General features: G+C 65.3%; 90 protein-coding genes and 1 pseudogene (1 of these 91 only partly in view). 65 read left to right on the top strand and 26 right to left on the bottom strand.

Annotated features, from left to right (window positions below; translation table 11 throughout):
* Positions 1 to 291: 291 nt before the first annotated feature.
* The 10 genes from QJ043_RS09130 (at position 292) to polA (ending at position 13,812) form a co-directional block, all read left to right on the top strand.
* The gene (locus tag QJ043_RS09130; RefSeq protein WP_283713399.1) at positions 292 to 1,563 is read left to right on the top strand and encodes an MFS transporter; all 1,272 of its coding nucleotides are present in this window, start codon (positions 292 to 294) and stop codon (positions 1,561 to 1,563) included.
* Between the two features lie 56 nt (positions 1,564 to 1,619).
* Positions 1,620 to 2,189 carry a manganese efflux pump MntP gene (locus tag QJ043_RS09125; RefSeq protein WP_283713398.1) on the top strand — a complete coding sequence of 190 codons (570 nt, stop codon included), beginning with the start codon at positions 1,620 to 1,622 and terminating at the stop codon, positions 2,187 to 2,189.
* Positions 2,190 to 2,305: 116 nt separating this feature from the next.
* Positions 2,306 to 2,833 carry an HdeD family acid-resistance protein gene (locus tag QJ043_RS09120; RefSeq protein ID WP_283713397.1) on the top strand — a complete coding sequence of 176 codons (528 nt, stop codon included), beginning with the start codon at positions 2,306 to 2,308 and terminating at the stop codon, positions 2,831 to 2,833.
* Between the two features lie 253 nt (positions 2,834 to 3,086).
* Complete coding sequence (locus tag QJ043_RS09115) at positions 3,087 to 4,619, top strand: L-lactate permease (protein ID WP_283722805.1); 1,533 nt, start codon at positions 3,087 to 3,089, stop codon at positions 4,617 to 4,619.
* Positions 4,620 to 4,871: 252 nt separating this feature from the next.
* Positions 4,872 to 6,959 carry a glutamine synthetase III family protein gene (locus QJ043_RS09110; protein ID WP_283713395.1) on the top strand — a complete coding sequence of 696 codons (2,088 nt, stop codon included), beginning with the start codon at positions 4,872 to 4,874 and terminating at the stop codon, positions 6,957 to 6,959.
* 244 nt (positions 6,960 to 7,203) lie between these two features.
* Complete coding sequence (locus QJ043_RS09105) at positions 7,204 to 8,211, top strand: ABC transporter substrate-binding protein (RefSeq protein WP_283713394.1); 1,008 nt, start codon at positions 7,204 to 7,206, stop codon at positions 8,209 to 8,211.
* Between the two features lie 88 nt (positions 8,212 to 8,299).
* Positions 8,300 to 9,226 (top strand): ABC transporter permease, encoded by a 927-nt coding sequence (locus QJ043_RS09100; protein WP_283713393.1) that lies wholly within the window; start codon positions 8,300 to 8,302, stop codon positions 9,224 to 9,226.
* Positions 9,219 to 10,067, top strand: coding sequence for an ABC transporter ATP-binding protein (locus QJ043_RS09095; RefSeq protein ID WP_430538487.1), 849 nt, complete (start codon positions 9,219 to 9,221; stop codon positions 10,065 to 10,067). Before QJ043_RS09100 ends, QJ043_RS09095 begins: the two co-directional genes overlap by 8 nt.
* 99 nt (positions 10,068 to 10,166) lie before the next feature.
* Positions 10,167 to 11,096, top strand: coding sequence for a magnesium transporter CorA family protein (locus QJ043_RS09090; RefSeq protein ID WP_283713391.1), 930 nt, complete (start codon positions 10,167 to 10,169; stop codon positions 11,094 to 11,096).
* A 61-nt stretch (positions 11,097 to 11,157) separates the two neighbouring features.
* Entirely contained in the window at positions 11,158 to 13,812 is a 2,655-nt protein-coding gene (gene polA / locus QJ043_RS09085) for a DNA polymerase I (RefSeq protein ID WP_283713390.1), read from the top strand.
* Between the two features lie 164 nt (positions 13,813 to 13,976).
* Here polA and QJ043_RS09080 read toward each other — a convergent pair whose 3' ends face one another.
* The 3 genes from QJ043_RS09080 to fucO all read right to left on the bottom strand — a co-directional run bounded on the left by QJ043_RS09080 (position 13,977) and on the right by fucO (position 17,598).
* The gene (locus QJ043_RS09080) at positions 13,977 to 15,011 is read right to left on the bottom strand and encodes a hypothetical protein (protein WP_283713389.1); all 1,035 of its coding nucleotides are present in this window, start codon (positions 15,009 to 15,011) and stop codon (positions 13,977 to 13,979) included.
* Between the two features lie 176 nt (positions 15,012 to 15,187).
* Positions 15,188 to 16,177 (bottom strand): hypothetical protein, encoded by a 990-nt coding sequence (locus tag QJ043_RS09075; RefSeq protein ID WP_283713388.1) that lies wholly within the window; start codon positions 16,175 to 16,177, stop codon positions 15,188 to 15,190.
* A gap of 260 nt (positions 16,178 to 16,437) precedes the next feature.
* The gene (fucO, locus tag QJ043_RS09070; RefSeq protein ID WP_283713387.1) at positions 16,438 to 17,598 is read right to left on the bottom strand and encodes a lactaldehyde reductase; all 1,161 of its coding nucleotides are present in this window, start codon (positions 17,596 to 17,598) and stop codon (positions 16,438 to 16,440) included.
* Between the two features lie 129 nt (positions 17,599 to 17,727).
* Here fucO and rnhA point away from each other — a divergent pair, with 129 nt between their 5' ends.
* From rnhA to QJ043_RS09040, 6 genes are all read left to right on the top strand, one after another.
* Positions 17,728 to 18,207 carry a ribonuclease HI gene (gene rnhA / locus QJ043_RS09065; protein WP_283713386.1) on the top strand — a complete coding sequence of 160 codons (480 nt, stop codon included), beginning with the start codon at positions 17,728 to 17,730 and terminating at the stop codon, positions 18,205 to 18,207.
* 242 nt (positions 18,208 to 18,449) lie between these two features.
* The gene (locus QJ043_RS09060; RefSeq protein ID WP_283713385.1) at positions 18,450 to 19,532 is read left to right on the top strand and encodes a DUF871 domain-containing protein; all 1,083 of its coding nucleotides are present in this window, start codon (positions 18,450 to 18,452) and stop codon (positions 19,530 to 19,532) included.
* A gap of 46 nt (positions 19,533 to 19,578) precedes the next feature.
* Positions 19,579 to 19,875 (top strand): PTS sugar transporter subunit IIB, encoded by a 297-nt coding sequence (locus QJ043_RS09055; RefSeq protein WP_283713384.1) that lies wholly within the window; start codon positions 19,579 to 19,581, stop codon positions 19,873 to 19,875.
* A gap of 75 nt (positions 19,876 to 19,950) precedes the next feature.
* Positions 19,951 to 21,375, top strand: a complete 1,425-nt coding sequence (locus QJ043_RS09050; protein ID WP_283713383.1) for a PTS sugar transporter subunit IIC — start codon at positions 19,951 to 19,953, stop codon at positions 21,373 to 21,375.
* A gap of 39 nt (positions 21,376 to 21,414) precedes the next feature.
* Complete coding sequence (locus tag QJ043_RS09045; RefSeq protein WP_283713382.1) at positions 21,415 to 21,903, top strand: DUF3284 domain-containing protein; 489 nt, start codon at positions 21,415 to 21,417, stop codon at positions 21,901 to 21,903.
* Positions 21,900 to 22,250 carry a PTS sugar transporter subunit IIA gene (locus QJ043_RS09040; protein WP_283713381.1) on the top strand — a complete coding sequence of 117 codons (351 nt, stop codon included), beginning with the start codon at positions 21,900 to 21,902 and terminating at the stop codon, positions 22,248 to 22,250. Before QJ043_RS09045 ends, QJ043_RS09040 begins: the two co-directional genes overlap by 4 nt.
* Positions 22,251 to 22,316: 66 nt before the next feature.
* On the opposite strand, the gene QJ043_RS09035 is transcribed toward QJ043_RS09040, so the two are convergent.
* Entirely contained in the window at positions 22,317 to 23,357 is a 1,041-nt protein-coding gene (locus QJ043_RS09035) for a LacI family DNA-binding transcriptional regulator (RefSeq protein WP_283713380.1), read from the bottom strand.
* Between the two features lie 262 nt (positions 23,358 to 23,619).
* On the opposite strand from QJ043_RS09035, the gene rpsA reads away from it, so the two are divergent.
* The 8 genes from rpsA to preA all read left to right on the top strand — a co-directional run bounded on the left by rpsA (position 23,620) and on the right by preA (position 34,226).
* Entirely contained in the window at positions 23,620 to 24,801 is a 1,182-nt protein-coding gene (gene rpsA, locus QJ043_RS09030) for a 30S ribosomal protein S1 (RefSeq protein ID WP_283713379.1), read from the top strand.
* A 240-nt stretch (positions 24,802 to 25,041) separates the two neighbouring features.
* Positions 25,042 to 26,013, top strand: a complete 972-nt coding sequence (locus QJ043_RS09025; RefSeq protein WP_283713378.1) for a glutamate ABC transporter substrate-binding protein — start codon at positions 25,042 to 25,044, stop codon at positions 26,011 to 26,013.
* Between the two features lie 157 nt (positions 26,014 to 26,170).
* A complete protein-coding gene (locus QJ043_RS09020) occupies positions 26,171 to 26,830 on the top strand; it encodes an amino acid ABC transporter permease (protein ID WP_283713377.1) in 660 nt (219 codons plus the stop codon).
* Positions 26,827 to 27,678, top strand: a complete 852-nt coding sequence (locus tag QJ043_RS09015) for an amino acid ABC transporter permease (RefSeq protein ID WP_283713376.1) — start codon at positions 26,827 to 26,829, stop codon at positions 27,676 to 27,678. The genes QJ043_RS09020 and QJ043_RS09015 overlap by 4 nt, the downstream gene beginning before the upstream one ends.
* 63 nt (positions 27,679 to 27,741) lie before the next feature.
* Positions 27,742 to 28,494, top strand: coding sequence for an amino acid ABC transporter ATP-binding protein (locus QJ043_RS09010; protein ID WP_283713375.1), 753 nt, complete (start codon positions 27,742 to 27,744; stop codon positions 28,492 to 28,494).
* Between the two features lie 661 nt (positions 28,495 to 29,155).
* Positions 29,156 to 31,024, top strand: a complete 1,869-nt coding sequence (locus QJ043_RS09005; protein WP_283713374.1) for a CAP domain-containing protein — start codon at positions 29,156 to 29,158, stop codon at positions 31,022 to 31,024.
* Between the two features lie 681 nt (positions 31,025 to 31,705).
* Entirely contained in the window at positions 31,706 to 32,962 is a 1,257-nt protein-coding gene (locus tag QJ043_RS09000; protein ID WP_283713373.1) for an FAD-dependent oxidoreductase, read from the top strand.
* A 1-nt stretch (position 32,963) separates the two neighbouring features.
* Positions 32,964 to 34,226: an NAD-dependent dihydropyrimidine dehydrogenase subunit PreA gene (gene preA / locus QJ043_RS08995; RefSeq protein ID WP_283713372.1), complete on the top strand. Its 1,263-nt coding sequence runs from the start codon at positions 32,964 to 32,966 to the stop codon at positions 34,224 to 34,226.
* Positions 34,227 to 34,404: 178 nt separating this feature from the next.
* On the opposite strand, the gene QJ043_RS08990 is transcribed toward preA, so the two are convergent.
* Positions 34,405 to 35,373: a 3-hydroxyacyl-CoA dehydrogenase gene (locus QJ043_RS08990; protein ID WP_283713371.1), complete on the bottom strand. Its 969-nt coding sequence runs from the start codon at positions 35,371 to 35,373 to the stop codon at positions 34,405 to 34,407.
* Positions 35,374 to 35,584: 211 nt separating this feature from the next.
* Between QJ043_RS08990 and QJ043_RS08985 the strand changes: the two genes are divergently transcribed.
* The 7 genes from QJ043_RS08985 (at position 35,585) to QJ043_RS08955 (ending at position 44,403) form a co-directional block, all read left to right on the top strand.
* Positions 35,585 to 35,995, top strand: a complete 411-nt coding sequence (locus tag QJ043_RS08985) for a hypothetical protein (protein ID WP_283713370.1) — start codon at positions 35,585 to 35,587, stop codon at positions 35,993 to 35,995.
* Positions 35,995 to 36,627 (top strand): dephospho-CoA kinase, encoded by a 633-nt coding sequence (gene coaE, locus QJ043_RS08980; RefSeq protein ID WP_283713369.1) that lies wholly within the window; start codon positions 35,995 to 35,997, stop codon positions 36,625 to 36,627. Before QJ043_RS08985 ends, coaE begins: the two co-directional genes overlap by 1 nt.
* A complete protein-coding gene (locus QJ043_RS08975; RefSeq protein ID WP_283713368.1) occupies positions 36,620 to 37,918 on the top strand; it encodes a transglycosylase SLT domain-containing protein in 1,299 nt (432 codons plus the stop codon). The genes coaE and QJ043_RS08975 overlap by 8 nt, the downstream gene beginning before the upstream one ends.
* A complete protein-coding gene (gene uvrB, locus QJ043_RS08970; RefSeq protein ID WP_430538485.1) occupies positions 37,899 to 40,184 on the top strand; it encodes an excinuclease ABC subunit UvrB in 2,286 nt (761 codons plus the stop codon). Before QJ043_RS08975 ends, uvrB begins: the two co-directional genes overlap by 20 nt.
* A gap of 92 nt (positions 40,185 to 40,276) precedes the next feature.
* Positions 40,277 to 41,230, top strand: coding sequence for a P-loop NTPase (locus QJ043_RS08965; RefSeq protein WP_283713366.1), 954 nt, complete (start codon positions 40,277 to 40,279; stop codon positions 41,228 to 41,230).
* 55 nt (positions 41,231 to 41,285) lie between these two features.
* A complete protein-coding gene (locus QJ043_RS08960) occupies positions 41,286 to 42,584 on the top strand; it encodes an NAD(P)/FAD-dependent oxidoreductase (RefSeq protein ID WP_283713365.1) in 1,299 nt (432 codons plus the stop codon).
* Positions 42,585 to 42,678: 94 nt separating this feature from the next.
* Positions 42,679 to 44,403: an NAD(P)/FAD-dependent oxidoreductase gene (locus QJ043_RS08955; protein WP_283713364.1), complete on the top strand. Its 1,725-nt coding sequence runs from the start codon at positions 42,679 to 42,681 to the stop codon at positions 44,401 to 44,403.
* A gap of 101 nt (positions 44,404 to 44,504) precedes the next feature.
* Here QJ043_RS08955 and QJ043_RS08950 read toward each other — a convergent pair whose 3' ends face one another.
* A complete protein-coding gene (locus tag QJ043_RS08950; RefSeq protein ID WP_283713363.1) occupies positions 44,505 to 44,789 on the bottom strand; it encodes a PTS sugar transporter subunit IIB in 285 nt (94 codons plus the stop codon).
* A 151-nt stretch (positions 44,790 to 44,940) separates the two neighbouring features.
* Here QJ043_RS08950 and QJ043_RS08945 point away from each other — a divergent pair, with 151 nt between their 5' ends.
* Positions 44,941 to 45,561, top strand: coding sequence for a flavodoxin family protein (locus tag QJ043_RS08945; protein WP_283713362.1), 621 nt, complete (start codon positions 44,941 to 44,943; stop codon positions 45,559 to 45,561).
* Positions 45,562 to 45,641: 80 nt separating this feature from the next.
* Here the strand turns inward: QJ043_RS08945 and QJ043_RS08940 are convergent, their stop codons facing one another.
* Positions 45,642 to 46,391, bottom strand: a complete 750-nt coding sequence (locus QJ043_RS08940) for an SDR family NAD(P)-dependent oxidoreductase (protein WP_283713361.1) — start codon at positions 46,389 to 46,391, stop codon at positions 45,642 to 45,644.
* A 493-nt stretch (positions 46,392 to 46,884) separates the two neighbouring features.
* Here QJ043_RS08940 and QJ043_RS08935 point away from each other — a divergent pair, with 493 nt between their 5' ends.
* The 10 genes from QJ043_RS08935 to QJ043_RS08890 all read left to right on the top strand — a co-directional run bounded on the left by QJ043_RS08935 (position 46,885) and on the right by QJ043_RS08890 (position 59,780).
* Positions 46,885 to 47,769 (top strand): transporter substrate-binding domain-containing protein, encoded by an 885-nt coding sequence (locus tag QJ043_RS08935; RefSeq protein WP_283722804.1) that lies wholly within the window; start codon positions 46,885 to 46,887, stop codon positions 47,767 to 47,769.
* A 69-nt stretch (positions 47,770 to 47,838) separates the two neighbouring features.
* Complete coding sequence (gene uvrA / locus QJ043_RS08930; protein ID WP_283713359.1) at positions 47,839 to 50,775, top strand: excinuclease ABC subunit UvrA; 2,937 nt, start codon at positions 47,839 to 47,841, stop codon at positions 50,773 to 50,775.
* Positions 50,776 to 50,879: 104 nt separating this feature from the next.
* Positions 50,880 to 51,578: a DUF554 domain-containing protein gene (locus QJ043_RS08925; protein WP_283713358.1), complete on the top strand. Its 699-nt coding sequence runs from the start codon at positions 50,880 to 50,882 to the stop codon at positions 51,576 to 51,578.
* Positions 51,579 to 51,668: 90 nt separating this feature from the next.
* Positions 51,669 to 52,160 (top strand): Cys-tRNA(Pro) deacylase, encoded by a 492-nt coding sequence (gene ybaK / locus QJ043_RS08920; protein ID WP_283713357.1) that lies wholly within the window; start codon positions 51,669 to 51,671, stop codon positions 52,158 to 52,160.
* Positions 52,161 to 52,171: 11 nt separating this feature from the next.
* Positions 52,172 to 54,421 (top strand): lipid II flippase MurJ, encoded by a 2,250-nt coding sequence (murJ, locus tag QJ043_RS08915; protein WP_283713356.1) that lies wholly within the window; start codon positions 52,172 to 52,174, stop codon positions 54,419 to 54,421.
* 211 nt (positions 54,422 to 54,632) lie between these two features.
* Positions 54,633 to 55,889: a substrate-binding domain-containing protein gene (locus QJ043_RS08910; protein ID WP_283713355.1), complete on the top strand. Its 1,257-nt coding sequence runs from the start codon at positions 54,633 to 54,635 to the stop codon at positions 55,887 to 55,889.
* A 172-nt stretch (positions 55,890 to 56,061) separates the two neighbouring features.
* On the top strand, positions 56,062 to 56,946 hold the full coding sequence (locus QJ043_RS08905) for a branched-chain amino acid ABC transporter permease (protein WP_283713354.1): 885 nt from the start codon (positions 56,062 to 56,064) through the stop codon (positions 56,944 to 56,946).
* A 9-nt stretch (positions 56,947 to 56,955) separates the two neighbouring features.
* A complete protein-coding gene (locus QJ043_RS08900) occupies positions 56,956 to 58,059 on the top strand; it encodes a branched-chain amino acid ABC transporter permease (RefSeq protein WP_283713353.1) in 1,104 nt (367 codons plus the stop codon).
* Between the two features lie 176 nt (positions 58,060 to 58,235).
* A complete protein-coding gene (locus tag QJ043_RS08895) occupies positions 58,236 to 59,063 on the top strand; it encodes an ABC transporter ATP-binding protein (protein ID WP_283713406.1) in 828 nt (275 codons plus the stop codon).
* A gap of 3 nt (positions 59,064 to 59,066) precedes the next feature.
* Entirely contained in the window at positions 59,067 to 59,780 is a 714-nt protein-coding gene (locus QJ043_RS08890) for an ABC transporter ATP-binding protein (protein WP_283713352.1), read from the top strand.
* Positions 59,781 to 60,081: 301 nt separating this feature from the next.
* Here the strand turns inward: QJ043_RS08890 and QJ043_RS08885 are convergent, their stop codons facing one another.
* Both QJ043_RS08885 and QJ043_RS08880 read right to left on the bottom strand, forming a co-directional pair.
* Positions 60,082 to 60,804, bottom strand: coding sequence for a B3/B4 domain-containing protein (locus QJ043_RS08885; RefSeq protein ID WP_283713351.1), 723 nt, complete (start codon positions 60,802 to 60,804; stop codon positions 60,082 to 60,084).
* Positions 60,805 to 61,531: 727 nt separating this feature from the next.
* Positions 61,532 to 62,110, bottom strand: coding sequence for a xanthine phosphoribosyltransferase (locus QJ043_RS08880; protein ID WP_283713350.1), 579 nt, complete (start codon positions 62,108 to 62,110; stop codon positions 61,532 to 61,534).
* Positions 62,111 to 62,282: 172 nt separating this feature from the next.
* Between QJ043_RS08880 and QJ043_RS08875 the strand changes: the two genes are divergently transcribed.
* Together QJ043_RS08875 and QJ043_RS08870 are read left to right on the top strand one after the other, a co-directional pair.
* Positions 62,283 to 62,591: a type II toxin-antitoxin system RelB/DinJ family antitoxin gene (locus tag QJ043_RS08875; RefSeq protein WP_283713349.1), complete on the top strand. Its 309-nt coding sequence runs from the start codon at positions 62,283 to 62,285 to the stop codon at positions 62,589 to 62,591.
* Entirely contained in the window at positions 62,584 to 63,006 is a 423-nt protein-coding gene (locus tag QJ043_RS08870) for a type II toxin-antitoxin system VapC family toxin (protein WP_283713348.1), read from the top strand. Before QJ043_RS08875 ends, QJ043_RS08870 begins: the two co-directional genes overlap by 8 nt.
* Here QJ043_RS08870 and QJ043_RS08865 read toward each other — a convergent pair.
* Entirely contained in the window at positions 63,003 to 63,692 is a 690-nt protein-coding gene (locus tag QJ043_RS08865) for a lysoplasmalogenase family protein (protein WP_283713347.1), read from the bottom strand. The two genes, QJ043_RS08870 and QJ043_RS08865, sit on opposite strands and share 4 nt — an antisense overlap.
* Positions 63,693 to 64,284: 592 nt before the next feature.
* Between QJ043_RS08865 and infC the strand changes: the two genes are divergently transcribed.
* The 3 genes from infC to rplT all read left to right on the top strand — a co-directional run bounded on the left by infC (position 64,285) and on the right by rplT (position 65,487).
* The gene (infC, locus tag QJ043_RS08860) at positions 64,285 to 64,848 is read left to right on the top strand and encodes a translation initiation factor IF-3 (RefSeq protein WP_283713405.1); all 564 of its coding nucleotides are present in this window, start codon (positions 64,285 to 64,287) and stop codon (positions 64,846 to 64,848) included.
* 1 nt (position 64,849) lies between these two features.
* Positions 64,850 to 65,053, top strand: a complete 204-nt coding sequence (gene rpmI, locus QJ043_RS08855) for a 50S ribosomal protein L35 (protein WP_283713346.1) — start codon at positions 64,850 to 64,852, stop codon at positions 65,051 to 65,053.
* 68 nt (positions 65,054 to 65,121) lie between these two features.
* A complete protein-coding gene (gene rplT / locus QJ043_RS08850) occupies positions 65,122 to 65,487 on the top strand; it encodes a 50S ribosomal protein L20 (RefSeq protein WP_283713345.1) in 366 nt (121 codons plus the stop codon).
* An 82-nt stretch (positions 65,488 to 65,569) separates the two neighbouring features.
* Here the strand turns inward: rplT and QJ043_RS08845 are convergent, their stop codons facing one another.
* Positions 65,570 to 66,547: a glycosyltransferase family 2 protein gene (locus QJ043_RS08845; protein ID WP_283713344.1), complete on the bottom strand. Its 978-nt coding sequence runs from the start codon at positions 66,545 to 66,547 to the stop codon at positions 65,570 to 65,572.
* A 197-nt stretch (positions 66,548 to 66,744) separates the two neighbouring features.
* On the opposite strand from QJ043_RS08845, the gene QJ043_RS08840 reads away from it, so the two are divergent.
* Positions 66,745 to 68,352, top strand: coding sequence for a DUF2142 domain-containing protein (locus QJ043_RS08840; protein WP_283713343.1), 1,608 nt, complete (start codon positions 66,745 to 66,747; stop codon positions 68,350 to 68,352).
* 25 nt (positions 68,353 to 68,377) lie between these two features.
* On the opposite strand, the gene QJ043_RS08835 is transcribed toward QJ043_RS08840, so the two are convergent.
* From QJ043_RS08835 to QJ043_RS08830, 3 genes and pseudogenes are all read right to left on the bottom strand, one after another.
* Positions 68,378 to 69,100 carry an acyltransferase family protein gene (locus QJ043_RS08835; RefSeq protein WP_347177807.1) on the bottom strand — a complete coding sequence of 241 codons (723 nt, stop codon included), beginning with the start codon at positions 69,098 to 69,100 and terminating at the stop codon, positions 68,378 to 68,380.
* A 37-nt stretch (positions 69,101 to 69,137) separates the two neighbouring features.
* A pseudogene (locus tag QJ043_RS09825) lies at positions 69,138 to 69,458 on the bottom strand (acyltransferase family protein); the annotation flags it as partial.
* Positions 69,459 to 69,556: 98 nt separating this feature from the next.
* Positions 69,557 to 71,662 (bottom strand): DUF7657 domain-containing protein, encoded by a 2,106-nt coding sequence (locus QJ043_RS08830; RefSeq protein WP_283713341.1) that lies wholly within the window; start codon positions 71,660 to 71,662, stop codon positions 69,557 to 69,559.
* 240 nt (positions 71,663 to 71,902) lie between these two features.
* Between QJ043_RS08830 and QJ043_RS08825 the strand changes: the two genes are divergently transcribed.
* The gene (locus tag QJ043_RS08825) at positions 71,903 to 72,913 is read left to right on the top strand and encodes a hypothetical protein (RefSeq protein WP_283722802.1); all 1,011 of its coding nucleotides are present in this window, start codon (positions 71,903 to 71,905) and stop codon (positions 72,911 to 72,913) included.
* Positions 72,914 to 73,087: 174 nt separating this feature from the next.
* Complete coding sequence (locus QJ043_RS08820) at positions 73,088 to 74,518, top strand: lipopolysaccharide biosynthesis protein (protein WP_283713339.1); 1,431 nt, start codon at positions 73,088 to 73,090, stop codon at positions 74,516 to 74,518.
* A gap of 18 nt (positions 74,519 to 74,536) precedes the next feature.
* Here the strand turns inward: QJ043_RS08820 and QJ043_RS08815 are convergent, their stop codons facing one another.
* The 5 genes from QJ043_RS08815 to QJ043_RS08795 form a co-directional block, all read right to left on the bottom strand.
* Complete coding sequence (locus QJ043_RS08815) at positions 74,537 to 75,604, bottom strand: glycosyltransferase family 2 protein (RefSeq protein WP_283713337.1); 1,068 nt, start codon at positions 75,602 to 75,604, stop codon at positions 74,537 to 74,539.
* 20 nt (positions 75,605 to 75,624) lie between these two features.
* The gene (locus tag QJ043_RS08810) at positions 75,625 to 76,557 is read right to left on the bottom strand and encodes a glycosyltransferase (protein WP_283713336.1); all 933 of its coding nucleotides are present in this window, start codon (positions 76,555 to 76,557) and stop codon (positions 75,625 to 75,627) included.
* Entirely contained in the window at positions 76,554 to 77,483 is a 930-nt protein-coding gene (locus QJ043_RS08805) for a glycosyltransferase (protein WP_283713335.1), read from the bottom strand. The genes QJ043_RS08810 and QJ043_RS08805 overlap by 4 nt, the downstream gene beginning before the upstream one ends.
* A 101-nt stretch (positions 77,484 to 77,584) precedes the next feature.
* Positions 77,585 to 78,535 (bottom strand): glycosyltransferase family 2 protein, encoded by a 951-nt coding sequence (locus QJ043_RS08800; RefSeq protein ID WP_283713334.1) that lies wholly within the window; start codon positions 78,533 to 78,535, stop codon positions 77,585 to 77,587.
* Positions 78,532 to 79,713: a glycosyltransferase WbsX family protein gene (locus QJ043_RS08795; RefSeq protein WP_283713333.1), complete on the bottom strand. Its 1,182-nt coding sequence runs from the start codon at positions 79,711 to 79,713 to the stop codon at positions 78,532 to 78,534. Before QJ043_RS08795 ends, QJ043_RS08800 begins: the two co-directional genes overlap by 4 nt.
* Between QJ043_RS08795 and QJ043_RS08790 the strand changes: the two genes are divergently transcribed.
* On the top strand, positions 79,703 to 80,701 hold the full coding sequence (locus tag QJ043_RS08790; RefSeq protein WP_347177806.1) for a glycosyltransferase: 999 nt from the start codon (positions 79,703 to 79,705) through the stop codon (positions 80,699 to 80,701). The two genes, QJ043_RS08795 and QJ043_RS08790, sit on opposite strands and share 11 nt — an antisense overlap.
* Positions 80,702 to 80,715: 14 nt before the next feature.
* Here the strand turns inward: QJ043_RS08790 and QJ043_RS08785 are convergent, their stop codons facing one another.
* Positions 80,716 to 81,450 (bottom strand): IspD/TarI family cytidylyltransferase, encoded by a 735-nt coding sequence (locus tag QJ043_RS08785; RefSeq protein WP_283713331.1) that lies wholly within the window; start codon positions 81,448 to 81,450, stop codon positions 80,716 to 80,718.
* 144 nt (positions 81,451 to 81,594) lie between these two features.
* Between QJ043_RS08785 and QJ043_RS08780 the strand changes: the two genes are divergently transcribed.
* Together QJ043_RS08780 and QJ043_RS08775 are read left to right on the top strand one after the other, a co-directional pair.
* Positions 81,595 to 82,641 carry an NAD-dependent epimerase/dehydratase family protein gene (locus QJ043_RS08780; RefSeq protein WP_283713330.1) on the top strand — a complete coding sequence of 349 codons (1,047 nt, stop codon included), beginning with the start codon at positions 81,595 to 81,597 and terminating at the stop codon, positions 82,639 to 82,641.
* Between the two features lie 38 nt (positions 82,642 to 82,679).
* Positions 82,680 to 83,522 (top strand): LicD family protein, encoded by an 843-nt coding sequence (locus QJ043_RS08775; protein WP_283713329.1) that lies wholly within the window; start codon positions 82,680 to 82,682, stop codon positions 83,520 to 83,522.
* 3 nt (positions 83,523 to 83,525) lie between these two features.
* Here the strand turns inward: QJ043_RS08775 and QJ043_RS08770 are convergent, their stop codons facing one another.
* Genes QJ043_RS08770 through QJ043_RS08760 form a run of 3 tightly spaced genes read right to left on the bottom strand, consistent with a single transcriptional unit; the run spans position 83,526 to position 85,584 of the window.
* Complete coding sequence (locus QJ043_RS08770; RefSeq protein ID WP_283713328.1) at positions 83,526 to 84,545, bottom strand: glycosyltransferase family 2 protein; 1,020 nt, start codon at positions 84,543 to 84,545, stop codon at positions 83,526 to 83,528.
* Positions 84,535 to 84,891: a DUF2304 domain-containing protein gene (locus QJ043_RS08765; protein WP_283713327.1), complete on the bottom strand. Its 357-nt coding sequence runs from the start codon at positions 84,889 to 84,891 to the stop codon at positions 84,535 to 84,537. The genes QJ043_RS08770 and QJ043_RS08765 overlap by 11 nt, the downstream gene beginning before the upstream one ends.
* A gap of 9 nt (positions 84,892 to 84,900) precedes the next feature.
* Positions 84,901 to 85,584, bottom strand: coding sequence for a glycosyltransferase family 2 protein (locus tag QJ043_RS08760; RefSeq protein WP_283713326.1), 684 nt, complete (start codon positions 85,582 to 85,584; stop codon positions 84,901 to 84,903).
* 212 nt (positions 85,585 to 85,796) lie between these two features.
* Here QJ043_RS08760 and QJ043_RS08755 point away from each other — a divergent pair, with 212 nt between their 5' ends.
* The 4 genes from QJ043_RS08755 to QJ043_RS08740 are packed head-to-tail and all read left to right on the top strand — an operon-like array spanning position 85,797 to position 91,277.
* Positions 85,797 to 86,954: a glycosyltransferase gene (locus tag QJ043_RS08755; protein WP_283713325.1), complete on the top strand. Its 1,158-nt coding sequence runs from the start codon at positions 85,797 to 85,799 to the stop codon at positions 86,952 to 86,954.
* A complete protein-coding gene (locus QJ043_RS08750) occupies positions 86,954 to 88,015 on the top strand; it encodes a glycosyltransferase family 2 protein (protein WP_283713324.1) in 1,062 nt (353 codons plus the stop codon). The genes QJ043_RS08755 and QJ043_RS08750 overlap by 1 nt, the downstream gene beginning before the upstream one ends.
* 21 nt (positions 88,016 to 88,036) lie before the next feature.
* Positions 88,037 to 90,289 carry a glycosyltransferase family 2 protein gene (locus QJ043_RS08745; RefSeq protein ID WP_283713323.1) on the top strand — a complete coding sequence of 751 codons (2,253 nt, stop codon included), beginning with the start codon at positions 88,037 to 88,039 and terminating at the stop codon, positions 90,287 to 90,289.
* Positions 90,290 to 90,299: 10 nt separating this feature from the next.
* Entirely contained in the window at positions 90,300 to 91,277 is a 978-nt protein-coding gene (locus QJ043_RS08740) for a glycosyltransferase (protein ID WP_283713322.1), read from the top strand.
* Positions 91,278 to 91,731: 454 nt separating this feature from the next.
* Here QJ043_RS08740 and QJ043_RS08735 read toward each other — a convergent pair whose 3' ends face one another.
* Both QJ043_RS08735 and QJ043_RS08730 read right to left on the bottom strand, forming a co-directional pair.
* Positions 91,732 to 93,798 (bottom strand): DUF6541 family protein, encoded by a 2,067-nt coding sequence (locus tag QJ043_RS08735; RefSeq protein ID WP_283713321.1) that lies wholly within the window; start codon positions 93,796 to 93,798, stop codon positions 91,732 to 91,734.
* A gap of 24 nt (positions 93,799 to 93,822) precedes the next feature.
* Positions 93,823 to 95,706, bottom strand: a complete 1,884-nt coding sequence (locus tag QJ043_RS08730; RefSeq protein WP_283722801.1) for a DUF4012 domain-containing protein — start codon at positions 95,704 to 95,706, stop codon at positions 93,823 to 93,825.
* A 531-nt stretch (positions 95,707 to 96,237) separates the two neighbouring features.
* On the opposite strand from QJ043_RS08730, the gene rfbB reads away from it, so the two are divergent.
* From rfbB to QJ043_RS08690, 8 genes are all read left to right on the top strand, one after another.
* Positions 96,238 to 97,314: a dTDP-glucose 4,6-dehydratase gene (gene rfbB, locus QJ043_RS08725; RefSeq protein ID WP_283713319.1), complete on the top strand. Its 1,077-nt coding sequence runs from the start codon at positions 96,238 to 96,240 to the stop codon at positions 97,312 to 97,314.
* A gap of 54 nt (positions 97,315 to 97,368) precedes the next feature.
* On the top strand, positions 97,369 to 98,271 hold the full coding sequence (gene rfbA / locus QJ043_RS08720) for a glucose-1-phosphate thymidylyltransferase RfbA (protein ID WP_283713318.1): 903 nt from the start codon (positions 97,369 to 97,371) through the stop codon (positions 98,269 to 98,271).
* Between the two features lie 45 nt (positions 98,272 to 98,316).
* Positions 98,317 to 98,907, top strand: a complete 591-nt coding sequence (rfbC, locus tag QJ043_RS08715) for a dTDP-4-dehydrorhamnose 3,5-epimerase (RefSeq protein ID WP_283713317.1) — start codon at positions 98,317 to 98,319, stop codon at positions 98,905 to 98,907.
* Positions 98,908 to 98,967: 60 nt separating this feature from the next.
* The gene (gene rfbD, locus QJ043_RS08710; RefSeq protein WP_283713316.1) at positions 98,968 to 99,882 is read left to right on the top strand and encodes a dTDP-4-dehydrorhamnose reductase; all 915 of its coding nucleotides are present in this window, start codon (positions 98,968 to 98,970) and stop codon (positions 99,880 to 99,882) included.
* 198 nt (positions 99,883 to 100,080) lie between these two features.
* The gene (locus QJ043_RS08705) at positions 100,081 to 100,566 is read left to right on the top strand and encodes a CarD family transcriptional regulator (RefSeq protein ID WP_283713315.1); all 486 of its coding nucleotides are present in this window, start codon (positions 100,081 to 100,083) and stop codon (positions 100,564 to 100,566) included.
* Positions 100,567 to 100,676: 110 nt separating this feature from the next.
* Positions 100,677 to 101,018, top strand: coding sequence for an ACT domain-containing protein (locus tag QJ043_RS08700; RefSeq protein ID WP_283713314.1), 342 nt, complete (start codon positions 100,677 to 100,679; stop codon positions 101,016 to 101,018).
* Between the two features lie 77 nt (positions 101,019 to 101,095).
* A complete protein-coding gene (locus tag QJ043_RS08695; protein WP_283713313.1) occupies positions 101,096 to 102,574 on the top strand; it encodes a citrate synthase in 1,479 nt (492 codons plus the stop codon).
* Between the two features lie 175 nt (positions 102,575 to 102,749).
* A complete protein-coding gene (locus QJ043_RS08690; RefSeq protein ID WP_283713312.1) occupies positions 102,750 to 104,993 on the top strand; it encodes a KUP/HAK/KT family potassium transporter in 2,244 nt (747 codons plus the stop codon).
* A gap of 350 nt (positions 104,994 to 105,343) precedes the next feature.
* Here the strand turns inward: QJ043_RS08690 and rlmKL are convergent, their stop codons facing one another.
* Positions 105,344 to 106,229: the final stretch of a bifunctional 23S rRNA (guanine(2069)-N(7))-methyltransferase RlmK/23S rRNA (guanine(2445)-N(2))-methyltransferase RlmL gene (rlmKL, locus tag QJ043_RS08685; RefSeq protein ID WP_283713311.1), read on the bottom strand. 1,817 nt of this gene lie beyond the right edge of the window; only the last 886 of its 2,703 coding nucleotides appear in the window; its start codon lies off the right edge, out of view — the gene reads right to left on this strand; it ends in the stop codon at positions 105,344 to 105,346.

Here is a 106,229-nt window from a genome sequence, read left to right as displayed (position 1 = left end):
CCACGCATCCTACAACAGGGGGGACGCGCCCGCCGCGCCCTCACGGGCGCGGCCGGCGCGTCCATCTGGCTGCGGGAACCCGGCCAGCGCCTCAAATGTTCAGATGGCTCTGCAAATCAACCCTGAATGTTGTGAGGGGCTTTCAGGCGAGGCCCCGGGTTGTTCTCAGGAAAGCTAAGGTGGTTAGCAATGTGAACGGGGTTAAACCACCGGGCCAGCGGTCGTCGCTCCCCGGGACCTCTCGCGAGGGGGCACCCTTGAGACCGAGAGGCCCCACGAGAAGGGAAGGCTATGGCAACCCATTTCACCCGGGCGGAGCGCGACTGGGTCATGTACGACGTGGGCAACTCCGCCCTCGTGCTGCTCAACACCTCGGTGGTCCCCATCTACTTCAACGCGCTGGCCTCCGAGGCTGCGGACTCCGCGTCGCTCGTGGCCCAGTGGGGGCTCGCGCAGACGGTGGCCTCGCTCATCGTCGCGCTGTTGATGCCGATCCTCGGCTCGTTGGCCGACTTCAAGGGCAATAAGATCAAGTTCTTCATCGGCTTCTTCGGCGCCGGTCTCGTGGCGTGCTTCGCGCAGGCCATCCCGATGTCGGCGGCGCTGTTTTTGGCCGTCTACGTCGTCGCGACGGTGGGTCTCAACTCGTCGATGACGTTCTACGACGCCATGTTGGTCGACGTCACGGACGACGAGCGCATGGACGACGTCTCCTCCGCGGGCTTCGCCTGGGGCTACATCGGCTCCACGATCCCGTTCGTGCTCTGCATCGCGCTCATCTTCTTGGGGCCTGCGCTGCTCGGCCTTGACACCATGCTCTGCACGCAGATGTCGTTCGTCATCACCGGCATCTGGTGGCTCTGCTTCACGGTCCCTCTGGTCTGCAGCTACAAGCAGGTCCACTACAAGGAGGGCACCGGCGCTGGCAGCGAGATCGCCAAGACCTTCAGGAACCTCGCCGGCACGATGCGCGACATCGTGCGCGACAAGAAGCTCTTTTTGTTCCTCGTCGCGTTCTTCTTCTACATCGACGGCGTGCACACGGTCATCTCGATGGCCACCAGCTACGGCGCGTCCCTTGGCATCGACTCCACTCAGCTGATCCTTGCCCTGCTCGTGACGCAGTTCGTCGCGTTCCCCTCCGCGATCGTCTATGGCAGGCTTGCCGACAAGCACGGCACGCTCACGATGATCCTCGTGGCCGTGGTCGCGTACTGCGCGATCGTGCTGTTCGCGTCCTTCTTCCTCAAGACGGACGTCGAGTTCTGGGTGCTCGCGGTGATGGTGGGCCTGTTCCAGGGCGGCATCCAGGCGCTCTCCCGCTCGTACTTTGGCAAGATCGTTCCCAAGGACAAGGCCAACGAGTACTTCGGCTTCTACGACATCTTCGGCCGCTACGCCTCGGTTATGGGCACGTTCCTCGTGTCCGTGATCACCACGCTCACCGGCTTCGCGGAGCTGGGCGTCCTCTCCATCGGCATCCTTCTCGTGGTGGGTCTCGTGTTCCTGCTTCGGGTCATCAAGCTCGACGCTGCCGAGCGGGGCGAGCACGCTGCGGCCTAACGGCTGCGGGCATTCGCGCTACCATGGCCTCCTTGCTTCGAGCGGGGAGGCCTCTTTTGTCGTTCTTCGAGATGGTCATGCTGGGCGTCGCGCTGTCCTGCGACTCCTTTGCGATCACGATCTCCAACACGCTTGTGCACTACCGCGAGGGCTACCGGCGCCTCCTGATGATGCCGTTCTGGTTCGGCCTCTTCCAGGGGCTGATGCCGGTGCTCGGGTTCTTTCTCGGCACGGCGTTCGGGGACATCGTCAGCACCTACTCCGGGATCATCGCGCTCGTGCTGCTCGGTGTGATCGGCGGCAACATGGTGCGCGAAGGGATCGGCGCGCTGCGCCGTCGCGAGGGCGCCGATTCCTGCGAGATCGACCCCGAGCCGCTCAAGCTCGGCACGGTGATCGTGGAGGCGTTCGCGACGGCCATCGACGCCTTCGCGGTGGGCGTGTCGCTCTGCGCGATGCGCGCGGACATCCTCGTCGCCGGCGTCGTGATCTGCGTGGTGACGGCGGCGATCTGCGTGGTGGGCATCGCGATCGGGCGCAAGGCGGGCGCGAGCCTCGGGGACAAGGCGCAGGTGTTCGGCGGCGTCGTCCTCATCTGCATCGGCATCCGTGCCTTCCTTGCCTAAGGGCCTGAGGGCTGCGGGCGGCAGCTGAAGCAAGCCTGTCCGTAAAAATCAGATAGGTCCTTGTCGAGCCGGGGAACACTGGGTTCAAAGACGAATCCCCATCACGGAGGTACTCAATGAACAACACGTTCCTCAAGCGCTCCAAGGCGTCGGTGATCATTCTCGGCATCGCGATGCTGCTGCTCGGCCTTGCGTTCTTCATCAACCCCGCCGAGGCCATCCTCTTCGTGGCCTACTGCTGCGGTTGGGCGTTCCTGTTCGCCGGCATCTTCACCTGCATCGGGTTCTTCCGGGCCCCCAAGGGCGAGCGCAACGGCTTCGAGATCTTCCTGGCCATCTGCGAGGCCATCCTCGGCCTGTGGCTGCTCCTCTCCGCGCCGGCCTGGGGCATCCTGTACATCTCGATCATGATCGGCTGCGTGATCTTCCTCACCGGCATCGGCGACATCGCGGACGCCTGCGCGATGCGCTCCATTCCCGACAGCGGTTGGGTGCTCTGGCTCGTGCTCGGCATCATCACGGTGATCGCGGGTTGCCTCGCCTTCCTGAGCCCGTTCCTGATGGCCGAGGTGGTCATGATCGTCGTCGGCGTCACGCTGGTCTTCGACGGCATCACCGAGATCGTGATGGGCATCCGCATGTAGTCTGCCCTGCCACAACGTCCCACCGGCGGCCGTCCCGGCCGTCGGAGGAATCCCGAGACCCCGCGCCGGCCGAGAAGGCCCGCGGGGTCTCGCCGTTCGAGCGGGCGGCGGCCTGGTGCGGCGCCCCGCCCGCACTGATGCGCCAGTATGGAGACCCGCGGACGGCGCCCACTCCTGAAGAAGAACCAGCGTAGGATGGGCGAGGCTCAAAAAACCCAGGCTCAAGGAGTTGGTCACGATAGCGCTCTTCGGCATGTTTGTTCTCGCGCTCCTGCCCATCATTTGGCTCATCGTCGCGCTGACGGCCCTCAAGTGGGAGGCCTACACCGCGGCGTTCGGCGCCCTCGTCATCACCGTGGTCGAGGCGCTCCTCATCTGGCAGATGCCGGCACTCAACGCTGCCACGGCCGCCATCGAGGGCTTCGCGATGGCCCTCTGGCCCATCTGCATCGTGATCATCGCGGCGGTCTTCACGTACAACCTCACCGTGCACACGGGTGCGATGGAGACGATCAAGGCCATGCTGATGTCCGTCTCGAGCGACCGTCGCGTCCTCGTGCTGCTGATCGGCTGGTGCTTCGGCGGTTTCCTCGAGGGCATGGCCGGCTTCGGCTCCGCGATCGCGATCCCGGCGTCGATGCTCTGCGCGCTCGGGCTCAAGCCGGTGACGGCGATCGTCGCTTGCTGCCTCGCGAACGGCACCCCCACGATGTTCGGCTCCGTGGGCATCCCCAGCAACACCCTGGCCTCGCTCACCGGCCTCGATGTCACGACGCTTTCCGCGACGCAGACCCTCCAGGTGTCGCCGTTCGTGATTCTGAGCCCCATCCTGATGGTCATGCTCGTCGGCGGCGGCGTGAAGGGCATGAAGGGCATGTGGCCCATCACGCTCGTCGCCGGCCTCACGTTCCTCGTTCCCGAGTACATCACGGCGGCGTTCGTGGGCGCGGACCTGCCCGTCATTGTGGGCGCGGTCTGCTCGCTCGTGTGCACGTTCCTCTTCGGCATGCGCATGAGCGGCCGAGAGGTGCCCGAGGAGTACCAGGTGGACGCGCTGCCCGAGGGCGCCACGAGCTTCACGGTGGGGGAGGCCCTCCGTGCCTGGTCGCCGTTCATCCTCATCTTCGTGGTGCTGCTGCTCACGAGCCCGCTCGTGCCGTTCATCGCGAGCCCGCTCTCCTCGGTGCAGTCCACCGTGACCTTCTACACCGGCGAGAACCCGGGGAGCCTCACGTTCAAGTGGATCAACACGCCGGGCGTCCTGATCCTGATCTGCGGCATCGTCGGCGGCCTCATCCAGCACGCGAGCTGGGGCGAGATAGGCTCCGTGCTCTGGGGCACCTGCAAGCAGATGGCCAAGACCGTGGCGACGATGCTCTCCGTGCTGGCCCTCGCGAAGATCATGAGCTACTCGGGCATGATCGGCGACATCTCGGCGTTCTTCGTGAGCGCGCTCGGCGCGATGTACCCGCTCATGGCCCCGGTGCTCGGCGCCCTCGGGACGTTCGTCACGGGCTCCGGCACCAACTCGGCGGTGCTGTTCGGCCAAGTGCAGCTCAACGCGGCCAACGCGATCGGGGCGAACCCCTACTGGCTGGCGGCCGCCAACATGGTGGGCGTCTCGGCCGGCAAGATGCTGAGCCCGCAGTCCATCGCGATCGGCTCGGCGGCCTGCGATTGCAACGGCGAGGACTCGGTGATCTTCTCCAAGGTGCTGCCGTACTTCGTCGTCTATGTGCTCGGCATGATGCTCGTCTGCTTCGTGGGGAGCCTGTTTGTCGCCTGACCGTGACATCGCCCGTCGGGTCCCGACTCATCGAATTCCATCCATGGGTCAGGACCCGTCGGGTTCTGTTGTATGTGGCTCGGGCGTGCCTGCGTTTCGCGGCCGCGCACGGTGCTTTTCGCTTCAGTTTCGATGCCGCTACAGCACAGGGATGCCCTGATGCCGAAAACCCACCGAAACAGAGGGACACTAGGTTTGAATCCCGTGAGCGGCCGGCAGAGGCCGGCCAACGGACGAAAGCGAGGCCCAGCCATGTCTGACAAGGTCACCCAGGAGTACGGCACGCTGGTATTCAACGACGCGGTCATGCAGGAGCGACTTCCGCGCCCCACCTACAAGGAGCTTTCGAGAGTCATCAAGGAGGGCGGCACGCTGCACCTCGACATCGCCAACGAGGTGGCCCATGCCATGAAGGAGTGGGCGCTCGAGCAGGGCGCCACGCACTACGCCCACTGGTTCCAGCCGCTCACCGGCATCACGTCCGAGAAGCACGACTCGTTCCTCACGCCCAAGTCCGACGGCACCGCGATGATGACCTTCTCCGGCAAGGAGCTGGTCCAGGGCGAGCCCGACGCCTCGAGCTTCCCCAACGGCGGCCTCCGCGCCACCTTCGAGGCCCGCGGCTACACCGCCTGGGACCCCACGAGCCCGGCCTTCATCAAGGACGAGGTGCTCTGCATCCCCACGGCGTTCGTCTCGTACACGGGCGAGGCCCTCGACAAGAAGACGCCGTTCCTTCGCTCCACGGTCGCGCTCGACCGCGAGGCCAAGCGCGTGCTCGCCCTCTTTGGCAAGAACCCCAAGAAGGTCGAGTGCACGGTCGGCCCCGAGCAGGAGTACTTCCTGATCCGCGAGAAGGACTTCGCCAAGCGCCCGGACCTCATCATGTGCGGCCGCACGCTCTTCGGCTGTGAGCCCGTCAAGGGCCAGGAGCTCGAGGAGCACTACTTCGGGGCCATCCGTCCCACCGTCAACGAGTTCATGAAGGAGCTGGACGACGAGCTCTGGAAGCGCGGCATCCCCGCCACCACCAAGCACAACGAGGTGGCCCCCTGCCAGCACGAGCTCGCGCCGGTCTTCGAGACGGCCTCCCGCGCCATCGACCACAACCTGCTGACGATGGAGGAGATGAAGATCATCGCCTCGCGCCACGGCCTCACCTGCCTGCAGCACGAGAAGCCCTTCGACTACGTCAACGGCTCCGGCAAGCACGACAACTGGTCCATCTCGGCCGACGGCAAGAACCTGCTCGACCCGTCCGACACCCCCGAGGAGAACCTGCAGTTCCTCGTGTTCCTTGCCTCAGTGATCGCTGCCGTCGACGAGCATCAGGACCTGCTGCGCGCGTCCGTGGCCTCTGCGGGCAACGACCACCGTCTCGGCGCGAACGAGGCGCCCCCGGCGATCATCTCGATCTTCCTCGGCGACGACCTCAACGCCGTGGTCCGCGCCCTCATCGACGGCTCCGACTTCCAGAGCCACGGCCGCGAGACCATGGACGTGGGCGTGCCGCAGCTGGCCGACATCCTGCGCGACAACACCGACCGCAACCGCACGAGCCCGTTCGCCTTCACCGGCAACAAGTTCGAGTTCCGCATGTGCGGCTCGCAGCAGAACCTGTCCGACCCCAACATGGTGCTCAACACCGCCGTGGCAGAGCAGCTCGAGGACTTCGCCGACAAGCTGGGCGCCGTCGACGACGAGGACTTTGCGGCCGAGGCGCTCGCTTGGGTCAAGCGGACGCTGAGCGACCACGAGCGCATCATCTTCAACGGCAACGGCTACTCCGACGAGTGGCCCCTCGAGGCGGAGAAGCGCGGCCTGCTCAACCTCAAGACCACCGCTGACACGCTGGCCACGCTGCGCGACCCCGAGAACATCGCGTTCTTCGGCCACTTCGGCGTGCTGGACCCGGCGGAGGTGAGCGCCCGCTACGTCGCCAAGGCCGAGCAGTACGGCAAGCTCATCAACATCGAGGCCCGCACGATGGTGTACATGGCGCGCCACTGGTACCTGCCGGTGCTGTTCGACTACACCAACGACCTCGCGACGAGCATCGCCACCAAGCAGTCCGTGGGCGTCGTGGCGAAGTCCGAGAAGGACCTGCTGCAGCGCCTGGTCGACGGCACCGATGCGATCTCGGAGGGCGCCGACAAGGTCGAGGCGCTCAACGCCGAGGCCCAGTCCCTGGAGGACCCGGAGGAGCAGGACCTCTTCTACGCGCACACCGTGCTGCCGGAGATGGAGGCGCTCCGCAAGGCCGTGGACTCCCTTGAGCAGGTGGTGGGTCACGACTACTGGCCGGTGCCGAGCTACAACCGGATGCTCTTCTACGTCTAGAGGACCGAGAACGGGCGCCCGTGGCTGGGGCGCGCCGTCGATGACAAGGGCCGGGCACGCTTCGCGACAGGTGAGGAACGGTGCCAGGCCCTTGTTCTCTTTCGATGCTGTCCTGTGTTTTCAACACTATTTCGGTGCCGTCACAGCAGCTCCTTCCGCGTGCGCATGGCGTGCGCCGCTGTTGTACAAAGGCCGAACGGATATTGAGCCTTCCTGAAAAGGGAGGTCGAGACAGGGGGACGTTATGGCACTCATCACCCGTAGGAACTTCGGCCAGCTGGTCATCGCCGGCGGCATGGCCGTCACGCTCGGCGCGTGCGGCGGCAACGGCGGCGCGAACAACTCCGCCGAGGCGGAGGCCGAGACCACGGCCGCGGCGGACGGCGCCACCTACAAGATCGGCGTGATCCAGCTCGTGGAGCACAATGCCCTCGACGCCGCCAACGAGGGCTTCGTCAAGGCGCTCGACGACTCCGGGATCTCCTACACCATCGACCAGCAGAACGCCCAGAACGACCAGGCTGCCTGCCAGACCATCGCCTCCAAGCTCGTGAGCGACGGCGACGACCTCATCCTCGCCATTGCGACGCCGGCTGCCCAGGCCGCCGCCGGTGCGACGGACACCATCCCCATCGTCGGCACGGCCATCACCGACTTCGCGGAGTCCGGCCTCGTGGAGAGCAACGACGCCCCGGGCGGCAACGTCACCGGCACCTCGGACCTGAACCCCGTGACCGACCAGATCGACCTGCTCCTCAAGCTGGTCCCGGATGCCAAGACCGTCGGCGTCCTGTTCTGCTCGGCCGAGGCCAACTCCGAGCTCCAGGCGAAGATGGCCGAGGAGGCCTGCGCTGCCGCCGGCCTTGCCACCGAGCGCTACACGGTCTCCAGCTCCAACGAGATCCAGCAGGTCGTGGAGTCGATGGCCGGCAAGGTGGACGCCATCTACGCGCCCACCGACAACACCATCGCCGCCGGCATGGCCACCGTCGCCATGGTCGCCAACGACAACGGCATCCCCACCATCTGCGGCGAGGAGAACATGGTGGAGCAGGGCGGCCTCGCCACCTACTCCCTCAACTACTACGACCTGGGCTACAAGGCCGGCGAGATGGCGGTCCGCATCCTTGTCGAGGGTGAGAAGCCGGCGGACATGCCCATTGAGTACCTCTCGGGCGACGACCTTAAATTCGTTGTGAACGAGGAGACCGCGGCGACGCTCGGCATCGACGTCTCCGGTATTGGTGAGTAGCCCTCGCACAGAGGGGCTCGTTTGAGAGCTCGTTGGTGAGGCGCGCGGGCCGGGTGCCCGCGCGCCTTCCCTTATGGAAGGAGGCCTCGTGGCCAGTGCCCTTTTCAGCGCCATCACGCAGGGAATCCTGTGGGGCGTCATGATCCTGGGCGTGTACATCACGTACAAGCTGCTGGACATCGCGGACCTGTCCGTGGACGGCACGTTCGCGTTGGGCGGCTGCGTGGCCGCCACGGCGGTCATGACCAGCGGAATGGACCCTTGGCTCGCCCTGCTGATCGCGTTCGTCGCGGGCTGCCTTGCCGGCGGTGTCACCGGCCTTATGCACGCGCTGCTCAACATCCCCGCCATTCTCGCCGGCATCCTGACGATGATCGGCCTGTGGTCGGTGAACCTGCGCATCATGGGCAAGTCCAACATCCCGCTGCTCAACACGCGGACCATCTACACCGACGTCACGGACTGGACCGGTCTCCCGCGCGACGTCTCGGTGCTCATCGTGGGCGTGGCGATGGCCGCGATCGTGGTGGGCGCGCTCTACTGGTTCTTCGGGACCGAGATCGGCTCGGCGATCCGCGCCACAGGCAACAACCACGACATGGTGCGCGCGCTCGGCGTCGACACCCGCGTCACGATCCTCATCGCCGTGATGCTCTCCAACGGCCTCGTCGCGCTGTCGGGCGCGCTCGTGTGCCAGTCGCAGAAGTACGCCGACGTGGGCATGGGCACCGGAGCCATCGTGATCGGCCTGGCGTCCATCGTGATCGGCGAGGCGCTGCGCCATGTGACGCCCGGCAAGCCGAGCGCGTTCGGGAGCCGCCTCGTGTACGCCGTGATCGGCTCGGCGGCGTACTTCCTGATCCGCGCCATCGTGCTGCAGCTCGGCCTCGACGCGAACGACATGAAGCTCTTCACGGCCGTCATCGTGGCCGTCGCGCTCGGTGTCCCGTACCTGACCGGCCGCTGGCGCCAGAAGCATTCCTACCAAAGGGAGGGGGCGACCATCGATGGCTAACGAGAGGACCCAGGCCCCGCAGCCGCAGGCCTCGGCCGCGGACCCCATGCTCAAGCTCACGCGCGTGTCCAAGACCTTCAACCGCGGCACCGCCAACGAGAAGGTCGCCATCTGGCCGATGGACCTCACGATCGACCGCGGCGACTTCGTGACCATCATCGGCGGCAACGGCGCGGGCAAGTCGACGCTTCTCAACCTGATCGCGGGCGTGTTCCTGCCGGACGGCGGCACCGTGGTGATCGACGGCACCGACGTCTCGCTGGACGCCGAGCCCCAGCGTGCCCGGTACCTCGGCCGGGTGTTCCAGGACCCGATGCGGGGCACCGCCTCGGACATGCAGATCGTCGAGAACATGGCCCTCGCGTACCGTCGCGGCACGCGCCGCGGCCTGCAGCGGGGCGTGACGGCCGAGGAGCGCGCGCTCTTCAAGGAGAAGCTCGGCACGCTGGGCCTCGGGCTCGAGGGTCGACTGTCCAGCAAGGTGGGCCTTCTGTCCGGCGGCCAGCGTCAGGCCCTGACGCTGCTGATGGCAACCCTCAAGCGCCCGGACGTGCTGCTCCTGGACGAGCCCACCGCGGCGCTCGACCCGGCCACGGCGGCCAAGGTTACCACGCTGATCCGCGAGATCGTGGAGGGCGAGGGCCTCACGGCGCTCATGGTGACGCACAACATGACCGACGCCCTCAAGCTGGGCAACCGTCTGATCATGATGAGCGAGGGCCGCGTGATCTACGACGTGCGCGGCGCCGAGAAGGACGCCCTCGTGGTGGCGGACCTGCTCGAGAAGTTCGAGGAGGTCTCGGGCCAGGCGTTCGACAACGACCGCATGCTCTTGGGCTAGCACGGGGACTGCCGCGCGCGATTTCGGGGACATAGGAAGCGACCGCTCATGGCCGGTTGACCTTCTGGGTCGGCCGGCCTTCTCGTCATTGGAGCCGCCGTGGCCGTTGCCTATGCCATCGAAGAGTCCCTCAAGCCCACCGAGAGCTGGCAGTCCATCCCGGAGGACGTGTGCCGCGTGGTGGTCTGCGACCCGTCCGAGAAGGACGAGTACCCGCCGCTGGCCACCGGGCACGTCGCGAGCCTCGCCACGCTCGAGCCCATCGAGAACACCTACCTCAACACGTACCAGGACTGCTTCATCGGCTCCTTCGCCGTGCCCTCGAAGGTCACCGGCGACGACGAGCCCATCGCGTTCTCGTTCTTCATGAACCGTCACGCGCTCGTGTTCCTCGACGGCACGGGCACGGCCAAGACGGCGTTCAAGGCGCTCTCCGAGGGCGCACCCTTGCGCGAGCGGACCCCGGCCTATTGCCTCTACGAGTTCCTCCGCGTCCTCACCAAGGGCGACCAGTCCTACATGGAGGGGCTCGAGGACGAGATGGAGGCCATGGAGGAGGGTATCCTGGAGGACCGCCTCACGGACGACGAGATCAACCAGCGCCTGCTCGACTACCGTCGCAAGGTGCTCAAGCTCGGCTCCTACTACCGGCAGCTCATGACCGTGGCCGACGACCTTACAGAGAACGAGAACGGCCTGCTCTTGCCCGCGTCCGTGAAGGACTTCTCCGTCACGCATCGGGACGCCGAGCGTCTGGCGTCGGTCTCCTCCACGCTCCACGAGTACAGCATGCAGCTGCGCGAGATGCACATGGCGCAGATCGGCTCCAAGCAGAACGACGTGATGCAGATCCTCACCATCGTGACCGTGCTGTTCCTGCCGCTCACGCTCTTGACCGGTTGGTTCGGCATGAACTTCGCGCACATGCCGCTTCTGACCGAGCCTTGGGGCTACCCGCTCATCGTCTGCGTGGTCGTTGCGATCGTGGTGGTCGAGATCGTCTACTTCAAGCGCAAGAAGCTGCTCTAGGGCTCTCGGCGTCGGTACGGCTAGACTTGGCTGCACACCCACGTTCCCGGGAGGCTCTCCAGTGGCTGAATCCGACCGTCGCACCGTTGCCGTCATCGACGGCAACTCCCTGATGCACCGTGCGTTCCACGCCGTCTCCGCCAATATGACGGCGCCCAACGGCGACCCGACGAACGCGGTCTTTGGCTTCATGTCGATGTTCCTCAAGCTGGTCCAGGACTTCCGGCCCTGGGGCATCGCCGTGTGCTTCGACAAGGGTAGGCCGGCCGTGCGCATGGAGATGCTGCCGCAGTACAAGGCCCAGCGCCCCCCGATGGACGAGGCCTTGAGTCCCCAGTTCCCGATGGTCAAGGACCTGCTCGCCGCGCTCGCGGTCCCGGTTGTGGAGCTGGAGGGCTGGGAGGGCGACGACCTGCTCGGCACGTTGGCACGTGAGGGCGCGGGCCAAGGGTTCGACATGCTGCTCGTCACCGGCGACCGCGACATGTACCAGCTCACGAACGACCACGTGAAGATCCTCTCCACGCGCAAGGGGATGAGCGACGTCGCCGTGATGACGCCCGAGGCCGTGGCGGACCTGTACGGCGGCATCACGCCGGATCTGGTGCCGGACTTCTATGGCCTCAAGGGCGACTCCTCCGACAACATCCCCGGCGTCCCGGGCATCGGTCCCAAGAAGGCGCAGCAGCTGATCGAGCGGTACGGCTCGCTCGACGGCGTCATCGCCCATGCGGACGAGGTCAAGGGCAAGATGGGCGAGAACCTCCGCGCCCACATCGACGACGCGCTGCTCTCCCGGAAGGTCGCGACGATCCTGTGCGACGCGCCGGTCGAGCTGGACCTTGAGTCCACGGCGTTCCCCGCCTTTGACGTCCCGACCGCGAGGGAGGCCTTCGCGCGTCTCGGCTTCACGGCCGTCGCGACGCGCATGCTCAGGCTGGTGGACAAGGACGCCGCGATGGAGGGCGCACCGGGCTCTGTGGCAACGGCGCTCAAGCTGCCCGAGCCTATGGTCGGCGACGCCGCGCGCGAGGCGCTCGCGAAGGCCGCCGAGGAGGGCCAGTGGCTGGGCGTCGCGATGGACGCCGTGGGCGACGGCTCGCTGTTTGGCTCGCGGGCACTCTGGGTGGCCGTGGACGCCGGGCTGCTGCGCTTCGATGGCGACGACGCGGACGCCGTGCTGGTGACGTGCCTCGAGCAACACCGCGTGGCGGCCGTGGACGTGAAGGGGCTCATGCACGAGGTCTACCCGTTGGACTCCGCGAAGGCCGCCCTGCTCGACATCACCAAGGTGGCGCCGGGCTCCCTCTTCGACGTGGCGGTGGCCGCGTACCTGCTCGACTCCGCCAAGAGCAGCTACACCCCAGCCGAGCTGGCCGAGCAGTTCCTCGAGCTTGCCGCGCCTGAGGACGCCAACGGCTCGGCGCTCGCTGCCTATGTGTCCCACTGGGCGCAGCCGGCGCTCGTCAAGCTCATGGACCAAGCGGGCGCGACGGGCTGCTTCGACACCATCGAGATGCCGCTCGTCCCATGCCTGGCCCAGATGGAGCGCACGGGCATGCGCGCCGACGCCGCCGCGTTCCGCGAGCAGGCCACCGAGGTCAAGGCCATCGTCAAGGACCTGGGCGACCGCATCTACGCCGAGGCGGGGGAGCGGTTCAACATCGGCTCGCCGTCGCAGCTGTCGCATGTGCTGTTCGACGTGCTCGGGCTGCCCACCGGCGGCCTCAAGAAGACCAAGCGCGGGTTCTACTCCACCAACGCGAAGGTGCTCGAGGACCTGGCGCGGGACAGCCAGGTGGTCGCCGACGTCATCGATTACCGCGAGAAGGACAAGATCCTCAAGACCTACCTTGAGAACCTGCCGAAGGTGATCCGAAGCGACGGCCGCATCCACACGACGTTCAACCAGACGGTGACGGCCACCGGGCGCCTGTCCTCCTCGGACCCCAACCTGCAGAACATCCCGGTGCGCTCCGAGCTGGGGCGCCGCGTGCGCAGCGCGTTCACGGTGCCCGAGGGCTGGACGTTCCTCTCGGTGGACTACTCGCAGATCGAGCTGCGGCTGCTGGCGCACCTTTCCGGCGACGAGCACCTGATCCGCGCGTTCAACGAGGGCGAGGACTTCCACGCCGAGACCGCCGCCCGCGTGTTCGGGGTGCCCGTCTCGGAGGTGTCGCCACTCATGCGCGCCCGCGCCAAGGCCGTGAACTTCGGCATCGTGTACGGGCAGGGCGCCTACGGCCTGTCCCAGACCATCAAGACGAGCACGCGCGAGGCCCAGGAGATGATCGACCGGTACTTTGAGGCCTACCCGGGCGTGCGCCGGTATCTGGACCAGGTCGTCGCCGATGCCCGTGAGCTGGGGTACGTCGAGACGATGTTCGGGCGCCGGCGCCTGGTGCCCGACATCAACGCCAAGAACGCGCAGGCCCGTGCCGCCGCCGAGCGCACCGCGATGAACCATCCCGAGCAGGGCTCTGCGGCCGACATCATCAAGATCGCGATGGCCCGCGTGCAGCAGGAGCTGGAGAACCGCCACGCGAGAAGCGAGCTGATCATGCAGATCCACGACGAGCTGGACCTCCAGGTGCCGCTGGACGAGCTGGACGAGGTCACCGAGCTGGTGGTGTCGACCATGCAGGGCGTGGTGAGCCTTCGGGTGCCGCTCGTGGCCGACCCGAGCCACGGCAAGACCTGGGCGGAGGCGAAGTAGCGCGGCGGCCGATTGCCCTCGCGCTGCGGCGTTGGCTTCACATTGCAGCTCTGAACGAGCAGTGCTCTGGAACCGCCATCTAGCGCCTGAGATGGCGGTTCCAGAGCTTCGACACTCCAAATGCCCAATATGAGACCTGCCCAGAGTTGCAATGTGTTGTTCGGTCACCAAAAGAGGTGCGTCCCGAGCCCTATACGGCGGAGTTCTGTTTGGGCAGGCAGATCGGGTGCACGGTAGCTGCGCCCCAGTCTCTCGGCCAGCCTCCTGGCGAACTCGTCCATGGCGCCTTTGTCGTAGAGCACCTCCGGTACCAGCGGGAGCAGCTTGACGCCCGAGAGTTCAAGAGCCGATCGTCGTTTGACGTCGGAGGCCATCCTCTCGGGAGTTCGGTGCCCAAGACCGCTGTCGTACTCCACATCGAACCATGACGCGGGGTAGAAGAAGTCCGGTCTCGCGGTTGTCCTTCGATAGACGCGCCGTCCCGCTTCGGTCAAGCTCATCGTGGGGTTGACCGAGAAGCCGTCCAACCCGTACCCCCCGAACTCAGGCATCCACCCGAGAATCGGGGCAAGAGCGGCCTCTTCCGGCGACGCGCATCCATCGGTCAGGAGCGGGGCAGCTTCACGCGCGGTGCGCAGACCGCGCGTGCGTCCCAGTCCTGCGACCATGGCTTCGAGGCTCGCCTTCGTGGTCCATGCGGTCTCCTTTGAGAGGAAGCCCCACGAAAGGTCCGGCCGGAGCTCATAGCTGCCGCACATCCAGTTTCCGAGAAGGACGAGTTCAATGATGCCGAGTCGGCGGCTTGCCTCGAGAAACTGCAGCTCAGGCGACGCGATGTAGACCCCGTCTTTCGAGAAGGGCTCTCCGGCCTCAGGCCACAGTCGAAGGAGCGAGCGCCCGGCCCATTGCTGGGGCCGGGCGTGGATCTCGGCCTTCTTGGAGGCGTGGGACTTGCGGACGCAGTCGACCCACAGGTTCAGGGGTATCTGGTCCTTCTGGAGCGACGGTGCACCCAGGAGAGCCCTTGTCACTGGCAGAACGGCATCGAGCAGCCGGGACTTCTTGAGGCGTTTGAGCCCCTTGAGGGACACTCGGGATTCCGCCCATGCGTCGCGCGCCTCTTCGCTGCTCACGGGCACCAAAGGCTGCTGGGTCACGAGCGCGCCATGGGCGACGATGCCGCCGAGGATGGTTGTCATGAGACCCCTTTCGGGCCGCGGTTTGAGATTGGCGTTCTGAAGCTGCTTGGCATTGCAACTCTGATTTCACCAGGGACGAAACCTGCCTTCCTGGCGGCTCGGATGGCGGATTTGAGCGCCACAGCTCTGAGAGTTGCGATGTCAGTCACAGTTGCAATGTGAGCGGGGTCGGCCCTTCACCACCACCAGTGCGGGCCCATCACCTCACGGTGCAGCGCCCGCTGCTTCTCTCGATTGGGATGCCGCTTGCCCGCGCCCAACGCGGGCGCCAGGTGCTCCTGCACGAGACGGTCCAGCCCCTCCACGGTCTCGAAGTCCTCGAGCCCCACGTGCAGCACATCGACGCCCAAGGCCGCGCTGACCTCGTCCTTGGTGCCTCCGTTGTCGAGAACCTCCCGGGCCTCGGGCGTGAGCTCCGGCTTGGCGCTAAGCTCCGGCCATTCCAATCCGTAACCGCCCTGTTCCTCGGGCAGACAGAGCAACAGCGCGGTGGAGGCGATGGGCGCGAGCCGTGCGCGCTCGGGCATGATCGCCAGCGCGGAGCGGGCCTTCTCGGCCTCGTCGGCGTCGGGCCATGCGGCGATGAAACGCGTGGCCGATTCCTTGGTCATCAGCGGGTCCTCGGGAGCCGTGCACCCTTCCGGGTAGTCTGGGCGAGCCCGATAAAAGCCGCTCAGCCCCGCGCCCATGAGCGCCGCCTGCACGGGGCTCCGCCGCTGCGCCGCCTGGACGAACTGGTACTCGGGCGCCGTCACGTAGATCTCGGGCCACCTCCGGCGCGGGCCGTTGAACGCGAGGCGCCGGAGGACCTTCTCGGCCGTTCCACGAAAGGGGGCCACGTGGCAGGCGGCGGACGGGTCCTCCAGCGGAGCGGCATCCTCCTTCACCAGGATCTCGACGGGCGGGAACGGGAAGTCCTCGATTCCCTCGGGCAGGTCGGACCCGAGGAAGAGCGGCCGGTGGCCCTCCTGGCACGCGTTCAGGGTCAAGGCCAGCGGCGTCGAGAACTTCATCGCCTGGGTGCAGGCAAAGAGCGCGAGGTCCTCCTCGTAGTGGTCGGATTGTGCGAGCGCGCGTCGCGCCTCGCGCGTCTTGACGGGCTGGATCGCGTACCCGCAGCAGCAGTACAGCGCGTGGGCCCACAGGCCGGTGACGATCAGGGACATGGCGGCTCCTCTCGACGGGGTGAGCCGTCACCCTGCGCTGGGAGCCTTGCCATTCACTGACACCAATCTGACCCACCGGGGGCCAGAAACCCGCCGAAAAAAGCTGGCCCTCCCGATGGGAAGGCCAGTGCGGTGCAGTATTTGATTTCAACGCCGCCGCCTGGTTTCACCGATTCTTCAGAAATGGCGGGACAACCGCGTGCGGCACGTCCGTCCCGCCTTGTGGCGCCACGTGGACAAACGGCTCTCTCGGGTGGTCTCTACGGCATCACCTTGCGGAAGAGCCCGACCACGTCCTCCTTGGTCGCGGGGCGCGGGTTGCCGGGGAAGCAGGCGTCGGCCATCGCGTCGTCGGCCAGCTGGTCCAGGTCCTCCTCGACGAGCGCCGCGCAGGTGGGTGCGATCTCCACGTCGGCGGAGAGCTGCTTCACGGCGTCGATGGCGGCGTCTGCGGCCTCCTCGGTCGTCATGCCGGTCGTGTCCACGCCCATCGCCACGGCCACGTCGGCCAGGCGGTCGAGGATCACCGGCTTGTTGAACTCCATCGCCACGGGCAGCAGCATCGCGCAGGCCACGCCGTGGGGCGTATCGTAGTGCGCGGACAGCGTGTGCGCCATCGAGTGGTCGATGCCGAGGCCCACGTTCGAGAAGCCCATGCCCGCCACGTACTGGCCGAGCGCCATGCCCTCGCGGCCGGCCCCCGGCTCGCCGCTCTTGGCCTCGGCCACTGCGTCGCGGAGGTTCTTGGAGATGAGCTCGATGGCCTTGAGGTGGAACATGTCGGACAGCTCCCACGCGCCGGCCGTCGTGTAGCCCTCGATGGCGTGGGTGAGCGCGTCCATGCCGGTGGCGGCGGTGAGGCCAGCCGGCATCGTGGCCATCATGTCCGGGTCCACGACCGCGACCTCCGGGATGTCGTTCACGTCCACGCACACGAACTTGCGGACACGCTCGGGGTCGGTGATCACGTAGTTGATCGTGACCTCGGCCGCGGTGCCGGCCGTGGTGGGCACGGCGATCGTGAACACGGCGTGCTTGGACGTGGGTGCGACCCCCTCGAGCGACACGACGTCCGCGAACTCCGGGTTGTTCGCGATGACGCCGACGCCCTTGGCGGTGTCCATAGCAGAGCCGCCGCCGATGGCGACGATGGCCTCGGCCCCGGACTGCTCGAACGCGGCCACGCCGTCCTGCACGTTCTGGATCGTGGGGTTCGCCTTGACGTCCGAGAAGACGTCGTACACGATGCCGGCCTCGTCGAGCAGGTCGGTGACCTTGGCCACCACGCCGTACTTCACGAGGTCCGGGTCCGTCACCACGAGCACCTTTTCGACGCCGCGGCGCGAAAGCTCGCCCGGGATCTCGGCGATGGCGCCCGAGCCGTGGTAGGAGACGTTGTTGAGGACGAAACGATTGGCCATGGCGGTCCCTTCTCGTGGAGGAGCCGCTCCTCGACGGCTCCTGAATCAAACCTGGTGACATACATCATAAGCGGCGAGGAGGCCCCGTGCGCTAGAGTGGACAGCCGCACGCGGGAGGAGAGGGGCCCCATGGACGACGTGATCGTGTACACCGACGGCTCGAGCCGGGGCAACCCCGGCCCGGGCGGCTACGGCGCCGTCCTGCTCTACACCGCGCCCGACGGCACGGAGTTCCGAAAAGAGCTGTCCCAGGGCTTCCGCGAGACCACCAACAACCGCATGGAGATGCTCGCGGTGATCGCCGCGCTCGAGGCCCTCAAGCGCCCCTGCGCCGTCTCGGTGCATAGCGACTCCCAGTACGTGGTCAACGCCCACACCAAGGGCTGGATCAAGGGCTGGCAGAAGCGCGGCTGGAAGACGGCCGACAAGAAACCCGTCAAGAACCGGGACCTCTGGGAGCGCATGGCCAAGGCCGAGGAGGGACATCGGGTCACGTTCCTCTGGGTCAAGGGCCATGCCGGCCACGAGCTCAACGAGCGCTGCGACCGGCTGGCGGTCGAGGCGGCCACGGGCGAGGACCTGCTCGAGGACGAGGGGTTCTGCGGGTAGGGGAGCGGCGGGCCCGGGGCACCGAGACGTGCCGCTCGTCGCCGGATGCCGACCGCTCGCGGAGCGTCCCTTCGATTCCGTGCTCCCCACGCTAGAGTGGAGCCACGAATTGAAACGATTCAAGTATGGGTTCTGGAATGAACCATCGCGTGCACCGGCACACCGAAGCGGCCTGCCCTCAGCAATCGAGCATAGAATTGAATCGATTCAATACCAAACCGCAACGAGCAAGGAGCCGCCGTATGGCCTTGGGCATCTCCATCTATCCGGAACACGCGCGCCCCGAGGACACCCTCGCGTACCTCGACCGCGCGAGCGCTGCGGGCGCGACCCGCGTTTTCACGTGCCTGCTCTCCGCCGAGGCGGACCGTGCCACCGTGGAGGGCGAGTACCGTGCGCTGAGCGACGCCGCCCATGCCCGCGGCATGGCGGTGACCGTCGACGTCGCCCCTTCAGTCTTCTCGCGCTTCGGCCTCGCGGCGGACGACCTTTCCCTCTTCCAGGCCATGCACGTCGACTGCCTGCGCCTCGACGAGGCCTTCACCGGCGAGCAGGTGGCCGCCCTCACGCACAACGGCGCGGGCCTCTCCGTCGAGCTCAATGCGAGCGTCAACGACGGCCTGTTGCCCGCGGTCCTCGCGAACGACCCGGACCGCCGCCGCCTGCAGGCCTGCCACAACTTCTACCCGCAGCCGTACTGCGGTCTTGACCTCGGGTTCTTCGAGCAGGTCAGCCAACCCTTCCGTGACGCGCATGTGCCGCTGGCGGCCTTTGTCGGGTGCACCGACCATGGCGCCTTTGGCCCCTGGCCGCTTCACGAGGGGCTGCCCACGCTCGAGTGCCATCGGGACCTGCCGCTCGACCTGCAGGTGCGGCACCTCCAGGCCACCGGGCTCGTGGACGACGTCCTGGTCTCGGACTGCTACCCCACGGACCGGGAGCTGGCCACCGTCGCGGCCCTCGACCCCGCTCGGGTCACGCTGCGCCCTGTGCTCTCGGAGGAGGACACGGACCTTGAGCTGGAGATCCTCTCGGGCTTTCCACACCAGGTGCGTGGCGACCTCTCGCCGTACCTCTTCCGCTCGACCATGTCCCGCGTGGCCTACGCCGGCCGCGCCTTCCCGGCCCACGACACGCGGCCGCTCGTCGAGGGCGATGTCGTGATCGTCAACGAGAGCTCCGCCCGCTACGCCGGTGAGCTCCAGATCGTTCGGCGCTCGATGCCCAACGACGGCACTCGCAACGTGGTGGGGCACCTGGGCGCGGGGGAGCGCCTGCTCCTGCCGTGCCTCACGTCCTGGAAGCACTTCGGCTTCTTGCTCTAGCCCCGGCCAGCTCGGCGCCCGCGCGCCTCTCGGAAAGGAGAACCCGATGAACATCCTGCTCGTCTGCTCCGCCGGCATGTCCACCAGCCTGCTCGTCAACAAGATGAGCGACGCCGCCCGCGCCCGCGGCCTCGACGCCCGGATCTGGGCCGTCGCGGACGCCAAGGCCGCCGAGGAGGTCAAGCAGGCGGACGTCATGCTGCTCGGCCCCCAGGTGCGCTTCCTCGCAGACAAGATGCGCGCCGTGGCCGGCGACGTCCCGGTGGACGTGATCGACATGGTCACCTACGGGACCATGGACGGCGAGAAGGCCCTCGACCAGGCCCTTGCGCTCGTCGGCTGATTCCGGCCCCACGGGCGCGTGCGCCCGTCGACCCACTGGCGGGGCCTTGGCGCCCCTGGCACGAAAGGACTGCTCATGGCACACGCTATGACCGGGTTCATGGACTGGATGGAGAACCGGTTCATGCCCGTGGCCACCAAGATCGGCAACCAGCGCCACTTGGTCGCCATCCGCGACGGCTTCATCTCGATCATGCCCATCACGATGGTGGGCTCCATCGCCACGCTGCTCAACGTGTTCCTGCGCGACCTGCCCACGATGTGGTGGGGCGACGGCAACGCGTTCACCGCCGCCTGCGCGCCCATCATCGCAGTGAACGGCGTCGTGTGGAACGGCTCGCTCGCGATCCTCGGGCTCGCGTTCGCGTTCACCTTTGGGTACTACCTCTCGCGGTCCTACCAGGTGAACGCCGTGGCCGGCGGCGTGATCGCCCTCTCGGCCGTCATCTGCACGATGAACATGAGCCCCGCCTTCGACTACCTGCTGCCCGGCGTGGGCGCCGACCAGATCGCGCCGCTCCAGGCCGCCGGCCTTGCAGTGACGGCGACGGACACGGGCGTGACCCTCGCGGCCACCGGCTCCGGCATGATCTCCACCGCCCTGACGAGCGCCTCCGGCCTCTTCACCTGCCTGATCTTCGCGCTCCTCTCGACGCAGATCTATGTGTGGCTGACCCTGAGGAAGATCACGATCAAGCTGCCCGAGAACGTGCCGCCTGCGGTGTCCAACGCCTTCGCGGCCATCATTCCTGGCGTGGCTGCCGTGTACGCGAGCGCCATCGTCACCCAGGTCTGCGTCAGCGCCACAGGCGACTACCCCAACGCCCTCATCAGCGTCCTGATCCAGCAGCCGCTCCTCGGCATGTCCCAGAGCCCGCTCGCCGTGATCCTCGTGAACTTCTTGATCCAGCTGTTCTGGTTCTTCGGCATCCACGGCTCCAACGTGATGGCGCCTGTGCTCGAGGGCATCTACACCCCGGCGCTGCTCGAGAACCTCAACGTCTGGAACACCACCCACGACGTCGCCCAGATGCCCTATCTCTGGACCCGCGGTTCCTTTGACGCCTACACGATGATGGGCGGCACCGGCATCACCCTCGGGCTCATCATCGCCATCCTGCTCTTCTCCAAGCGCAAGGACTCCCGCACCATCGCCGCGATGTCGGCCCCCATGGGCGTCTTCAACATCAACGAGCCGATGGTCTTCGGCATGCCCATCGTGTTGAACCCCCTCTACTTCATCCCGTGGGTGCTCGTGCCGGTCATCACCACGGTCGTGGCCCTCCTCTTCACCTACTCCGGCGTCATCCCGCCCTGCTTCATCCAGGTGCCCTGGATCATGCCCGTGGGCCTCTACGCCTTCTTCGCGACGGGCGGCAACGTGCTCGCGGCTTTGGTCGCGTTGCTCAACCTGGGCATCTCGTTCGCGATCTGGACACCCTTCGTGCTCCTTGCGAACCGACAGTTGCTGAAGAGCGAGCCCGAGCAGCGCGAAGCGTAGCGCCGCTCCCTGAGAAACCCGCAGAGAAGGAGGCCTCCCATGAAGTTCCAGACCACCCTCGCGGTCACCCCCGATGAGCTCTTTGACCGGCTCATGGCGTCGGTGGCCTGGGACTGGGAGGAGGCCACCGGCAAGAAGCGCAGCGCCGCCAACGTGCGCCAAGGGACGAGCTATCGCAAGAGCCTGCGGACCAAGATGGGTGGCCAGCAGTCGGTGCGCGTGAGCGTGACGGGGCTGGAGCGACCGCACGACGGTCGCGCTATCTACGAGGCCCGCTTCGAGGCCCCGGGCACCGTGAACACGATCCGCTACGAGCTGGTGGCGCTTGCGGGGGAGGCGCCCGGGACCCAGGTGAGCTACGAGGAGCGCTGCGAGACGACGGGCCGCTGGGGCCGCGCCAACGCAGCGGTCACCGGGTTCCTGTACGGCCGGCGCGCGCAGAAGCGCGTGAGGCAGGGCCTGCAGCAGATGGAGGGCTGGATCCTCGCGAACCGCGACAGCCACCAGCCCGGACAGGAGGACCAATGAACGAGGAGAACGCGCCAGTCGTCGATGACGCGGCCGAGCGCCGGGAGGCCCAACAGGTGGCCTGCTTTGGGATCATCGCCAACACGGGCATGGCCCGGAGCTGCTTCATCGAGGCTGTCGACCTGGCCATCGCAGGCGATATCCCTGCGGCGGAGGCCAAGGTGGGGGAGGGCGACGCCTTCTTCCAGGAGGCCCACGCGGCCCACGCCCAAATGGTCACGCAAGAGGCCCAGGGCCAGCATGTGCCCGTGGACATCCTCCTCGTGCACACCGAGGACCAGCTGATGAGCGCGGAGACATTCAAGATCGTGGCCGAGAAGGCCATCCTGGCGGCCTCGCGCCGCTGACCGTGCCGGCGCTGCGATCGAGCCCGCACCAGGACGTGACCCGTCGGGTCGTGTCGGGTGCGGGCTCTATGCGTCGCGCACGTCCAGGCTCTCCGCCGTGCCCCAGAGGCTCCGGTCCAGCCCGATGATCGACGGCTGCCAGAGGATCTGGTCGGCGAAGGTCTCGCGCCGCCCGGTGCCGAGCGTTTCGTGGTCGATCAGCTCCAGCACATGCCGGGCCGCGTAGGTGCCGATCTTTTGGGAGGGCGGGCAGATGGTCGTGATGCGCGGGTAGAAGAGCGGGCTCAGGTCGAAGTAGTCGAACGACGCGTAGCTCAGGTCCTCGCCGACGCGGAGGCCTCGCTCGGACACGGCCTGCAGCGCACCCTGGCCCGTGCCGTAGTTGCAGCAGAAGACCGCGTCCACGCCCGCGACGAGGAGCGCGTTCATGGCCTCGTAGCCGCACTGGCGCGAGTAGCCCCCCTCGATGACGGTCGCCTGTCGCCGGGGAAGGCCGGCGGCGTCGATCGCCGCGAGACAGCCGTTGAGGCGCTCGCGGGCCACGTGCTCTCGCTGGGGGCCGCAGATTATGCCCGGACGGTCGTGCCCGCAGGCGATCATCTCGGCCATCACGCGCTCGGCGCTCGGCTGGTCGTTCACGAGCACCTGGTCCGCGCGCGGACACCGCACAGGCGATCCCACGAACACCAGCGGGATCTGCACCTCGTCCAACAGGCGCAGCTCGTCCCAGCCCTCGTCCGTCTCGAAGACGATAAGGCCGTCGATCTGGCGGTCCAGCAGCAGCCGGAGCTTCTCGGCGAAGACATGGTGGTCGTTGCGGAAGCCCGAGAGCATGATCGTGTAGTCGTGCAGCTCCATCTCGCGCTCGATCGAGGCCACGACGCTCGTCGCGAAGTGGTTCAGCATGTTGTTGACGAGCAGCCCGACCGTGCAGGAGCGTTGCCGGCGCAACGACCGCGCGAGGGAGTTGGGGTGGTAGTCGAGCGCGGCGATGGCCCGCTCGATGCGCTCCTCGTTGGCCGGCTTGAGCTGGTACCCGTTCAAATAGCGGGACACGGTGCCCACCGAGACGCCGGCGGCGCTCGCAACCTCTTGTATCGTCGCCACGGTATCCGCCTCTCCCTTGGGTTTCGAGCTTAGCGCCCGGGCGCCTCTCACCGGAATCGGCCTGTGGATTTGCACGGTTTCGGCTTGAAACAGTGCAACCAGAGAAGGTACTCTTAAGCACGCATGGGTCGGACGCCCATGTACCGTATCTGTTGGCCCCCGAGCATGTAATTCAGACGTCGAGCGTTCCTCAAGGTAGCACGCGCTCTGCAGGCGATGATCATGACCATCGGGGCCCCGTTAGTTCGAAAGGGGTCCACTCTTGAGTGAGATTCAGAACTCGTCCGTCTTTTCCTTGGAGGACATCGCCGACGAGGAGATGGACAACCTCATCGACGGCACCATCACCAAGTTCGATGAGGGCGACCTGGTCACCGGCGAGGTCGTGAAGATCGAGCGCGATGAGGTGCTGGTCGACATCGGGTTCAAGTCCGAGGGCGTCATTCCTGTCCGCGAGCTCTCCATCCGCAAGGACGCGAACCCCGAGGACCTCGTCGCCCTGGGCGAGACCATCGAGGCTCTCGTGCTCCAGAAGGAGGACAAGGACGGCCGTCTGATCCTCTCCAAGAAGCGCGCCGAGTACGAGCGCGCCTGGAACCGCGTCGAGGACCTCTTCAACAACGGCCAGAACGTGGAGGGCGAGGTCATCGAGGTCGTCAAGGGCGGCCTGATCCTCGACATCGGCCTGCGCGGCTTCCTGCCGGCGTCGCTGGTCGACCTCCGTCGCGTCAAGGACCTCAACGCCTATCTCGGCACCCGCATCGAGGCCCGCGTCATCGAGATGGATCGCAACCGCAACAACGTTGTGCTGTCCCGCCGCGTGGTGCTCGAGGAGGCCCGCAAGGCCGAGCGCTCCGAGATCCTGTCCAAGCTGCAGGCCGGCATGCGCCTCAAGGGCACCGTGTCCTCCATCGTGGACTTCGGCGCCTTCGTGGACCTTGGCGGCATCGACGGCCTGATCCACATCTCCGAGCTCTCCTGGAACCACGTGAACCACCCCTCCGAGGTCGTCAAGGTCGGCCAGGAGGTCGAGGTGCAGGTGCTCGACGTGGACCTCAACCGCGAGCGCATCTCGCTCGGCCTCAAGCAGACCACCGAGGACCCCTGGCGCACGCTCGTCAAGAAGTACCCGGTGGGCGCCATCGTCGAGGGTCGCGTGACCAAGCTCGTGCCGTTCGGCGCGTTCGTCGACCTTGGTGACGGCATCGAGGGCCTCGTGCACATCTCCGAGATGGCCCGCCAGCACGTGGACCAGCCTTCGCAGGTCACCGCCGTCAACGAGCCGGTGCAGGTGAAGGTCATGGAGATCGACCTCGACCGTCGTCGCATCTCCCTCTCCATGAAGGCCGCCGCCGAGACCCTCGGGTTCGAGGTCGAGGTGCAGCCGCTCGACACGCCGGCTGAGGTCGAGGCCGAGGACGTCGTTGTGGAGGACGCCGAGTAATCCGCGCTTGTGCGATTCGTGAGACCAATGGGCGGGCACCCACTGTCACTCGTGACGGAGGGTGCCCGCCCTTTTCTGAGCGGTAACTCCTACCCACAAGTAGGTATTATGTGTTACGAGTTGGCGCGTCGTCTCCTGAAAAGGCTGGTTTCTCGACGCTTTCAGCTCTGAAGTGGCGCATCCTAAAGCAGTCGGTAGCTCGCCACCCGGCGACACGCCCTACCCGAAAGGAGCACATCCATGCCCAACCTCGATCGGCGCTCGTTCCTTGCCGCCTTCGGGTCCGCCCTTGCAGCGGCAGGTCTCGCGGGCTGCTCCAGTGACGATTCCTCCAACGGCACCAACGGCAGCGGGTCTGACGCCGCCGCCGGTGTCTCGATCGACAAGGCCGCCTACGACCAGTTGATCCAGTCCGGCCCGGTGGCCTCCGACGACACCATCGCGGCTTCCGAGTGGGCCTCGAAGATCAAGAAGAACGGCAAGCTCCGCGTCGGGTGCACGCGCACCTCCACGCTCTTCTCCCTGCTCGACGACACCGACAACAAGGTGTACGGCTTTGACGCCGGCCTGTACCAGCTGCTGGCCCGCTATATCACCGGCTCTCAGGACAACGTGGAGCTGGTGCAGGTGACTTCCGACACCCGCGAGTCCGTGCTGCAGAACGACCAGGTGGACGTCGTCTTCGCCACCTACACGATCACGGACGCCCGCCAGGAGGTCATCTCCTTCGCCGGCCCCTACTACACGAGCCAGTACTCGATCCTCGTGACCGAGGGCAACACCGAGGTCACGTCCCTCGCGGACCTCGCGGGCAAGAACGTCGCCGCGCAGTCCGGCTCCACCGGTCCCCAGCTCCTTGAGGAGTACGCGCCGGAGGCCGACGTGCAGGAGTTCAGCACCGACGAGGAGGCGCGCGCGGCGCTGGAGCAGGGCCGTGTGGACGCCTACGTGTTCGACGACTCGATGAACCGCGGGTCCATCGTCAAGAACCCGGGCAAGTACAAGGTCGTGGGCGAGGTCTTCGGGCCCATCGACCCCTACGGCATCGGCCTGCCCAAGGGCTCCGACGGTGTGGACTTCTGCGACGACTTCCTCGTGGTCATCGAGGACAACGGCGACTGGGGCAAGCTCTGGCAGATCACGATCGGCGACCGCACCGGCAGCACGGACGTGCCGGTGCCCCCGGAGATCACCACGCGCACGAACGGGTAAGCCCGCATGTGTCTGGGGGGGTCGCGCAGGTGGCCCCCTTTTTTGCGCATGAGACGATCTGAGACGATCTCGTCTCTTTGAACTGTCTCACGGGCGGAGCGTGGGCGGGGAGGGCTACGATAGACCGACGGTACAGCTGAAAACCTAAGGAGGGCTGATGCCCCTTTCGGAGCTTCTTGCCACCTATGGCGGCATGTACGTCACCGCGCTGCTCACCACCTGGAGCCTCACGGCGGTCTCGTTCCTCGGTGTGATGGTCCTGGGCCTGCTCGTCACGGTCCTGCGCGTCTGTCCCGTGAAGCCGCTCCGCGTGGTGGGGGACCTGTACGTCCAGATCTTCCGCAACATCCCCGGTATCTCGCTTCTGGTGTTCGTCGTCTACGCGCTGCCCAACCTCAACGTGGTGTGGGACTACCGCACCTGCGTGATCGTCACGGTGGTGCTCGTGGGCTCGGCGTTCGGGTCCGAGAACCTCATGAGCGGCATCAACACCATCGGGGTGGGCCAGATCGAGGCCGCCCGTTCGCTCGGCCTCACGTTCACTCAGATCCTGCGCCAGATCGTGGTGCCGCAGGCGGTGCGCTCGGCCATCCTGCCGATGACCAACCTGCTCATCGCGGTCATGCTCACCACGGCCCTCGCGTCCCAGACGCCGATGAAGCCGCCCGAGCTCACCGGCCTCGTCTCGTACATCAACACGCGCACGGTGGGCGGCATCACGCCCTTTGTGGCTTCGGCCCTTGCCTACGCCGGCACCGCCTTTGTGATCGGCTTCGTCGGCAACCGCATCGACAAGAAGGTGAGGATCATCCGATGAGCGCACCAGTTGACGTGATGTCGATGCGGGACGCGCTCTACGAGGAGCCCGGCCCCCACACCCTCCGGCGCATCCGCATCTTCACGGGCGTCTCGCTCGTTCTCGTTGCGGCGCTCGTGGGTCTCGTGATTCACCGGTTCTGCGTGACGGGGCAGCTCGACCCCAAGTATTGGTCGTTCTTCCTCAAGGGGACCACCTGGGCGTTCCTCGGCAGGGGTTTCCTCGGCACCATCGGGGTGGCCGTCACGGCCGGCGTGCTCGCCCTGCTGCTCGGCATGGTGTTCATGTTCGGGCGCATCTCCACGCACAGGCCCCTCGCCATGGTGAGCCGCGTCGTCATCGACTTCTTCCGCGGCATCCCGAGCCTTCTGCTCATCTACTTCTTCTTCCTCGTGCTGCCGCAGTACGGGGTCAAGATGACGAGCTTCTGGATGATTTGCCTGCCGGTCACGCTCACGGCCTCCGGTGTCATCGCCGAGGTGCTGCGCGCCGGCGTGAACGCGGTGCCCAAGGGCCAGTGGGAGGCCGCATACTCGCTGGGCATGCGGCGCACGCGCATCCTGTTGAAGATCGTGCTGCCGCAGGCCATGCGCATCGTGATCCCGTCGCTCATCAGCCAGCTCGTCGTCGTGGTCAAGGACACCACGCTCGGCTACGTGGTGAGCTACCCGGACATGCTGCAGAACGCCCGCGTGCTCATCACCAACTACGACGCGCTTGTGTCCGTGTACTTCGTGATCGCGATCATCTACATCCTCGTCAACTATGCGATCAACGAGCTGTCCGTGCGCCTAGCGCGCCAGTCCGGCACTAGGGTGATAGGCCGCACGAACGAGAACCCCGTCTAAGCCGAGAACCACTCCGCGCCACAGGGATGTGAGCCTTTGGCGCGCCACTTCCGAGGAGCAGTCATGACCGACACCGCCCAGACGCCCGTTATCCAGCTCAAGGACGTCAACAAGCACTACGGGCCCCTCCACGTGCTCAAGGACATCAACCTGACCGTGGACAAGGGCGAGGTGCTCGTCATCATCGGGCCCTCCGGCTCTGGCAAGTCGACGCTCTGCCGCACCATCAACCGGCTCGAGACCATCGACTCGGGCCAAATCCTCATCGAAGGCCGGCCTCTGCCGCAGGAGGGCAAGGCGCTCGCCGAGGTGCGCGCGGAGATCGGCATGGTGTTCCAGTCCTTCAACCTCTTCGCGCACCGCACGATTCTCGACAACGTGACGATGGGTCCCGTCGAGGTGCTCAAGACCCCCAAGCAGCAGGCTCAGGACGAGGCGCTCGTCCTGCTCGACCGCGTGGGTGTCAAGGAACAGGCGGCCAAGGTGCCCGCACAGCTCTCCGGTGGCCAGCAGCAGCGCGTGGCCATCGCTCGCTCGCTCGCGATGCATCCCAAGGCGATGCTCTTTGACGAGCCGACGAGCGCCCTCGACCCCGAGATGATCAACGAGGTGCTCGATGTCATGGTGGGGCTGGCCCGCGACGGCATGACGATGGTGGTCGTGACGCACGAGATGGGCTTCGCACGCCGCGTGGCGGACCGCGTGGTTTTCATGGCCGACGGCGCCATCATCGAGGAGGGCGCGCCCGAGGAGTTCTTCACGCACCCCAAGACCAAGCGGGCGCAGGAGTTCCTGGACTCCATCAAGGGGCACTAGAGGCTAGAAGCACGGCGCGACGGGCGATGTTCTCATGCGGCATGTTGCCGGGAGACTCCGCATCCTGCGAGCGCGATGCGGGGTTTTGTGGCGCGGCGGGCTCGTCGTGCCGGGTTTGCTGACATCCCGCGTGCACAATGCGAGCTTTTCGGTCGCGTAGCCAGGAAACATCGCATCCTGCGCGCACAATGAGAGCTTATCCGTCAGGCCGCCGGGTTTTCGCGCATCCTGCGCGCACACTGAGAGCTTTTCGGACCGGGTGCCGAGTTCTGTGGCGCTGCGGCCCCCTCGCGCCGGCTTTTGCCGGCATACCGCGCACAATGAGAGCTTATCCGTCAGGCCGCCGGTTTTTCGCGCATCCTGCGCGCACAATGCGGCTCTATCGGCCACGCCGCCAGAAAACCTCGCATCCCGCACGCAGGATGGGGGCCTCATCCGGTACGCACTGAGAACTCCGTTGCTCGGCGCCTCCCGCCTTCGCGGCCACGAGATGCTTGACCCCAGATGGCAGCCAGTAGACTTGACCCTCCATGGCCCGTCGCTGACGGTTGTGCCTGCCGATGCGTATCGTTCGCCAATTCATCTCGAGATGTCGATTTGAGTTAAAGCGCGCCTCAGGTACCATGACGAAGCTTGAAATAGTTTCGTGAGAGGATGTGAGATGCGAAAGCACGTGTCCATTCGTTTCCTAAGTGGCCTCTGGGCTATCGCTTTGGCGGTAATCGTGGCCGCGACCCCACGCATAGCGGTGGCCGAGGAAGGCTGGATCGGGGAACCCGGGGCTACCACCAGCCTCGGCGAGGCTCTTGCGACCGAGGACCCGGCTGCGATTCCCGCGCCGGCCGCTATCGGCGCAAACGAGACCGTCAAGATGACCGGCAAAGACCTGTACAACGTGGCACAGGAGGTCGTCGCGCTCGTCAACAGGGAGCGTGCGGCTGTCGGCGTCGCCCCGCTCGTGCTCGACGCGGCTTTGACCGATACGGCGATGCAGCGCAGCGCTGAGTTGTGGTTCTTGTTCTCGCACGACCGACCGAACGGTGCCGGTTGCTTCACCGCGTGGCCGGAGAGTCACGCGTACTACGGCATGGGAGAGAACATCGCCGCCGGATACGGCACTGCCCAGGCCGTCGTGAAGGGTTGGATGGAGAGTCCTGGCCACCGAGGCAATATCCTCAATGCCAGCTACAAATCCATCGGTGTCGGCTGCTTCAGCTGGACCGGGAATCCGATCTATTGGGTCCAGTGCTTCAGCAGCGGCTCGTCTTCTGCGAGTGCGGCGACGAGCGCGAAGACCGTTACCCGGTCTGTCGAGCTGAGCTACGACGTCTGCGGCACGTCTCAGGGTCTCAACCTCAACATGGACCCCGGGGTATACCTGTCCACACTGCGGATCGGGGACACGTTTCAGCACGAGTATGGCATTGGCACCGTCGACGGCCTCAACACGTATGCGCGCATCGACCCTTCGTGCGTGACGTGGACCAGTTCCAACAACGCGGTCGCAACGGTGGATGCCAAGGGCGTTGTGACGGCCAAGTCCCCGGGCACGGTCAAGGTCACCGGCACGCTGCCGTCCGGCCGGAGCGTGAGCAACACGTGGACAGTGCCGAAGCCGTCCGTGACCTATCGCGCCCATGCTCAAAGCTACGGGTGGATGAGCTGGGTCAAAGATGGCGCCACGGCCGGCACCGTCGGGGAGTCCAAGCGCTTGGAGGCTGTGAACATCAGGTTGGAGAACCTGCCGGATTCGTTGAGCAAGAACGTCCGGATCCGCACGCATGTGCAGACTTACGGCTGGCAGGATTGGGTTGGGCCCGACACCCTCGCTGGCACGAGCGGACAGTCCAAGCGTCTCGAAGCAGTGCAGATCCAGCTGACCGGCGAGTTGGAGAAGCTCTATGACGTCTACTATCGCACGCACGTGCAGTCCTTCGGCTGGACTGGGTGGGCCAAGAACGGTGCGTCTTGCGGGTCAGAGGGCATGTCGAAGCGCCTCGAAGGGCTTCAGGTGAAGCTGGTGCCCAAGGGGCAGGCCGCTCCCGGCAAGACCGACAGCGTCTACTATGCTCCGGTGACCGTGACCTATCAGGCTCACGCTCAGACTTTTGGGTGGATGGATTGGGTGCAGAACGGCGCAACGGCTGGTACCGAGGGAAAGGCCAAGCGACTTGAGGCCATCAAGGTCAAGCTCGTGAACGCGCCGTTCTCTGGCTCGATTCAAGCCAACGCACATGTGCAGACCTACGGCTGGAGGGACTGGGTGCCCGAGGGTGGCCTTGTCGGGACGTCCGGCCGGTCCAAACGTCTCGAGGCGGTGCAGATCAAGCTGACCGGCGAGCTAGCCAAGCGGTACGACGTGTACTATCGCGTCCATTGCCAGACCTTTGGTTGGACCGGCTGGGCTCAGAACGGCGCCAAATGCGGCAGCGCCGGCTACGGCAAGCGCTTGGAGGGCATCCAGATAAAGGTGCTCCCAAAGGGTTCGAGCGCGCCGGGGTCCACCGCGAAGGCCTTCTATCAGAAGTAGCGCGCAGCGGGGCAGCGAGCTCCCGAGCCGGGTTTGCTCCCATTTTGCGCGCAAGACGGGGTCCTATCGGCCACGCCGACGGGTTTGCCTCCAGCCTGCGCGCGCAATGCGAGCTTTTCCGGCAGGGCGCCATGACACCGCCGGACAGGCTGCGTCTTGTCTGGCACGTGGTCGAGAAACCCCGCATCCTGCGCGCACAATGCGGCCTTTTCCGTCAGGCCGCCAGGTTTGCCCGCATCCTGCACGCATAATGCGGGCTTATTGGGCTGGGTGCCAGGTTCTGTGGCGCCGCAGCCCCCTCACGCCGGATTTGCTGGCATTCTGCGCGCGCAATGCGAGCTTATCGGTCGCGTAGCCAGGAAACATCGCATCCTGCGCGCACAATGCGGCTCTATCGGCCACGCCGCCGTGAAACCCCGCATCCCGCACGCGCGATGGGCCCTTGTCCGGCATGTCCCGAGAAACCCGCTATTCCGCACGTCCGGAGCCCACCTTTGCTGTCGTGAAATGCGCGGCGCCAGACGACGGCCAGTAAACCTGTCCTAACGTAGTTGCGCCGTTTATCCGCGCACCGCCACCGCTGACAGACTTGAAGCATGGCCAAAGGCACGGCAGGGCAGCTTTGACCTGTAGGCATCCCCCTGTTTCAAACGGGTTTGAGCCACGGATGGAAGGTCAAAGATGCAAGGACTCTACGAGACCGAGTGGAAGTGCGCGTACACTCCCGCCACTGCCATGGAGGAGGCGTCGCGGTGCCTGTTGTGCCTCGACGCCCCTTGTAGCCAGGACTGTCCGGCCGGAACGGATCCCGGGAGGTTCATCCGCTCGATCCGGTTCCTCAACACCGAGGGCGCTGCGGAGACCATCCGCGAGAACAACCCGTTCGGTGCCGTCTGCGCCCGCGTGTGCCCCACGGAACGCTACTGCCAGCGCGGGTGCTCCCGGTCCGGCATCGACCGTCCCATCGACATCGGTGGCCTCCAGCGCTATGCCACCGACTACGAGGCCGCCATCAACCTCGAGGTCATGGAGCCGGGCGCCGACACGGGCAAGAAGGTCGCCATCGTGGGCTCTGGCCCTGCCGGCCTCACTGCGGCCGCCCGTCTCCGCGAGGCCGGCCATGTCGTCGACGTCTTCGAGCGCCGGTCCACACCGGGTGGCATGCTCGCTCATGGCATCCCGGCCTACCGTCTGCCCGACGACGTCGTCGCCCGCGAGATCGACCGCATCGTGGGTCTCGGCGTGACGATCACCTGCGACTTCGAGGTCACCTCCGACGACGTCGAGGGGGACCACTGCTCGATGCGCGACCTGCTCGAGAGGTACGACGCGGTCCTCGTCGACCCGGGCTTCCAGAAGCCCTTCGTGCTGCCGGTCCTGAAGGACGACCCGCGCCATGTGAGCGCACTCGAGTTCCTCGACCTCGCCCGCACGAGCAAGGGCACGATGGACCTGCCGGCCAACGTGCTCGTCATCGGCGGCGGCGACGTCGCCATGGACGTCTCGACCTCCCTCAAGCGCATGGGCGTGGCCAACGTCACGGACGTCATCTACGAGCAGAGCTGCGAGTTCCTGTGCTCCCAGGAGGAGTTGCGGGGCGCGCAGGCGGCCGGCGTCACGTTGATCGACGGCTACGTGCCGGTCGAGGCGCACGACGGCACCGTCACCTTCAAGCACCGCGTCCTCGACGCCACGCTCACCATCACGGCCGACCTCATCATCGGCGCCGTGGGCCAGCGTGTGGAAGTCTCCGGGCTCGACCTCGACGTGGCGATGCACGGCAACGAGGTTGCCACGGCGGGGCCCGCCACCAAGGACCCGCGCGTGTTCGTCACGGGCGACATCGCCCAAGGCGACAAGACCGTGGTGTGGGCGGTCCGCAAGGGCAAGGAGGCCGCCCAGGCCATCGACGAGTTCCTCACGAAGGGGGGCGAGTAGCATGAAGCAGCACGAGGACCTCTCGGTCGACTTTTTGGGCGTTCACTTTGAGAACCCCTTCTGCCTGTCCTCCTCGCCGGTGGGCAACTGCTACGACATGTGCGCCAAGGCCTACCGCACGGGTTGGGCCGGCGTCGTGTACAAGACGCTGCACCTCGACAGCTTCGTGGTGAACGAGGTGTCGCCGCGCTTCGACCAGCTCCAAAAGGAGTGCACGCCGTTCGTGGGCTTCAAGAACATGGAGCAGATCGCCGAGCACCCGCTGGACCAGGACCTCGCCGACATTCGGCGCCTCAAGGCCGAGTTCCCGCACAAGGTGCTCATCGCGTCGATCATGGCCTCCTCCGAAGCGGACTGGACCGAGATCGCGCGCAGGGCCACCGAGGCCGGCGCGGACATGCTCGAGATGAACCTCTCGTGCCCGCAGATGACGAGCCACGCGATGGGCTCCGACACCGGCCAGAACCCCGAGCTCTGCGAGCGGTACACGGCGGCTGTGAAGCGCGGGACGACGCTGCCCGTCATCGCCAAGATGACCCCGAACATCACCGACATGTGCGTGCCCGCCAAGGCCTGCGTGCGCGGCGGCGCGGACGCCATCTCTGCCATCAACACGGTGAAGTCCATCACCAACATCGACCTGGAGCAGCACGTGGGGCTGCCCATCGTGGACGGCAAGTCGTCGATCAGCGGCTACTCCGGCAAGGCCGTGAAGCCCATCGGCCTGCGGTTCATCCAGCAGATGCGCGACGACCCGGACCTCAAGGACGTGCCCATCTCGGGCATCGGCGGCATCGAGACCTGGATCGACGCGGCCGAGTACCTTCTCGTCGGCGCGACGACGCTGCAGGTGACCACCGCCGTCATGCAGTACGGCTACCGCGTGGTCGAGGACATGATCGACGGCCTCGAGCACTACCTGAGGAGCCAGGGCGTGCACCATCTGAGCGAGCTGGTGGGCCTGGCCAACGCGAACATCATCCCCGCCGAGGACCTCGACCGCAGCTACGTGGTGTACCCAGAGATCGACGAGGACGTCTGCGTGGGCTGCGGCCGCTGCGTGATCAGCTGCTATGACGGCGCGCACCAGGCCATGGTCTGGAACGACGAGACCAGAAGGCCCAGCTGCGACCACGACAAGTGCGTCGGCTGCCAGCTCTGCAACCTGGTGTGCCCGGTGAAGGCGATCCACCAGGGCGAGGTGGTCATCAAGCCAGGCCAGACCGGCGACGCCGACAAGATCGTGCTGCGCGCAGGGTTCTAGCCACCGAAGCGCACCGGGAGGCGAGCGCGGGGCGTCTGGGGCGCCCCGCCTCGTTCTGTAGTTCCGGTGTCCCGAGCGCGCCGAAAGCACAGACGCAACGTGTGGTTCTGCACTTCTCGGCGGGAAAGTGCAGAACGAGGACGTCGCCGCTCTGCCCCTCCGCTCTCGGCGCTTCGACTCAGTACCGGTAGAACCCCTGACCGGCCGCTTTGCCCGTCTCACCGGCGTCGACCTTCTCCTTGAGCATCTGTCGGATGCCCTTGAAGTTGTAGGGCGCCAGGAACCCCGGGACCTTGCAGTAGGGCTCCACGATGTTGAGCGCCGTCACGAGGCCCACCGTGTCGAGGATCTGGAACGGGCCCTTGGGCGCGCCGGTGCCGCGGACCCACGCGGTGTCGATGGACTCCGGGTCGCTCACGCCGTTCACGTAGAGGTCCATGCCGGAGAACAGGAACGGGATCAGCATCGAGTTGAGCAGGTAGCCGGCCTTCTCCTTGTGCACCGGCAGCGGCTGCATGCGGATGCTCGCGGCGAAGTCCACGACGGCCTGGAAGCTTGCGGGGCTCGTCTTGTCCTGGGCCATGACCTCGGCGATGTTGTTGTGCCAGATCGTGTTCGCGAAGTGGAGGGCCAGGTACTTCTCGGGGCGCCCGGTCCATTTGGTGAACTTGCTCGGCAGGAGGCTCGAGGAGTTGGTGACCACGATGGTCTTCTCGGGCATGAGGGGCGCGAGCCTCTTGAAGAACTCGACCTTGGCCTCCTCCTGCTCGGCCATCGACTCGATCACGAGGTCGGCGTCCGCCACGGCCGCGGCCAGGTCCAGCTCCAGCTTGAGCGATTCACGGGCATGGCGGGCCCTCTCGCGGCATGCGTCCGCGTCGAAGTCGTCCGTGTCCGCGATGCCGAGCGCCCAGACCTTGGCAGGGACGGCCTCGCCGGTCTCGCGCGCCTCGGTGAGTGCCGCCTCCATCGCGTCGATGTCGGCGAGGTAGTCCGTGAGCAGCCGGTCCAGTTTGGGCTCCGTGCGGCCGATCGAGCCCTCGCTGCGCAACCAGATGGTGACGTCGAGCCCGCAATAGGCGCTCTGGAACGCGATCTGGCTGCCGAGCACCCCGCCGCCGGCGACCGTGACCTTCTCCATGGCCATGGATGGCCCCTTTCTGCGTGTGGTGAGTCCCTTCGTTCGACGGTAGCAGGGAAGGGGAACGAGAACGCCCTTTACAAACCTGCAGCGCGTCCGGGCGCCTTTGGCTCCGTGGAAAGCGGGTGGCCCATAGCTGCGGCAACACCGTGGCTTACAATAACTGGTTCCTGTGACCATCGGGCGGCCGGCCGCCGCCGCAAGCGATAGGAGCCTCATGGCCAATGGCGGTTTCTCCCAGAAGTTCGAGCAGTGGCTCTACGGGCGCAACGGGTCCGACGACGTCGCCCGTCTCTGTGCCAACGTCGCCCTCGTCCTCGTGGTGGTCGACCTCTTCACCGGCACCCGCTGGCTGTCCGGCGTCGCCCTCTGCCTCATCGTGTACGCGCTGTACCGCGCGTTCTCCAAGGACGTGGCGGCGCGCGCCCGCGAGAACGAGGCGTTCATGTCCAAGTTGGGCCCTGCGCGTCCCTGGGTGTCGTCGCCGGTCGCAACCATCAAGGATCATAGGGACTACAAGTACATGAAGTGCCCCGATTGCGGGCAGCGGTGCCGTGTCCCCCGCGGCAAGGGCAAGGTGCGCGTCACCTGCCGCGCCTGCCACAAGAAGTTCGAGGCCAAGGCCTGATGGGCGCCTGCGTCGAGCCTCGCTACACGGTGTTCGTGGCCGGCGGCATCGCGAGCGGCAAGTCCACCGTCGCGCGGCTGCTGGAGCAACAGGGCGCGCTGCGCATCGACCTGGACGAGCTCTCCCGTGAGGTGCTCGCGCCTGGCTCGCCGTGCCTCGAGGAGGTCGCGGACGCCTTTGGCTCGGACCTGCTCGACGAGGACGGCAGCCTGGACCGCGCCCTGCTGGCGGAGCGCGCCTTCGAGACGCCCGAGGAGGCGCGCCGGCTCGAGGCCATCGAGATGCCGTACATCAAGGCGCTGCTCGGCGACCGGCTCACGGTGGTGAGCTGCTCGTCGTCACTGCCGAGCCTCGTGGCGGTGGAGGTGCCCCTGCTCGACCGCGTGGAGGACATGCTTCCGCTGGCCGACGAGGTGCTGGCCGTGACCGCGCCGCTGGCCCTGCGCCGTGAGCGGGCGGCGGGTCGCGGTCTGTCCGAGGAGGACTTCGAGGCGAGGCTCGCGAACCAGCCCACTGACGAGTACCTGCGCAGCAAGGCCACCGCGGTGATCGAGAACGACGGCACGATGAGCGACCTGCGCCGGCGCGTGGACTGGTGGCTCGCGACCCGAGAGGAGGCCGCACGTGGCTGATGTCCAGAACCCCTACGTCCCGGAACCGAACAGCCCCTACGCGTCCTCCGGGCCGTACGTCGGCGACGTGGACGACAACGACGAGTTGGACGCCGCGGCCCCCCGGCGGGCGCACCGGTCGCTCGACTCGTTGCCGCAGGTTCCCCTCGCCGACGAGCCGCCGAGCGCGACGCCGGCGGAGGCATGGAGTGCCGTCGACCCCGACGCGACCGTCATGGCGCCGGCGTCCGACACCGGTGCGACCGCTGTCCCTGCTGATGGCGCGACGACGGTCGCTGCACGTCCGGGCGCGACCACGGTGACGCCGGGTGCAGCGACCATGGTCAACTCGGACGCAGCCACGAGGGTGACCCCCGGGGGAGCGACCATGGTCAACCCGGGCGCGGCGACCGTGGCACGTCCACAGCCGGCCACGGTCGCGCAGGCTCCCAACCCGTACGCATCGCCGGTTGGGGCCGTGCCGCCGTCGGCCTCTCGCACCCAGGCGCACCCGGCTGCGGCCGTGGGCCCGTCTGCGGTCGCTGTCGACGCCCACCGCGCCGAAATGGCCCGCCGCCTCATGGACGCCGATCGCGGACTCTACGACGACTACGACGAGGGGTTCGGCGGCGCGGCCAAGGGCGGCGTGATGGTGGAGCGGTTCCTCCGCAGCCAGCACGAGAAGCTGCGCGGCACCGGGCGCAGGCAGATCAACCCCAAGCGCCTTCGCTTCTGGCGCTGGTTCCGCACCCTTCCGATTCTGCTGATGGTGCTGGCCCTCGCGTTGTCGTGGTTCTTCTCGGAGTACCCCGTCGCGAGCATCGGCCGTGTCTTCTTCCCCGTGAGCGACGCGAGCGCCATCGAGCAGGCCGCGTCAGACTACGGGGTGGACCCGGACCTTGTCGCAGCGGTCATCAAGAGCGAGAGCAATTGGGATGCCGGTGCTTTGAGCGCCGTGGGCGCCACGGGCCTCATGCAGGTGATGCCGAGCACCGCACGCGACCTGGCGGCGCGCGGCATCGTGGACGCGTCGGTCTACGACCCGAGCAACCTCACCGATCCCGCCACGAACCTCGAGTACGGCACGGCATACCTCGCGCAGCTGCTCGAGAGCACCGGGTCCACGGAGGAGGCCATCGCGGCCTACAATGCGGGGCCGGCCGCAACGACCAGCTGGAAGAGCGGGGCCTCGGACGGGGACGAGTTCTCGGACCTGATCCAGTACCCCGAGACGGCGTCCTACCTCAAGAACGTCATGTCCGCCTACGAGCAGTACCAGCGGTTATACCCAAATGGGCTCTCTGCCTCCTAGCGCAGGGCCACGCCCAGGAAAGAAGGGCCCCGTGTCCCAACCAATCGACCAGCCGGCGACGTCCGTCCCGCCCGAGCGCGTCGGCGGCGAGCTCAGGCGCTTTGGCCGCGACGACGACGGCCAGGCGCGGCTCCACGTCGTCATGCCCTACGAGCCCGCAGGCGACCAGCCCCAGGCCATCGAGAAGCTCTCCCACGGCATCGAGGAGGGCCTCCGGTACCAGACCCTGATGGGCGTCACGGGCTCCGGCAAAACGTACACGATGGCCAAGACCATCGAGGCCGTCAACCGCCCCACGCTCATCCTCGAGCCCAACAAGACCCTCGCCGCTCAAGTGGCCGCCGAGATGCGCGAGATGTTCCCGGACAACGCGGTGGTCTACTTCGTCAGCTACTACGACTACTACCAGCCCGAGGCCTACGTGCCGCAGTCGGACACCTACATCGAGAAGGACGCCTCCATCAACGAGGAGGTGGAGAAGCTCCGCCACCAGGCCACGGCCAACCTCCTCAGCCGGCGTGACGTGATCGTGGTCGCGTCCGTCTCGTGCATCTACGGCATCGGAAGCCCCGAGGACTACGCCGGCCTTGCCCCCACGGTCTCCAAGGACGAGCCGCTCGACCGCGACGACTTCATCCGGGCCCTCCTCGACATCCAGTACGACCGCAACGACCTCGACCTCCAGCGGGGCATGTTCCGCGTGCGCGGTGACTCCGTGGACGTGTTCCCGCCCTACTCGGAGCACCCGGTGCACGTGGAGTTCTTTGGCGACGAGGTGGAGCAGATCGCGGACATCGACGAGCTCACCGGCGAGGTGCTCCGCGAGTACGAGGCCCTGCCCATCTGGCCGGCGTCCCACTACGTGACCGAGCGCCCCAAGGTGAACCACGCCCTCCAGACCATCAACGACGAGCTGGTGGAGCGCGTGGCCCAGCTCAAGGAGGCGGACAAGCTGCTCGAGGCCCAGCGCCTGTCCCAGCGGACGGCCTACGACCTCGAGATGCTCGAGACCATGGGCTACTGCAACGGCATCGAGAACTACTCGCGGCACCTGGACGGTCGCAAGCCGGGCCAGCCGCCGTACACGCTCATCGACTACTTCCCCCGCGACATGCTCTGCATCGTGGACGAGAGCCACGTGACGATCCCGCAGGTGCGCGGTATGCACGAGGGCGACCGCTCCCGCAAGGTGACGCTCGTGGAGCACGGGTTCCGGCTGCCCTCCGCCCTCGACAACCGCCCGCTGCGGTTCGACGAGTTCGAGGAGCGGGTCCCGCAGTTCGTGTACGTCTCGGCCACGCCGGGCGACTACGAGGAGGCCGTGTCCCAGCAGACGGTGGAGATGATCAACCGGCCCACCGGCCTGCTCGACCCCAAGGTGGACGTGCGGCCCATCCGCGGGCAGATCGACGACCTCACCGACGAGATCCAGGAGCGCATCAAGCGCAAGGAGCGCACGTTGGTGACGACCCTCACCAAGCGCATGGCCGAGGACCTCACCGACCACTTGCTGGACCAGGGCATCCGGGTGAACTACATGCACTCCGACACGCCCACGCTCGACCGCGTGGAGATCATCCGCGACCTGCGCCAAGGGAAGATCGACGTGCTCGTGGGCATCAACCTGCTGCGCGAGGGCCTCGACATCCCGGAGGTGTCGCTCGTCGCCATTCTCGACGCAGACAAGGAGGGCTTCCTCCGCAACAAGCGGTCGCTGATCCAGACCATGGGCCGCGCCGCCCGCAACGCCGACGGCCAGGTGGTGATGTACGCCGACCGCGTGACCGACTCCATGCGCTACGCCATCGACGAGACGGAGCGGCGCCGCGCCATCCAGACCGCGTTCAACGCGGAGCACGGCATCGTGCCGAGGACCGTGCGCAAGGCGATCAACGACATCTCCGGCTTCATCGAGGAGGCGGACGCGACGCTCGGTTCCAAGACGCGCGAGCACCATGGGGAGCTGGGCCATGGGGCGTTCGTGTCGCCGGCACAGGCGGGCCCGAGTGTGGCCGAGCAGGTGGCCCAAGAGCTGTCCGAGCTGCCAAAAGCCGAGGCGGAGGCAGTACTGGCGTCGCTCGAGGAGGAGATGAAGGCGGCGAGCGAGGCCTACGACTTCGAGAAGGCCGCCTCCATCCGCGACCAGATCGTCGAGCTGCGCACGCGCCTGGAGGGCACGAGCGAGGAGGCCGTGATCGCGCGCCTCAAGTCGACGGCGCGGAAAGGGTCGAAGCACGCCACCCGACGCCACTACCACAAGAAGTGACCACGGACGCGCGAGGCCGCGAGCCCCGCGCGCCGCAAGCGGCCAAAGAAGGCCATACTCCTAGGGTGCAAACCCGCCCGAAAGGAGCTCTCATGGCCTGTGAATCCCGCGACGAGGCCGCCGCTGCCGGCAAGAACACCAACCCGCAAGCCTTTGAGGAGAACGCCCTCTCCGAGGTGCGCCATGTGATCGGCGTCGTCTCCGGCAAAGGGGGCGTGGGCAAGTCGTTCGTGTCCGTCGCGCTCGCGGCCGGCCTGCAGAAGGCCGGCGCCACCGTGGGCATCCTCGACGCGGACATCACCGGCCCGTCGATCCCGTACCTGCTCGGCCTCCGCGGCCAGCGCCTCATGTCCCTCGGCGACCTCTACCTGCCGTCCATTGCCCCCTGCGGCATCAAGGTGATGAGCTCCAACCTGCTGCTCGGACGTGAGGACGACCCGGTGCTCTGGCGCGGCCCTGTGCTCGCCGGCGCCCTGCGCCAGTTCTGGAGCCAGACCAGCTGGGGCCCGCTCGACTACCTGATCATCGACATGCCGCCGGGAACGGGCGATGTCGCGCTCACCTGCTACCAGTCGCTGCCGATGGACGGCGTGGTCATCGTGTCGTCCCCGCAGGACATCGTCTCGATGATCGTGACCAAGGCCGTCAAGATGGCCGCGCGCATGGACATCGGCGTGCTCGGCATCGTCGAGAACCTCAGTTATCTCGTCAGCCCCACCGATGGCGCGGAGATCGACCTCTTCGGCCCGTCGCACCTCAAGCGCGACGCCGAGCTGTGCGGTGTGGACGCGCTCGACCGGCTGCCCATCGAGCCTGCGCTTGCCGAGGCCTGCGACCAGGGACGTCTCGCCGACGCCCTGCCCGACGACTACCTTCCGGGCACCGTTGCCCGGGCCCTGATGCTCGAGGCCGTCCCGGCTCCGGTGCCCGACCTCGCGGCCATGGACGCGCGACTCGATGCCTACCGCGACTCGTTGGGGCTCGTCGATGGTGTTCCCGAGGGCATGGAGGAGCGCGACGCCACTCCCGACGAGGAGCCCTTCTAGCCCTGGCGCCTGGTTCCCACGGGTCCGTCTCGCTCACTGCCTGAAAGGAATGATCATGGCCAAGGCCGGGTCTGCGAAGGGGCGGCGCCTGCACGCGCAGGCGGTCGCACGACGGGCGGCAGCTGCCGTGGCGGTTCCTGACCGCTGCGACGTGCTCGTCGTCGGGGCTGGCGCGTCCGGCTGTGCCGCAGCTCTCGGCGCCGCCCAGGAGCGCCCCGGGGCGACCGTGGTCCTTCTCGACGCCAGCGACCAGATCGCCCGGCCTGTCCTCGCCACGGGCAACGGGCGGTGCAACCTGTCCAACGAGGACCTCGACCCGTGCTGGTACAACGACCCCGCGTTCGTCCGCGCGGTGATGGGGCCCGAGCCGGAACAGGAGGTGGGGCGCCTCTTCGCGGGCCTCGGCCTTATCACGGCGCACGAGGAGGGGCGCATCTACCCCCACAGCCGCTGCGCCTCGAGCGTCCAGGGGGCGCTCGTCAACGGGCTGGTCGAGAGGAGTGTGGTCCTCGGTACCCTCCGGCCGGTTGCGGAGGTCGAGCCTCTCGGCTCCGGCGCCCGCGTCACCTTCGAGGAGCGTTTTCGAGAAGCGCAGGGCGGGTGGGCGCGCCGGCGCATCGATGCCGCCGCCGTCGTCCTGGCGCCCGGTGCGCCGACCGGCCTTCCGGCACAGCTCGGGCTCCCGACCGTGCCGTGGGCGCCGGTCCTTTGCCCGGTGGCCGTGGACTCGCCGCTCCCGGCCCTGTGGGACGGCCACCGGAGCCCGTGCCGGCTCACGCTGCTGCGGGACGGCGCGGCGGTGGCGGTTGAGGAGGGCGAGGCGCTGTTCCGCCCGGGCTGCGTCTCGGGCATCGCCGCCATGAACCTGTCGCGGGTCGCGAAGCCCGGCGACGTCCTGTCGGTCGACCTCGTGCCAGGAGTGCCGGCCGCGTCCTTGGCGCGCCTCATCGCGGACGTCGACCGCAGGCTTCCCGACGAGCGCCGCTCCCATCGGCTTGACGCTCTGGTCGACCCGGTCATCGGCGCCACGCTGGCCGGTCGGTCCTCCGACCCCGTCGACGTGGCCCGCGAGCTCAAGGCGCTCGACATGCCGGTCACCGGCCTCGCGCACACCGAGCACGCCCAGGTGCAGCGCGGCGGCGTCATCGTGGACGCCGTCGACCCCGTGACGATGGCGGTCGCGGGCAGGCCGGGGCTCTTCATGTGCGGCGAGGCGCTCGACGTCGACGGCGCGTGCGGCGGCTACAACCTTGCGTTCGCGTGGCTCTCGGGGCTCCGGGCGGGACGCGCTGCGGCCCGGTTCGCAAAAGGCGAGGGCCGCCGCAGAGACGGCGCAATGCTTGACCAAGCCTGACCGTGCCGCTGCGTTAGCGCTCCCTCGATGAGGGATACAACAACAGGGGAGTCTCTCCGCACACCTGAAAGGGGAGACCCGTTGGGAGGCACGCGTGCTGGAGGTCCCGAACATAGCGGTTCATCTCGGCCGTATCGACGTCACGGACCCGGCGTCGGAGGCTCGGGAGGTGCGACGCGCCGCCGCGAAGCGGCTCGGCCTCAAACCCCGCGATGTCAACGAGGCCCGCGTGCTGCGTCGCTCCATCGACGCCCGGCGCGGCCATGAGGTGCGCCTCATCTACACGGCCGCGGTCTCCCTCAAGGGCGGCGCCTCGGCGGAGCGCGCGCTGCTTGCCGGCCTGGAGCGCCGCCATCGCGAGCAGGACGCCCGGCCGTGGGAGGAGACCGTGCCCACGTGGCCGGAGGCGCGCCCCTGCGACGCGCGGCCGGTGGTGGTCGGTGCCGGGTGCGCCGGCCTGTTCTGCGCGCTCGCCTTGGCCGAGGCGGGCCTCCGCCCGGTGCTCATCGAGCGCGGCGACGACGTCGATCGGCGCTCCCAGCACGTCGCCCGCTTCAACGAGACGGGGCGCCTCGACACGGAGTCCAACATCCAGTTCGGCCTCGGCGGCGCCGGCACGTTCTCGGACGGCAAGCTCGCCACGGGCACCAAGAGCCCGCTGCACCGCCTCGTGCTCGAGACGTTCGTCCAGGCGGGGGCGCCGGCGGACATCCTCGTGGACGCCAAGCCCCACGTTGGGTCGGACCTGTTGCCCGGCATCGTCGCCCGAATCGTCGGGCGCATTCGCTCCCTTGGCGGGGAGGTGCGGTTCCGGTGCCGTCTGACCGGCCTAGAGACCGCGGGCACCGGGGACGCGCGGCGCGTTGTCGGCGTCCGCGTGGTCGAGCGCGGTGAGAGCCCTTCGGGTCGGCAGCCAAACATCGAGGACGCGGCCTTCGACATCGCGCCGGGCGTGGAGCGCGAGGAGCGCATCGCGGCCGGGGGCGTGGTGCTTGCCACCGGGCATTCTGCTCGGGACGTGTTCGAGCTGCTGCGCGACTGCGGGGCCGTGCTCGAGCGCAAGACCTTCGCGATGGGCGTGCGCATCGAGCACCTGCAGGCGCAGGTCGACGAGTGCCAGTACGGGCCGGCCGCCGGCAACCCGCTGCTCGGCGCCGCGCCGTACAAGCTCGTGTCGCGCGTCGCGGGCGGCCGGAGCGCGTACAGCTTCTGCATGTGCCCCGGCGGCGAGGTGGTCGCGGCGGCGAGCGAGCCATGGGGCGTGGTCACCAACGGCATGAGCCTGAGCGCCCGGGCCGGCCTCAACGCGAACGCCGGGCTGCTCGTCAACGTGAATCCCAGCGACCTGCCCGGCGAGGACGTGCTGGCGGGCGTGGCGCTGCAGCGCGAGTGCGAGCAGGCCGCCTATCGCATGGGCGGGGGCGCCTTCCGGGCACCCGCCCAGTTGGTGGGGGACTTTCTGCAGCGGGTCGCGTCAAGCGGCCCGGGGCACGTACAGCCCACCTATCCGCGCGGTGTGACCTGGGGCGAGGTGGACGGTTGCCTTCCGGGGTACGTGACCGACGCGCTTCGCGCCAACCTCCCGCTCATGGCCAAGAAGCTCCGCTGCTTCGCGGACCCGGAGGCCGTGCTCACCGGGGTGGAGAGCCGCTCCAGCTCGCCGGTGCGCGTCGTGCGCGGGCCGGACGGACAGGCGCCGACGCTCGCAGGGCTGTTCCCGTGCGGCGAGGGCGCCGGTTACGCTGGCGGCATCATGAGCGCGGCGACGGACGGCATCGAGACGGCCCGGTCGCTCGTCGCGTGGCTCGCCGAGGAGTAGGGTCGGGACGGCGTCGCCCCGCTTGCGCCCTCTAAGACGAACAACGAGGCCGCACCCGACAGGCGCAGCCTCGTTGCAGGGGTCGATGGCTCGCGGCGCGCCTACTTGTCGCGCACCACGTCCACGAGCTTGTCCAGCTCGGCGTCCTGGCCCATGCCGGTGAGGAACGCCACGCCGTTGAACACCGGCACCTTGAACTTGTCGTCGGTCTTGACGATGGCGATGTAGGCGTCGGCGTCGCGAAGGGCCGGCTTGAGCCCGGTGATCTCCACCGCCTCCACGTTGGCGTCGACCCCGCGCTGGGCGAGCAGGCGCTCCACCTTGCTCGCGACGGTCTGGGACGTGACGATGCCGGACCCGCAGGCGACGACGATCTTGGCTGCCATGGATGAACCTCCTTAAGCCCCGGACGTCCGGGGCCGACTGTTGCAACCGGATCAGTCTAGCAGGGTCATTTGTTTGAAGCGGGGCTGTAAGCGGCTAGGATGAGGGGCTGCGACCGTTTCGCGAAGACCCTGAAATCACCGGAGGCGATCCATGAAGGTCCTCATGCTCAACGGCAGCCCGCACCTCAAGGGCTGCACCTACACCGCGCTGGCGGAGGTCGCCAACGCGCTCTCCAAGGAGGGCGTTGAGTCCACCATCGTCAACGTGGCGCAGGAGCCCGTGCAGGGTTGCCTGGGGTGCCGGCTGTGCCGCCGCACCGGGCTCTGCACCTGCGACGACGTCGTCAACCGCCTGATCCCGCTCCTGTCGGACCACGACGCCCTCGTGGTGGGCTCGCCGGTGTACTACTCGGGGCCCAACGGCGCGCTGTGCGCCGTGCTCGACCGGCTCTTCTACGCGGCCAGCGGCAAGCTCTCCTACAAGCCCGCCGCGTCCGTGTGCAGCGCCCGCCGCGCCGGGACCACGGCCACGCTCGAACGCCTCAACCAGTACTTCCTGATCAACAACATGCTGGTGGTGGGGTCGGACTACTGGAACATGGTCCACGGCAACAGCCCCGCGGAGGTGCGCCAGGACGAGGAGGGCATGCACGTGATGCGGAACCTCGGGCACAACCTGGCCTGGACGCTGCGCCTGTTGGAGGCCGGCAAGGAGAACGGCGTCCAGCGCACGCTGCACGAGCCGGCGGTCCAGACCAACTTCATCCGATAAGAAAAGGGGACACCCGATGCTGCACCGGGTGTCCCTCTGTTTTTGGGCCGGGTGACCCATCGAAGACGCGGGACCTGAGCCTAGACCTGCGTCGCTCCGTCGACGGGCAGCACCGCGCCGGTGATGTAGCTGGCCCTGTCGCTCGCCAGGAAGACGTAGGCGTTGGCGACCTCCTCCGGCTGGCCCGGACGGCCGAGCGGGATGGTGGACGAGATGCGCTGCACCAGCTCCTCCGGCAGCGCGGTGAGCATGTCGGTGGCGGTGACGCCCGGTGCCACGGCGTTCACGCGGATCTGGTGCTTGCCCAGCTCGCGCGCCAGCGACTTGGTCATGCCGTTGACGGCGAACTTGGACGTGGGATAGCCCACGCCCGACGGCTGGCCGTAGGTGCCCACCATCGAGCTGGTGTTGAGGATCACGCCGCCGGTGCCCTGGTCCACCATGATGCGGGCCGCGGCCTGGCAACCGTTGAACACCGACTTGACGTTGATGTCCATGACCTTCTCGAACTCCTCCGGCGTGTAGTCGACCAGCGGGGTGCGCTGGGAGATACCGGCGTTGTTCACCATGATGTCGATGGAGCCCCAGTCGCGGCGCACCTCGTCGAGCAGCTCTTGGATCTCGGCCTCGACGGTGAGGTCGGGAGCGGCGCCCTTGATCGGCGCGTCCGGGTCCTCGTCGAGGATCGCCCTGACGGCCTTGTCGGCGGTCTCCTGACGGGAGCCGCAGACCACCACCTTGGCGCCCTCGGCGAGCATGCCCTTGGCGATCGCGAAGCCGATGCCGCGGGTGCCGCCGGTGATGACGGCCACCTTTCCTTCGAGAAGCATGGTCTCTCCTTTCTTTGGTTTCCTGAGACACTGTTGAAATGATGCCCAATGGGCTCTGTCCGTTGTCAACGTCGTTGCGCACGAAAGGCAACCAGGAGCGGGGGAGCGGCGCATCCTCGCACCTGACTCCCTCGATATGTCCAGTACCTGTGAAGAAAAGCGAAACTGTCACCGAGAAATCTGAACGCATATTCAGAAACGTCTATTCCCCGCCTGTGGCACCGCTGCGGCGACCGTGTGCGCATCGTTGCTGGTAGGGTGCCTTGAATTCAGGATGAGAAATCATTCGATGCGAACCTCTATGCATCGACCTATACATTGGGACTGCTAAAAAACCGATAAACGCAACCTGTGTCCGCATTTGACCTTTTATTCAGCACGGTTTAACATGCGCTTCAGGAGACCGGGTCGCTCTGGACTCTGGATCCTCTCTGAAGGGAACGGCGCCATGTGTGCAGCGCGCGGACGCACCGCATCGCCAGTGCTTCAGAAGATGAGCCGCCGGAGCTTCCTCTCTGGTGTGGGTCACCTGTCGGCGACTTTCTCGGCCATGGCTTTGGCGGGGTCGGCGGCGGGGCTCTCGCTCGCGTCGTGCCGGCGCTCGGACTCCCTGCTCGAACAGGCGGGCGTCAGCAGCGACTCGTTGCGCGTGGGGCTCGACTTCTCGCGGCCGCCCTTTGAGGCCCTCGTCGACGCGGCCACGCCGGGCGCGGTGGAGCTCGACGGCGAGGAGGACTACGGCGCCGGCTTCAACGTGGCCGTGCTCGAGAAGGTCTCCGGCGTCCTCGGCGTGCCGGTGCACTTCGTGGACATCCCGCTGGTGAGCCTCTCCTCGTGCCTCGAGAAGGGCTACATCGACGTCGTCGCGTCGTCCTTCTTCAACGGCAACGATGGCGGCTCTCTGTCCTACTCCGACCCCTACAGCAGCTACGACCTCGCCGTCGTGTGCCGGGCGGACTCCGCCTACGCCGACGCCCGCACGGTCGCGGACCTTGCGGGTGCGCGCATGGGGACGCGGGACTCCTCGGACCTCGAGCGCGTGGTCCAGAAGCTGCCCGGCGTCGTCGAAATGGTGGTCCCCGGCCGTCGCAGCGAGCCCCTCTCGATGGTGCAGGCCGGGGAGCTCGACGCCACCGTGGTGGCGCGTCGCTCCTTCGAGTCGGTGGACGCGGACCTGCCGGACCTCGTGTGCGCGCCGATCCCCTCGAGCGAGCTCTGTGCCGACGAGACCGGGCTTCGGATGGCCGTCCGCAACGAGGACGCCGAGCTGCTCGGGCTGCTCAACGGCGCGCTCGGTGGCCTTGGCGACGCCGAGTTGGACGAGATGTGGTCCGATGCTGTGGTTCTGTGGAAGGACGCGGCGACCTCCTACATTTGAGTACAATTGTTCGTCCATGGCTCGGAACGGGTCTGTGGACGAACTCTACTCAGCAGGAGGAACCAACCAGTGGCGTCTGACGCGATCGTCATTCACGGTGCCCGCGAGCACAACCTCAAGGACATAGACCTCGAGATCCCCCGCGACGAGCTCGTCGTCGTGACCGGCATCTCCGGTTCCGGCAAGAGCTCTCTGGCCTTCGACACCATCTATGCCGAAGGGCAGCGCCGCTATGTGGAGAGCCTCTCCAGCTACGCGCGCATGTTCCTCGGCCAGATGGACAAGCCGGACCTCGACTCCATCGACGGCCTGTCGCCGGCTGTCTCCATCGACCAGAAGACCACCTCCAAGAACCCCCGCTCCACGGTGGGCACGGTCACCGAGATCTACGACTACCTGCGCCTGCTCTTCGCGCGCGTGGGCACGCCCCACTGCCCGGAGTGCGGCCGCGTGATCGAGAAGCAGACCACGGACCAGGTGGTGGACAAGATCCTCGAGGCCGGCGACGGGCGCCGCGCCTATCTGCTGGCCCCGGTGGTGCTCGGACGCAAGGGCGAGTTCACCAAGCTCTTCGGCGACCTCAAGCGCGAGGGCTTCGCCCGCGTGCGCGTGGACGGCGAGGTGCGCGACCTGGACGACGAGATCGTCCTCGACAAGAAGTTCAAGCACACCATCGAGGTGGTGGTGGACCGCGTCGTGATCCGCGCGTCGGGCCGCAGCCGCATCGCGGAGGCGGTCGAGACGGCCACGCGCATCGCCGGCGGCAAAGTGGGCGCGTGGCTCCTGGAGGGCCGCGACGACCCCGAGGCAGAGCCTGCGGAGCTGCTCCAGTACTCGCTGGCATTGGCGTGCCCCGAGCACGGCCACTCAATGGACGACCTCCAGCCCCGCGACTTCTCGTTCAACGCCCCCTACGGCGCCTGCCCGGACTGCGACGGGCTCGGCGTCCGGCGCGTCGTGGACGCCGAGGCGCTCATCGAGGACCCCGAGAAGTCGGTCGCCGAGGGCGTGTTCGGCTCGTTCTTCGGGCGCTCCAACTACTACCCGCAGATCTTCTCGGCCGTGTGCCGCCATTACGGCGAGAGCCCGGACACCCCGTGGAAGGACCTGCCCAAGAAGGTGCAGAAGGCGCTGCTCGAGGGCATGGGGCGCACCAAGGTCCGCGTGGACTACAAGACCCGCGACGGGCGCAACACCCACTGGATGACGACCTTCTCCGGGGTGCGCGCCATCCTCTTCGAGAAGTACAGCGAGACCTCCAACGACAACGTCAAGGCGCGGCTCGAGAGGTACATCCGCGAGGAGCCCTGCGCGAGCTGCGGCGGCGCGCGCCTCAAGCCGGAGGTGCTCGCCGTCACGGTGGGCGACAAGTCCATCTGGGACGTCTGCCGGATGAGCTGCCGTCAGGCGCTCGAGTTCTTCGAGGGCCTCGAGCTCACGGAACGCCAGCGCTTCATCGGCGCGCGCATCGTGCGCGAGATCGTCGAGCGCCTCAGGTTCCTGGTGGACGTGGGCCTCGACTACCTCACGCTCTCCCGCGCGAGCGCGACCTTGTCCGGCGGCGAGGCGCAGCGCATCCGCCTGGCCACGCAGATCGGCGCCGGCCTCATGGGCGTCCTCTACATCCTCGACGAGCCGTCGATCGGCCTGCACCAGCGCGACAACGACCGCTTGATCCACACGCTCGAGCGCTTGCGCGACCTCGGCAACACGGTGATCGTGGTGGAGCATGACGAGGACACCATCCGCGCGGCGGACTATGTGGTCGACATGGGCCCCGGTGCGGGCGAGCTGGGCGGCGACGTCGTGTGCGCCGGCACGCCCGACGAGGTCATGGCGTGCCCCGACTCGCTGACCGGTGCGTACTTGTCCGGCCGGAAGGTCATAGGGCTGCCCGAGACGCGCCGCGAGCCGCACAAGGGCTCCCTCAAGATCACCGGCGCGCGCCACCACAACCTCAAGAACGTCACCGCAGAGATCCCTCTCGGCACATTGACGGTGGTCACCGGCGTCTCCGGATCGGGGAAGTCATCGCTCGTCACGGACACGCTGGCCCCCGCGCTCACCAACCAGGTGCAGCGGTCGCAGCGTCCGGTGGGGGAGTACGACACCTTGGAGGGCGTGGACCTCATCGACAAGGTCATCGACATCGACCAGTCGCCGATCGGCCGTACGCCGCGCTCCAACCCTGCCACCTACATCGGCCTTTGGGACGACCTCAGGGCCCTCTTCGCGTCCACGCCCGAGAGCCGCCTGCGCGGCTACAGCCCCGGGCGCTTCTCGTTCAACGTCCCCGGCGGCCGCTGCGAGGCCTGCAAGGGCGACGGCCAGATCAAGATCGAGATGAACTTCCTGCCGGACGTCTATGTGCCCTGCGAGGTCTGCGGCGGCAAGCGCTACAACCGCGAGACCCTCGAGGTCACCTACCACGGCAAGACCATCGCCGACGTGCTCGACATGACCGTGCACGAGGCGCTCGCGTTCTTCGGCGCGATCCCGGTGATCAAGAACAAGCTGCAGACGCTGTTCGACGTCGGCCTGGGCTACGTGCGCTTGGGCCAGCCGGCCACGACGCTCTCCGGCGGCGAGGCCCAGCGCGTCAAGCTCGCCAAGGAGCTCCACCGCAAGCAGACCGGCAGGACGTTCTACATCCTCGACGAGCCCACCACCGGGCTCTCCTTTGACGACGTGCGCCAGCTGTTGGACGTGCTCCAGCGCTTGGTGGACGCCGGCAACACGGTGCTCGTGATCGAGCACAACCTCGACGTGGTCAAGGTCGCGGACCGGATCATCGACCTCGGGCCGGGCGGCGGGGACCGCGGCGGGGAGGTGGTGGCCGTGGGCACCCCCGAGGAGGTGGCTGCCAACCCGGCGTCCGAGACCGGGCGATTCTTGGGGCCCGTGCTCGAGCGCACCCGGGAGTTCCAGGCGCACCTGGCCGAGGAGGCCATGCAGGCGGCGGAGCCGGACGCCATCGAGCTGCCGGCGGAGCCGCCGGTGTCGTAGGCGAGAAGGGCGCCCCGGGCGCCCTTCTTTTTTGCCGGCCGGCCGCCAGTCGGCGGTACAATCCCCTGCGTTTGGAACTTCCGAGGCAGAGGGGACGAGGCCCCGTGGTCATTGTCGGCGCGCTGATCAACGGTCTGCTCACAGTGGCCGGTGGGACGGCGGGGCTCCTGCTACGGCGCTTCGTCTCGCAGTCGCTCGGCGACCTCCTCATGGAGGCCCTCGGCCTCTGCGTGATCTTCGTGGCGGTGCAGGGCATGGTCGGCGACGTGGACGCCCTCGTCGTGATCGTCAGCATCGTGGTCGGGACCCTTGTCGGCACCGCTGCCGACATTGACGGGCAGGTGCAGCGGCTCGGCGACTGGGTGCAGGGACGGCTCACGCGGCGGTTCTCCCGCAGCGCCGCGCTCGGGCGCTTCTCGGAGGGCTTCGTCTCGTCGACGCTCTTCACCTGCACAGGGGCCATGGCCATCGTCGGGTCCATCCAGAGCGGGCTCGAGCTGGACCACACCACGCTCATCGCGAAGGGCGTCATCGACATGGTCGTGGTCGTGGTGATGGCGGCCTCGCTCGGCGTCGGCGTCCCGTTCTCGGGGCTCTGCGTGTTCGCCTACGAGGGGCTGCTCAGCCTGCTCGTCGGCCTGCTGTCGCCGGTGCTCACGGACGTCACGGTGGCCCGCATGACGGTCACGGGGTCGCTCTTGCTGCTCGCCGTGGGACTCAACATGCTCGGCGTCACGAGGATCAAGGTGGCGAACCTGGTGCCGGCCGCGTTCGTGCCCTTGTTGCTCGTCTGGTGGGTCTGAGCGCCGACGCCCCAGGTCCGTGCGCCCGGTCGGCCGCCATGTGCTAAACCGGACACTCCGAGAAACGAGGACGCGACACCCGGAGGGCCCATGCCAAAGCGCCCCAAGCTGCAGAAGACCAACGCGATGCGCGAGCTGGACAGCGCCGGCATCGCGTACGAGGCGCTCGAGTACGATCCCGACGCCGTGGGCGACGACTACGGCCTCGGCGTGTCGCGGCTGCTCGGAGAGGACCCGGACACCGCGTTCAAGACCCTCGTCTGCACAGGCTCGGACGGCCCCGTGGTGTGCTGCATCCCGGTGTCGCAGGAGCTGGACCTCAAGAAGGCCGCCGCAGCGGCGGGCGAGAAGCGCCTGGAGCTGCTTCACGTGCGGGATCTCGAGCCGCTGACGGGCTATGTTCGTGGAGGGTGCTCGCCCATCGGGATGAGAAAGCGCCTCCCCACTATCATTGATGAGGCCGCGCTGTTGTTCGACGCGGTGTCGGTCTCCGGGGGTCGCCGCGGCCTGTCGCTCGTGCTGAACCCCGAGGAGCTTGTCGGATTCGTCGAGGCCACCGTGGCCGACATCACACGAGAGTGAGCGGAGGCCCCGTGGCAAAGCACTTTGCACCCCAGACGCAGGCGGAGCCGTGGCCGGACGAGGGCACCGGCGCAATGCCGACGGCCCACGCGGGCGCGCCTGTGGATCCTGGCGAGACCGCGATGTGGGTGGCCTCCCTCGAGGCGTCGCGACGGGTGCAAAGGACGCCGGCGCATCGCTCGAGCGACGTTCCTCAGGGCGCGCACTTCCGACCGGGCCCTGAGGCCGACCTGGAGCCTGCCGACTCGACCGGGGTCTTCATGAAGGCTGCGGCGGGCGCACAGAACCGCCGCCGTGCACGCCGCACCCCGGGCAAGGCGGTCCATGTGAGCGAGGAGGGTCGCGCAAGGCTGCGGGACCTGGCCGTCGAGGAGGCCATGGCCGGGGTTCATGCCGCCGTCGCAGTGGACGTCGAAGGGGCGGAGGCGGTCCCGCCTGTGACGGACGGTCCGGGCCTTTCCCCGCAGGGCCTCGAGGAGGGGTCGCACGACGTGGCCCCCGGCGCCCCTGCGCTCACGGCCACCGAGGAGTGGGAGGCCATCGCGATGGAGCCCGACCTCGCGTACGGCGAGCCGGTGGACTCCATCGACGTGGGGGAGTTCCATGCGCCCGCAGACCTGGCCGAGGAGCCCCACGCGGTCGTGGCTGAAGGGGGCGACGAGCGCGAGGCCGAGGCCAGCGCATCCTCGACCGACCTGGAGAACCAGGTGGGACGGTCGTCCGCGGCCATGTCCGTCCTCGTGCTCATCAGCCGCCTCACCGGCTTTTTGCGGTCCTGGAGCCAGGCCTACGCCCTCGGCGTCACGGTCGTGGCCAGCTGCTACACGGTGGCGAACAACCTGCCGAGCCAGCTCTACGACCTCGTCGTGGGCGGGATGCTCGTCACGGCGTTCCTGCCCGTCTACATGTCGGTCAAGCGCAAGGCCGGCCGTGATGCCGCCAACCGCTACACCTCGAACCTCGTGAGCCTCGTGTCCATCCTGATGGGCGCGGTGACCGTGCTCGGCATCGTCTTCGCGTACCAGGTGGTCCTCACGCAGTCCGTGGGGGCGACGTCGGAGTTCGACTACGGGCTCGCCACCTACCTGTTCCGTTTCTTCGCGGTGGAGGTGCTGCTCTACGCGCTGTCGTCGATCTTCTCGGGCGTGCTCAACGCCGAGCGCGACTATCTTTGGTCCATGGCGGCGCCCATCTTCAACAACTTCATCTGCATGGCGTCGTTCTTTGGCTACGCGTTCTTCCTCGACTCCAACCCCACGCTGGCCGTGCTGCTGCTCGCCATCGGCAACCCGGCGGGCGTGCTCGTGCAGGTCCTCATGCTCGTGCCGTCGCTGCGCCGGCAGGGCATCAAGATCCGCCCCTATGTGGACCTGCACGACCCGGCCCTCAAGGAGACCCTCTCCATCGGCGTCCCGTCCATCGCGGTCACCATCTGCACGTTCGTCACGGTGTCCGTGCAGTCCAGCTGTGCGCTCCAAGTGACGGCGAGCGGTGCGGCGGTGATCTATTACGCGCGCCTGTGGTTCAGCCTGCCCTATGCGATCCTCGTCGTGCCCATCACCACGACGATGTTCACCGAGCTCTCGGAGCTCGCGTCCCGGAACGACACGGCCGGGTTCAAGCGCGGCATCGGGTCGGGCAGCGCGCGCATCCTCTTCTTCATGGCGCCGTTCGGGCTGTTCCTCATCGTGTTCGCGCCCGAGCTCATCTCGATGCTCAACTCCGGCAACTTCACCGCCGAGGAGACCTCGATGACGGCGCAGTACCTCTGCATGCTCGGGCTGGGTCTGCCGTTCTACGGGCTCTGCATGTACCTGCAGAAGATCTGCTCGGCCCAGCGGGCCATGACGTTCTACGCGGTGGCGAACATCGTGGGCTCGGCGATCCAGGTGGCCGTGTGCGTGTTCTGCACGCCGATCTGGGGGCTCAACATGGTGGGCCTCTCGTCCTCGATCTACTTCGTCGCGGTGGACGTCGTGACCTTCCTCTACCTGCGTCGGAAGATCGGCGCGCTGGGGCTCGGGGCCATGGCGGGGTCGTTCGTCCGGTCGTTTGCCGTGGGCGTTGCCGGCGCAGCCGTTGGCGGGGCGATCCTCTGGGCCTGTGGCACCTACCTCGGGCTCACGGCCACGGGGCTGCTCACCGGGCTCATCCTCTGCGTGCTCGGCGGCGTTCCGGCGCTGCTCGTGACCTACGGGCTGGCGCTCGCGCTCAAGATGCCGGAGGCGCGCTTCCTCCGCTCGCTGCTCGGCCGCGCCTAGCCCTCGCGATTGTCTGACGACCCCTGCGGGCCCCGCCTCCCGCGTGGGTGAACTCTCTGTTTCAGGGCGGTTTTAACAGGGACCACAAAACATTCGCGCGGCGCGCGAGCCGCTACCATTTGCCCCAATTATCCGCGCGTTCACCGATGCATCGAATCCAGGGCTCGCCCTGGCAGCAGGCTCAGGAGCGCACGACAGGGGGAGAGAAACCATGGGTATGCAGTTCACCCGCCGCAACTTCCTGCAGGGCACCGCCGTTGCCGTGAGCGCGATCGCACTGGCCGGCTGCGGCAACAGCAACGACGGATCGGGCGCCAGCTCTGACGCCGACTCGGGCACCGTCTCCGGTGACACCTCGGGCGACGCCTTCAAGCTGGGCGGCATCGGCCCCCTGACCGGTGGCGCCGCCATCTACGGCACCGCCTGCAAGTACGGCGCCCAGGTGGCCGTCGATGAGCTCAACGCCGCGGGCGGCGCCCAGCTGGAGCTCAACTTCCAGGACGACGAGCACAACCCCGAGAAGTCCGTCAACGCCTACAACACCCTCAAGGACTGGGGCATGCAGGTGCTGATCGGCACCACCACCACCGGCCCCTGCGTGTCGGTCTCCAAGGAGGCCAACGCCGACAACATCTTCGAGATCACGCCGTCCGCCAGCTCCACGGACGTCATCGGCGGCCAGCCGGACACCGACGGCAACATCACCGAGCAGCGCAAGGGCAACGTCTTCCAGATGTGCTTCACGGACCCCAACCAGGGCACCGCCTCCGCCGAGTACATCAAGGACAAGAACCTCGGCACGAAGATCGCCGTCATCTACAATAACTCCGACGCCTACTCCAAGGGCATCTACATCAAGTTCAAGGCCGAGGCCGCGAAGCTGGGGCTCGACATCGTGTCCGAGACCTCCTTCACGGACGACTCCGCCACGGACTTCAAGACGCAGCTCAACGACGCCAAGGACAAGGGGGCGGACCTCGTCTTCCTGCCCATCTACTACCAGCCGGCGTCCCTGATCCTCAAGCAGGCCAAGGACATGGGCTATGCGCCCAAGTTCTTCGGCGTCGACGGCATGGACGGCATCCTGGGCCTCGAGGGCTTCGACACCTCGTTGGCCGAGGGCGTCATGCTGCTGACCCCGTTCGTGGCGACCGCTGACGACGAGAAGACCAAGAAGTTCGTCGAGGAGTACAAGAAGGTCTCCGGCTCCGATGAGAACCCCAACCAGTTCGCGGCGGACGCCTACGACTGCGTGTGCGTGGTGAAGCAGGCCCTGGAGAACGCCGAGTGCACGCCGGACATGAGCGCCTCCGACATCTGCGACAAGCTGGTGGCGGCCATCACGGCGCCGGACTTCAAGTACTCCGGCCTCACCGGCGAGGACATGACCTGGACGGACAGCGGCGAGGTGACCAAGACCCCCAAGGGCATGATCATCCAGTCGGGCCAGTACCAGCCGCTGGACTAAGGGGCGCTCACCGCAGGGGCGGGCGCGTCTGGTCCGATGTGTTTCGGCTCTTTCACGCGGGTTAATTCCGTTTAACGGTGCGGGAGGCCGTCCTGTGGGGGCGGCCTCCCTTCGCGCAATCTAGCACGAGTTTTGTAGGCACATCCAGGAGACGGAGAAAAGGAGGGAAGGCATGGATTTCCTCACGAACCTGATCAACGGCATCAGCCTGGGGAGCATCTACGCGATCATCGCCCTCGGCTACACGATGGTGTACGGCATCGCGAAGATGCTGAACTTCGCCCACGGCGACGTGATCATGGTCGGCGGCTACATCTGCTTCATGACGCTCAACGCGCTGGGGCTGAACCCGCTCATCGGCATCCTCGCGGCCGTCGTCGGCTGCACCCTTCTCGGCATCTGCATCGAGCGCATCGCGTACAAGCCGTTGCGCCAGAGCCCGAGCCTGACGGTGCTCATCACAGCCATCGGCGTCTCCTATCTCCTGCAGAACCTGGCGCTGCTCATCTGGGGCGCGAACCCCAAGGTCTTCCCGTCCGTCGTCGGCGGCTCCGGCCCGATCATGCTGTTCGACGGGCAGCTCGTCATCTCGATGGAGACCATCGTCACGATCGTGGTCTGCGCTGTGATCATGGTGGCCCTCGTGCTCTTCACGTCGAAGACCAAGATGGGCAAGGCCATGCGCGCCTGTTCCGAGGACCCCGGCGCGGCGCGGCTCATGGGCATCAACGTGGACACCACCATCTCCACGACCTTCGCCATCGGCTCCGGCCTCGCCGCCATCGCCGGCGTGCTCATGATGAGCGCCTACCCGAGCCTCGTGCCCACCACCGGATCGATGCCCGGCATCAAGGCGTTCACTGCGGCCGTCTTCGGCGGCATCGGCTCCATCCCGGGCGCGGTGCTCGGCGGCGTACTGCTCGGCATCATCGAGGTCTTCGCGAAGGCCTATATCGGCACGCAGTTCGCCGACGCCATCGTGTTCGCCGTGCTGATCGTCGTCCTGCTCATCAAGCCGAGCGGCCTGCTCGGCAAGTACGTGCCCGAGAAGGTGTAGGTGAGCGCCATGGCAAAGGAAACCACTGCGGCGGCCGTGCCGACCAAGGACCGGCTGCTCAAGGCCCTCACGGGCAACCTGGGCACCTACCTGATCGTGGTCGCGTTCTTCGTGATCATCGAGGCCATGATCGCCGGCAAGTCCATCACGAGCGCGTTCCAGGGCCAGCTCGTGCCCATCTGCGTGTACGTGAGCGCCGCCCTCTCGCTCAACCTGGTGGTCGGCGTGTCCGGCGAGCTGTCGCTCGGCCACGCGGGCTTCATGTCCGTCGGCGCCTTCTCGGGCGCGATTCTCAGCTCCGTGCTGATGGACGCGGTGCCGGACCCGGCGCTCAGGCTCCTGCTGTGCATCATCACCGGCGGCATCTTTGGCGCCATCTTCGGCGCGATTGTCGGGGTGCCGGTCATGCGGCTCTCTGGCGACTACCTGGCGATCGTCACCCTGGCCTTTGGCGAGATCATCAAGAACCTGCTCAACAACCTGTACGTGGGCCACGACGCCGCCGGCCTGCACTTCTCGATGACGGACACCACGTCGCTCGGCATGACCAACGGAACGGTCGTCGTCAACGGGCCCCAGGGCGCCGTGGGCATCACGAAGATCTCCACGTTCGTGGCCGGCACGCTCCTGGTGCTCTTCACGCTCTTCGTCGTGCTCAACCTCATGAAGAGCCGGTCCGGGCGCGCGATCATGGCCGTCCGTGACAACAAGATCGCCGCGGAGGCCGTGGGCATCAACGTCACCAAGTACCGCCTCATGGCCTTTGTGGTGGCGGCCGCCCTTGCCGGCATGGCGGGCGCCCTCTACGCGATGAACTTCTCGTCGGTGGTCCCGAGCCGCTTCGACTACAACACGTCGATCCTCATCCTCGTGTACGTGGTGCTCGGCGGCATCGGATCGATGCGCGGCTCTGTGATCGCGGCGGCCATCCTCACGGTGCTCCCGGAGACGCTCCGCTTCATGGCGGACTACCGCATGTTGATCTACGCCGTCGTGCTGATCGCCGTGATGGTGCTTCCCAACATCCCTGCCGTGGCGAGCCTCATGGAGAAGGTCAAGGAAGCCATGCCCTGGAACAAGCGCACGACCGCTGAGGAAGGGGGCGCCCAGTGAGCCCGACCACGCAGAACCCAGACAGCGAGAAGAAGACCTACCGGGCGCAGGCCGAGCGCGCCAAGACGGGGGAGACCTCCGAGAAGAAGACCTACGCCGCTCAGGCCGCCAAGGCCCACGACAAGGACGCGCCGGGCACCGCTCCTGTGGCGGGGCCGGTGGACAAGGGCGCCCGCATGGTGCCGCTCCCGAGCGACGGCATCGTCCCGGAGCGCGACCTGTACTCCACGCCGGTGCTCGAGTGCCGGCACCTCGGCATCGACTTCGGCGGCCTGCACGCGGTGGAGGACTTCAACCTGATCGTGGGCAAGACCGAGATCGCCGGCCTCATCGGCCCCAACGGCGCCGGCAAGACCACGGTGTTCAACCTGCTCACCAAGGTGTACCAGCCCACCCGGGGCACGATCCTGCTCGACGGCAAGGACACGAGCGGCATGAACACGGCGCGCCTCTCCCGCGAGGGCGTCGCGCGCACGTTCCAGAACATCCGCCTCTTCAGCTCGATGACCGTGGAGGAGAACGTCACCATCGGCCTCCACAACGCGGTGCCGTACGGCATGTGGTCCGGCATCCTGCGCCTGCCCAAGTACTGGGTCTCCGAGCACAAGCTGCACGAGAGGGCCATGGAGCTGCTCGACGTGTTCGACATGACCGGCGTGGCCAACGTGGAGGCCGGCAACCTGCCCTACGGCGCACAGCGGCGCCTGGAGATCGTGCGCGCGCTGGCCACGGGCCCCAAGCTGTTGCTGCTCGACGAGCCGGCGGCCGGCATGAACCCGTCCGAGACGGCCGAGCTGATGGAGAACATCCGCAAGATCCGCGACGACTTCCAGATCGCGGTGCTCCTCATCGAGCACGACATGGACCTCGTGATGGGCATCTGCGAGGGCATCGCGGTGCTCAACTACGGCAAGATCATCGCCAAGGGCACGCCGGCCGAGATCCAGGGCAACCCGCAGGTGATCGAGGCCTATCTGGGCTCCGACGCGACGAAGGAGGCGTAAGCGATGGCGAACCCGCTGCTCAAGGTGGACGACCTCCACGTGTACTACGGCAACATCCACGCCATCAAGGGCGTCTCCTTCGAGGTGAACGAGGGCGAGATCGTGTCGCTGATCGGTGCGAACGGCGCCGGCAAGACGACGACGCTCAACACCGTCGCCGGCTTGTTGAAGGCGCGCAAGGGCACCATCGAGTTCCAGGGCGAGAACCTGCAGCACGTGCCCGCGCACAAGGTGGTCAACCGCGGCATGGCCCTCTGCCCCGAGGGCAGGCGCGTGTTCCTCAACATGACGGTGCGCGAGAACCTCGAGATGGGCGCCTACACGAGAAACGACGCCGAGGCGAAGGAGACCATCGAGACGGTTTTCGAGCGCTTCCCGCTCCTCAAGGAGCGCGCGTGGCAGCGCGCCGGCACGCTCTCCGGCGGTGAGCAGCAGATGCTCGCGATGGGCCGCGCGATGATGTCGAGGCCCTCGCTGCTGATGCTCGACGAGCCGTCGATGGGTCTCGCGCCCATTCTCGTGGACGAGATCTTCGACATCATCAAGGCACTGCACAATGCCGGGACCACGATCCTTCTGGTGGAGCAGAACGCCTCGAAGGCGCTCTCGATCGCCGACCGCGCCTATGTGCTCGAGACGGGCAACGTCTCGATGGAGGGCCCGGCGGCCGAACTGGCGAACGACGACCGCGTGCGCAAGGCCTATCTCGGCGGCTAATGGCAATGAGTCGCCATCCGACGGGTTGTGACTCATAGATGGATGTGAATGGGGGCGCTGCCGGTCTGGTAGCGCCCCTATGTGCTTGGGCTCAGTGCCCCGAATCTGCTCGCTCGCGCCGGCGCGCCGATACGGGGTCAACTGTTGCGGGATTTGCCCCATCTCGACCCCAGGACGGGCGGGGAACCGGTGTCGCGCCGGAATCCTGACGATAGGAGGTAAACAGTTCGACGGCCTGCCCCGAGACGTGCTTCTCGCGCGAGGAGGCCAATCCGGGGCTCCCCGGCGTCCGTCCCTTTGTCTAGTCCAGCGGCATCGTGGGGTTGTCGCGGGTGAGGATTTGCTTCTCGACCACCGCGCCACCCAGGTACTTCGTCACCAGGCCCGCCAGCTCGTCAATTGCGGCGACGAGGTCGCCGGCGCGCTCCGGGTCCACGGACTCGATCACGAGGAAGGCGTTCGCGGAGTCGTCGTCGAGCGCCGTTCGCTGCCCGTCGCGCCAGTTGAGGCAACGGCACACCGCGCCCGCATCGTCCCGGTAGCAGACCTCGCCGGGCAGCGTGGGGTCGTCCTTCTCCTCGCCAAGGCCGCGGAACGCGTCGCCGCCCTCGGTTGTGCCCAGCCGCAGGTCGCCCTCGAACGCGTCCACGTTCTCGCCGCCCACGGGCAATGCGTACGTGAGCGAGATCACGTTGTAGAGGTCCACGGACGGGGTGATCGGCCCCACGGGCCGGTCCTTGTGCACGCGCTTCAGCAGGTTCTCGATCGAGACGCGGGCCCCGCGCTTGGTCTTGAACTTCTGGTAGGCCTCGCGCCACACCTTCACCGGGCGGTTCTCGGACAGGGTGGGGGAGTCCAGGTGCCTCTCGGCGGCGCGGTTGGCGTCGGACAGGAGCTTCTCGATCTCTGCGCGCTCCTCGTCCGTCACCTCGCTGGCCGGCTTCATGCCGCGCACCACCACTGCTCCGATGGAAGCGTCGGGGAACAGCTCCCAAAACGAGTCTTCGACCACAAACCGAGCCATGACAGAGCCTCTCTCCTCGCTGGGACAGACGATAAACACGGAAAGTATAGGAGACAAAAACCGCAGGTACAACGCGCGTGTGCAGTTCCTGTTGCCAGTGTATCGCGCATCGGCCGAACATTTCGCGCCTGTAACAAAGCTGGAATGTCGAACCGGCTGTGAACCCCCGCTGGGCGAGGGCGCCCGAGTGGAGTCGCAAGCGACCTGTGCAGGGCGCAGGTTGGAGCCTGGAACGTGTGCGCCGCACAGATCGCGTTGATCGGAAAAGCGAACCCGTGCGCGGCATGGGACGACTTGCGGGCCCTGCGCGTGGCACAGGTCCTCTCAGCCGGCGTGGCCGAGACATGCGCCGCACAAGTCGGATTTTCCGATCCGGCCTAGACGTGCGCCGCACAGGTTGCCTCGATAAGGGTGCGCGAACCTGTGCGCGGCACGAGACTGTGTCCGAACACTGCGCGTCGCACAGGTTGTCCCGATCGGAAAAGCGAACCTGTGCGTGGCATGGGACGAATGGCGGGCTATGTGCGCCGCACAGGTTCTCCTAGTCGGGGAAACCGAGATACGCGCCGCACAAGTCGGCCTTTCCGATCCAGCCTAGACAAGCGCCGCATAGGTTGCCCCGATCGGAAAAGCGAACCTGCGCTCCGCACAAGTCGTCGGGTGCCCATGCAAAAGAGCCGAGACGTTTTCCACGCCCCGGCCCTCTGGTACGTCTCGTGTTGCTCGGCTAGTGCCGGAAGACGATCTCGCCCGTGTCCGCATTCATCGCGTCCACGATGGCCAGCGACTCTAGGCGGTACCCGCGCTCGCGGAGGTCGTCGCCGCCCGGCTGGAAGCCCTTCTCGATGGCGATGCCGATGCCCTCGATCGTTGCGCCGGCCTGGGTCACGAGGTCGATCAGGCCGTTGAGCGCGCAGCCGTTCGCGAGGAAGTCGTCGATGATCAGCACGTGGTCGTCCGGTGAGATGAACTTCTTGGACACGATCACGTCGTAGGTGCGCTTGTGCGTGTAGCTCACGATTTGCGTGGTGTAGAGGTCGCCATCGAGGTTGATGGACTGGGCCTTCTTGGCGAAGACCATCGGAACGCCCAGCTGCTCGGCGACGATGCTCGCGATGGCGATGCCGGAGGCCTCGATGGTGAGCACTTTGGTGATGGGGCAGTCAGCGAAGAGCCGACAGAACTCGTCGGCCATCGCATGGATCAGCTCGATGTCCACTTGGTGATTCAAGAAGTTGTCCACTTTGAGGACGTTGCCGGGCTTGACCGTTCCGTCGCGCAGAATGCGCTCCTCCAGCAGCTCCATGGGACCTCCGGTTCCTCGCCGATTGAGAGTGATTGCATCAGGATAAAACAGGGAGCCTTCAGGGACGCCTCAGATGCTGAAAAACGCAGTACCGAGAAATCTCGCGGTCACGCGTCGTGTCGGTGTCTACAGAAGGTGGGAAAATGTAGACAATCAGATGAGAGGGGTGGACATGTCGCAGGCAACAGTGGTGCGCGAGAAGACAGCGGTCGTGTCCGGGCGCGTGGAGGAGAGCCGCAAACACCGGGTCGATATGGTCTTCGAAGGAGCCGGCACCTCAGGTTCTGAGCAGATTCGGCTCATGTACGAGTACGTCGACAGGACTGGCGAGGTTCCGAATTATGAGGAGCTGGCAGACCAGGCAAGACGGGCAGCGGCGGCGCGCGAAGTTTTGGCTCTTACCGAAGGCTGGTATGCGCCCGAACTCGTTGACAAGGATGCGAAAGAGCTCCAAGTCGAGCGGGCGGCCTCCTATGTTTAAAGCCCTCCTGGACACGAACATCCTCGTCGACATGGCCTTCAGGGGAAGGCCGGACCACGAAGCCGCGCGGGAGGTCTTCCGCAGGGCCGAACAGGGCCAGTTGTCGTTGGCCTGTGGCGCGGACTCCCTGGCTGTGTTCGCGTACTCCGCTGGGCGACACTATGCGACCCGCGAGCAAGTGCAGAGCGTGCTCAGGGGTCTGGTGGAACTGCTCGAAGTGGTGCCTCTCGATGCCCGGCTGATCTCCTCGGCTCTGGACCTCGACGAACCCGACCTGGACGACCAGATCGTTCACGCATCGTTTCTCGCGTGCGGAGCCGACGTGCTGGTCTCTCGCGACGCCGAGGCGTTCGAAGGCCTGGCCAAAGTGGCAGCACCGCGGCTCCTTGGGATGCTGGGAGCCTGCGAGCGCTAGGCCGGCAGCCACAGTGACGCGGCCACCAAGAGCTGTGCAGCGTAGTAGATGGCCAAATTGAACGGTCGGGGAGGCCGTCCGGGCTGGAGGCTGTAGCCGTTCAGCACCATGCAGGCGTCGCTCAACTCGAACGTCACGGCGCCGATCGCCATGCAGACAGACTGCGGGCTGGGGGAGAAGACAGCCCAGGCGATGGCGGCTGCGGACATGGTGCTGACCACGACCAGGTAGCTGTAGCCCAGGCGGCCGATGAGCGGGGTCGGCGCCTTGACCCGTTTGGCGAAGAACGGCCAGAGCACGGCGCAGATTGCTGCCGACAAAAGCACGGTGGCCAGCACGTTCGCGCCAACGCCGAGCAGGGCCGCGAGGTACAGCACGTGACCAAGCGCGAACGCGACGATTCCCACGCCGAGGAACACGTTCTTGGCCGTGCCCTCGCAGAGGTGCCGTGCGGCCATCAGGACATCGCCAAGCGCGCCGGCCACGAGCCCTGCCGCGACCGTCCAAGCGAACAGGGAAGGGCTTCCAGCGGCGCCGAGCAGTCCGACAGCCGCGAACAGCGCCGAGGCTGCGCCCTTGAGCGGCACGGCTCGTCGCAGCGCGCCCCTGCGGTCCGTGACAATGAACCAGGCGTCCATCAGCACGCCGAGGACACCGAGCACCCACGCGCACACCACGCCGGACACAGTGCACCCCTCCCTACGGTTGGCACAGGATGGTGGCACAGGAAACGGGGGACTTCAAACAGCGCGTTCCGGCCGGTCGTTTGCGCGGAACCGTTTCCCCGCAATGAGTTGCGGGGAAACGGTTCTCCACAACCCATGTCTGCGGCAAAACAGTAGGAAACGCATGAGGACAAGGCCACTGGGCCGTCATTTCCGCGCAACCGGCCCGGGAGTTTTGCGGACAATCGATTCCGCGCACGTCCGCAGCGGGCGGGAGGGCGCCCCCCCAGAGCTCGCCCCTCCAAAGCGCGCCACCCCACGAGCCGTCGCGCCGGGAGGCGGTCTCGCGCAGTTCTTGTGCGCCGAGCCCCCGCACGTGCGTACGTGCTATCATCCAAGTCCGTTGCGCGAACTCTGCGCACCCAAGCGGGATGTCGCGAAAGCCCCGTCCCCACCTGATCGGCGCCACCGAAGGCTGCTGACTGGTCCTCACAATGCAACTGCACCAGGGCTCTGCGCCCTGTCCTTTGGCTGTGATGACCGGTGGCTCCCGAGCGCACCGGTTTTTTGTTACACAACGGCCGACAAGGCCACGAAAGGAAGGTGTACCGCTATAGCCAAGAACGACGGGCCGCGCATCAACGGCCAGATCAACGCCAGGACCTGCCGCCTCATTGGGGTGGACGGCTCGCAGCTGGGTCTCTTCGGGATCCGTGACGCGCTGCGCATCGCCGAGGACCAGAACCTCGACCTGGTGGAGATCGCCCCCAACGCCGATCCCCCGGTCTGCAAGGTCATGGACTACGGCAAGTACAAGTACGAGCAGGCCATCAAGGCCAAGGCCGCTCGTAAGAACCAGCAGCGGGTCGAGATCAAAGAGATGAAGTTCCGACCCAAGATCGATAAGGGCGACTACGAGACCAAGAAGGGTCACGTGATGCGCTTCCTCAAGAAGGGCGCCCGCGTCAAGATCACGATCATGTTCCGCGGCCGCGAGATGGCGCACCCGGAGGAGGGCCGCAAGATCCTCGACCGGCTCGCTGAGGACCTGCGCCCTTACGCGACCGTTGAGCAGCAGCCCAAGATGGAGGGCCGCAACATGCACATGCTCGTCGCCCCCATCAAGGGCGCCTTCGACGAGAAGGAGCCCGAGGGCAAGGACAAGAAGGAGAACTAGCATGCCCAAGATGAAGACCCACAAGGGTACCGCCAAGCGCTTCCGCCGCACCGGCACCGGCAAGATCATGCGCGCCCGCGCCTTCAAGAGCCACATCCTCACCAAGAAGTCGCCGAAGCGCATCCGCAACTTCCGCAAGGAAGAGGTGCTCGACAAGGCCGACGTGAAGACCGTCGAGCAGCGCATGGGCAAGGGCCGTCAGTAAGCCCCACAGCCACGAATCTTTAGCAGCAAGGGGCCGAGAACCTCGCCCTGTTTTAGGAGTTGATAGACATGGCACGAGTCAAGCGCGCAGTGATGGCCAAGAAGAAGCGCCGCACCCTCCAGGAGCGCACCAAGGGCTACTACGGCACCTCCAGCCGCACCCTCCGCGGCATGAAGGAGCAGAGCCGCCACTCCATGCAGTACCAGTACCGCGACCGTCGCAACAAGAAGCGCGACATCCGCAAGCTCTGGATCCAGCGCATCAACGCGGCCGCCCGCATGAACGACATGAACTACTCCAACTTCGTGCACGGCCTCAAGCTGGCCGGCGTGGAGCTGGACCGCAAGGTGCTCTCCCAGATCGCCTACGAGGACGCCGACACCTTCGCGCAACTGGCCGAGGTCGCCAAGAAGGCCCTCGCCGAGGCGGAGTAGCCAGCGGCTCATCCGAGAAACAAGAACCGCCCGAGAAGGAAGGCCTTCTCGGGCGGTTTTTCTTATTGCGATATAAGCTGCGTCACCGGTCGCGCATCTCCCGCTCGTACTCGCGGTACACGTCCAGCTCCCACTGCTTGCGGGCCGCCTTGGCCGTGGTCTCGAGGATGAGGCCGCAGACCAGGCTCAGCGCTCCGCACCCACAGAGGGCAGTCGCAACCACGGCGGTCGGGAGGCGGGGCACCAGGCCGGTCCTGGCGAACTCCGCGACCACCGGGATGCCGACGACGAGGCCGACGAGGACGAGCAGCGCCGCGAAGAGCCCGAAGAAGGCCATGGGCCGGTACTCCTTGAAGAGGCTCGCGATGGATGATAGCACCTTCACGCCGTCGCCGACGGTGTCCAGCTTGGAGACCGACCCCTCGGGGCGGTCGCGGTAGTCGATGGGCACGTCGACGATGCGCCAGCGGCGATCCACGGCGAAGATGGAGATCTCGGTCTCCACCTGGAAGCCGGGGGAGAGCACGGGGCAGGTTTTCACGAAGGCGCGGGTGAACCCGCGGTAGCCGGTCATCACGTCGTCGAAGGCGTAGCCGTAGATGGCCTTGATGAGCCACCGGACCAGGTCGTTGCCGAAGCCGTGCATGGCCCGGGTGTTCTCCTCGGCGTAGGTGCCGTTCGAGAGGCGGTCGCCCACGGTCATGTCCGCGGTGCCGTTCGCGAGGGGCTCGAGCAGCGACCGCGCGGCTTCTGCGGGGTAGGTGTCGTCGCCGTCCACCATCAGGTAGTAGTCCGCGTCGACATCCCGGAACATCTGGCGCACGACGTTGCCCTTGCCCTGGCGGGGCTCGACGTGCACGACCGCCCCGTGCTCGCGGGCGATGTCCGCGGTGCCGTCGGTCGAGTTGTTGTCGTAGACGTAGATGGTGGCGCCCGGGAGCGCCGCGCGGAAGTCGTCGACCACCTTGGCGATGGTTACGGACTCGTTGTAGCAGGGGACGAGGACGGCCACGGAGGCCTGGTTGAGCGGCTTGGGGGTGAAACAGACGGGCGAGGCCATGAGCATTTCCTTCTGTCCGGGCTGTGAGCGTCCATGATGATACTGGCAACGGCAAACTAACGAGGAACCTGCACGCCAACTGCGCACGAGCCCCGTCCGGCGCGGCGCAGTGGGGGATCATCTCCTTGAACAACCGATGAAAGGCTTCCATGCCCCGTTCTGTCTCTCCAACCGGGCTCTCAAAGGCCGGGATTGCCGTGGCGCTCGCGGTCGTCACGGCGCTTGTGCTCGGTGCCCTCGGCGTGCAATGGCGCGTCACGCTGTTCTGGGTGGTGTTCCTGCCCTGTGCGTGGCTCCTCTGGTGTTGGCGTCGCACCTTGATGGAGAGCCCCGAGCGGCTGTTCCTGTTCCTGGCGCTACCCACTGGCCTTCTGATGTGCGCATTCATGCCGACGATCGTCTCGGTGAGCTGGGATGGCTACGTGCATTACAAGGTGGCGAACCAGATCGCACAGGGGGAGACCTTTGTGACCACTGGCGCCGATGCCATCAACTACGACATGGACGGCATTTATGTGGTGGGGCTTGTGCCTTGGGGCACCTCCGACAACGACTGGGATCCCAACTGGCAGGGGATTCTCACTGAAGATGGGATGGAGAAGGCCAACGGGCGGTTCGCGGAGCTTGGCGATGTCACCTACAAGGTGAGCGACGGGTCCTTCGCTTGGGGCGTGACCACTATGGGCCGCATCCCCAACGCGCTCGGGCTCTGGCTTGGCGACCTGCTCGGCGCGCCGTACCTGCTGCGTCTCTTCCTGGGACGGCTCACGAACCTGCTCTTCTGGATTCTCTTGGTGTGGCTGGCGATGACGAGGCTCAAGTCTGGCAAGCGCATCGTGTGCGCCATTGGCCTTTTGCCGATCCTGCTCTTCGAGGCCTGCAACTACAGCTACGACCCGTGGTGTGTCGGTTTCCTGCTGCTGGGCTTTGCGAGCTTTGTGGGCGAGCTGCAACGGCCGGAGAAGCCCCTGACGCTCGGCGGGGCGCTCTGGATACTGGCGCCGTTCACACTCGGTGTCCTCATCAAAGCGGCCTGGATCCCCGGCGGCCTCTTCCTGCTCTTCCTACCTCAGAAAAAGTTTCGCACCAGGGGTGCCCGCGTCCTGTGGATCCTCGCGTGTGTCGTCGTGGCGCTCGGTGTGACGTGGACCTTCATGGGCCCCTTCCTGTCGCGCGGCGGGTCCGGCTACTCGGACAGTCGTGGCGAGGCCCTGACGAGCGCCACGGTGAACATCGACTCGGCCGAGCAGCTGGCCCAGATGGCCGAGAACCCGCTGCGGTTCCTGTGGGTTCTTGTGGTCTGGTTCGTCGGCTACCTCAATCCCTGGCCCATCTTTGAGCAGCTCTTCGTGAACTTCTGCTACCTGCCGCGCCCGGTGCTCTGGCCCCTTTGGACGGTGGGTGAGATCGCGCTGCTCGCTCTCGCCACAAGCTGCGACCGCACGCAGGCGGACGACGGCTGGCCGAGCAGAGCGCTGCGCATCGCAGCCATCGTGGGTATCGTGCTGGCCTACTGCTTGCCGGCCATCTCGCTGTACCTGGGCTACACCAACGTGGGGGCGGACTACATCCTCGGCATGCAGATGCGCTACATGTTGCTGTACCTGCCGTTGGTGCTTCTCTTGGTGCTGAACCTGGGCACGCGGAGCCGGGCGTGGGTGCAACGGCGCGTGCTCGGCCCGGTGGCTGAGAGGCTTCCCGAGCGTTGGCGCCCCGCTGCCCAGAATCCTGCGGACGTGTTCGCCGCCCTGCAGTCGCTGCTTGCGTGGGTGATGATCGCGCTGGGGTTCTTGGTGAGGTTCTAGGAAGGTCGCGGAACAGGCTCAGGGCCTACAGAATGCGTCGGACGCCCGGAATCTTCCAGAGGAGCCAGCTTACGCCGTAGCCGATGGCAACCACCACCAGCTCCCACAGGACCACGGCCCCCAATGGGTGCATCGCGTGTGAGAGCAGCTCAAAGACGCCCTCCGTGTGCGCGATCACCAAATCCGAGACCAGATAGACGCCAAAGGAACCCACTCCGAGCGTGGTGATAAAGCTCTGGGCGGCAGGAGCCGGCTCGACCCGGCCGAGCGCGTACTTCGCGACCACGAACAGGGCCATGGCCTGGAGCACGATGGGCGCGCCGAACCGGTCGTCAAGGAAGAGGTAGCTCCCGGGATTGGCGAGGTACTCCTGATAGGTCATGCCCAGCTGGAACGCCAGAAGTCCCAGGTACAGGACCAGGGCGCAGACGACGCAGGTGCGGTTCGGCTCCAGCCACGTCTCGATGTAGTAACCGGCGAAGAGGACGGAGACCACCGAGCTGAACAGGCTCATGCCGTTGAGCATCTGGTCGGGCAGTGCGAGAACTGCGGACCCGTAACGCCCGAGAATGGACGAGAAGGCCACCAGGCCGAGGCTCAGGGCGAAAAGATAGAGATAATCGGCCTTCGTCATTACGGACGCGAGCCGCTGGAGCAGCGGCAGGCTCAGCAAGATCCCCAAGTAGAGGTAGAGGTACCAGAACGCGCGGGTGACCGGCCCCCTTGGAGACGGTTCCGACGAAACCAACGGGGTCGAGCCCGTTGCCGGCGGCGATCCAGTAGACCCCGCTAAAGAGGATCAGCGCCACGAGCACGCGGGCAAGCCGCTGCCAGTGTTTGCGCGGAGGGTCGGTGCGACCGAGCAGCACGGCTCCAGAGACCATCAGGAAGAGGGGCACCGCTGTCTTGGACACGAAGAAGTAGGCGAGCGAGGCGAACCATGTGGCGTTGGGGGCCGTGTCCAGGAAGATCTCGCTGTTGGTGTGGTTCACGATGACGAGGAAGCAGGCGACCACTCGGATGACATCCAAGTAGATCACGCGTCGTTTGAATAGCTTAGTCAACGGGCACCTTCCCGGGAATAAGACCGCCCGGGTTCTTAACATGGGCGCGTTTGCTGGCCCTCGAACAGACGGCGGCACGACGGCCATGGCGAGCGCTGCGACGGCGCACGGTATGCCTTCTGGTGCCGCGTTGCGCGACCTCACTCCACATGGTAGATCGTCCACCCGCCCTCCAGCGACGCCACTGGAGTGAACGCCACGTCCGCGCTGTCCAGGGCTGTCATGTCCTGACTGCTCACGTAGTAGTCGATGCCGAGGGTTCTGACGTCCTCGACTGAAAGGTCTACTGAGAACAGGTCGGCTTGCACCAACTCGAATGTGGTGGCGTGCTCGTCCTGGACGTTCACCCGAATATGCGCGTAGCGGTTGTAGATGTCCTCGTACCGGCCGGTCGGATCCACTCGATGCCAGCGCTCGAGGTCCGGATAGACATTGACGCTGTTGATGGTCGCCGCGCCGTTGGCCACGCAATACTGGGCCACTTCGTTGCGCTCACTGGCCCAGAGAGCATCGGGGTCGCTCGCTACCAGCTCGCGGATGACGCGAGCCGAAGAACTGTCTGTGAGGATGGCAGTGCCCTGCTGGATGGGGTTCGCAAGAGCGCCAGGGAGCACGCAGAGCATCACGGCGCAGGCAAGTGCCGTCCGTCGCGCTCGGCCAGTGCAGGGAGCGGCCAGAAAGCAGCCGAGGTTGCCGACAAAGAGCACGAGCGGGCAGCCGAATAAGAGGCACAACAACACCAACGGGTACGGATAGCTCTGTGAGGCTCGCACCGTGAGTCCGAGTCCCAGCACGAGGGCCAACGCCAGAGCCACGCCATAATAGCGCCGGGTTTTACGATCTCCGCCCGAGGCTAGGGTCAGCGCACGGAAGCACAGAAGCGTCTCGATGTACCCAATTGCCATAGGGCAGCGCTCCGTTAGCACCTGAGACAAGAAAGTGATTTTGGCGAGCCAGACGGGGATTTCAACGTACATAAAGAGGAGAAAGCAGGCGGCCAAGGACGCCAGGGCGATTGAGAGCTTGTCCCGACGCAGACATGAGGCGATTCCGAACACCAGACCCAGCGGAAAGAACGTGAAGAAGGACGACGCAGTGGTGAGCCCAGCGCCTGCTGGTGCGAGACCAAGTGCCGAAAGGTAGCTGAAGATGCTCTTGACCAAGGACGGTCCGTCGCCGCCAGAGACATCGCGGGCACCAGGGTACACCGTAGAGAGCGTCGCCTGAATGGCTGGCCATCCGAGCCATGCGCAGGCGCCCATAAGTCCGATCCAGAAAATCCCACAGACGGCCAGCGGAGGCATCCACTGCCAGAGGGAGAGTCGGCCGCCCGCTCGGAACCATTGGATCGCAATCCCTGCTCCCAGCAACAGGAACACATAGAAGAACAGGATTTGCCAAGCCGGGTAGAGAATCCAGAGGTAGCAACCCGCACACCAGAAAAGCCCCACTGCGCAGAGCCACCGTTGCCGTGCGGTTTCCGCGGCCAAGAAGCGGTGGAGCAAAACCACCAACATCGACCCGAAGATGAAGAGCTCTGCTATCCCATTGATTGCTATCCACCACTGTGCGTGCGGTGCAAAGGTGCATACGAGACCGAAGGCCATCGCGATGCCCCTCCGCCGGCGGAACAGCAGAAGCCCCAACTCGGTGCTGGCGAGAAAGAGGCACACAAGGCGCGCCGACCAAAAAAACGCCAGCCCGCGGTCAAAGCCGAGGAGGAGGAACCCCGCTAGAAACGGGTGAAACAGAATCGGCAGGCTCCAAGAGGGGAGCGCATAGACCACGCTCGTGACCGTGGACGCGCCGCGGATGGTTTCGGAGATCAGCGGGAATCCGGTCGCGCCTTGGGCCGAGAAGAAGGGAGTGAGCACGAGCCACTCGTCCGTGCGAATACCGCGCGCTGTCCCGAAGAGCAGCCCAGCGTTTTCCGAGGCCAGGTTGCAGCCGCTGGGTGTCGCCCACATGCCTATCGAGGAACCGCTCACGTTAAAGAACACGCACAGGACGATCGTCGCAATGCCAATGAAGATGCGATGATGGAAGGCAAAGTCCAGGACGGACGCCATGGAGACGAACCCGATGAGTGCGCACAGTCCTACTGCCCAGCCGAGGAATCCGAGCCACGTGGTCGGTGCGGTCACGAACGATTGCAGCGTGAGGCCGGATTGCCCGGCGATAGCGCAAAACAGGGAGAGGCACATGGCCGCGAACGTGACGGTAACGGCCAGGACCAGGACGCGCACAAGACACGGCCTGGGGAATCCTCGGGCAATAGTGTGGGGAACCAAGAAGTCTCCTCGGAAGATGGGCGCGATGCTAGGTGATCCGGCAGGATTGTCCCAGAGACTGGACAGCAGTCGAGCGTCAGCGAAACGGGTCCGGGTATTACCAAGAATTATTCCATGGCAGTGTCCTCGCCTTGGGACGTCTTCCTTCGCAGGCGACCTCCGTTGCCAAACGCGCGGTAGACTTGCCTGTGCGGAATGCCCGTCTCGAGTCGCAAGGAGCCCGATTCAGGAGCGTCCCCCGACGTAGACAGGACACAGGTGATGAGTGGAAATGTTTTCAAAGACGCTTTGGACAGTCTGAGGTGGACGTACCGAAAGCATCGCGACAAGCCAAGGGAGCGCCAAATCGCAAAGGCCGAGCCTCCGGCGCTGAATCCCGAGTTCCGGTTCCAAGGCCGGGAGGTCACCGTCTCGCTGACCTCGTACGGGACCCGGGTCAACACGGCGTCGATCGCAATCAAGAGTCTCATGATGCAGACCGTGGCTCCCACTCGAATCGTCCTGTATTTGGACGACTCGCTGGTTCGCGCCGACCTGCCTGCGGACCTTCTGGAGCTGGAGTCCAAGGGACTCGTGATTTCTGCGGGACACGAGGACTTCCTCTCCCACAAGAAGTACCGGTTCGCGATGGAGGACTATCCCGACTCCCTGCTAATCCTGGCCGACGACGACCTGGTGTACGAGCCGGACACCGTAGAGAGCCTTTTGAAGGCCCATGCCGAGTATCCCTCTGCGGTCATCGGCAGGAGGGCCCACAGGGTCAAGTTTGATTCCTCGGGGCAGCTGCTCCCCTACACTGAATGGGACCTGCAGTGGTCCGAACTGTGCCCGACCCCTCGGATGTCTCCGATGGTGACGACCGGAGCCGGCTCCCTCTATCCTCCCGAGCTCTTTCCGGCCCTCTTGGACGATTTCCCCCTCTCTCAAACGCTCGCCCCGACGGCTGACGACATCTGGCTGAAGGTTCAGGAGGTCCGTCACGGCATACCGAGCGTGGTGCTGTCGGGAGTGCGGGCGATGCCTGCCGAAATCCTGGGCACCAACCGTGTGTCTCTCTACCATGTGAACGGCCCCCGAGGGAACGACGAAGCGATGGGCCGGCTGCTGGACCACTACCATTTGGACAGCACGTGTTTCGACGACGCAACGGTCGATGCCGACCCGCATGAGGGCTCGAAGGAGCCTCCGAGGGGCACGGAACTCTAGGCTCACGAGGTCGACGGCCTGCATCGGGCTGAAGCGGAGGTTTTGTCCCCTCTGCGGGCTGACTTTGGGGCGCTGGAGCCGGTCGCTACAATAATCCCTTGGCTTTCTCCGCTCATTTTGCGAACGCCGTGTATCAGTGCCTTCATCGCAGTACTTGCAGATTTGGAGCGATCGTTGTCAACCAAGCAGCCGGTCTCGTTCAAAGGCGCCGCGATTATCCAGTTCGTGTCCAAGTATGCGACGGTTGCGATTCAGCTGGTCATCACCGCCATTCTTTCGCGCCTAATCAGCCCCGAGGCGTTTGGCGAGGTCGCTATCGTTACGGTGTTCACGAGCTTCTTCGCGGTCTTCTCGGACATGGGCATCGGCGCGGCCATTGTGCAGTTCCGCGATTTGACGGTGAAAGACTACGAGAAGGTGTTCACGTTCTCGTTGCTGCTCGCTTTGGCGCTGGGTGTCCTGTTCTGTGGCATCTCGCCGCTGATTGCGTTCTTCTACGACGATGACGGGCTTGTCCCATTGCTGCTGGCGTCTGCGCCGTCCCTCGTGTTCAACACCCTCAATATGGTGCCGAATGGTCTCATGCTCCGGGACAAGCGCTTCCGCGAGATTGGTTTCCGTCTCGTAGTCTGCACTGTCGTCTCCGGTGCCGTGGCATCGGCCGCAGCACTGTTGGGCTTGGGCGCCTACGCGTTGGTCTTTCAGACGGTGCTCTCGGCTCTCCTCACCTTTGTTTGGAACCTCTGGCTCTCGCCGTTGCGTCGTCTTGACATTCACTTCATGGGGCCCCTGCGGGAGATTTTTTCCTACTCGTCGTTCCAGTTCGGCTTTACCACGGTCAACTACTTCAGCCGCAACCTCGATAACCTGCTCATCGGCAAGTTCTTCGGTGATGCCCAGCTTGGCTACTACTCAAAATCCTATAGTCTCACGACTTATCCTATGAGCATGTTCTCCAGCCTCATCTCAGGCATCGTGCAGCCCTACATGGCCGAGCATCAGGACGAGCCCAGCTACATCTTTGCTTTCTGGCGCAAGCTCACAAAGCTCATCAGCTTGATTGGCGCGCCTATTGCCGCGTGCTTGGTGGTCTGCGCGAGCGAGATTATCGCTATCATGTACGGCCCCCAGTGGGCGGCCTCCGTGCCGCTCTTTCAGGCGCTGTCTTTCTCGGTGTACACCCAGATGCTGGGCAACTCCACCGGGGGCTTCTATCAAAGCATCGGCCGCACCGACCTCATGTTTCGGGTCGGGCTCATCAACACCGGCATCACGCTCGCGGGCCTAGCGGTCGGCATCGTTAGCGGGAGCTTGCAGACCATTGCCGACTGCATTGCCGTTGCCTTTGTGTTGCACGTGTTCGTGTCGTTCGGTGTGCTCGTGAAGGCCGGCTTCCACGAGTCCGCAGCGTGCTTCAAGCAGTTCGTGCCAGATGTCCTTACCGCAGTCGTGGCAGGCGCGCTGGCTTGGTGGGTCGGTTCGCTGGTCACACTGGGCGTCTTCGGGTCCCTTGTGGTGAAGTGTCTCGTCGGCCTCGTCGTCTTTGTTGTGGCCTACGGCACCACAGGTCAGCTCAAGTTCATCAAGTCCATGCTCAAGGCCTGATGTGTGCCTGCTTGGCTGCTAGTACTTGGCGCTCTCCAGGGCCTGTCGGCGTAGAAAGATAGCCTGCGCCACCGCGAAGGCTGCGTTGTAGAGGCGCCGCTCCAGACAGGGACGCAGCAGGTCGTAGGTCACTAGCTGGATCGTCTGGCCGACGGCTCCCTGAAACGCCCAGGAATAACTGCGGCAGAGGGCAAGGAAATTCGCATGGCGCTCGGCCAGTCGTGCCGGGTTCTGAGGGCTGAAGGTCTCGTTAGTTAGGACCTCGATAAAGGCGAGGCACCCAAAGACCGGCAGCGCGTTGAGCAGCTCCACGCGCAGGTGACCGCTGTAACAGCCAAGGATGGCCCCGCGCAGCGCGTTCACGGACTGCCGCTCGATGGCGGCCATCTGGGGGTTAAAGGCCTGGCAGATGGAGCTGCCGTTGCGCACGTAGACGTAGGTCACGTGGCGCAGGAACGCGAGGCGCGGCTCCTTGGCCAGGGCCTCGAGCATGAACACTCGGTCCTGGGCTTTGCGCACGCCCACCGGGAACCGCAGGTCGTCGTCCAAAAACTCCCGGTCGAACACCTTGCCCCAGATGGACCCCCAGGTGTACTGGGTGCCGCTTACGGGGCCGCCGCCCATGTCCTGGCGCACGACGGAGAGAGCGATCTCGGACGGCGTGGCCTGGGAGAGGTTCGGCGGCAGCACGATGTCGTGGCCGCCGTTCTCGGTCTGGAAGTGGGCTTCGCAGCAGGTGATGTCGCCCAGCTCCGTGCGGCGGGAGCGCAGACATGCCACCGTGCCCTCCGGCAGCTGGTCGTCGCCGTCCACAAAGAGCACGTGGGAGCCCCGGGCGTGGTCGATTCCCGTGTTGCGCGCAACCGCCACGCCCTGGTTGGGGGTGTGGAGCACCGAGAACCGCTCGTCCGTGGCTGCCACCTCGTCGCAGATGGTGCCGCAGCGATCCGGCGAGCCGTCGTCGATGACGATGAACTCCAAATCGTTGCCGGGCTGGGCCGCCAGCGAGGCCAGGCAGGCACGCAAGAGGTCCTCGGGAATCTTATAGACCGGCACCACGACACTCAGGAACAGCTCGTCAGCCATGGAGCTTCCTTTCTTGGGGATTACTTGCCGTGAATTACATAGCTGAGTCGCTTGATTTGCGAGAAGAGCGGGCTTCGCGTCGCCCGGGCGTCCTGCTCCTTCATAAGGATCAGCTGAGGAGCCTGCACGGCAGCCTTGGGATCCTCCAGTACTGCCGCTGTGGCTGGAGAAGGGCCTGTGGCGCCGTAGGCTAGGGTGTCAGGGAGATTGAGTGCGTAGAGAGCCGTCTCGTCCGAGTGGTCTCCGAGGTAGTGGAGCACCTTCGCCCCGCCCAGGGCCGGCAGCCATTGACCGCATTGATCCAGCTGGCAGTTCCAGACTGCCGGAATCTGCGTGATGGCACCCGAGAAGCGGCAGTTAACCTCGTTCATTGCCGGCTGGTCGCCGAGCACTCCGCGCTCGAGGCCGTCCAGCCAGAGCTGGTGCCAGGCCGAGAAGAACCGCCCGGCCTCCTCGGTATGGCGCACAAAGAGCACGCCGTTGTTGAACTGCACGCCGCCCCAAGCCGGACGGCCGCCCAGCTTGGTAGCACTCTCCTGCATGTGGGCGCGCGTGGGGTTGTCCTGGAATCTGCAGTTGCGGTCCGGCACGGCCAGAAGGTTACCCTTGTAGGCCGAGATAGGGGAGAGGTCGTCGCACACCACGGTGTCGGTGTCCAAGAACAGGAAGTCCCCGGCCATGCGGTCAAAGAGCGAGGTCTTGAGGAAGCCCGAGCGCTTGAGGCCGCTCCAGTCCTCCGGCAGGTCCACGACGTCCAGCGTGGTGCGCAGGCGCTCGAACGGGGCGATGAGGTCGCCGAGCCCGTCGAACGTGGGCCGGTCCATGAACACGGTGACAGGCGCGTCTGGCATCACCCGGCGCAGGGAGTCGATGGAGACGAGGCACTGCTCGGTGAAGGGGTCGCTCCCGGCGCCGGAAACCACGTAGACAATGGAGAAGGGGGTCTGGCTCATGAGTACCTCTTTCCAAACAGGGAGGCGACGGGCTCCAGGAGGCGTCCGAGGAAGCGGCCTCCGCTCTGCGCGGTCTTGACGGCAGCGTCGGCCCCCTGGGCGGCGAGCCGCTCGGCCACGGAGGCAACGGCGGCCGCTGTGTCCGCGGGCCCCCACTCGAGCGTGATCGGGAACTCGTCAAAGAGCCCGCTCGGATCCAGCACCGGGTGCGGCGGCGTCACGTCCAGCTGGTTCGCGAAGTTGCTGCCGTGCACCACCTCCATCCACATGGGCCGGCCCTTCTCCTCCAAGGCTACCCGCTCCATGTCCTGGGGCGGGAAGGAGTGATGGAAGCCGAGGATGCAGCGGTTGGCGAGACCCAGGGGCTCGAAGAAGCTGATGAAGTGGTTGCCGAAGATGTGCTGCTGGCATACGAGCTTCGCGGCCGGCGCGTACTGGAGGCCATAGGGGAAGGAGAGCACCGCCTTCTCGGGCGGCTCGGCGTCCAGATAGGCATGGAGGTCCGCCACAAAGCGGCAGGAGATGGCGTCGTCGTTGTCGATGCGCGTGGTGAGCACGTGGGCGCAGGGCTCTTCGTGGAGCAGAGCGTCCACGTAGCGATCCAGGTGCCCTGCCTCGTCGTCGGTGAGGTAGAGGGGCCGGTAGCTGGGGAGCCGCTCGGTCAGCTGGGCGTTGCGCTCCTTGAACTGCAGGGGTGTCTGGTCGCTGAAGAGCACGCACCAGGTGAAGTCCTGGCAGGCCTGTTGGGCGATGGACGGGAACGTGAACTCCTCGAAGAGCCGGAAGCGCCCCTCCAGGTACGGTACGTCCGTGCGGGCATCGAGGGCCTGCACGCGCGGGTTGCGGCCGTTCGCGAAGTTCTGGGGGATGTTGAACCGCGTGAGGATTACGTGGCGATAGGAGCGAGGAGCAGGCGCTGCCTCCATCGGGAGAACCTCCTTCGAGTGTACGGGGACACCGTCATGCTAGGCGCACGGGCGGCAGAGCGGGCGAGCGGGACGGGGCCTCCAGAGACCTTCCGCCGTCCTCAGAGCTCCTGGAAGCCGAGAAGCACCGCGCCAAACGCGTCGCCGACCCTCTCGGCTGGCCGTCCCCAAGCGCCGCTCCGGGCGAGGTGTGTGAGGCTGCCGACGGGACCGCCGGAACCCATCTGCGCGTACTCGGCCACGCAGGCGCGGTCTTCAGAGCGCATCTGGTCACCGCAGTGATCCAGCAACAGGCGCGCCTGGTTCCGACGGATCGCCAGACCGCCCGTGAGCGGCGTGATCAGGTGCGAGCGCCAGTTGCGCCGCAGGGCGCCGATCTCGTTGTCGCCGTGCTGACGGTAGAGATTGAGGGGCTCGTCGAGGAACTCGAGCACGCCGGTGGCCGCGGCCACGAGCACGAGCCACCAGTCGTGCATGAAGACGGTCTCGGCAGCCTGGGGCACGAGGGCGCGCTCCAAGAGCGCCCGGTTGAAGACCATCGTGCAGCCGGCGGCCACGTTGTTGATGAGGAGCTTCTGGAGGCGCAGGTCGTGGACGAGCAGGTCCGCGTGCTCCGAGAAGGAGGGCGCGATGATCTCCAGGTCCCGGTCCACCACTGCGGCGTCGCAGAAGACGAGGGCCGGGGTCTCGGACCCCCGCCCGGCCTCGATGGCCTGCAGGCGCGCGAGGCAGCGCTCGAGCTTCTCCGGGAGCCAGACGTCGTCCTGGTCCGCCAGCGCGATGTAGGGGGCCCGGGCGTGCTCCATCGCGTGGAAGAAGTTGGCCTTGGCGCTGCCAAAGGGGCCGCGCTCAGGGAGCAGCTCGATGCGGGGGTCCTGCTCGGCGAGGGACTTCACCAGCTCCACGCTGCCGTCGGTGGAGGCGTCGTCTGAGACCACCAGGCGCCAGTCCTCGAAGGTCTGTACCTGGATGGACCGCACCTGCTCCTCCAGGAACTCCTGGCCGTTGTGCGTGGTCAGGAGGATGTCGAGGACGGGGCTCTTCCCGGTCACGCCTGCTCCTCCTTGCGACCGTAGCCCTGGGGCATCTCGCCCGTCTCCTCCAGGGCGCTCTCGAGGGCGCGCAGATAGCCGTCGCCAAAGGTCTCGTCGGGCTCCAGGTAGCTGCCCTCGGCCCACTCGTTCCAGGCGGTGAGGAAGATGTAGTCGCTGTGGTACACGTCCTTGGCGCGCTCGATCTGCCGGGCCATGTACTCGCGGAAGCGCTCGGGGCAGGCGCCTACGCTCACCGTGCCGTTGCGACCCTTGCGCGGCGTGTTGTCCCAGGCCACGAAGCCGCCCGGCACCGACTTGGGCGAGACGGGGTCGCTCGTGAGGATGCGCTCCCAGACCTCGTCGTAGCTGTACTGCTCGGGGCCGGTGCTCCGCTCCGCCCGGTTGCCGATCTTTCGATCGAGATCCACGCCGGTGGCCTTCTCGTAGGCGGCGAAGGTCTTGCGCTTCACCTGTGCGGCGGCGTTGAAGAGCTTGCTCTTGATGCCAGGAGCTACCTTCGGGAAGCGTCCGTAGATGGGTTGGAACTCGATGTCGAATTGGAAGCGGCTGTCGTCAGCCCCGTCGATGAGGTCGAGGCCGGCGTACTGGTGACCCAGGTACAGACCGTCAAATCCTGCTTCGCGTGCCAGTTCCTGCCAATAGTCGAGCATCTCGTTGAGGCAGCCGATCACCTCGGGGCGGTAGATGATCAGCAGCGGCCGGTTGTCGTTCTTGATGTAGCGGGGGTCTTGGAAGAAGGGGAGGAGATAGTCGAAGTGCTCCTTCCATTCCTTCTTCTGGCCGTAGTGCTGGGGGATGAGCACCTGGTTCTCGTTCACCCAAGCCTTGGTCCACGCCTCGTTGGCCCAACTGATGCAGAAGGGGATGTCGATGGACGGGTCGGCCAGCATGTTCTCCATCGGCTTCTCGAGCAGCAGCTTGCCGTTGAACCAGTAGTGGTAGTAGCAGAAGCCGTAGACGCCGGCCTCGCGGGCCAACTGCGCCTGCCAGGCCTGGACCTGGGGGTTCAGCAGGTTGTAGTAGTTCTCACCCTTCGGGACACGCGGCTGCTGGTGGCCCTCAAAAAGCGGTTCCGCCTTCCTGACGTTCACCCATTCCGTGAAGTCCTTGCCCCACCACTCGTCGTTCTCGGGAATGGTGTGAAACTGCGGAAGATAAAAAGCAATGACCTTCATAGGCCGGCGTCCTTGTCTGCCAGGGCGAGATGGGGAGCCGGGGAAAGAGGCCTGTCACTCCATGGACGCCCGTCGTGTTTGCGCTGGTATTGTCACCTTCAACCCGGAGCTGGGACGGCTCCGGGAGAACCTTTCCGCCATCTCTCCGCAGGTTTCCCGGTTGTTTGTGTTCGACAACGGGTCGGACGACTCGAGCGCCGTCCGCGCGCTGGTGCAGGAGTTCCCGTGCGCGCGCTTCCTACCGTTCCCTGAGAACCGCGGCATCGCGGTGGCGCTCAACGCGCTGGCAAGGGCGGCCAAGGAGGACGGCGCGTCCGAGGTGCTCTTCTTGGATCAGGACAGCGTCTCCACGCCGGGCATGGTGGCCGGTCTGCAGGAGGCGGCGGGCTTGGTTCGCGCAAGCGGTGCCCGTCTCGGCGTGGTGGGGCCCACTGTCCACGACCGCAACCTCGGGTTCTCCAACGCCCATGTGGAAGGGGAGGCGCTCGTACAGGATCGGCGCGACGTGCTGACGTCCGGGTCGCTGGTGAGCCTTCAGGCCTGGGAGGCCGTGGGCGGCTACGACGAGCGGCTCTTCTTGGACTGGGTCGACATCGGATTCTGCTACGCGCTGCGCCGGGCCGGTTTCGTCGTGGCTATCACGTCTCTTGCCACCATCGACCACGAGATCGGCAAGCGCTCGGTGAACGTGCTGTTCCCTGCCTGGGTGCCAGTGCACGTTCCCTTCACCTTCCGGGACCCCGAGGGGCGTCAGGCGCTCTTCTCGGAGAACTACCCGGCCTCCCGCTGGGAGGACAAGGTGCGCTCTCAGACCATCCTGCAGGACGAGTTCAAGGGCACCGATGACGGGAGGTTCCTGGACTTCAGTCTGCTCTGCACGTTCTTCCGCGGCACTGCGCTGGAGCCTCACGGGCTCGAGAACCTGCGCGCGATGATGCGCGGGCGCAAGGAAGGGAAGGCCATGCTGGGGAAGGAGCGCGGTCGCTAGCCCTCCGTGCCGGCCTAACCTTCGCTCCAGAACTGCGACAGCTCGTTGTAATCCGTGAAGCCTTTGAACGAGAAGTAGTCGCGGCGCGTCGTGATCTTGATGTTGTCCACCGGGCCGTCGACAGTGAAGATCTGGTAGCCGAAGTGCGCCATCATCGACACAGAGTCGATGAAGTCGTGCAAGCCGTTTGCCCGGGCGGTGAGGTGTGCCTGGTACAGCTCGCAGAACGTGAAGCCTTGGGGCGCGCGGGCCAGTTTGCAACGCGAGCGGTCCAGCACGTCAACCACTTTGCCGTCCTGCTCCTCGATCACGGTCTCGACCACCGGTGCCACGGTGGCGGTGCAGCCGCGTTCCCGCACGGACCGCGCGCAGGCCTCGATGGTGGGGGCGTCGATTAGGGGGCGCACGCCGTCATGGATAAGCACGACCGTGTCCTCGTCGGCGATTCCGAGCCGGTGTATCTCGTCAAGGCCGCGGAAGATGGAGTCCTGGCCCGTCTCGCCGCCCGGAACGATCGACAGCACCTTGCTGAACCCGTTCTGCTCCACGACCTCCCGGAGGTAGGGGATCCCGCTTTCGATGGATACCACCACGATGCCGTCCACACCTGGTGCCTCCTGGAACTTGGAGATGGTGTGGGCGATGATGGGCTTGCCCCCAGACATCAGGAACTGTTTGGGGATCTTCGCACCTTGCATGCGCGAGCCGGTGCCCCCGGCGAAGATGACGACCAACGTGCGATAGGCCATGGGCTTCCTCTAGGTTGGCGGCGGCAGGACGGATGCATTCTAACGGCTGCACTTGGGGGCTTCGTGTGCGCGCCCTCTCGGTCGGGCGCCCGGTCACAAATGGTCGAGAATGGTTCGGTACCCATCGAGCGTAGAGGAGCCCCCGTGAAAACCATCGAAGAGTTGGTCGCGTCCGAGAGTGTGGGGTTCAGCGAGCTGAGCGGCCGACGCCTCTTGGTCACGGGCTCCACGGGGCTGATTGGCTCCCTCTGTGCGAAGGCTGCGCTCGTCTACAATCGGGCCCATCCGGAGGTCGAGCCCATTGGCGTGATCGCGATGGCTCGCAACGCTGAGAAGGCGCAGCGAGTGTTCCATGGCTTTTCGGAGGACGACGGTCTTTCCATCCTGGAGGGTGACCTGGCCCGGCCGGAGGGGTTGGACGTGGCCTTTGACTACGCGGTTCATGCGGGGAGCCCCACCGCCTCCGAGTTCTTTGTGAGCCATCCGGTCGAGACGGTTCTCACGGCCATCGACGGGACCAACTGGGTGCTGGACCAGGCGCGTCGTTGCGATGCTCGGAGCGTCGTCTTCCTCTCGAGCATGGAGGTGTACGGGCAGGGGTTCCCCGAGCCTGGCATGAAACGGCTCCTCACTGAGGAGATGTGCGGCGACGTCCAGCCCCTGTCTGTGCGCAGCTGCTATTCCGAGGCCAAACGCATGACCGAGAACCTCTGCGTGGACTACGCCTCCGAGTACGACGTGAACGCGAAGATTCTCCGGTTGGCCCAGACCTTCGGGCCCGGTGTGACCTGGGACGACCGACGTGTCTTCGCGCTCTTTGCCAAGAGCGTGATCAAAGGCCAGGATATCGTTCTCAAGACCACGGCCCAGAGCACGCGCATGTACCTCTATACCGTGGACGCCGTGGCGGCCATTTTTGCCGTCCTTCTCCGCGGCGAGAAGGGCGCCTGCTACAACGCCGCCAATCCGGCCACGTACTGCTCGGTCGCCGACATGGCGGCAATGGTGTCGGAGTTGGACGAGGAGCGTCCGGTGTCGGTCCGCTTCGAGCTGGAGGAGGGCCTTCCGTACATGCCGGAGCATCACCTGCCGCTGGACGTTTCGAAGCTGGAGGCCTTGGGGTGGGCGCCGACTATGGACCTGCCCGACATGTTCCGGGCTCTTATCGAGTCGCTCCAGGTCGCGCGTTAGGCAGGTCGTCTCAGGAAAACGAAGGAATCGGGAGCGGGATGAAAGAAGAGACCCTACGCAGCCTCCAGAGGACCGAGCTGGACATCGCGAGGCAGGTGTTCCGAATCTGCGATGAGAACGGCCTGCGCTGCTCGTTGGTGGGAGGGAGCGCCATCGGGGCCGTGCGCCATGGAGGGTTCATCCCTTGGGACGACGACATGGATCTTGCCATGCCGCGCCCGGACTACGAGAGGTTCATCGAGCTCTGCAAGACCGAGCTGCCACCGCAGTACTTCCTCCAGTGCTTCAGCACGGAGCCTAACTGCGCGTTTGTCTTTGCCAAGGTTCGTCGTAACGGCACCCGGCTTCTCGAGCAGTACTCCCGCGACGTGGACATGCACCAGGGCGTGTGGGTGGACATCTTTGTCTACGACGAGGTGTCGGACGATCCCGCTGTGCGGAGACGAGACGAGAGGAGCCTGGCACTCTGGCGCAATTTGCTGATTGTGAAGAGCGGCTTTGAACTGCCGCCCGACAAGCAGCAGCCCATGCAGAAGGCGGCATATGCGGTCGCGAGGGGCGTCTCGGCGCTGATTCCCCGGCAGTTCTTGGTGGACAAGTGCGAGGCCATTATGCGGTCCCACGAGGGCGAGGGAACGGCCCAAATCTATCCCTATGCCGGTGCCTACGCGTCCGAGAAGGAGCTGATGCCGGCCGACCTCTTCGACGACCTGATGGACGTGGACTTCGAGGGCGAGAAGTTCAAGATCTTCTCGAATTACGACCGGTACCTGGGAAGCATTTTCGGCGACTATATGCAGCTGCCCCCCGAGGAGGACCGGCACGGCAACCACTACCTCAAGGAGGACGGCATAGTCTCCGAGCCGCCCGCTGGCCAGTGAGTCCTACCACTTGATCTCCGACGGGCTCAGCCGGTTCAGCAGATTGTAGGCGCCGAGTGCCGGCGTCATGAGGCCGGCCCGGTAGAGCCCGTGCGCGAAGGCCGCGGTTCGGAGGCCGGGATGCTTTCGGAGGGACTCTCGGCTGAGCAACGACGTGCACCGCTGCTGGGGGAACTCCCGGTCCACCGTCGTCCGGATGTCCCGGTAGGGAAGGCAGCCGCCCATGCGCGTGGGCAGCGATATTCCCAGGTGCACAAAGGCCGCAAGGTCGAAGAGCTCGAGATAGGCCGGCGACTTCGCAGCCAAACGCCGGCGAACCTCCCGCCAGGCCTCGACGGTCTGGCCAAAGTCCTCGGCCGACACCTGCTGCATGGCCGAGCCCTCCTCGACCACGTAGTCATAGAGGGGCTCTTCCGTGAACGCCACGGTGCCTACGTGCGGATACAGCTCCAGCAAAAAGAGCGCATCCTCGGCCACGCGCGGAGGGTCGGGAAGCGGCTCGAGGGAAGCCACCAGGTCGCGCCGGTACAGTTTGTTCCAGAGGGCGGTGTTCACGGTGACGAGCCAACCGGACTCGGGCGTGGCGGCCCGTGCGCCGGTGCAGAACGCGGTCATTTCCGGACGGGCCTTCTCGTGCCCGCCGAGCGAGGCTCGGCGATAAGCGCACACGGAAAGGTCGGCGTCGGTCTTCTCGGCCTCTTTCACAAGCCGCTCGACCATGGTCGGGGCAGGGAGATCCCCGGCGTCGCAAAAGGCCAGGTAGTCGCCCTGTGCGGCGTCGATGCCCGTGAACCGCGCACGGTACGCCCCGGCATTGCCCTGGTCGATGACTCGGAAGCGCGGGTCGCGCGCGGCCTGGGCTTGCAGCACCGTCAGCGAGTCGTCCGTGCTGCCGTCGTTCACGCAGAGGAACTCGCAGCGCGGGTGGGTCTGGGCGGCGAGCGCGTCGAGGGTACGCTGCAGCGAAGGGCCCGCGTTGTAGACCGGCATCACCACGCTAACGAGCGGCACCTCACTGGTCATGATCGCGCCCCCGCCCATCCTCGTTCTTGTCCAGCGCCACTTCCTCCGCCAGCTGGTCCAGCCGGTACCGCAGCACGCTGATCTTCGAGGAGTTGCGGAACTCCCGCACCAGCAACACGGCGATCACCGCCGCGAACACAAAGTTGGACGGGCTGATGAACCCAAGCAGGTGGCTGAAGAAGTACGCAATCTGCGGGAACGCCCCGATGACCACGAGCAGCGCGGCGAAGAACACCCAGAAGAGCGAGTCCTCGATCTGGATGCGGCGTTTCTTCACGGCCGAGCAGATGAGCGCCAGGATAAAGACGGCACCCAAGAAGAGCACGATTCTCTGGGGCAGGCTCATTGGGTCTCCCTACTTGAACCACTGGAAGAAGAGGATGTTGAGGCAAGTGCGCGCCATGTACTGGATCGCGCGAGCCGGCTTGAGGTAGCTCTCACCGGCGGCGCGGTCGCGCATCTGGGCGGGGACCTCCATCACGCGAGCGTTGTCCTGCGTGATGAGGATGGCGATGGAGTCGGGCTCGGGTCCGATGTCAAAGCCGCGGGCGAAGTCCTCGAAGAGGTTCCTCCGATACATGCGCATGCCGCTCGTGGGATCGGTGATGCGCACGCCCGTAGTGAGCCTGATGAGGCCGGAAATGAGCGCGTTGCCCACGTGCCGCAGCGAGTGGCCGCGATCGCCTTCGAGGAAACGGCTCGCGATCACGATGTCCGCGTCCTCGTCCTCCATGGCCTTTGCCATTGCGGGGATGTACTCGGGGAGGTGCTGGCCGTCGGCGTCGAACTGCACGGCAGCGTCGTAACCGTTGCGCAACGCGTACTTGATCCCGGCCTGGAAACCGGCCGTGAGACCGCAGTTGATGGGCATGTCCAAGTGGTTGTAGCCGTTACGGTCGCAGATTTCGCCGGTGGCGTCCCGAGAACCGTCGTTGATGACGAGCACGTCCACCTGCGGGCAGGCCGCTTGCAGGCTCGTCATGGTGCGCTCGAGGCTCTCCTCCTCGTTGTAGGCGGGCACTATGGCGAGGACCTTCAAGGGGGCTCCTTAGGGACGGCAGTGCTGGTTGCTCGAAACACGGGCTCTATCATAGCCCGGCCCATCCGGGGGCATCGGAATCCTATGGATTCTCTGGCTCTTTTGGCGCTGGAGGAACGCGGCGCGCACGCAATCGGTGCTCTGGGCAAGACGGTCCGCATTCGTCGGCGAAGCTATCAGGACCCAGAGGCCATAGAGGAGTTGCCGGCAAAGTGGTCTCAGTGCTGTTCCCGCAGTATCTTCATCTGGTTTTGTTAGGCTTCGTGCACCCAATGGCCGAGAAGAGAGACCCCATGTCCACACCCGTCGTCAGCGTGCTTGTCCCCGTCTACAACGTTGAGCGATATCTCGAGGAGTGCCTCGAGTCTCTCGTGGCTCAGACGTTCCAGGACTTTGAGGCAATCATCATCAATGATGGGTCGACAGATGGCTCGCGCGCCATCATCCAGGCGTTTTTGGACCGGGACTCTCGTTTTCGTGCCATCGATAAATCCAACTCGGGCTACGGTGCCTCTATGAACCGAGGTCTGGACGAAGCTCGGGGGACTTACGTGTCGATTCTCGAGTCGGATGACGTCATGGTGCCCGAGGGTCTTCAAGTGCTTGTCGATGCCGCGTGCGTTACCGACGCTCAGGTGGTTAAGGGCGACTTCGAGTACTACTGGTCCTCTCCTGAGCGCCATGAGAGAGCGGCCATCGTTGAGTCCGACTGGCCAGAGGGAGTTCACAACGCCCGGGAGCTGACTCAGCTCTTCGCTCTGCCTGCATCCATTTGGAGCGGCCTCTATCTTCGTGACTTTCTGCGCAAGGAGAGGATTCGGTTCTTGGAGACCCCGGGGGCGTCTTATCAGGACACGAGTTTCGCCTATAAGGTCTGGGCATGCGCTGAGCGGGTTGCGTTCGTTGATCATGTAATCATTCGTTATCGTCAGGACAACGAGAACTCCTCGGTGAAATCGCCGGAAAAGGTCTTTTGCGTGTGTGACGAGCATGATGAGGTGACGCGGTTTCTTGACGAGGACCCCGGCCGGTTCGAGGATGTTCGCGGCGCAGTGGCGTACGCAAAGTTCTTAAATTACCTGTGGAACTATGACCGCTTGGCGCCTGAGGTGCGTGGTGAGTACCGCAATCGGATTGCCGACGAGCTGCATCGGGACTGGGTCGAAGGTCGCATAGACTTCTCTTGTTTCGCACCGTGGGCCCAGGCGGACTTCCTCGAGTTGACGAAAAGCCCTGACGATTACGATGCCCGTCGCTCGGCGAATTTCCAGGGAAAGGGAGCCGCGGCTATTCTGAGTCGCTATCTTCGGGTTGGTGGCCCGAGGCTCTTGGGCAAGGCTCTTCGCGAGCGATTCTCGGAGGGGTTTTAGTGGCAGCTCCAAAGGTCTCTATCGTCGTACCGGTGTACAACGTAGAGCCCTATCTGCGCCAATGCTTCGATTCTCTAATTGGCCAGACATTGCCCGACATTGAGATTGTGGCCGTAGACGATGGTTCGACGGACGGATCTCCGGCCATCCTGCGCGAGTACTCCGAACGTGATTCCAGGATACGGGTGGTGACACAAGAAAACGCCGGTGTGTCCCAGGCACGCAATGTCGGAATCGAGAACGCATCGGGCGCCGTGCTGGTCTTTGTAGACCCTGACGACTTTGTTAATCGTGACACCTGCGAGGTCGTGTGGAATGCGTTCGCGCGGGCGGCCGAAGCGGGGCGGCCTCTGGACGTATTAACCTTCGGAGGGCGCTGTTTTCCCGAAGAGTATGCTGACCCGTGGATACAGGAACACCTGAGTCCACGAGATGCGTTGTTCGAAGGCTTCTCTCCGCAGTTGCTCTTCGAGGAGATGTCCTCCCCTTATGCGGTTCGCATGGCCGTAGATAGAGCCTTTCTGGAGAAGAACGGCATTCGATTCGACAGTCAGTGTGATTGCGGCGAGGACGAGGTATTTGCCTTTGCGTTGTACCCTCAAGCTAACCGCGTTCAGCTTTCCTCTCGAAAGCTTTACAACTACAGAATGAAGCGGCCGGGTTCGCTTACTGGGGAAGCGTTGCGAACCCCATCCGAGAAGGTTCAAAAGCACATTCAGGCTGCGAACCGGGTGTTCGCGGAGGCGGATCGTCTCGGCTATCTGCAGTCCCAGGCTGCGGAGCTCTTGAGATGGCTCGTGGAGTATGTGGGATTGCAGGCGTTGCTGCTGGAGCCATCAGAGCGCGATGAGGCATGCAATGCGGTTCGCGAACTCGCCTCCCGGTGCAGGGCTTTCGGGTACTCCGGAGTGGGATGGGGCACAGCGCTGGTTTTACGGGTCCTTTCAAAGAGACACGTGACCGAGGCCGATGCACTGGTCGCACGTTTGGCGTATCGCGTGCAGGAGAAGGGCTGGGGCTCGTTGGTAGAAGCGGTGGGACGGAAACTGAGAGGCTGCTAGCAGCTTGAAGGTTTGCCGGTGGTGGCTTGCGTCACGGACGCGGAGGCAGCGGGCCCCGCATATAATCTGCCGTCGGTAGCTATTGCCTTGGAGTTCCCGAGGATCGGTGGCGAACATTGGAAGGTGAGCGTGTTGGGTTGTCCTGATGTCTCGATTATTGTCCCGGTTTACAACGCGCACCGTTTCCTCAATGAGTGTCTTGAGAGCTTGGTGGGACAAACACTCAAGAATATCGAGGTGTTGTGCATCGATGATGGTTCAACGGACGGTTCCTCCGAGCTTCTGGACTGCTGGGTCACGCGTGATGCCCGCGTTCGGGTAACGCACAAGGCAAACGAAGGCGTTTCTGCGGCGCGTAACCTGGGTCTTGAACAAGCGACGGGCGAGTACGTTCTGTTCGTCGATGCGGACGACCTGCTGGCGGATCATGCCTGCGAGGAGCTTCGGAATCTCGCAGAAAAAGAGGTTGCCGATATCGTCGTGTTCGGAGGCAAGACGTTTCCCACGCTCGGTTGGGCGGACGCGTCATTTGCCTGTGTCAACGCCGTTGTGCGCGATGGCGTAGACGCATTATTGCACTATCAAGGGTCTTATCCGTTGATGTGCAACAAACTCTACCGTCGGAGTCTTCTTGAAGAACACCGGCTCCGTCTCGACGAGCATCTTCGCCTTGCGGAGGATCACGCGTTCCAGTTCTTCGTATTCCCCTACGCCCGGGTTGTGGCTTTCACAAAGGATCAACTTTACTTCTATCGAATCCATAAGGAAGCGGGTCTCGGGGAGTATGTGCCCAACGAGAACAAGGCGGCATGGCAGCACTTGGAGGCCGCTCGAGCCGTCCTCTCCGCGTGGCAGGAGCGTGGGCTTATCAAACAATACGAGGAGGAACTCCTCTACTGGCTGATTGCCTTCCTCTACAACATGGCGTCACGAATGACCTTCAACGAACGAGAAGAGTTTTCAGGCGAACTGGCCGAGCTCCTAGGTGTCTACCTTCCAGGCTACGGGATGGGTCTCTACCGCCTCGGGAGAGAAGCAACGCGGCGTCTGGAGTTCCTGCTCGATGCGCACGACATCATCGACGAGCCACCGCTGATGACCTTCGTTCTGTATGTCGCCGACGGAGAGCCGGCGGACGAGAAAACCTTGGGGAGCTTGGAGTACCAGGAGCAACAGAACCTTCGCATATGGGTGGAATGCGAAAAAGACCCCGATGAGTCGGTCTTCGCGTTGGCAAAGCGAGATCGTCGCGTCCGAATTCTCGATCGACCTTTTGTCGAGATGGCTTCCGAACTTGATTCCTCGAACGTGTGGCTGGTGGAGAATGGCCTGCTTATTGAGCCCACTGCCTTGAGGGAGATGAAGGGGTCGCTGCGCCCAGATCTTGAGACTGCCGAGGAGGCCGCGCCTCTGGAGGACGTTGTCTGCCCAGACCTGATGGTCTTCACAGATTCCGCTAATTACTGCGGTGTTTTTGATTCGTATGAGTACGCCGAACCTGTGCTATCTGAACCTAGCCTACCGTCGGGATGGTATCGACCTTCGGACTTTGGCGCTGGTTTTCTTGAGGCCGTTTCCATGAGTCCGTCCAACAAGGTGTTCTCCCGGAGGCTGGTGCAGGAGAGCTCTCGGCTTCTGGTGTCACAAAAACTCCGAGCCGCATCCTCGCCGGTGGTTCTCTCTACTGCGTGCTCTTTGCTCGTGCCCAGTTTCCTCTACACGCGGGTTCCGTTCTTTGCGTTCCAGGAAGTGACCGCTGCGTGTGCGGACAGGCTTCCTTGGAGCGGCATCAAAGAGGACACGCTGCTGCTCGTTGAGGCTCTGGACATGGCGCCGACAGAGGCAGCCGTTGACCGAGCGATGTGCTCCCTCGCACTTACGTATTTGATGCTTAGCGTTGGATTCGAGCGTTTTGGGCGGCTCTGTGAATTGAGTCAAGCCTTCGAAGAGGGTGGTGCGCAGCCTAGGGAGCTGCCCGAGGAGGCCTTCCATCGGGTGCTCAGCTCTTTGGCGGCACGGAGACTCTTCGAGGATGCCATGGTGTGTGCGAGAGCAGCCGAGACGGAGAGAGACCTTGCTCGTGCCCTCTGTCTCTCTCTGATGACCCTTAGCGAAGAGAACCGCCGCACAGCTCTTGTACAGGCAGAGCAGACAGCGAACGCGCAGGAGGCGCTCGACCGTTACTATTCCTCTGTGACGTATCGGATTGGGAGCACTGTGGTGGATGTGCCGAGGCGCCTGGTGCGTGCAGTGACCCGTCTGGTCAAGGAATAGGGAGGGAAACATGAAGCAGCATGCGCCCGCTGTCTCCGTCATTGTCCCCATGTACAACGTAGAGAAGTACCTTCGTCAGTGTCTCGATAGTCTGGCCGACCAGACTCTGAGATCCATCGAATTCATCTGCGTGGACGACGGATCAACTGACGCGACGCTCGCAATTGCGGAGTCTTACGCAGAACGTGACTCAAGATTCAGAATCATCTCCAAACCCAACGGTGGGTACGGAGAGACAATGAATGTGGGTCTCGACCATGCTTTGGGCGAGTACGTGGGGATTCTTGAGTCGGATGACTTTGCAGACAAGCATATGTACAAGAATCTCTACTCTTTGGCGAAGCGCCGCCATCTTGATCTTGTGAAAGCAAACTATTACGAGCATTCCGAGAAAGGCGATGTGCTGCAGGAGCCCTTCACCGAGTTCCAGTATCGTCATGTTTATGATCCGCGGGAGAGCCAGGGTCTTCTGACGGCGCTGCCGATCATATGGTCTGCACTTTATCGGCGTGATATGCTTGTCGATAATCATATTAGATTCAATGAGACGCCTGGAGCTTCTTACCAGGATACATCATTTGTGCAACAAGTATGGATGTGTGCGCGACGTGTTATGATTGTGCGCCGTGGATATATCCATTATCGCGTTGATAACGCTAACTCGTCAGTAAAATCGGACTCTAAGGTATTCTCTGTTTGTGATGAGTATGCTTTCACGAAAGCATTCATGGAGCGCAATCCAGAGCTCTTTGAACACTTTGGAAAGATTATCAATCTTCTCAAACTCGGAACATACCGATGGAATTATAATCGTATTACTGAGGATTATCACCACGAGTTCGCGAAGCGGATTTCTCAGGAGTATCGGGATGCTCGCGAGAATGGTTCTCTGGACTCCTCGTATTTCACGCCGCAGGACTGGCTTGATCTTGAGCTGTTGATGGATGATCCCGACGAGTTTGTCGTAAAGCATTCAAATGCCTGGTAGCGCGAGCGCCGTGGATGCCATTCGAAAGATGCGGCTGGTGCCGCAGCGCGAAAGCTAATCCTTGTCGAAATGACGATTCGCGACGACGCGGCTTGTGGCGCTGCACATGACCGCATGGCTAGCAATTGAGTGGCGAACAGTGGGGTATCACGCCGTCACCGCGGAGGGAGGGGTGCTGGGAGTCCGACTATTGGATTCCCAGCACCCCTTTTTCGGTCGAGCGGGGAAAGTGCGGCTCCGAATACTGCGGGCTCGATTGCCGGCCGGCCTCACCCTTGAGTCAGTGGCGACCAAGAAGCGGAGATGCCCTTGCGCGGCCTATACCGAGAACGTCGGACTCGGCGTTTCGCCGGCGAGGCGCCGAGACTGTGGAGATGCGGCTCCGACACTGTCAAGATGGCAGCGTGTCGATTCTCGCGCGGTTGCCGACGCTCCACTGGATGAGCGGATGTGATTACGCACAATCAATGCGGTATAGCCTCATGTCCCCTTCGGACAATACAAGTGAAAGGCCGGGAGTCTGATCGTGCAGCTCTGTGAGTCCGGTCCAGTCCAAATCCTCCATGGTCTCCGGGAGATAAACATTCTCTCCCGAAAGAGTGCCTTGATCTAGAAGCAGCACATACTTTGCGTTTGCGGATCGGACGTCTCTTTGCACGTTTGTATCAAATGCGATATCTTTCAACCCAGACTGGATGCTACTGACTTCATCCTTGCGAAGATCCCATCTCTTGTAAAGTACGTTCACTCCACTGACGCCGTCAGCAAAACCGCTCCCGTCAAAGGGGATGTTCACCACAACATCATCCTTAGTAATGGATTTTACCTCATTGAGAAATTGCAGCTCTTCGCCAGTGAGGCCACTTTGCGTATCTGCGAGAGTGTTCGCCTGAGCGAGCATCGTTCTTATTGCACCAAAAGCTGTCACTTGCTGCTGTAGAGAATCCTCGGATCCTTGCTGATAGCTCGGCAAGTAATTGATGGCTGAGAACGCTACGACTGTGGCAATGGCTAGAACCCTTTGCTGTCTTGTCTTCGTGTCGTTTTCGGGATTGAGGAAAACACGCCAAACGGCTTGCACGATTGCGGACAGACCAAGAGATGCGAGTGGAACTGCGGCTATCGCGACTATAGGATCAATACGATAAGAGTCGTTGTACCAAAAACCAATAAACAAGGATCGTAATGATCCGTCTCCGCAGACGGAGAAATAGTAGAATGGAAGAGTAAAAATGAATGAACCGATAGTCCATCTAACGGTGCGTGTGCTAATGCAGTACACCATGCCGCAGAAGACCATGAACGCAAAGATCCACTGGGGCGCCTCAAGCCGATTGAGGCCCATGGTTACCAGGTTGGCAAAGAACTGGCTGACGTCGCCATAGGCGGACCAGTAGGGGAAACCAACCACACCCGCGAAAGCCTTGCTTTGGTTCAAGGCAATCCAGCCTGCGCAGACAACAACAGCGAATCCGACACAGATTGCGACATGTAGCAGCCTGGCGACAGGCGGTCTGAGGCTCCAATGCTTGGGGAATGTCAGGCGGAGCAGTCGGCTTATAAGAAATGGCACCATCAAGATGACACACACGAATATCGCGCTCGGATGTGCCATCGCTGTGCCAAGAGACAGCCAGAGCGTACAGAGGATCCACCTGGGTTTATGGGTGGTCAGTCTTGAGAATAGGAGGACGAGCGCCGCCATGGCAAAGAGAGCCATGACAAGACCGGCGAGGTAGGGATAGAGTGCGCCGACGAGAAGGCGCCAGGGGAAGGCGGCGCAGGCGGGAGCGGTGAACGCTCCGCAGATGAGCGCAAGGCGCGACCCGCTACCTGCGGGGCCGGGTGTCTTGGGCCCGAGGATGGCTGACAGGAACGCAAACATCCCACATGGGAGTAGCATCCCGAGAAAAACGACAAGGGCGATGTTGAGAGCCATGGTGGGTTCGCACTGCAGCATGCTGCCTACGAGAGCTGCCGGCGTGAAGAAGAGAGGCGGATAATCGCTGAAGGGGTTGCTAGCTGAAAACAGCCCATCCTCAATAAACTGGCGAACCATCAACGGGTGATGGTAGTTGTCGTAAAACTGACCGAACGAGGCGGGGCCGTCGAGCGTCTTGACAAACACCCAGCCTGTGAGCGCCAGAGCAACAACGATGTAGAGCGCCAGTACCATAGCGTTGGATGCCGAACCGCTGCGGGGTAGTTCAGTGCGGTTGTGCTCGATGTGCTTGCCAATGATAGGCCTTGTGTCTCTAGCATTCCCATGCTTACAGAAGCGTTGCACCACATAGTAGAAGAGCGATGCAGCGGTCACTGGTGCGACCAATCCGAGCCAGGAGGTGCTCAGGCTGCCGAATGCGTAGAGGGTACCAAGCACTCCATACGAGGTGAGCCCAACAGCGGGCGCGAAGCTGAGGGCCTGCAGTCGACACATGCCTGCACCCCGGAGAAGGAGATAACCGGGGGTCCACAGCACGAGCGTGAGGAGCACCACGCCAAGGAGAAAAACCAGCCACATTCTACTAACTCCTTGCTGTAGCTTTTACTCGAACGAACGCGCGAGTGGTGTTGTTTGCAGGGTCATCGCATGGGCGGCTGTCGTTGCCGTCGTCACCTTGTACGTAATCGTTGTGGTTTCTTGCGGGTTGTCGTTCGTTTCCACGTGCACCATGTTGAAGCCGTACAGCGTGCCATCTTTGAACCATGCAGAGCCTCCAGACGTCTGCACGTCGCTGATGCGACCACCGGCCGGAGCCATAAGGAGGACGATGCTGATCATGTCGCCTTTGTCGCGCTTCAATGGGTTACCCCCCGTCACGTACGTGGGGGCTGCGATGGCTTCGGCTTCGGAGATTTCGTTCGTCACCGTAGTCGTGACGTCATAGGTCGTTGAGCCGTCTGCGTTCCGGACGCCTTCACCGATTGTTGTCCGTGTGTTGTTGTACCAGCCCATCTTTGACCACGTGTAGTCGCCCGTGAAGACACCGAGGACCGGCCGCTCCTCGTCGGTGGAGAGACTGCCGGACATGCCGAGGCTCTTCACTAGAGCCTCTTGATCCGCGTTCTTGAACCACAGCTGGAACCGGCGCTGAGAGCCTTCTTGTTGCAGCAGTTCCGCCAGCTTGAAGACATCGACCTTGTCAATGTTGCCCAGGATTGAAGAGAACGCCTGAGCCGCAGTCTCGGCGAAGAACGCGTCCATCTCTGTGTTGGAGGAGTACCGCCAGTAGGTGTCGCTCATGAGGGTCTTCGCTGCGTTGTCGCCATTGACCTCGACGCCGTCCACGATGACGGAGCTGGCGGTCGCCTTCATGAGGCTCTGCAGGAAGTTGGGGTCCACCGCGATCACGCCGTCGACGCTCGTTCCCTGGTAGTGCTCCCAGCTCTGGGCAAAGAGCGACGCTGCGCGCGCGAAGTCGGGAGATGCGGTGGCGGCGCCAGGGTTGTCATTCATGCCGCTATCGACAAGGGTCATCTCCTCCTCAGTGGCATCGGTGATGAAATCACGGCGTCCCGCAATTGTGGTGAAATCTCCAATGGTGGGCGCGCCGTCCGTGACCCAAAGGGCCCCCGAGGAGCCAGGGAAGCCGCCCGACGAGCGGAGCTCGGCGTTGTTGAGGGCCACGATTAGATAGGTCTTGGTCTGCCCGTTCGCGCCCAGCATTTCGGGCAGCTGGGGGAGAAACTGGCTTGCTTCCTGCACGAGCGTGTCCGTGGAGCTCAGGCCGTCTCGCACTTTTCCCATCGTGTCCTCAATCGATTGGACATGGAAGGGCTTCATTTGGTTGACGGTATTCGAGGTACTCTGCAAGGGATCCTTGAGCATCGAGAGCGCATTCGATAGGAGGGTCAACATATCGAGGTTCACGGAGCCGCCGCTCTGGATAAGGTCCTGGATTCTGTGGCCCTTGAGTTCTTCGGCAGCTGGGACTATGCCTGCGCTTGTGAGGTTGTCGAGCGCCGTCGTGAGCTGACGGGCCTGTGCCACGTCTGAGCCGTAGATCGGCGCGAGGGCTCCGGCGGACCATAAGGCGCTGTCAGTCTTGGTCTTCATGTTGTTCGCGGTCACTGCCAGAGACTTGGCCACGCTTGAGGTGCTCTCTCCGTCGCCGCTGAGCAGTGCCGTCCGCAGCTCCTCGAGCTGCGATGTGTAAGTAGCGACCTCCGATTTAAGCGAGCGCGCGTCGTTGAGAAGCAGTGCGCCGCAGATTCCGATTGCCACTACAAGAACAACCAAGACTCCCGCAGCTATGAAGGGCCAGCGACGTCGGGTGTGTTTATGACGGTGCGTCTGATTCGAGCGGCGCCGGCGTCCAGACTGGCCGTACGCCTGGCTCGCCGAGCCGTAGGGTAGCGGGCGAGGAGGCTGGTCAGCGCCTTCTTCGGGTGAGTCTTCCTGACGAGTGGGATTCGCGGTCTCGTCCATAGAGGGGAAGGTATAGGCAGGGAAGGAGTCCAGGGGTTCCAGCGTGCGTCTTCCACGGGGCGCCTTCTCTGATGTGCCGCGGTTTTCGTCGGAGCCGGGCGTTTTGTTCGAGTCCTGGGAGCGTGCGGGATTCGCTTGGTTTCGGGCTGCTTGCTGCTCCTGCGGATAGCGGGCACGGGGGTTGCCCCGAACGGGTCCTTGGGGGAGAGACCCTGCGGAGTCCTCTTCTGGCGTACGAAAGTGCTTCGCCATGTTCGGCATCCTTTCGGCAAGAGCTGGAGCGCAGCATCAGAGCGCTGGGAAGTGGCACAAACACTCACACAATGCCACAGCCCTAGTGGCTTAAGCCTACGTTAACAAGAACAAGATAAAGATGTTCGGTGTTGCGCCGTCGTCCGGCGTGGGGGAGTTGTTCTCTGCAGCCATGTCTACCTGTTCTTTTCGAGCATTTCTCTATGTCGTTTGGGGCGCCCCGTACCATTCCACTGACATGAAACGTTTGGTGCGTAAGCAAAGAAAGGACCGTCGCACTTGAAGACCTACCTCGTCACCGGCGGCGCCGGTTTCATCGGATCCAACTTCGTGCTCTACATGCTCAAAAAGCACGGCGACATCCGCATCGTCAACGTGGACCTGCTCACCTATGCGGGCAACCTCGAGAACCTCAAGTCCGTCAAGGACGATCCGCGGCACGTCTTCGTGCAGGCGGACATCTGCGACCGCGAGGCCATCAAGGCCGTGTTCGACGAGTACCAGCCGGACTACGTGATCAACTTCGCGGCCGAGAGCCACGTGGACCGCTCCATCGAGGACCCCGGCGCCTTCGCGGACACCAACGTGATGGGCACCGTGAACCTGCTCAACTGCGCCAAGGACGCGTGGCTCGTGGGCGGGGAGTGGGGCGACCACAAGTTCCTGCAGGTCTCCACCGACGAGGTCTACGGCACGCTGTCGCTGGACGAGCCGGACACGTTCTTCACCGAGGAGACGCCGCTGTCGCCGCACAGCCCCTACAGCGCGAGCAAGGCGTCGGCCGACATGTTCGTGGTGGCTTACCACGACACCTTCGGGATGCCCATCAACATCACCCGCTGCTCGAACAACTACGGGCCGTACCAGTTCCCCGAGAAGCTCATCCCGCTCATGATCAACAACGCGCTCCAGCACAAGCCGCTGCCGGTCTACGGTGACGGCCTCAACGTGCGCGACTGGCTCTTCGTCGAGGACCACTGCAAGGCCATCGACATGGTGGCCACGGACGGCGTCGTGGGTGAGGTCTACAACGTGGGCGGCCACAACGAGCGCTCCAACATCTACATCGTGAAGACGGTGATCGACGAGGTGGCCAAGGCCACCGGCGACGACTCGATCAACGAGTCACTCATCACCTACGTGACCGACCGCGCCGGCCACGACCGTCGCTACGGCATCGCACCGGACAAGATCCGCGAGGACCTCGGTTGGTACCCGGAGACCAAGTTCGAGGACGGCATCGTCCGGACCATCCAGTGGTACCTGGCCAACGGCCCCTGGATGGAGAACGTCACGAGCGGCGCCTATCGCGACTACTACCAGAACATGTACGGCAAGAAGGAGCAGCTCGCCTAGGAACGGGCCGGCCGTGCCACAAGCGCTCGCGCGAGGCACGGGGAAGGAGCACCAATGAAGGGCATCATCCTCGCCGGCGGGTCGGGCACGCGCCTCGCGCCGCTCACGGACGTCACGTCCAAGCAGCTGCTGCCGGTGTACGACAAGCCGATGGTCTACTATCCGCTGTCCGTGCTGATGCTGGCCGGCATCCGGGACATTCTCGTGATCTCGACGCCGCAGGACCTGCCCAACTTTGAGCGCCTGCTCGGCGACGGCTCCAAGTTCGGGGTTCACCTGAGCTACGCGGTGCAACCGTCACCGGACGGCCTCGCGCAGGCCTTCGTCATCGGCGAGGACTTCATCGACGGCGAGCCCTGCGCGCTCGTGCTCGGCGACAACATCTTCTACGGCAACGGCCTGCGTGGCCTGCTCCGCGAGGCCGTCCGCCGCGCGGAAGAGGAGGGCGGCGCCACCGTCTTCGGCTACCACGTGGAGGACCCTGAGCGCTTCGGCGTGGTGGAGTTCGACGAGGGCTACAACGTGATCTCCATCGAGGAGAAGCCGGCGGAGCCCAAGAGCAACTACGCGGTGACCGGCCTCTACTTCTACGACGGGCGCGTGTGCGAGCTGGCGAAGCAGGTCAAACCGAGCGACCGTGGCGAGTACGAGATCACCGACCTCAACCGCCTGTACCTGGAGGACGGATCGTTGAGCGTCGTGACGCTCGGCCTCGGCTATGCGTGGCTCGACACCGGCACGATGGAGAGCCTCTTCGACGCGAGCAACTTCGTACGCGCGGTGGAGAAGAGCCAGGGGCTGCCCGTCTCCATCCTGGAGGAGATTGCCTACGAGAACGGCTGGATCGACCAGGAGCAGCTCGTCGCGGCCGCGGAGCGCTACGGCAAGAGCGCCTATGGCCAGCACCTGCGCGAGCTGGCGGCCGGTCGCATCATGCCGCACTCGCACCGCGACTAACCTGCACAAGGGGACGGAGCACGTTTACAGCTAGATTGGACCTTTATGCCTGACACCATCACCTCCGGCAACTTCACGTTCACCAAGACCGCCATCGACGGCGTCACGGTGGTGGACGCCAAGGCCTACGGCGACGACCGCGGCTACTTCATGGAGACCTACAAGCGCGAGGACTTCGTGGCCGGCGGCATCGACTGCGACTTCGTGCAGGACAACCAGTCCGCGAGCGCCCAGGGCGTGCTCCGCGGCCTGCACTTCCAGATCGAGCACCCGCAGTCCAAGCTCGTGCGCGTGGTGGAGGGCGAGGTCTTCGACGTGGCCGTGGACCTGCGCCCCGGCTCGCCGACCTTCGGCCGGTGGGAGGGCGTCGTGCTCAGCGCCGAGAACCGCCGCCAGTTCTTCGTGCCGCGCGGGTTCGCCCACGGCTTCTACGTGATGAGCGAGAAGGCCGTGTTCTGCTACAAGTGCGACGACGTGTACCGCCCGGGCGACGAGGGGGGCCTCATGTGGGACGACCCCGCCATCGGCGTGGAGTGGCCGCTCGTGGAGGGCGTGGAGGTCAACCTGTCCGAGAAGGACACCAGGCACGCGCCGTTCGCGCAGTACTGCGCCGAGCGGGGCATCGAACTGAAATAGATGTGCAAAAAGGGACTGTCCCTTTTTGCACATCGTCGCCAATCAATGGAAGGGGCGCCCATGAGCGTCAACGGCATCGAGAAGGTCCTCATCACCGGCGCCAACGGCCAGCTGGGGAGCGAGCTCCAGTCCATCATCGCGTCCGGCACCTCGCCCATCGGCGCGATCGACCCTGGCTGGGCGGACGTGGAGGTGGTCGCCAGCGACGTGGCGGGCGACGGCCTTGTGCCCCTCGACATCACGGACGCTGAGGCCGTGGCCCAGTTCGTGGCCGACGGCGACTTCGACGCGATCATCAACTGCGCCGCCGCCACCAACGTGGACGGCTGCGAGGCCAACCCGGAGTTCGCCCAGAAGCTCAACGCCGACGCCGCCGCGAACCTCGCGAAGGCAGCCGCCGACAGCGGCGCGGTGCTCGTCCATGTGTCCACTGACTACGTGCTCGCCGGCACCGACCCCATGCCGCAGCCCGAGGACGCCCCGGCGAACCCCAACACCGTGTACGGCTCCACCAAGCTGGACGGCGAGAAGGCGGTCCAGGAGCTCGCCCCTCGGTCCTTCATCCTGCGCACCGCGTGGCTCTACGGCACCCGTGGCAACAACTTCGTGCGCACGATGGTCAAGCTCGGTCGCAGCCACGATCAGATCACCGTGGTGGACGACCAGCACGGCTCGCCCACGTTCGCTGGCGACCTGGCCCACGAGATCCTCGCGCTGCTCGGCACCGAGAACTACGGCCTGTACCACGCGACCAACAACGGAGCCACCACGTGGGCGGACTTCGCGCGCCGCATCATGGCCAACGCCGGCCTTGCGTGCGAGGTCAAGGGATGCACCACCGAGGAGTGGGGCGCCCCGGCCCCGCGGCCTGCCTGGTCGATCCTCGACAACAAGCACCTGCGCGACACCATCGGTGACGACATGCGCAGCTGGGACGTCGCCCTCGACCAGTTCATGGAGGACGTCGAGCTGTAGCGGGCGCCCACAATCCAAGAAATGACGAGGCGGGGCGGTCGAGAGGCCGCCCCGCTCGCCACCGCGCGCATGTGATGCAGCGCCCTTCAAAGGGACTGCCCAACGCTTTGGCGCACCTGAAGAGATTCTGTGCATCATAGAAAAACCCATCAGTATACCCATGTGCTATACTCCGTACAAGGGAAACGGAGGAATTGCATGTACGAGATTGGTGATTTCATCGTCCACCCGGGTCAGGGCGTCTGTCAGGTCGAGGGGATGGAAGAGGGCCCGACCCCCGTCTACCACTTGATGCCTGTCCACGGCCGCAACCCCATGCTCATCAAGTATCCCGTCGCGAGCGAGGCCAACCTGCGTCCCGTGATCTCCGCCGAGGAGGCCCAGTCCCTCATCGAGGGCTTCTCGACGATGGAGCCGGACTCCTTCACGGACCGTTCGGCGGTCCTCGAGGAGAAGCACTTCAAGAGCGTGATCCGGCACGGCTCCTGCGTGGACGTGATGCGCATCGCGAAGACCTTCACCCAGCGCATCGCCAAGGTGGAGGCCGCCCACAAGAAGGCGCCGGTGATCTACGAGCGCATCCTCAAGGAGGCCAAGGAGCGTTCCATGGAGGAGCTCACCTGCGCCCTCGACGAGGACGCGGACCAGGTTACCGCGCGCTTTCAAGCGGCGCTCTCCCACTAGCCAAACAGGGGAGTGCCCCTATACTGCCTAACAGCCTTAGACAGCCCCGGCACCGTCGGGGCTCTTTGGTTTACGTCCCGGCGCACTGACATCCAATCCCAGGAGGACCTGTGGAAGACATCCAGGCCGAGCTCACCAACGCACCCTCCGGTCGGGCCGTCATCACGGTGCTCGGCTCGGACCGGGCCGGCATCGTGGCCGCAGTGGCCGGCGCCCTGGCCACGCACGAGGCCAACATCCTGGACATCAGCCAGACCATCCTCAAGGGCAACGAGCCGGACAACGTGGCCGGCGGCACCGGCATCTTCACGATGACGATGCTCGTGGACCTGAGCCCCATGGACGTCGACTTCCAGGAGCTCGACGCCGAGCTGGCCGGCCTGGCCGACGGCCTTGGCGTTCGCATCACCCTGGTGCGCGAGGACGTGTTCCGGTTCATGTACCGGCTGTAGCCCCATCGCGACTCGAACACCCGAGCCCGTTCGACTCGCAGGCCCAGCCCTTCTCGGAAGAGTTGAGAGGACCCGCCATGGAGAACGAACCGCACCACAAGGCCCCGCGCCCGGGGCTTGTTCCGCCGTACTTCCGCCCGGTGATCCCCGCGGCCGCCACGAGCGCGCTTTTGCACGTCATGGACGTGAGCCCGATGCCCTCCGTCTCGGTGGGGCGCCCTCCTGTCTCCGACCTGCTCTACAAGGGCGGCAGCGACCTCGCGATGCAGGACCAGGCCCTCTACGAGCAGCACGGCGTCAAGCGCGGCCTGCGCAACGCCGACGGCTCGGGCGTGGTCGCCGGCCTGACGGCCATCTGCGACGTGCACGGCTACCACAGGACCGAGAACGGCGTTGAGCCGGATGAGGGCGACCTCATCCTCCGCGGCTACCATATCGGCGACCTCGTGGCTGGTGCGCGCTCCGAGCGGCGCTTCGGCTACGAGGAGGTCAGCTACCTGCTGTTGGCCGGCGAGCTGCCCGACCAGGCCGAGCTGGACGACTTCAACGAGCGCATCGACGTGCGGCGCTCGCTGCCCCGTGGGTACCTGAGCCTGTTCCCGCGCACAACGGCGTCCTCCTCGATCATGAACGTGCTGCAGCGCGCGACGCTGCTGCTCTACGCCTTTGACGAGGCCCCCGACGACACGAGCCCCGAGCACGAGGTGGACGTGGCGCTGTCGCTGCTCGCCCGACTGCCCCGTATCGCTGCGGTGGCGAGCACCGCGTACTCCGCCGAGGCGGCCCAAGAGCAGCTGCGCATCCCGCCCATCACCGGCGGCCTCTCCATGGCCGAGACGATCCTCGACGTGCTGCGCGGCGACGCCGGCTACACGCCGGAGGAGGCGCAGGTGCTCGACACGATGCTGATGCTCCATGCGGAGCACGGCGGCGGCAACAACTCAACCTTCTCCACACGCGTGCTGTCCAGCTCGGGCACCGACGCGTACAGCGCCTATGCGGCCGCGATGGGGTCGCTCAAGGGCCCAAAGCACGGCGGCGCCAACTACAAGGTGGGCCAGATGATCGACGACGTCGCGGAGCATGTGCGCAGCGCGGGCGACGACGACGAGGTGCGCGCGTACTTGCGGCGCATCGCGGCCAAGGACGCCTTCGACGGCACGGGGCTGCTCTACGGCATCGGACACGCGGTCTACACCAAGAGCGACCCGCGCGCCGTGCTCATCCGTCGCTATGCCGCCAAGCTGGCGGGCCAGAAGGGCATGGAGGAGCGGTTCCGGCTCATCAACGCCATCGAGCGCCTCGCGCCGGGCGTGGTGCAGGAGGCGCGGGGCACGAGCAAGCCGCTGTGCGCGAACGTGGACCTCTACGCGGGCTTCGTGTACGACATGCTCGACATCCCGGCCGAGATGCACACGCCGATCTTCGCGATCGCGCGCTTGAGCGGCTGGGCGGCCCATCGCATGGAGGAGCTGTACGGGGCGAGCCGCATCATTCGCCCGGCGTACGTGTCGGTGGCCGAGGCCCGCGACTACGCGCCGATGGCCGAGCGATAGGGCGAGCGGGGCGCCCCGGCTCCTGTGTCTCTTACCTTCTTCGGGGGCGGCGCGACAAATGTCCGCCTGGTGCCACAAACGCACGAGGGTACGAGTATCATTCGGTATCCGAAAAGAGCGGGAGCCCCCGGGCCGGCCCTGGGCGGCTCCCGCACCTGCGTAGCGAGGAGGAGCTGTGGCATCCACCGTTCCCGCTGTGGCCGCGAAGGCAGGCCACGGGGCGATCCCGTTCTCTCTGGGCATGTCGCTGGTGACGCTCGGCGTGGTCTATGGCGACATCGGCACGAGCCCGCTCTACGTGATGAAGGCCATCGTCGCCGGCAACGGCGGCATCGCGAGCCTCACCAAGGACACCATCATCGGCGCCGTGTCGCTCATCATCTGGACGCTGATGCTCATCACCACCGTGAAGTACGTGCTCATCGCCATGCGCGCGGACAACCACAACGAGGGCGGCATCTTCGCGCTGTTCTCGCTCGTCAAGCGGTGCAGCCGCTACCTGATCGTCCCGGCCATGATCGGCGGCGCCGCCCTCTTGGCCGACGGCATCCTCACTCCGGCGGTCACCGTCACGACGGCCATCGAGGGCCTTCGCACCATCGAGGTGGGCCATGCCTTCCTGGGAGACAAGCCCACGGTCGTCGTGATCATCACGATCGTCATCCTGTGCGGGCTCTTTTTGCTGCAGCGCGCCGGCACGAGCAACATCGGCAAGCTCTTCGGCCCCGTGATGTGCGCCTGGTTCCTGTTCCTTGGCATCTCGGGGCTCTGCAACCTCACGTTGGACTGGGACATGCTGCGCGCCCTCAACCCGCTCCGCGGCATCCTGTTCCTCTTCGGCCCCCTCAACAAGGCCGGCTTCGCGGTGCTCGGCTTCGTGTTCCTCGCCACCACCGGCGCGGAGGCGCTCTACTCGGACATGGGCCATGTGGGCCGCGCCAACGTGTACGCCACCTGGCCGTTCGTGTGCGCGTGCCTCTTCCTCAACTACTTGGGGCAGGGCGCGTGGATCGTCCAGAACATCGGCAACACCGCGCTCGTCGCGGCCGAGGGCTTCAACCCGTTCTTCGAGTGCCTGCCACAGGAGCTCCGCGCGTTCGCGGTGGTCTTCTCGGCCGTGGCCGGCCTCATCGCGAGCCAAGCGCTCATCACGGGCTCCTACACGCTCGTCTCGGAGGCCACGCGCCTCAACCTGATGCCGCACCTGCGCGTCACGTACCCGGCGGAGACCAAGGGCCAGCTCTACATCCCGATGGTCAACACCATCATGTGGGTCGGGTGCATCGGTGTCGTGCTCATGTTCCAGACCTCGGAGAACCTCGAGGCGGCCTACGGCCTCGCCATCACCCTCACGATGCTCATGACCACGCTGCTTCTGCACGTGTACCTGAGCAAGCTGGAGCACCAGCCGTTCTGGAGCTGGGTGTTCCTTTTGTTCTTCGGCGCCCTCGAGGGCTGCTTCTTCATCTCGTCGCTCGCGAAGTTCGTGCACGGCGGCTACGTGACGCTCATCATGGCGGCGCTCATCTTCTGCGTCATGTTCATTTGGCGGCGTGGCAGCGCCATCGAGCGGGCGCAGTCGGTCTATCTGCCCGTCAAGCTGTACCTGGGGCAGCTCTCCGAGCTGAGCCGCGACGAGACGGTGCCCATCCTGGCCGACAACCTCGTGTTTCTCACCAACGACCCGTCCCAGGACAAGCTGGACCGCGACATCCTCTACTCGATCCTCGACAAGCGGCCCAAGCGCGCCCGTTGCTACTTCTTCGTGACGGTGAAGGTGACCGACGAGCCGTTCACCCACGAGTACACCTGCAACAGTTTTGGCACGGACTTCGTGTTCCGGGTGACGCTGCACCTGGGCTTCAAGGTGAACCAGCGGGTCAACACGTACATCCGCCAGGTGATCGGCGACCTGATCGAGTCCAACGAGATGGATCCGCAGCCGCTGCGCTACTCGATCTACCGTGACCCGGGCAACGTGGGCGACTTCAAGTTCGTCATGCTCCGCAAGCTCCTGACGCCGGAGTCCGACATCTCCAACCGTGACCGCTCGATCATGGCGCTCAAGTACGCGATCCGCCGGGTGTGCGGCTCGCCTGCCCAGTGGTACGGGCTCGCCACCTCGAGCGTGATCTTCGAGTACGTGCCGCTCTTCTCCAAGATGCGTCCGGCGACGGTGCTCGAGCGCCGGCCGGTGGAGCTGGAGGAGGAGGAGTTCGAGGAAGAGGACGTCGACGTGCTCTCGCAGGACCTCGTGGGGGAGATGGCGGACGTGATGGCCGCCGTCGAGAAGGGTGTGATCGGCGGGGAGGCCTCGGCCGACCGTACCGGCACGCATCCGAGGATCCTCTTTGACGAGAACGGCAACCCGGTGGGGATCGGGTGGCCGGGACCGTTCGGTGACGATTCGGGGCAGTAGCCGCTGCCGCACCATCGCGTGCACCGCCAGGGGCCCTGGCACTAACTTATGAGTCAGCACCCGTCGGGTTGTGCCACATTGAGAAGTTGATCCCGAGAAGAGCTGGCCGCGCGAATGGCCTTTCTTGGGATCAACTCAGAAATCAACGGGCCTGTTTTCGGGCGCCCGGGACACTTTCCCGCCGCGAGCAGCCTCGGTGACCCCCGGAATCGCTCGTTCCCGTGGCCGAGAAGCGCGCCTGGAGGCTGGTTCGTTAAAAAAGAGATTCCCAGGTGGCCCTCTCGCGCGAGAAGGCCACCTGGGGATCAAGTCCTCAACGAGGTGCGCTCGGAAGGAGCCAGGCCCGCTGCCTATCGCTTCCCGTCGCCCTTTGTGCCGCCGCTGCGGTAACCCTGGCCTTTGCGGTTCTGGCCGGCCGGGCCTTTGCGCCCGGTGGCGCCGTGGCCGCGGTCGTCCCGCTTGAAGCCGCCGCCGCGTCCGTCCCGCTTGAAGCCGCCCTTGCGGTCGTCGCGCTTGAACCCGCCGCTGCGGCTTCCTCGGCTGTCGTCGCGGCCACGTCCGCCGTCACGACGTGGGCCACCGTTGCCGCGTGGCCGGCCACCCCGCTCTTGGGCGCGGCGCACCGAGTCCGGCGCCATCGTCCGGTCGCTGTACCGTCCGTGGTCGCCGCGCCGCTTGCGCTCCTCGATCTCCCGGCGCTTCTCCTCCGTCATCGGCGTGCGCTTCACCAGGTACACGTGGTGCACCTTGGCGTTGCGCTCGAAGTCGTGGGGGATGGTGCCCTCGGTGACGTCCTCGATCTCCACGCCGGCTCGGGCGAGCTTCTCGACGTCGGGCGCGAAGTTCCGCAGGTTGCAGCTGAACAGGCACACGCCGTCACGGGTGAGTAGGCGCGAGATGCCGATGAGAAGCTCCGCGTGGTCGCGCTGCACGTCGAAGCTCTCGGCCTTCATGTCGGAGGAGTTCGAGAACGTCGGGGGGTCGCAGTAGATGAGGTCCCAGCGGTTGCGCGTCTTGCGCTGCTCGTCCACCCACTGCAGCACGTCGGCCTTCACGTACTCGTGGCGGTAGTCGTCCGGCCGCGGCTCGCCCTTGGGGACCCGCGGGTTGCGGTAGCCGTTGCGCTCCATGTTGCGGCGCGCCCAGTCCAGGTAGTTCCAGGAGAGGTCGACGCTCGTGGTGTACTCGGCGCCGCCGTCGGCCGCGTAGACCGTGCCGGTGCCCGTGTAGCAAAAG

The organism is Kribbibacterium absianum (assembly GCF_030067705.1).
Lineage (GTDB): Bacteria > Actinomycetota > Coriobacteriia > Coriobacteriales > Atopobiaceae > Kribbibacterium > Kribbibacterium absianum.
The sequence above is the reverse complement of the archived record's forward strand: the minus strand, read 5'-3'. Positions and strand labels throughout refer to the sequence as shown.

Excerpts from the sequence above, each read along its gene's own strand:
- QJ043_RS08985 (WP_283713370.1), top strand. The coding sequence starts at position 35,585 with ATGGCCAATGGCGGTTTCTCCCAGAAGTTCGAGCAGTGGCTCTACGGG.
- QJ043_RS09130 (WP_283713399.1), top strand. The coding sequence starts at position 292 with ATGGCAACCCATTTCACCCGGGCGGAGCGCGACTGGGTCATGTACGAC.
- QJ043_RS08810 (WP_283713336.1), bottom strand. The coding sequence starts at position 76,557 with ATGAGCCAGACCCCCTTCTCCATTGTCTACGTGGTTTCCGGCGCCGGG.
- QJ043_RS08990 (WP_283713371.1), bottom strand. The coding sequence starts at position 35,373 with ATGGCCATGGAGAAGGTCACGGTCGCCGGCGGCGGGGTGCTCGGCAGC.
- QJ043_RS09105 (WP_283713394.1), top strand. The coding sequence starts at position 7,204 with ATGGCACTCATCACCCGTAGGAACTTCGGCCAGCTGGTCATCGCCGGC.
- rfbC (WP_283713317.1), top strand. The coding sequence starts at position 98,317 with ATGCCTGACACCATCACCTCCGGCAACTTCACGTTCACCAAGACCGCC.
- QJ043_RS09080 (WP_283713389.1), bottom strand. The coding sequence starts at position 15,011 with ATGACAACCATCCTCGGCGGCATCGTCGCCCATGGCGCGCTCGTGACC.
- QJ043_RS09040 (WP_283713381.1), top strand. The coding sequence starts at position 21,900 with ATGAACGAGGAGAACGCGCCAGTCGTCGATGACGCGGCCGAGCGCCGG.
- rfbA (WP_283713318.1), top strand. The coding sequence starts at position 97,369 with ATGAAGGGCATCATCCTCGCCGGCGGGTCGGGCACGCGCCTCGCGCCG.
- QJ043_RS09020 (WP_283713377.1), top strand. The coding sequence starts at position 26,171 with ATGCCCCTTTCGGAGCTTCTTGCCACCTATGGCGGCATGTACGTCACC.
- QJ043_RS08945 (WP_283713362.1), top strand. The coding sequence starts at position 44,941 with ATGAAGGTCCTCATGCTCAACGGCAGCCCGCACCTCAAGGGCTGCACC.
- QJ043_RS09015 (WP_283713376.1), top strand. The coding sequence starts at position 26,827 with ATGAGCGCACCAGTTGACGTGATGTCGATGCGGGACGCGCTCTACGAG.
- QJ043_RS08935 (WP_283722804.1), top strand. The coding sequence starts at position 46,885 with ATGAGCCGCCGGAGCTTCCTCTCTGGTGTGGGTCACCTGTCGGCGACT.
- QJ043_RS09025 (WP_283713378.1), top strand. The coding sequence starts at position 25,042 with ATGCCCAACCTCGATCGGCGCTCGTTCCTTGCCGCCTTCGGGTCCGCC.
- QJ043_RS08900 (WP_283713353.1), top strand. The coding sequence starts at position 56,956 with ATGGCAAAGGAAACCACTGCGGCGGCCGTGCCGACCAAGGACCGGCTG.
- QJ043_RS08770 (WP_283713328.1), bottom strand. The coding sequence starts at position 84,545 with ATGACCAGTGAGGTGCCGCTCGTTAGCGTGGTGATGCCGGTCTACAAC.
- rplT (WP_283713345.1), top strand. The coding sequence starts at position 65,122 with ATGGCACGAGTCAAGCGCGCAGTGATGGCCAAGAAGAAGCGCCGCACC.
- QJ043_RS08910 (WP_283713355.1), top strand. The coding sequence starts at position 54,633 with ATGGGTATGCAGTTCACCCGCCGCAACTTCCTGCAGGGCACCGCCGTT.
- QJ043_RS08905 (WP_283713354.1), top strand. The coding sequence starts at position 56,062 with ATGGATTTCCTCACGAACCTGATCAACGGCATCAGCCTGGGGAGCATC.
- QJ043_RS08705 (WP_283713315.1), top strand. The coding sequence starts at position 100,081 with ATGTACGAGATTGGTGATTTCATCGTCCACCCGGGTCAGGGCGTCTGT.
- QJ043_RS08885 (WP_283713351.1), bottom strand. The coding sequence starts at position 60,804 with ATGGCTCGGTTTGTGGTCGAAGACTCGTTTTGGGAGCTGTTCCCCGAC.
- QJ043_RS09115 (WP_283722805.1), top strand. The coding sequence starts at position 3,087 with ATGTTTGTTCTCGCGCTCCTGCCCATCATTTGGCTCATCGTCGCGCTG.
- QJ043_RS08965 (WP_283713366.1), top strand. The coding sequence starts at position 40,277 with ATGGCCTGTGAATCCCGCGACGAGGCCGCCGCTGCCGGCAAGAACACC.
- QJ043_RS08765 (WP_283713327.1), bottom strand. The coding sequence starts at position 84,891 with ATGAGCCTGCCCCAGAGAATCGTGCTCTTCTTGGGTGCCGTCTTTATC.
- coaE (WP_283713369.1), top strand. The coding sequence starts at position 35,995 with ATGGGCGCCTGCGTCGAGCCTCGCTACACGGTGTTCGTGGCCGGCGGC.
- QJ043_RS09045 (WP_283713382.1), top strand. The coding sequence starts at position 21,415 with ATGAAGTTCCAGACCACCCTCGCGGTCACCCCCGATGAGCTCTTTGAC.
- QJ043_RS09050 (WP_283713383.1), top strand. The coding sequence starts at position 19,951 with ATGGCACACGCTATGACCGGGTTCATGGACTGGATGGAGAACCGGTTC.
- QJ043_RS09120 (WP_283713397.1), top strand. The coding sequence starts at position 2,306 with ATGAACAACACGTTCCTCAAGCGCTCCAAGGCGTCGGTGATCATTCTC.
- ybaK (WP_283713357.1), top strand. The coding sequence starts at position 51,669 with ATGCCAAAGCGCCCCAAGCTGCAGAAGACCAACGCGATGCGCGAGCTG.
- uvrB (WP_430538485.1), top strand. The coding sequence starts at position 37,899 with ATGGGCTCTCTGCCTCCTAGCGCAGGGCCACGCCCAGGAAAGAAGGGC.
- QJ043_RS08875 (WP_283713349.1), top strand. The coding sequence starts at position 62,283 with ATGTCGCAGGCAACAGTGGTGCGCGAGAAGACAGCGGTCGTGTCCGGG.
- rnhA (WP_283713386.1), top strand. The coding sequence starts at position 17,728 with ATGGACGACGTGATCGTGTACACCGACGGCTCGAGCCGGGGCAACCCC.
- QJ043_RS08775 (WP_283713329.1), top strand. The coding sequence starts at position 82,680 with ATGAAAGAAGAGACCCTACGCAGCCTCCAGAGGACCGAGCTGGACATC.
- QJ043_RS09110 (WP_283713395.1), top strand. The coding sequence starts at position 4,872 with ATGTCTGACAAGGTCACCCAGGAGTACGGCACGCTGGTATTCAACGAC.
- QJ043_RS08895 (WP_283713406.1), top strand. The coding sequence starts at position 58,236 with ATGGTGCCGCTCCCGAGCGACGGCATCGTCCCGGAGCGCGACCTGTAC.
- QJ043_RS08785 (WP_283713331.1), bottom strand. The coding sequence starts at position 81,450 with ATGGCCTATCGCACGTTGGTCGTCATCTTCGCCGGGGGCACCGGCTCG.
- QJ043_RS08825 (WP_283722802.1), top strand. The coding sequence starts at position 71,903 with ATGCCCGTCTCGAGTCGCAAGGAGCCCGATTCAGGAGCGTCCCCCGAC.
- QJ043_RS08740 (WP_283713322.1), top strand. The coding sequence starts at position 90,300 with ATGAAGCAGCATGCGCCCGCTGTCTCCGTCATTGTCCCCATGTACAAC.
- QJ043_RS08845 (WP_283713344.1), bottom strand. The coding sequence starts at position 66,547 with ATGGCCTCGCCCGTCTGTTTCACCCCCAAGCCGCTCAACCAGGCCTCC.
- QJ043_RS08870 (WP_283713348.1), top strand. The coding sequence starts at position 62,584 with ATGTTTAAAGCCCTCCTGGACACGAACATCCTCGTCGACATGGCCTTC.
- QJ043_RS08890 (WP_283713352.1), top strand. The coding sequence starts at position 59,067 with ATGGCGAACCCGCTGCTCAAGGTGGACGACCTCCACGTGTACTACGGC.
- QJ043_RS08815 (WP_283713337.1), bottom strand. The coding sequence starts at position 75,604 with ATGGCTGACGAGCTGTTCCTGAGTGTCGTGGTGCCGGTCTATAAGATT.
- QJ043_RS08960 (WP_283713365.1), top strand. The coding sequence starts at position 41,286 with ATGGCCAAGGCCGGGTCTGCGAAGGGGCGGCGCCTGCACGCGCAGGCG.
- QJ043_RS09075 (WP_283713388.1), bottom strand. The coding sequence starts at position 16,177 with ATGTCCCTGATCGTCACCGGCCTGTGGGCCCACGCGCTGTACTGCTGC.
- QJ043_RS08730 (WP_283722801.1), bottom strand. The coding sequence starts at position 95,706 with ATGGACGAGACCGCGAATCCCACTCGTCAGGAAGACTCACCCGAAGAA.
- QJ043_RS09095 (WP_430538487.1), top strand. The coding sequence starts at position 9,219 with ATGGCTAACGAGAGGACCCAGGCCCCGCAGCCGCAGGCCTCGGCCGCG.
- QJ043_RS08695 (WP_283713313.1), top strand. The coding sequence starts at position 101,096 with ATGGAGAACGAACCGCACCACAAGGCCCCGCGCCCGGGGCTTGTTCCG.
- QJ043_RS09000 (WP_283713373.1), top strand. The coding sequence starts at position 31,706 with ATGCAAGGACTCTACGAGACCGAGTGGAAGTGCGCGTACACTCCCGCC.
- preA (WP_283713372.1), top strand. The coding sequence starts at position 32,964 with ATGAAGCAGCACGAGGACCTCTCGGTCGACTTTTTGGGCGTTCACTTT.
- fucO (WP_283713387.1), bottom strand. The coding sequence starts at position 17,598 with ATGGCCAATCGTTTCGTCCTCAACAACGTCTCCTACCACGGCTCGGGC.
- rpmI (WP_283713346.1), top strand. The coding sequence starts at position 64,850 with ATGCCCAAGATGAAGACCCACAAGGGTACCGCCAAGCGCTTCCGCCGC.
- QJ043_RS08790 (WP_347177806.1), top strand. The coding sequence starts at position 79,703 with ATGACCTTCATAGGCCGGCGTCCTTGTCTGCCAGGGCGAGATGGGGAG.
- QJ043_RS08950 (WP_283713363.1), bottom strand. The coding sequence starts at position 44,789 with ATGGCAGCCAAGATCGTCGTCGCCTGCGGGTCCGGCATCGTCACGTCC.
- QJ043_RS08880 (WP_283713350.1), bottom strand. The coding sequence starts at position 62,110 with ATGGAGCTGCTGGAGGAGCGCATTCTGCGCGACGGAACGGTCAAGCCC.
- QJ043_RS09010 (WP_283713375.1), top strand. The coding sequence starts at position 27,742 with ATGACCGACACCGCCCAGACGCCCGTTATCCAGCTCAAGGACGTCAAC.
- QJ043_RS08735 (WP_283713321.1), bottom strand. The coding sequence starts at position 93,798 with ATGTGGCTGGTTTTTCTCCTTGGCGTGGTGCTCCTCACGCTCGTGCTG.
- QJ043_RS08795 (WP_283713333.1), bottom strand. The coding sequence starts at position 79,713 with ATGAAGGTCATTGCTTTTTATCTTCCGCAGTTTCACACCATTCCCGAG.
- QJ043_RS09060 (WP_283713385.1), top strand. The coding sequence starts at position 18,450 with ATGGCCTTGGGCATCTCCATCTATCCGGAACACGCGCGCCCCGAGGAC.
- QJ043_RS09005 (WP_283713374.1), top strand. The coding sequence starts at position 29,156 with ATGCGAAAGCACGTGTCCATTCGTTTCCTAAGTGGCCTCTGGGCTATC.
- QJ043_RS09055 (WP_283713384.1), top strand. The coding sequence starts at position 19,579 with ATGAACATCCTGCTCGTCTGCTCCGCCGGCATGTCCACCAGCCTGCTC.
- rfbD (WP_283713316.1), top strand. The coding sequence starts at position 98,968 with ATGAGCGTCAACGGCATCGAGAAGGTCCTCATCACCGGCGCCAACGGC.
- QJ043_RS08940 (WP_283713361.1), bottom strand. The coding sequence starts at position 46,391 with ATGCTTCTCGAAGGAAAGGTGGCCGTCATCACCGGCGGCACCCGCGGC.
- QJ043_RS08805 (WP_283713335.1), bottom strand. The coding sequence starts at position 77,483 with ATGGAGGCAGCGCCTGCTCCTCGCTCCTATCGCCACGTAATCCTCACG.